The following is a 98,881-nucleotide window of genomic DNA, read 5'->3' on the forward strand; positions in this document are numbered from 1 at the left end:
CCGTCGCCGACCACTCGGATGGACGCGACCTCGCCGGGTGCGCCCGCCGAGCCGTGGTCCGGCCCGCCGCAGCCACCCGCCGAGGGGCCGGTGCCCGCGGCGGGCCCGGTCCCGGAGCCGGAACCGGGCGCGGAGGCCGGGTTCGTGCCCGGCTGAGCGGGAGCGCGGTCAGCTGAGCGAGGTGTCGCCCAGTGATTCCGACAGCCCGCGCAGGAGTACGACCAGCTGGTCGAGGTCGTCGCGTTCCATGCCGCCGAGAATGCGGTACTGGTTGTCGCCGTGCAGGGGCATGACCTTGTCGATGAGCTCGCGGCCCTTGTCGGACAACTGAATCCGCACCGTGCGGCGGTCCTTCGGATCGGCCGCGCGGCGCACCAGGCCCTTGGCCTCCATCCGATCGATGCGGTTGGTGATGGCGCCCGAGGTGACCATCGTGGTCTTGATCAGCGCCCCGGCGGTGAGCCCGTCCGGGCCGCCGGATCGGCGCAGCGTGCTCAGCACGTCGAACTCCCAGTACTCCAGGCCGAACTGCGCGAAGAACTCCTTCATCTCCCGGTCGATCAGGCGGCCCAGGCGCTTGAGCCGCCCGATCACCTGCGTCGGCCATACGTCGAGGTCCGGTTCCACCCGGCCCCAGGCCGCAATCACCTCGTCCACCGCATCGGTCACGCCCTGCTCTCCTCTCGGGGATAAATCTCAATATCAAGATACTTGACATCAAGATGACCTGTGGTGTCTTATTTCAACATTGAGATTATGAACCAGGAGAGACCGACATGACAACCACGGACACCGCCGCCACCTCGCGTGTCGGAACCCTCGCGCTCACCGGCCTGGCGCCCCTCGTCTGGGGTTCCACCTACGCGGTCACCACCGAATTCCTACCCCCGGACCGGCCGATGTTCACCGCGTTGATGCGGGCCCTGCCCGCCGGACTGGTCCTGCTGGCCGCCACCCGGGTGCTGCCGCGCGGTCGATGGATCTGGCGCACGGCCGTTCTCGGGCTGCTGAACTTCGGCGCCTTCTTCCCCCTGCTGTTCCTCGCCGCCTACCGGCTGCCCGGCGGCGTCGCCGCGGTGCTCGGTGCGGCCGCGCCGATGTTCGCGGTCGTCTTCACGGCCCTGCTGATGCGGCAGCGTCCGGACGGGCGCAAGCTGCTCGCGGGCGTGATCGGCATCGTGGGCGTCTCCCTGGTGGTCCTGCGCGCCACCGCGGCGCTCGACCTGGTCGGCGTGCTCGCCGGGCTGTTCGGCGCGGGATCGATGGCCGCGGCCACCGTTCTGGCCGGTCGCTGGGGGCGGCCCGAGGGCGTCGGCCCGCTCGCGATCACAGGGTGGCAGCTCACCGCGGGCGGTCTGGTGCTGCTCCCGCTGGCCCTGGTCACCGAGGGTGCCCCACCGGCCCTCGACGGCAGTGCCATCGGTGGCTACCTGTACCTCGGGGTGATCGGCACCGCGGCCGCCTACGCGATGTGGTTCCGCGGGCTGTCGCGCGTGCCCGCCACCTCGGTCGCCTTCCTCGGACTGCTCAGCCCGCTGTCGGCGGCGGTGATCGGCTGGGTGTGGCTCGGTCAGGCGCTGACCCCGCTGCAACTGCTCGGAATCGCGATCGCGCTCGGCGGCACGCTGCTCGGGCAGACCGGCGGACGGCGCATCGCGAGGCGGGAAGACGTTGTGCCGCAACCGCTTCCCGATGCCGTCCCCGAGCGGGCCGGAGCGCTGCTCCCGACCCCCGCCCGAGCCGCCTGAACCACTGGTCTTCCGCGCCAGCGATTTATCGAATCAGAGGAGTGAAAAGTTATGCGTATCACCGTTTTCGGAGCATCCGGCGCGGTCGGCAGCCGGGTGGTGGCAGAGGCATCGGCCCGCGGACACCAGGTCGTGGCGGTGTCGCGGGACGCCTCCCGGCTGGTCTCGCTGCCCTCGGAGGTCGAGGTGCGGGCGGGTGATGCCACGAATCCGGACGATGTCGCCGATCTGAGCGCGGACAGCGACCTGGTCGTCAGCGCCACGCGCCCGGCGCCGGGGCGGGAGTACGAACTCGCCGCCGTGGCCGACGGGCTGCTGCGGGGCCTGCGCGGGACGGGGCTGCGGCTGCTGGTCGTCGGTGGCGCTGGGAATCTGAAGGTGCCGGGCACCGCCGGAAGGACCGTGGTCGAGATGCCGGACTTCCCGGACGACTGGCGGCCGATCGCGCTGGCCTGCCATGCGCAGCTGGATACCTTCCGCGCGGCGGTCGCGCCCGCCGACGTCGACTGGGCATACCTGAGCCCGCCGTCGATCCTCGAGCCCGGCGAGCGGCTGGGGACCTACCGCACGGGCATCGACGAACTCGTCGTCGACGTCGAGGGCAAGTCCCTGATCTCGATGGAGGACCTCGCCGTCGCCCTGCTCGACGAGGCCGAGCTGCCGAAACACCATCGGATCCGGTTCACCGTCGGATACTGAGGATCGAGGCTTGACCTTTACGTAACGTCAACTTGCATGCTGGATACATCGACGCGAACGAGAGGATGAACGGTGGTCAGGGCGTTATCCGGACCCGCGGGCAGGACCGAGTGGTCCATCCAGGAGCTGGCGAAGGCGGCGGGCACCACCAGCCGCACGCTGCGCCACTACGGCGAGCTCGGGCTGCTGTCGCCCAGCCGGATCGGCAGCAACGGGTACCGGTACTACGACCAGGACTCCCTCGTGCGGTTGCAGCGCATCCTGCTGCTGCGGGAGCTCGGCCTCGGCCTGCCGGTCATCGCCGAAGTGCTTGCCGGAGAACAGGATGCGGCGGCCGCGTTGCGGACGCATCTGGATCTGCTGCGCCAAGAGCAGGACCGGATCGCCCGCCAGATCGCGTCGGTGCACACAACATTGCGCAAGACGGAAGCAGGTGAGCCACTCATGGCAGACGAAGTATTCGACGGTTTCGACCACACCCAGTACAGGGACGAGGTGATCGAGCGCTGGGGCAGGGACGCCTACGAGCGCAGCGATCGCTGGTGGGAGTCGCTGACCGAGGACGGCAAGAAGTCCTTCAAGCAGACCCATTTCGACCTCGTCGCCGCCTATCGCGAGGCGTTCGAGGCCGGGAAGGCGCCCGAGAGTGCCGAGGTGCAGGCCATCGTGCAGCGGCACTACGACTGGGTCGCTCTCTCGTGGGGCGGTCGGCGCCCCGACGCCCAGTCCTTCACCGGCCTCGGCGAAATGTACGTCGGTGACCCGCGTTTCGCGGTGAACTACGACTTCGGCGTGGGTGGTACCCGCGGCGCCGAGTTCGTCCGCGACGCGATGCGGGCCTACGCCGAAACCCGGCTGTAGTAACCAGGATTCGGTCGCTCGTCGAGCAGCGCCCACACGGCGAACGCCCGTGTGGGCGCCCTCGCATTATTCCGGCCATAAGGATTCGTTCAGCGCGGCCTGCGAGGGTTCACCGCGTGAAACAGGGGAGCGGCGGGACCGCTATTGTCGCAGGGATTCTCGCGATTCTGCTCGCGCTGCTCGGGGTGGTCGGGATCGTCCTCACGGTCCGTGCTTCCGGCGTGCTTAACGACGACGACCCGTATACCGTCCGCGAAAACAATGTTGTCGGCCTCGTCCTGGTGTGCGGTGTCCAGGGTCTGGTCGCCCTCCTGTGGCTGCTCGGTGGCATTACGCTGTTGAACCGCAAGAAGTCCGGTCCTTCCCTCCTGATCGTCCTGTCCTTCCTCAGCTTCCTCGGCGGCACTCTTTATGCCGTGGTGGGCCTGGTTACGCCCGATCCTGCCGTTGGCGTCGGCGGCGTCATCGCCGTTCTCCTGGCTGTGCTGATGCTCGCTCTCATCCTGTCCAAGTCGTGCAGCCGCTGGTGCGAGGAGGGTCGTGCACCGCAGCACCCGCTCGCCCGCGGGCAGCTGCGCAATCGGGACCGCTGAGTACACGTCAACGATCGCGGTCGATCGAAACGGCCGTCGCACGGTAGAGTTCGCGCCCGGACGAGGAGGGGGAGCCCCGAATGAACTACCCGTACGGCCCGCCAGGACACCCGGTTCACGGCCATCCGGAGCAAGGCTTTCAGCAGCCGGGGTACGGCCCGCCGGGCTATCCACCGCCCGGCCAGCCGCAGCCCGGCTTTCCACCGTCCGGTCAGCTGCAGCCCGGTCAGCCACAGCCGGGCTATCCACCGCCGGGATCCCCGCAAGTCGGCTACCCGCCGCCGGGGTTCCCGCAATCCGGTTACCCGCCGCAATCGGCGCCGGGCGGCGGGTCCGCCATCACCGCGGGTGTGCTGGGTCTGCTGGTGGGTGTGCTCGCGGGTATCGGAACGGTGGCATCGCTCGGGATGGCCTCGGACGCACCGTCTTCCGCGCGCGGCGGGATGCAGGCGGCTGCGGCCGTATCCGGCGTGGTGGCGCTGCTGTGGCTGCTCGGTGCGATTCTGCTGTTCGCTCGCAAGACCGCCGGGCAGGTCATTCTCGTGCTGCTGTCGGGCCTCGGGATCATCGGCAATGCCGTAGCCCAGCTCGCGACCGACGGCCGCATGCTGGTGCCCGGACTCATCGGCATCGTCTTCGCGGCCGTGATCCTGGTCTTCGCCGGTGCGAAATCGACCAGCCAGTGGATCGCAGCCAAACGCCAACCGCAGTACGGCTATCCGCCCGCGCCGATGTACGGCCAGCCGCCCTACCCGGCGCCGGGTCAGCCGCCGTACCCGCACTACTGAGCAACGCCGACGGGGGAGACTCGATGAACCAGCCTTACGGCCAACCCGTTCACCCGCATCCCGGGTATGCCCCGCCGCCCGGTTACCCGTCTTACGGTTACCCGCCGCAACCGTCTGCGAGCGGCGGGACCGCCATTACCGCAGGGGTTTTCGCGATCGTGCTGTCGCTTCTCGGTGTGTGCGGGATCGTCATGTCGGTGGCCGCGGTCGACCGCCTGCACGACCGTTCGTACGCGAATTATTCCGACCTTGCCGGACCCTATTTCATATCGTTGGCCATTCAGGGCATCGTTGTCTTCCTCTGGCTGCTCGGCGGCATTCTGCTGATGAACCGCAAGAACGCGGGCCGTATCCTACTGATCACCCTGTCGTCGCTCGGGCTGCTGCTCGGCATCGCCGCGGTCGCTTTCGCTGTGATGGAGTCTCCCTTTGCCTTGATTCCAGGGGGTGCGGGCGTGCTCGTCATGGTCTTGATGCTCGCTCTGACGCTCGCCGGTTCCACCAAACGCTGGGTCGATGCGGGCCGCCAGCAGTACGCCTACCCACCGGCTCCCTACGGCCAGCCGCCGTACTCGTACTACTGAGCGCGAATAGGGGAGACTCGATGAACCAGCCTTACGGCCAACCTGTTCACCCGCAACCCGGATATCCTCCGCCCGGTTACCCGGCCTACGGGTACCCGCAGTCTGCGCCCTACCCGCAGCCGAAAGCCGGTGGCGGAAAGGCGATTACGGCGGGAATTCTGGCCTTGCTGCAGGGCCTGATCTTCGCGCTGGCCGAGGCTGCCATGGTGAGCACCTATCGGGAGTTTCGGCAGGACGAGGACTACGACTCCAGCAAGCTCCCACTGGATGTCGTTCTGCTGGCCACGATCGGCTTGGTCGCCGGGTTCTTTCTGGTCGGCGCGATCCTGCTGTTCTGCCGCCGCGCCGCCGGAAGATTCCTGGTGATCGCCATGGCCACACTGGTCCTGCTGGGCGGCCTGGCGGGGGTGGTCGGCGTGCTCCTCTCCGGAGTCGACAAGGTGGATATCGTGCCGTTCAGCATCGCCATCGCCGTCTGCCTCGCCTTCGAACTGTCCATCCTGGGCCTGGCGGCCGCCAAGTCCACCGGCCGCTGGATCAGAGCACGCCACCAGCCCGCCGGAGTCCCGATGGCTCCCCAATACCCGTACTACTGAGCCGATTTCCGCCGCGCGGTGTGGATCAGGGGATGAGTTCTGGGCTGTAGATGCGGGCTACGCCCTGGCCGTTGTGGGTGATTTCGGTGAAGCCGGCGTAGTGGTGGCCTGGCATGACCCTTTCCTTGCCGATCGTCAGCGGCGGGGAGGGGTAGCTGCCGTTGTAGCACGGCATGGGGTTGCTGATTGCGATCCGTTCGTCGGGCAGGCCGCTCGAGTACGCGTCCTTGTCGATGACCGTCACCACCATCGTGCAGTTGTCGATGGTCGAGTTGCCGGTCTTGGACGTGAGGGATCCGTACGCTCGGAGCGCGCCCTCGTAGATGTAGAGGCAGGACTCGACGTCTGCCGCGCCGTCGCTGGTCGGGAAGGTCCCGGAGCAGGATTTGGGGACCTCCCATTCCGGCGGGTCGGCGACGGCGGCCGGTGCGATCGCGAAAAGCGCTGCGGCACCGGCGAAACCACAGGCAAGAACTCGTGACAACGTACTGAAGGACATCTCGGATCCTCTCGATTGCCGAACTCGTCGAACTGTCGATCCCGATCTTGGGCAACTGTAGCGAGATCGCAGGACGACCACATGGCCGCAGAAATCGGGTCACGGCGCCGGTGTGGTTCGTATCTCCATTCGGGGGCGGCCGTGCGACCAGGGAATACACTCGAACTGGCAACGATGCGGCGTCGGTTCGAGGGAGGGCCGGTATGGGACCACAGTGGGCGGGTGGGCATTTCCTCGCCGGTGATGCCGATCGGGAACTGGCCGTCGAGGGGCTGAAGCAGAACTTTCAGGCGGGGCGGATCACCGCGGAGGAGTTGTCCGAGCGGATCGGGCAGGCCCTGAACGCGCGCACCTTCGGGGATCTGGATCGCACGATGGTGGGATTGCCCTGGGCACGGCCGAATTCGCCGGTTTTTCCGGGGGCGCCGTATGCCGGGCCGGGGATGCGGCGGCGGCAGCGCGGTCTGGGGATCACCGCCTTCGTGCTCGGCGTCTGCGGGTTCATCTGCGGGATCACGGCCGTGCCCGCCGTCGTGCTCGGCGTGGTGGCCTTGGCCATCGACACCGAGCGCGACGACAAGGGCTTCGCCATCGCGGGGGTGGCGGTCGGAGCCCTGTGGATGGCGATCTTCGGGTGGTTCTTCTTCACGTGAAACGGGTGCGATCCCGACGGCACGCGGACCGGCGTACTCCTATGCGGCGCACATGGTTTGCATGACTCCGCGGAGGATCGGCGCGCCGTAGGTGGCGGGGGCGAAGGCCAGGGTCTGGGCCATACCCAGCGGAGTCAGGACGGCCGAGGCGACACCCGTCCACCCCGCGACTGTGTGGGCGCCGCTGAGCAGCAGGCTGGTGACGTCCAGCGCCAAGGTGGTGAGGTCGTAGGCGTGCTCGACCGTGACGTCGGAGAGGGCGACGGTGTCGAGGGCACGACCTTCGTAGATGTCGAAGCCGAGATTGGCCAGGAAGGTGATCGGGCCGTAGTCGAGGTAGTCGACCGCCGGGCCCAGCTCGTCGGTCTTGCGCATCAGGGCGGCCTTCGCGACCCGGTTGTTGTGCAGGAAGTCTTGTACGCCAACGGCTGTCGTGGCGAGGGCGGCTTTGTCGATAGGAAGATCGCTGTGCGACAGGAAGTCTCGGGTCCGCTCGACGAGGGTGCCTGTGGTCAGGTCGGCGATCGGGGTGCAGCTGCCGTCGGCGAGGGTCAGCTGTTTCGCCAGATCGGAGATGGGACCGGGGACCTCGACGTGTTCGGTGGGAAAGTCGTTGCCGCTCAACTCGAGCCGGGGGTAGACGCCGGGCGTGGCGCAACTCGACCGCATCTGGTCCTGCACCTTGCGGGCCAGCCATTTCGCCCCGCTGAACACGCCGCCCACAATGAACTTCAGGAAGAATCCGGCCGTCGGCACCAGGCTGGCGGCCAGCTGCGCCGGAATCTTCACGACGCGGGTGGCGAGGATGAACACCTCGATCACATCGTTGACGGTCAGTTGCGACACGGACATCGTCTGATCGAGACGTCCGGTGCGCACCGCGTCCAGCCCGTTGACCAGGTAGGTGACGATCGGATCGTCGACCTTCTCCAGCCGGTCGCCGCGCTCGGTCGGGTCGATGGGCAGTCCGTCGCGATGCACCCGGGCCGCGGCAATCGTGTGCCGGAAGTCCTGAACCTGTTCATCGAAGGCGGCGACCCGGTCCGCGGGGACGGCGGTGCGCAGGGTGGTCGCCGCCGCGTTCACCACGGTGTCGACCGTCGGCGCGCCCTGGCCACACCAGCCGGAGGCATCGGAAACCGTTGTGTCGGCCAATGTTTCGGTGTCTTCGGCGTGGGCCGTCGACGGGCTGAGCATACCGGCGGCCAGTGCGACGGACAGCAGTCCGGCCCCCAGCAGCGGGGCGAGCGGGCGGGAGATACGCATGCGTGAGCTTCTTCCGGTCGAGTCGTGGGACTGTGTCATCGCCGCGCTGCGATCGACCCCGAAATGGACGCCCGTCCAATTCGCGGGCGCACAACTTGTACCCACCCGAAGCCACAGCCCGATGCGTTCCGGCGAACAGCGAGCAAAATCCCGGCCAAAAGCACGCCGGGAAATGATGTGGAGGTGGCACTCCGGGAGAGCAACACCGAAGGCCCGCAGGGATTCCTGCGGGCCTTCGGTAATCGTTGACCTGTTGGCGCTGAGTCGGGCGCGGGGCCGGGGTGGCTGCCGGAGTCAGTGCGGGGTTGGGGTGGTGGCGATTGCGGCCATGCCGTCGCGGTAGGTCGGATACTCAGGTGCCCAGTCGAGTTCGCGTTTTGCCTTGCTGGTGTCGAGGCGGATGTGGCTGCCTACCAGGAGGGCGTGCAGGTAGGGCGTGGCGCGCAGGAGCCAGCCGGGGATGCGGCGCGGGGTGGGGGCGCCCGCGGTGGCCGCGAGGGTGTCGAGGTAGTCGCCCATGTCGACCGGGCGGTCGTCGGCGATGTTGTAGGCCTCGCCGGGTCGCCCGTGCTCCAGGGCGGCGACGGTCGCGGACGCGGCATCTTCTATGTGGATCGGATGCAGGGTGGCGGCGTGCCGGGGCACCGGCAGCTTCCGCCGCCGCAGGCTGTCCATCATCCCGAACGTGGACGGCTCCGGACCGTAGAACAGCCCGTAGCGCAGCGCGATACCGCCGAAGCCGAGCACCTGGTCCTCGTTGGACCGCAGCGACCGCAGGTGCGGGTCGAACGGGCCGCCCTCGAGCTGCGCGAAGGGCCGGTCCTCGGTGAGCGGAGCCGGGCCGTGGTCGCGCCAGCCGTAGCCGAGGAAGAACGACTGGGTCACGAACCGTTGCGCGCCGACGACCTTCGCCGCCCGCAGCAGATTGCGGGTGCCCTCGTCGCGCAGGGCGTCGGTGGCATAGAGGTCGCGGTGCCGGGTCGGGGTGCGGGTCAGCGCCGTGGCCTGGTGCACCACCGCGTCGGCGCGCAGCCCGTCGACGGCGGTGAGCAGGGCTTCACCGTTCATCATGTCCGCGATCACCGGCCGCACACGGGATTCGGTGAGCCGTCGCGCGCCCTGTGCGTTGCGGGTGAGGCCGTACACGGTGTGCCCGGCCGAGATCAGTTGCGGGATCAGGGCGGAGCTGATGGTGCCGGTCGCCCCGGCGAGCAGGATATCCATAGGTTTCAGACCTTCGAGACGACAGCGGTGGGAACGGTCCGTCGGCGCAGCACGCGGAGCCGGACGAGCAGCGCGGCGACGGCGAGCGCCGAGAACGCCAGCAGGGACCAGGGATCGGAGTCGTGGCCGCCGCCGTGGTCCACGGCGTGGTTGTACGCGTGCAGGGTGTTGGCGATGAGGAAGCCGCCCAGCACCACGGCGATCACGTCGCGCCACAGCAGTGCGGCGATCATCGTCAGGCCGATGCCGATCTGGAAGACGCCGGCGTCGTGCAGGAAATGTTCGTGGTCGGGCCAGTTGGCCCACTGCGCGAAACTTCCCGGGTCGATGCGGCACCAGGCTCCGATGCCGATCATCGACGCGGCGGTGATGAGGGTGACGACGGTGACGAAGCGATTCATTGTGGCCTCCTTGCCGGATATGAAGCGCGGTTCCGACAGACAGACGAGGCGTCCGCGCGCGACGTGACGGCCTGGTCCCTGTGACCTGCGCAACATCCGGCCGACGAGTCGCCGGGAGCCGTATCGGGCAGCCCGATCGCGGCGGGACGGAATCGGTGCACTCCGGGCATCCGGGCGGACCTGTGGACGGTTGTGGATATCCCCCGGTCAGCGTCGCTGTCGGGCGGACTGTGCGACTCCACCCGGCGGCGCCGGAGACTTCCGATACGCTGGGCTCCCGTGACCGTCGCATCCCCCTTCGATCTCATCATCGTCGGCTCCGGCTTCTACGGGCTGACCATCGCCGAACGCGCCGCCAACCAGCTCGGCAAACGGGTGCTGGTGGTCGAGCGCCGCTACCACCTGGGCGGCAACGCGTACTCGGAGGCCGATCCGGCGACCGGGATCGAGGTGCACAAATACGGAGCCCATCTGTTCCACACCTCGAACAAGCGGGTGTGGGACTACGTCAACCAGTTCACCGAGTTCACCGGGTATCAGCACCGCGTCTTCGGAATGCACAAGGGGCAGGCGTACCCGCTGCCCATGGGCCTGGGCATGATCTCGCAGTTCTTCGGCCGCTACTACAGCCCGGAGGAAGCCCGGCAGCTGATCGCCGAGCAGTCGTCCGAGGTCGAAACGCAGAAGGCCGCCAACTTGGAGGAGAAGGCGGTCTCGCTGATCGGCCGCCCGCTCTACGAGGCGTTCATCCGCGACTACACCGCCAAGCAGTGGCAGACCGACCCGAAGGAACTGCCCGCCAGCATCATCACCCGCCTGCCGGTGCGCTACACCTTCGACAACCGCTACTTCAACGACACCTACGAGGGACTGCCCAAGGACGGCTACACCGCGTGGCTGTCCCGCATGGCCGAATCGGACCTCATCGAGGTTCGGGTGGACACCGACTGGTTCGAGGTGCGCGAGGAGTTGCGCGCGCAGAACCCGGATGCCCCCGTCGTCTACACCGGCCCGCTGGACCGCTACTTCGACTACGCCGAGGGCGAGTTGGGCTGGCGCACCATCGATTTCGAGACCGAGGTGCTGGAAACCGGTGACTTCCAGGGCACTTCGGTGATGAACTACAACGACGCGGACGTCCCGTACACCCGCATCATCGAGCCGCGGCACTTCCACCCGGAGCGCGACTACTACCCGGGCGACAAGACCGTGATCCAGCGGGAGTTCTCCCGTTTCGCGCAGACCGGCGACGAGCCGTACTACCCGATCAACACCCCCGAGGATCGGGAGAAGCTACTGGCCTACCGGGATCGCGCCAAGGCCGAAACCGCCTCGGCGAAGGTGATTTTCGGCGGCCGCCTGGGCACCTACCAGTACCTGGACATGCACATGGCGATCGGCAGCGCGCTGAGCATGTTCGACAACGTCCTGCGCCCGCACCTGGAATCCGGCGCGCCGCTCGTGGACCAGGAAGGCTGAGGCGCGGCCGAATGACGACGACACTGGAAGAGATGACGACCACCACCGAGACCCGCGCGAAATCCCTGCTGCAGCGCATCATCCTGCCCCGGCCGGGTGAACCGCTGGACGTGCGCACCCTTTATCTGGAGGAGTCGGCGACCAACGCCCGTCGCGCGCATGCGACCTCGCGCACGTCGCTGTCGATCGGCGCGGAATCCGAGGTGTCGTTCTGCACCTACTTCAACGCGGTGCCCGCCAGCTACTGGCGGCGCTGGACGATCCTGCCGTCGGTGGTGCTGCGGCTGGAGCTGTCCGGCCACGGCCGCGTGGACGTGTACCGCTCCAAGGCGGACGGTTCGCGAATCCATGTGCAGGGCAACGAATTCGCCACGGCAACGGGCAACGATGTCACCACCGTCGAATTCGAGGTGGACCTGGGCCCGTTCGAGGACGGCGGCTGGATCTGGTTCGACATCACCTCCGATTCGCACGTCGACCTGCGCAGCGGCGGCTGGTACGCGCCGCTCGAGGCGCCCGGCGAGGGCAGCATCGCGGTCGGTATGCCGACGTTCAACCGGCCCACCGACTGCGTGAACACCCTTGCCGCCCTGGGCTCGGATCCGCTGGTGCTGGAGAAGATCACCGCGGTGATCATCCCCGACCAGGGCACCCGCAAGGTGGTCGACGAGCCCGGCTTCACCGAGGCCGCGGCCGTGCTGGGCGACCGGTTGGCCATCCACAACCAGCCCAACCTGGGCGGTTCCGGCGGCTACAGCCGGGTCATGTACGAGGCGCTGAAGACCACCGACGCCCAGTACATCGTCTACATGGACGACGACATCGAGATCGAGCCGGACTGCATCCTGCGCGCGCTGGCCTTCGCCCGCTTCACCCGGACGCCGACGCTGGTCGGCGGCCAGATGCTCAACCTGCAGGAGCGCTCGCACCTCCACACCATGGGCGAGGTGGTCGACCGCGGTATCTGGATGTGGACCGCGGCGCCGAATGTCGAATACGACCACGACTTCTCGAAGTACCCGCTGCGCGACCGCGACAACTCCAAGCTGCTGCACCGGCGCATCGACGTCGACTTCAACGGCTGGTGGACCTGCGTGATCCCGCGCGTCGTCGCCGAGCAGCTCGGCCAGCCGCTGCCGCTGTTCCTGAAGTGGGACGACGTCGAATACGGCCTGCGCGCCCGCGCCGCGGGCTATCCGACGGTCACGCTGCCGGGCGCCGCGGTGTGGCATATGGCGTGGAGCGACAAGGACGACGCCATCGACTGGCAGGCGTACTTCCACCTGCGCAACCGCCTCGTGGTCGCGACCCTGCACCTGCCCAACGACGGCCGCCCCATGGTCCTCAACACCATCAAGGCCACGCTGAAACACCTGCTGTGCCTGGAGTATTCGACGGTCGCCATCCAGAACCAGGCGATCCGCGACTTCATGGCCGGACCGGACCGGCTGTTCGAACTGCTGCCGACCGCGCTGGGCAGCGTCGCGCAGATGCGCAAGGATTTCCCGGATGCGGTGACCGTGCCGTCGTCCACCGAACTGCCGCTGGCCAGCGGCGCCGACGTGGGCGCGGTGGGCGAGCCGGGCAATCCGATCGCCAAGATCGCCCGGCTCGGCAAGGGCGTGCTGCACAACCTGCGCCCCGCCAAGTCCGAGCATCACGAGCGGCCGCAGCTCAACGTTCCGACCCTCGACGCGCGCTGGTTCCTGCTCTCGCAGGTGGACGGCGTCACCGTCACCACCGCCGACGGCCGCGGCGTGGTCTACCGCAAGCGCGATCCCCGGCAGGCCTGGGGCCTGTTCAAGGAGGCGATGCGACTGCGCAAGGAACTGGCCGCCCGCTTCCCCGCGCTGCGCGACCAGTATCGTGCCGCACATCCGCGCCTGACCAGCACCGCTGCCTGGGAGAACGCCTTCGGGATCGGCGGACGACGCATCGACGAGAAAGACAGCCAGCGATGACAGCACCCGCGCCCGAGCCGGTCGACGCCCCGCACCTGCGCGTCGTGCCCGAACCAGCGGCGGGATCACCGGCCGAGGTCAAGATCATCAATGCGGTTCAGGGCACCATCGGACGCAACCCTACGGTGATCAAGGCCGCCCGCGGCATGTCGCACTTCGGCGAGCATTCGCTCGGCTGGATGGGCATCGGCGCCGTCGGCGCGCTGCTGGACAAGCCGCGCCGCCGCCAGTGGGCCGGTGTCGCCGTGGGGGCCTTCGGCGCGCACGCCGCGTCGGTGATCATCAAGCGCATCGTTCGCCGCCCGCGCCCACACGACCCATCGGTGCAGGTCAACGTGTCGACGCCGAGCAAACTGAGCTTCCCGTCCTCGCATGCGACATCCACGACGGCGGCGGCTGTATTGCTCGGAAGACTGACCGGGCTACCCTTGCCTGCGGTGCTCGTGCCGCCGATGCTGTTGTCTCGGATCGTGCTCGGGGTGCATTATCCCTCGGACGTGCTTGCCGGGTCCGCGCTGGGCGCCGCCTCCGCAGCTGCCGTGCTAGCCGCCGAAAAGAGAACCGCTCGTGACCGCACAGGAAAGAACCCTCGTTGATATGAGTGAAGAGCCGACCAGCGTCGACCTGGACGAGGCCGTCATCAAGGGACCGCCGAAGTCCCTGGCCGGCGGCATCGTCAAGGCCGTCCGCCCGCGCCAATGGGTGAAGAACGTCCTGGTGCTGGCGGCTCCGCTGGCGGCGGGCAAGGACGCGGTGTCGAGCGCATCCGTGCTCGGGTACGTCGGCATCGCCTTCATCGTGTTCTGCATGGCGGCCTCGGGGATCTACCTGATCAACGATGCGCTGGACGTCGAGGCGGATCGGGCACACCCGACAAAGCGTTATCGCCCGATCGCCGCCGGGGTGCTCCCGGTGAACATCGCGTACGCGCTGTCGGTGGCGCTGCTGGTCGGGTCCATTGCGGTGTCGTTCGTGGCGTCCTGGCATCTGGCGGTGGTGATGGCGATCTACATCGGCATCCAGCTGGCCTACTGCCTCGGGCTCAAACACCAGGCGGTGCTGGACATCTGCATCGTGTCCTCGGGCTTCCTGCTGCGCGCCGTCGCCGGTGGCGCGGCGGCGAATATCGAGCCTTCGCAGTGGTTCCTGCTGGTCATGGCGTTCGGCTCGCTGTTCATGGCGGCCGGTAAGCGGTACGCCGAGTTGAAGATCGCGCTCGACACCGGCGCGAAGATCCGCAAGTCGCTGCAGTACTACACGCCGACCTATCTGCGGTTCATCTGGACCCTGTCCGCCACGGCTCTGGTGATCTTCTACAGCCTGTGGGCCTTCCAGCAGCAGGAAACCAAGGACACGCAGTGGTACGCGATTTCGATTGTTCCGCTTACGATTGCGGTCCTGCGGTACGCGGTCGATGTGGACGGGGGCGAGGCCGGTGAGCCCGAAGAAATTGCGCTCAAAGATCGTGTCCTGCAAGTGCTGGCCATCGCCTGGATCGGAGCGGTAGGTGTCGCTGTCTATCTCACCTGACGAGAGGTTGGTAGCGGGAGAAGAGCGCGAGGGCGGACCGCCGACCAGCACGCTGGCGGTCGGCGAATACGAGCGGGAGGCGAGCGCCTCCCGCTTCGCGCGGTTGTCCCGGGCAACCTTCGTCGGTGGGATCGTGCTCACCGGGGTCCTGTTCGCGGCCGGCGCCTGGCAGCGCCGCTGGATCGCCGACGACGGACTCATCGTGCTGCGCACCGTGCGCAACCTGCTGGCCGGGAACGGGCCGGTATTCAACGCGGGCGAGCGGGTGGAAACCAACACCAGCGCCGCCTGGACCTACGTCGTCTGGTTCTTCAGCTGGCTCACCCAGGCCCGGCTCGAGTACGTGGTGCTCGCCGTGGCGCTGGTGCTGTCGGTGCTGGCCGTCGTCTTCGCCATGCTGGGTTCGGCCCGGCTGTGGGGTGGCGCCTCCGCGGGGCAACTGCTCCTCCCGGCGGGCGCGCTGGTCTACATCGCGGTGCCCCCGGCCCGCGACTACGCGAGCTCGGGGCTGGAGAACTGCCTGGTCATCTTCTGGCTGGGGGTGCTCTGGTACCTGCTGATGCGCTGGAGCCAGGCCGGGAAGCCCGGCCTGCCAAGCTATTTCGGGCTGGTGTTCTGGGCCGGGCTGTCGTGGCTGGTCCGTCCGGAGATGACGATCCTCGGCGGGCTGGCGCTGCTGCTGGTCTTCTGCGCGCCGATGCCGGATTCGCTGCGGTACTCGTGGCTTCCCGCGCGCGTGCGGCCCCTCGTGATTCGCGCCCTGCTGGTGGCGATCGGCGGGGCCGTTCCCGTCGGCTATCAGATCTGGCGGATGGGCTACTACGGCCTGCCCTACCCGAACACCGCCGTCGCCAAGGAGGCCAGCGGCGCCAAGTGGGCACAGGGCTTCACCTACCTCTGGGATCTGGTCGGCCCGTACTTCCTCTGGCTGCCGATGCTGGTGCTGGCGATGATCGCGATCTACCTGGCGCGGCGTTCCGGCCGAAAGCACGCCGGGGTGACAAGGGATGAGCGGGGCGGGACGGGACGGCTGGGCCGCCTGCAGCGGCGCCTGCGTACGCCCGGTGCGGTCGTCACCCTGATGCTGTTCGCCGGACTGCTGCTGGTGCTGTTCAACATTCGCGTCGGCGGCGACTTCATGCACGGCCGGATGCTGCTGCCGCAGCTGTTCATCCTGCTGCTGCCGGTGGCGGTGCTGCCGATCCGGCTGCCCGGCGGTGCGCGGAGCGATTCCGGCGACGAGCGGACCGGCCGGGCACGGTGGGCCCGCTGGTCGTTCGCGGTGCCGCTGGTGGCCTGGGTGGCCACCGCGGGCTGGGCCCTGATCGTCTCCGGCACCGTCGCCAATACCTCCGGCAGCCAGCTCAGCGCCACGGGCATCGTCGACGAGCGGATCTACTACGTCCTCAACAGCGGCCACGACCATCCGATCCTCTCCGAGGACTACCTGGACTACCCCCGCATGCGCGCGATGGTGCAGGCGATCGAGAACACCCCGGACGGCGGGCTGCTGATCAATTCCCCCTCGTTCACGATGTGGTACGTCGCGCCGCCGCCGCTGCCGATTCCCGAGGGCGGCGCCGGGCACACCGTGTACTTCCTGAACCTCGGCATGACGAGCATGAATGTCCCGCTGAGCGTGCGCGTGATCGACCAGGAGGGCCTGGCCTATCCGCTGGCCGCGCACACCGACCGGCTGGTCGACGGCCGCATCGGGCACGACAAGAACCTCTACCCGGACTGGGTGCTCGTCGATATGGGCATGGTGGACCGGCATCCGTGGATGCCCTGGTTCATGGACGAGAAGTGGGTCATCCAGGCCCGCACGGCCCTCGGCTGCCCCGCGACCCAGGACCTGCTGGCGTCCTATCGCGCGCCGCTGACGGTGCAGCGATTCAAGAGCAACATCATCCAGTCGCTGGATTTCGCCAAGTACCGCATCGAGCGGGTGCCCAAGTACGAGATCCAGCGTTGCAAGCTGGTCGATCCGATCCCACCCCCGGTTCCGAATTAAGCAGGAGTGCGGCACCGTAAAACCTGCGGTCTTCGCCACTCTGTCTCGATTTGGTAACGCGGAGGCATCGTCGAAGCGATAGGCTCCCATGAGTACGTCCGTCGGGGGCGTGTGTTCGCATGCGTCGACGGTGATCCGCAAGAAGCGGCCGGGCCCGGCCGCACAAGGGAAAGGCCGAACAGAATATGCGAGGCGTGACTGTGCGTTGGGCGCAGGAAAGACGTCGGAGACGGGCGCTGCAGCATGGCTCGCGCCGGGCCGGCTGGGTCAAGCGATCGGCCCTGGGGGTGGCGTTGGCGACGCTGCTACCGTTCGGGGTGTCGGTGGCAGGAGCCGGCACCGCGTCTGCCGCGTTCAACCCCGCCGGATTCGATTTCTGGGTCGATTCGCCCGTCATGGGCCCGATCAAGACCCGAGTCTTCCGAGCCGCCGACGGTAATACGAACCGCGTGGTCTATGCCCTCGACGGCATGCGCGCCCGGCAGGACATCAGCGGCTGGGAGATCGAGACCAACGTTGCCGCCGAGCTCGCCAACGCGAACATCAACGTGGTGATGCCGATCGGCGGCGAGTCCAGCTTCTACGCCGACTGGAACGCGCCCAGCTCGTTCTTCGGCCTGCCGCCGATCTCGGGTTCGTCGTCCGGCTCCGCGTCCGGTTCCGGCGCCACCCAGGTGCTCGCGGCCGGTCCCGGTAAGAGCTACAAGTACGACTGGGAGAGCTTCCTGACGCGCGACCTGCGCAACGCGCTCTCCTCCCGCCTGGGCTTCAGCTCGACCCGCAACGGCGCGTTCGGCCTGTCCATGGGCGGCAGCGCGGCCCTGACGCTGGCCGCCTACCACCCGGACCAGTTCAGCTACGCCGGTTCGTATTCCGGCTATCTCAACGTCTCGGCGCCCGGTATGAGGGAGGCGCTGCGCGTGGCGATGGTCGACGCCGGTGGCTACAACATCGACTCCATGGCGCCGCCGTGGGGCCCGGCGTGGCTGCGGATGGACCCGTTCGTGTTCGCACCGCGGCTGAAGGCCAACGGCACCCGGCTGTGGATCTCGGCCGGTAGCGGCCTGCCCGGCCCGGTCGACGGCCCGAACTTCAACACGCTCAACGCGATGGGCCTGGAGGCGCTGGCACTGGCCAACACCCGCGCGTTCCAGGTGCGCATGATGTCGCTGGGCGCCAACAACGTCACCTACGACTTCCCGAGCGTGGGCGTGCACAACTGGCGCTACTGGGAGAGCGAGGTCTCCCGCATGATTCCGGACCTCTCGGCCAACATCGGCTGATTCTCCGGGATCGCTCGATCCTCCGAAGCCCCACGGCGGCGTGTCCGCCGTGGGGCTTTTTGCTGTCCGGACCATTCGGCCCAGCGAAGCTGGATATTTGCTGGTAGCTGCGATATTGCCATTCTGAACCGATTTCGCCCTGCCATGTGTCGCAGGTCACTGTTTGGGGCAATTCCGAGTTGAATCACTTTGTTGCAACACCGGATCGCCGATACTCGATTCGTATCGCAGAACGTGCAGTACAACGGCGTGCTCTGTGCGCCGACGGTTTTGTCTGTGTTGTCCGAAGGTGAGGACCGGGCGCGTGGCGAGGGATGAATCGCGGCCGGCTCTCGAGCGAAAGGTCGAAGTCGATGCGATTTGCGCGCAGGAAGCCGAAACCTCAGAGGCCGATCGGCCCGTGGTTGCGACGATCGGTACTGGGCATGGCGCTGGCGCTGCTGCTGCCACTGGGAGTATCTGTGGCGGGAACCGGCGCGACCGTATCGGCGGCCTTCGATCCGTCCGGTTTCGACTTCTGGGTGGACTCGCCGGCCATGGGCCCGGTCAAGTCGCGGATCTTCCGCGCCAAGGACGGCAACACCAATCGCGTCGTCTACGCCCTGGACGGTATGCGGGCGCCGCAGACGCTGAACGGCTGGGAGATCGAGACCAATGTCGCCCAGGTGCTGACCGACTGGAACATCAACGTCGTGATGCCGGTGGGCGGGCAGTCCAGCTTCTACGCGGACTGGAACGCGCCCAGCAACTTCTTCGGCATCGGGACCCCCGGTTTCGGCTCCTCGACCGGTTCGGGTGCGACCGAGACCTTCCTGGACGGGCCGGGCAAGAGCTACCGCTACGACTGGGAGACGTTCCTGACCGGGCAGCTGCGTGACGCGCTGCGCGATCGGCTCGGGTTCAACACGAACCGCATGGGCACGTTCGGCCTGTCCATGGGCGGCAGTGCCTCGCTGACCCTGGCCGCCTACCACCCGGACATGTTCAGCTTCGCTGGCTCGTTCTCCGGCTACCTCAACATCTCCGCGCCCGGCATGCGGGAGGCGATCCGCGCGGCGATGATCGACGCCGGCGGCTACAACGTCGACTCGATGGCGCCGCCGTGGGGCCCGCAGTGGCTGCGGATGGATCCGTTCGTCTTCGCGCCGCAGCTGATCGCCAACGGCACCAGGCTGTGGATCGCCGCGGGCAGCGCCGTGCCGTCGGAACAGGATCTGGCGCCGCCGGTGGGTGCGGCCGCCGACCGGGTCATCCGCGGCGCACCGCTGGAGGCGCTGGCGCTGGCCAACACCCGGGCCTTCCAGGTGCGGATGATGTCGCTGGGCGCGCAGAACGCGGTGTACTCGTTCCCGGCCGTGGGTGTGCACGACTGGTTCAACTGGCAGGACGAGGCCTACCGGATGATTCCGGATCTCTCGGCCAATATCGGGTAGCGGCACGACCGGTCGGTTTGCTGACCGTTGTCCGATGATCGGCGTTCGGCCCGGGCGAATCTGCCCGGGTCGAACGTCTTTTCGCGTACTTCGCCGAGTACAGCAAATTCATGGTTTATGTCACGATTCGGTCTCGGCAGGCGTTTTCGATCGGGCCCGCACCGAATACCTGCCTTATAGAAGTAACGCCGAAACGTTCAGCCACCACGGAAGTCTTCGGCGTCGGATGTCGCACGTCAGGTATCTCCGGTTGCGATCCTTGCTGATCGCATGGGCGAAAGGTCGGGTCGTTGCGTTCTGGTCGGGTGCGCGGAACAGTTGCCGGTAATGAGATATCGGCACGACAACGGCGGTGCGGCAGGCGGTCTCGCCGGTTCGGCCGCGCGATAGCCGGAATGGCGCTGGCGCTGGCATTTCCGGTCGCCACGGTGGTCGGCGGGACGGCCGGTCCGGCGGCCGCCTCGTACAACCCCGCCGGATTCGACTTCTGGGCCGATTCCGATATGGGTGCGATCAAGAGCCGGGTATTCCGCGCCGCCGACGGCAATACCGATCGGGTGGTGTACGCGCTGGACGGTCTGCGGGCCCGCAACGACCTGTCCGGCTGGGAGATCGACACCGAGATCTCCCGGGTGCTGCCGCAGTGGAACATCAACGTGGTGATGCCGATCGGCGGGCAGTCCAGCTTTTATACCGACTGGGCGTCGGTCAGCAATACCAACGGCCAGAAGGTTCCTTACACCTGGGAGACCTTCCTGACCCGCGATCTGCGTAATGCCCTGAAGGACCGGCTGGGATTCAAGCCCACCGGGAACGGGATCTTCGGACTGTCGATGGGTGGCAGCGCCGCGCTCACGCTGGCGGCATATCACCCCGATCAATTCCGCTATGCCGCTTCCTATTCGGGATATCTCAACACCTCCGCCCCGGGGATGCGCGAGGCGCTGCGCGCGGCGATGCTGGACGCCGGCGGCTTCAACATCGACGCCATGTGGGGCCCGCCCTGGGATCCGCGCTGGCAGCGCAACGATCCCACGTTCGCCGCACCGCTGCTGCGCCAGAACGGCACCCGGCTGTGGATCTCCTCCGGCAACGGCCTGCCCGGGCCGCGCGATGCGGTGCGCAGTCCGGTCGACGCCTACCACCTGACCAATGCCGAGGTGCTGGAGACGATCGCGCTGGCCAACACCCGCGCCTTCCAGGACAGCCTCGGCGCCGCCAATGCGGTGTTCGATTACACACCCGTCGGCGTGCACTTCTGGCACTACTGGACCGATCAGGTCTACAAGATGCTGCCGGACCTCAGCGCCAACCTCGGATAGCCCCCGGCGGTCCTCGATTACCGGTCCCGCGGCACAAGATCGAAACGCGGGACCGCCGTGGGCTTTTCGTATCGCGCGACAATCACCGGGCGGACGCGATAGGGTCTCCGCACCATTACGAAAGGTGCACGGGCGGATTTCGGTCACGCGGTTCGTTCCATCTTGCTAACGGTTGGACGGTCGAATATCGTCCAGCGAGCGCAAGTGTGACCAGTTCGTAGACGCGCCGTCGCTCACCTCGGAGGTCGGGATCCGAGATGGGTGTTGAAAGTGCTGCCGATAGCAACATGCTCTCGCGGCACGGCTACAACAGCAGGCTACAGCAGCAGAAAGAGAGCAAGATCCATGCGTTTCGGCAGGTCCGCCGCGCTGGCGGCGACCGTCCGGTCAGGACGGCGAAATGCTCAGCTCGGTTGGCGCAGACGACTTTTCGCTGTGGGCGCCGCGGCGCTGGCTCTCCCGATCGCGGCCGCTGTGGCGACACCGGCGATCGCGCTGGCGAACCCGGTCGTCGCCCCGGTGCACCGCACCCCGCCCGGCGGCTACGAAGAACTGATGGTCCCGTCCAGCATGGGCCCGGTCAAGGTCCAGGTGCAGTGGGCGCGCGGCGGCGGTAACGCCGCGATGCTGCTGCTCGACGGCCTGCGCGCCCGTGAGGACCGCAACGCGTGGTCGTTCGAGACCAACGCGCAGGAGCAGTTCGCCAACGACAACGTCACCCTGGTGATGCCGGTCGGCGGTCAGTCCAGCTGGTATGCGGACTGGGCCTCGCCGAGCAACACCAACGGCCAGAAGTTCACCTACAAGTGGGAGACGTTCCTGACCCAGGAACTGCCCGACTTCCTGGCGAACTACGGCGTCTCGAAGAACAACTGGGCGGTCAGCGGCCTGTCGATGAGCGGCCCGGCCGCGCTGCGGCTGGCGGCCTTCCACCGCGACCAGTTCAAGTACGCGGCCGCCTTCTCCGGCCCGCTGAACTGGAACGCGCCCGGTATGCGCGAGGCCATCCGCATCATGATGCTGGACGCCGGCAAGTTCAACGTGGACTCGATGGCGGCGCCGTGGAGCCCGCAGTGGCTGCGGTCGGACCCGATGGTGTTCGCGCCCCAGCTGCGCGGCCTGCCGATGTTCATCTCCTCGGGCAGCGGCCTGCCGGGCCCGGCGGACGGCAACACCTCGCCGGTCGGCCTGTTCAACACCGGTAACGCGATGGCCCTCGAGGCCATCTCGATGGTGAGCAGCCGCTCCTTCCAGGCCCGGCTGAACTCGCTGGGCATCCCGGCCACCTACGACTTCCCGGCCACCGGTACGCACAAGTGGCAGTACTGGCAGGACGAGCTGGCCAAGGCTCGCCCGGGCATCCTGGCCGCGCTGGGAGCCTGATACCCGGCAAACGACCACCTTGGGGCGCCGCGTGAGCAATCACGCGGCGCCCCAGTGCATTTCGGGGTGTTCCCGGCGAAAAGCATGCCGGGAAATGAAGACGGAGCGGGGCTGGGCACGAGGTGGCAAGCCGGGTCTGGATGTCCGGGCCCACCAGTCATTTCCGGCGTGCTGCGGGATGTCCCGGTCCCTCGTTTCCGGCATGCCGCGGGATGTCCCAGCCCCTCATTTCCGGCGTGCTGCGGGATGTCCCAGCCCCTCATTTCCGGCGTGCTTTTGGCCGGAATCTCTGCCGGGAGGGCGGGACGACCGGCGTTTCGCGTGCGACGCGCCGTTTGTGAAGATTCGTACGGTTTGACCGCTGTCGTGCCGGGTAAGTTGACTGGTTCCCGCGCGTCTTGCGCGGTTACCGGTGTTCATCGCGGTACAACACTCCTGTGGCAGGTGTGGCAAACGGTAGGTGGGGGCGAGCGCGGGGCGCTCGATTACGGCGCGCGCGGTCGGGCCGTGGGCGGATGGCGGTGCTCGCCGCCGTCGTCGTGTTGCCGCTCGCCGCAGGCTATTCCGCCGCGATCACGCCCGCGGCGGCCCAGCCGAACGCGAACGAGGCGGCCGCGGCGGCGGGGGCGACCGTGCAGCGCGCGGTGTGGCTGAGCGACCGGCGGGTGGCGCTGTGGGTCAATTCGCCGTCCATGGGCACTCCCGTCCAGGTGCAGCTGCTGCTGGCGCGCGACTGGAACATCCGGCCGGAGGCGCGCTTCCCGCTGCTGTTCATGCTCGACGGCCTGCGCGCCACCGACGACGAGAGCGGCTGGACCAAGGACGCCGGCGCCGTCGACTTCTACGCCGACAAGAACGTGACCGTGGTGCTGCCGGTCGGCGGCCAGTCCAGCTTCTACTCGGACTGGGCGCAACAGAACAACGGCAAGAACTACAAGTGGGAGACGTTCCTCACCAAGGAGCTGCCGCCGCTGCTGGAGAGCCAGTGGCGGGCCACGAATGTGCGTGGCGTGGAGGGGCTTTCGATGGGCGGGACGGCCGCGATGTTCCTGGCCGGGCGCAATCCCGACTGGGTGAAGTACGCGGCCTCGTACTCGGGCTTCCTCACCACGACCACGCTGGGCATGCCGCAGGCCATCATGTTCGCGATGCGCGACGCGGGCGGCTTCGACGCCAACGCCATGTGGGGCCCGCCGGGAACCGACGAGTGGAAGGCGCACGACCCCTACGCGCTGGCGGACAAGCTGAAGGGGACCAGCCTCTATGTCTCGGCCGGCAGCGGCACCACGGGCGCCTTCGACAGCCCGAGCCCGGACCTGCCCGCGATCAGCACCAATTACGCGGGCATGGGGCTCGAGATCCTGTCCCGGCTGACCACGCAGAATTTCGTCGGCAAGCTGAACCAGCTGCAGGTTCCGGTGCAGGTGAGCTACCGGGCCTCCGGCACCCACACGTGGCCGTACTGGGATTTCGAGATGCGGCAGTCCTGGCCGCAGGCGGCCGCCGCGCTCGGCGTCGACACCGCCGCGTCCGGGTGCGAGACCGGCGGGGCGATCGCCGGTGTGGCGCAGGCGAACCCGTGGCTCGGCGGCTGCGTGACGCCCGAGTACCAGGTGGCCGGGGGCACGGCACAGGATTTCAGGGCCGGGCGGGTGTTCTGGTCGTCGGCCGCGGGCGCCTATCCGACGGCGGGCACGATCGGCGGTCTCTATCAGGCCGCCGCGGGTCCGGCCGGTCCGCTCGGGCTGCCGGTCGGCCCCGAGACCCTGCTGCCGGACGGCCGCGGCCGCTTCCAGACCTTCCAGCGCGGCTCGGTGTACTGGACCCCGCAGACCGGCGCGCAGATCGTGCGCGGCGCGATCCTGCAGGAGTGGGGCGCCCAGGGCTTCGAGCACGGCCCGGCCGGTTATCCCATCGCGCCGGAACTGAAGACGCCGAACCGGGACGGCGTGGTGCAGGGCTTCGAGAACGGCACCATGTACTTCAGCGAGAAGACCGGTGCGCACCGGTTGCAGGGGTTGATTCTCGGCAAGTACGCGCAGCTGGGCTTCGAGAACAGCGCGCTGGGCTTCCCGACCGGCGAGGAGGTGCCGCTCAAGGACGCGGGGCGCGGCACCACGTTCGAGGGCGGCAATATCTACTGGAGTCCGCTGTCGGGTACCTGGGCGGTGCGCAACGGGCCGATCATGGACACGTGGGCCCAGCAGGGCTTCGAGAACGGTCGGCTCGGCTATCCGATCAGCGACGAGTTCCCGGTGCCGGGAGGCGTGCAGCAGAACTTCCAGACCGGATTCGTCGTCGTCCGCGACGGCAAGCCCGAGGTGCACGGCATCTGACCGACCGCGGCTCTTGGCGGAGCCATGAGAGTTGCCTGAAGGTTCGTCCCGGGATCGCTACTATCGCACGGCCTGCCATTAGCCTGGTGGGCGACCCGTTGCTCCTGTTGAACAGATCGAGGATACGAATTCATGCTTCGGACCCGTGGAGCCGCGACGGCGGCACTCGCCATCGCCGCCGCCGGCCTGCTCGCCGCCTGCGGTGACAACGATTCGACCGCATCGAGCACGCCCACGCTGAAGCCCTCCACCACATCGGCCTCGGGCCCCACCCCCACGCTCCCGTCCGTGGTGCAGATCCCGCCGGAGGAAGGCGGCTCCGCGCCGAGCACCAGCGCCGACGAGCGCCCGCAGCCGGTGGAGCCCACGACCGCCGCCGGTTCCGCCCCGCTGACGGCCAAGGACGAGGCGCTGGTCGAGGAGCTGAAGAAGCGCGGCGTCAACGCGACCCCGGACGTCGCGGTGACCACGGCGAGCTTCGTCTGCCAGGGCAAGGCAGCGGGCATGCCCAATGACCAGCTCACCACCTACGTGAATGCCATGGCGGGGTCCGATCCGGCCTACGATCCGGCGAAGATGCCGGTCGAGCAGGCGGGCAAGATCTACGTCGACGTCGCGACCCAGAGCTACTGCGACAAGTGAACGCGCGACGTTCGGGCTTCTCCGGCCGCAAGCGCGGCCGGGGCCGGGGATGTCTGCTGTTCCTGGCCGGCATCGTCGTCTTGATCGTCGTGGTGCTGCTGCTGTGGTACCTGCTGGCCGGGGTGCTGCGCATCCCCAAGCCCACGCCGCCCAAGCCGCGCCCGCCCGCCACACAGCCGGCGCATTGCCCGGACGTGCAGTTGCTGTCGATTCCCGGCACCTGGGAGTCCAACAGCGGAGACGATCCGGAGAACCCGAGCGCCAATCCGGCCTCGCTGATGCTGAACATCAGCAATCCGGTGCGCGAGCAGTTCCCGCAGGAACGGCTCGACGTCTACACCGTCCCGTACGTCGCGCAGTTCTCCAATCCGATCGCGATCCCGCCGGACGGCCAGCAGTCCTACAACAACAGCCGCTCGGAGGGCACCCGGCGCGCCACCGACGAGCTCACCTCGATGGCCAAGGAATGCCCGCTGACCAGCTACGTGATCGCGGGCTTCTCGCAGGGCGCCGTGATCGGCGGCGACCTCGCCGCGCAGATCGGCGCGGGTAAGGGGCCGGTATCGCCCGATCGGGTGCTCGGCGTGATGCTGATCGCCGACGGACGGCGCGACTTCGGGTCCGGCCAGGCCACCGAGATCGGGCCGAACCCGCCGGGCGTGGGCGCGGAGGTCGCGCTCAAGGGGCTCACCGTCCCCGGAATCAGCATGACCGGCCCGCGGCAGGGCTTCGGCAAGCTCGCCGACAGGACCTACACCATCTGCGCCCCCGGCGACCTGATCTGCGACGCCCCCAAGCAGGCACTGAACCCGCTCAATATGATTCCCGCCCTGGGGACGCTGGTGCGGGCCGTCGGAAATCCGGTGCACAACGGCTACAACGCGTTCGTCGTGGATCCCGACACCGGTGCCACCGCCACCCAGTGGACGGTGAATTGGGCGACGGACCTGATCAATGGCGCCCCGCACCCGCCCCATTCGTGACTGTTAACAGGGGTCAACCCCGAGGACCCCAAGGTTTCCGGGGCAGGCTGTAAAGTGCAGCGATGATCGCGACGCCGGAGCCGCATCCTCTCGGATCGGCCCGGCGTCGCAGCCATTCCGGACAGCCAGGAGCATGAGTTCATGACAGAAGTCGCCGCTACCGCAGAGGTGACTGCCTTGGGCACGCCGCCGCGCAGGTTCCGGTTCGCGGCCGCGGGCGAGGGGAATCAGCAGGAGGGCGGGGCGCGCAAGTTCGTCAAGCTGGCGCAGCAGGCCGAGGAGTACGGCTACGACTCCTTCGCCGTGCCCGATCATCTCGGTCCGCAGATCGGCCCGATCGCCGCGCTGGGCGCGCTGGCGGTGGCCACCGAGCGGATCCGCATCGGAACCTCAGTGCTGGCCAACGGCTTCCGCCATCCGGTGGTGCTGGCCAAGGACGCCGCCACCATCGACGTGCTGTCCAAGGGCCGCTTGGAACTGGGCGTGGGCGCGGGCTGGATCAAGGGCGAGTTCGAGGCCGCGGGCATTCCCTACGAGTCGCCGGGCGTGCGGCTGGAGAAGCTGGACGAATCGCTGACCATCCTGGACGTGCTGTTACGCGGGCAGGAGTGCCACTTCGAGGGCAAGCACTACCAGGTGCGCGGCATCAAGGGCACCCCGCGGCCGCGGCAGGGACCGCGCCCGCCGCTGGTCACCGGTGGCGGCGGCCCGAAGATGTTGCGGCTGGCCGCCAAGCACGCGGACATCATCTCGGTCGTGCCCCGGACCACCAAGAATGGGAAGGGCCTGCTGTCGGGCATCACCCTCGACAAGACCATCGAGAAGGTGAACCTGATCAAGGAGGCGGCCGGTGACCGGTTCGCCGACATCGAGCTGAACTGGACCATCACCGCCGTGGTGATCACGGACGACCGGGAGCGCACCGCCGAGATGGCGCTGTCGGCGATCGATAAGGGCCTGCACCCGGATCTCGAGGTGGACGTGCAGTTGTCGGTGGACGACATCCTGACGTCCCCCTATGTGGCAATCGGCACATTCGACGAGATTGCCGAGCAGATCCGTAACGTGCGGAAACTCACCTCGATGTCCTATGTCGGAGTGTTTCCTACTCAGATGGACGCCTTCGCGCCGGTGATCCCGTTGCTGCGGGAGGCGTAAGAGGGTCATGTTCGCTTGCACCGGGTACTGGTTCGGGCCCTGCTCTGTAACATGTCCCTGGTTTGAGTACATCTAGCCGATAGGTGGTCACCGCGCAGACCGCCGGAAAAAGCTGCAGGCATGCTCTCGCACCACAGAGCGTCCGCGGGCGTAAGAGAGTCGGGGCCTCACAGGTAACAGCGGCCAGGGCGCCGTACTGCGTGTGCCTCGGAGGAGAAGGAATGACGGACGAGACTTTCGACGACTACCTGGACGAGTCCGGGAACATCAGAATTCCCCCGGGACGGACCCTGGTCGACTACGTCGAGAAGCACACTCGCAACGACGCGAACACGCTTGCTTACCGCTATATCGACTACTCCCGAGAGCGCGACGGTGAGTATCACGAGCTGACCTGGCAGGAATTCGGGATCCGGCTGCGCGCGGTGGCCGCCCGGCTGCAGCAGGTGACCGAGCCGGGCGACCGGGTCGCGATCCTGGCGCCCCAGGGTCTGGACTACGTGGTGGCCTTCTTCGCCGCCATCTACGCCGGCACCATCGCCGTGCCGCTGTTCGATCCCGAGGAACCGGGCCACACCGACCGCCTGCACGCCGTGCTCGGCGACTGCAAGCCCGCGGCCATCCTGACGGCGAGCTCCTCCGCCGCCGGGGTGCGCCAGTTCTTCCGCCCGCTGCCGGCCGCGCAGCGTCCGCGTGTCATCGCCGTGGATGCCGTGCCGGATTCGCTCGGTGAGTCGTGGACCTATCCCGACATCACCGTGGACCACATCGCCTACCTGCAGTACACGTCGGGATCGACGCGTACCCCGGCCGGTGTCGAGATCACGCACCGCGCGGTGGGCACCAACCTGCTGCAGATGATCAACGCGATCAACCTGGACTGGAATTCGCGCGGCGTGACCTGGCTGCCGCTGTTCCACGACATGGGTCTGCTGTGCGTGATCCTGCCCGCCATCGGCGGCAAGTTCATCACGATCATGTCGCCCAGCGCGTTCGTCCGGCGCCCGGGTCGCTGGATCCACGAGCTGGCGGCGCACTCCGACGGCGCCGGAACCTTCGCCGCCGCACCGAACTTCGCGTTCGAGCACGCGGCCGCGCGCGGCCTGCCGAAGAACGGCGAATCGCTGGATCTGTCGAACGTCATCGGCCTGATCAACGGCAGCGAGCCGGTGACCACCTCCTCGATGAAGAAGTTCAACGAGGCGTTCGCCCCCTACGGCCTGCCCAAGACCGCCATCAAGCCGTGCTACGGCATGGCCGAGGCCACCCTGTTCGTGTCGGCGACGCGGGCCGAGGACGAGGCCAAGGTCATCTATGTCGACCGCGACGAGCTCAACGCGGGCCGCATCGTGAAGGTGGAACAGAGCGCCCCCAACGCCATCGCGCAGGTCAGCTGCGGGTACGTCGCGCTGTCGCAGTGGGCCACCATCGTCGACGCCGAGACGATCGACGATCCCGAGGGCGCGCGTGAGCTGCCCGAGGGCCAGGTCGGCGAGATCTGGCTGCACGGCGACAACATCGGCATCGGCTACTGGGGTCGCGACGAGGAGACCCGCAAGACCTTCAAGAACATCCTGTCCCGTCGCCTGCCCGAGGGCAGCAAGGCCGAGGGTTCGGCCGCGGACGCGATCTGGATGCGGACCGGCGACTACGGCGTGTACATCGACGGCGAGCTGTACATCACCGGCCGCGTCAAGGACCTGGTGATCGTCGACGGCCGCAACCACTACCCGCAGGATCTGGAGTTCTCCGCGCAGGAGTCCAGCAAGCTGCTGCGGCCCGGTTTCGTCGCCGCGTTCTCGGTGCCCGCCAACCAGCTGCCGCCCGAGGTGTTCGAGTCCGACAGCCATTCCGGCATCCGCTACGACGCCGACGATGCCTCCGAGCAGCTGGTGGTCGTCGCCGAGCGCGGGCCGGGCGCGCACAAGGCCGACCCGCAGCCGGTCGCCGACGCGGTGCGCGCGGCGATCTCCCAGCGCCACGGCGTCACCGTGCGTGACGTACTGCTGGTACCGGCCGGATCGATTCCGCGGACCTCGAGCGGCAAGATCGCCCGCCGCGCCTGCCGGGCCGCGTATCTGGAGGGCACGCTGCGCGGTGGTTACACGCAGCAGGCCTTCCCCGATGCTCCCGAGGAAGAGTGATCGACAACCACTCTCGTCGCTGGGTCCCCGGCGGTCGTCGGCACGACCGGGCATTGCGATACTGGCTGTCGATCCCTGCCCACCCGATACCCGCATCCAGGTAGCTTGAGGAATTGATGGCTGACAACGAGGGCACCCAGACGACCGACGCCGTTTCGCCCGCGAGCGAATCGGTCACCGATGACCCGCAGGTATCGGCCGAGGTGGCCGCGAACCCGGGCACTCCCGACACCGAGATGTCGGTGGCCGAGCTGCGAGAGTGGTTGCGGCGCTGGGTCGCCGACGCGACCGGGCAGCCGGTGGAGAACATCACGGCCGAACGGCCGATGGAGGAGTTCGGGCTGGCCTCGCGCGATCTGCTGGCGCTCGGTGGTGACATCGAGGATCTGACCGGCGTGATGCTCAACGCCACGGTCGTCTACCAGCGGCCGACCATCGCCGGGCTGGCCGAGGTCATCGCGGCGGGCGGGGTGCTCGAGGAGCCGGAGGCGTCGGAGGACGACTTCTTCTATACCGCGGGGTTCCAGGCGGGCGAGGCGCACGATATCGCGATCGTCGGGTTGTCGACGCGACTGCCGGGGGCGGGGGATACGCCGGAGTCGACGTGGGAGTTCCTGATCAATCGGGGGGACGGGATCCGGGAACTGCCCGAGGGGCGATGGTCGGAGTTCACCGTCGAGCCACGGATGGCCGAGGCCGTCGAGAAGTCGATCACCCGGGGTGGCTACCTCGATCAGGATGTGGTCAAGGGCTTCGACGCCGAGTTCTTCGCGATGTCGCCCATCGAGGTCGAGCGGGTCGATCCGCAGCAGCGGCTGATGATGGAGCTGACCTGGGAAGCGTTGGAGCACGCCCGAATTCCCGCGAGCGACCTCAAGGGTAAGCCGGTCGGGGTGTTCATCGGCTCGTCGGGCAACGACTTCATGTTCCTCGTCGCGATGGCGGCGGGCGCCCCGGTCGATGCCAATACGCCGGCGACGGCGGCCGCCTACGGGATCACGGGCAGCGTCTCGTCCATCATCCCCAACCGGGTGTCCTATTTCTTCGACTTCCGCGGGCCGTCGGTCTCGGTCGACTCCGCGTGCTCGTCCACCCTGGTCTCGGTGCACGAGGCGGTCAAGTCGCTCCGGAGCGGCGACGCGGATGTCGCGCTCGCCGGTGGTGTCAACATGCTGCTGGCCCCGTTCGCGACCCTCGGATTCGACGGGGCGGGCGCCCTCGCGAAAGACGGTCACATCAAGGCCTTCTCCTCCGACGCGGACGGCATGATCCGCTCGGAGGGCGGCGGCATGTTCGTGCTGAAGCGGCTGGCCGACGCGGAGCGGGACGGCGATCGGATTCTGGCCGTCATCAAGGGTTCCGCGGTGAACAACGACGGCCGCTCCAACGGCCTGCTGGCCCCGAACCCCGATGCCCAGGCGGACGCGCTGCGGCGCGCCTACCGCGACGCCGGAATCCTGCCGTCCTCCGTCGATTACATCGAGGCGCACGGCACCGGCACGCTGCTCGGCGACCCGATCGAGGCCGATGCGCTCGGCCGCGTGATCGGTCGCGGGCGCGACGACGACAAGCCCGCGCTGCTCGGTTCGGCCAAGACCAACTTCGGCCATCTGGAGTCGGGCGCGGGGGCGGCTTCGCTGGCGAAGATCATTATGGCGTTGCAGCACAACGTTATTCCGCCGAACGTCGGGTTCGCCGGGCCCAATCCGTACATTCCGTTCGAGCAGGCGCATCTGAAGGTCGTCGACGAGCCGACCGAGTTCCCGCGCTACAGCGGTAAGGCCACCATCGGTGTCTCCGGTTTCGGATTCGGTGGCACCAACGCGCACGTGGTCATCCAGGAATATGTGCCGGAATCGGCAGCCACCACAACGGATTCGGCCTCCGCCACTCCAGATTCTGATTCCGTCATCCCGGCGAACGCCGGGACCCAGGGCGGCCTGGACGAACTCCTCGATGACGAGACCACCGATGTGGTGGCCGATGCCGAGGCCATCATCGCGGGTTCCGGTGCTTCCGAGGTGGATTCCGGCGAAGAGCCTGCCGGAACGACTGTGGATGAGGCGGTTGCCGCGGAGGTTCCCGAGTGGACCGAGGAGCGCACCGAGCCCCTGCCGGTGATCCTGCCGGTGTCGGCGTACCTGCCGTCGCGTCGTCGTCGTGCCGCCGCCGATCTGGCCGATTGGCTGGAATCGGAAGCGGGACAGGCGGCCTCGCTGGAGGATGTGGCGCGGGCGCTGGCCAAGCGCAATCACGGCCGGTCGCGCGGCGTGGTGCTGGCCACGACGCGCGAGGAGGCCGTCGCCGGGCTGCGCGCGATCGCCGAGGGCAAGCCGGGGCCGGGCGTTTTCACCGCGGACGCACCCGCCGCCAAGGGCGCGATGTGGGTGCTGTCGGGCTTCGGCTCGCATCACCGCAAGATGGCCAAGCAGCTCTACCTGGAGAATTCGATCTTCGCCCGCACCGTCGACGAGGTCGACGACCTGGTGCAGGACGAGGCGGGCTACTCGGTCAAGGAGATGATCCTCGACGACGCGCAGGACTGGGATGTGGGCACGTCGCAGGTCGGCGTGTTCGCCATTCAGGTCGGCCTCGCGGCGCTGTTGCGCGCGCACGGCGCGGAACCCGAAGGCGTGGTGGGGCATTCGCAGGGTGAGGCCGCCGGGTCCTACATCTCGGGCGGCATGAACCTCGAGGACGCGGTGCGCGTCATCTGCGCGCGGTCGCGGCTGATGGGCGAGGGCGAGCAGATGCTCTCCGAGGCCGACGTCCGCAATATGGCGCTGGTCGAATACAGCGCCGAAGATATCGAGAAGGTGCTGGCCGACTACCCGGACCTCGAGGTCGCCGTCTACGCCGCGCCCACCAACACCGTGATCGGCGGCCCGCCGGAGCAGGTGCAGGCCGTCGTCGCCCGCGCCGAGGCCGAGGGCAAATTCGCTCGCGTGCTGCAGGTGCGCGGCGCGGGGCACACCTCGCAGATGGATCCGCTGCTCGGCGAGCTGGCTGCCGAGCTGGCCGGAATCGAGCCGACCAAGCCGACCGTCGACCTGTACTCGACCGTGCACAAGGCCACCGTGTACCGCGCGGGCTCGGATCCGGTGCACGACGTGGACTACTGGGTCACCAATATGCGCTACCCGGTGTACTTCACCAACGCGGTGCGGCAGGCGGTCGACGGCGGTATCACCACGTTCCTGGAGCTGGCGCCGAATTCCGTTGCGCTGATGCAGGTTCTGGGCACGACGTTCGCGGCCGGGGTGCACAATGCGGCGCTCATCGCCACGCTCAAGCGCAAGGAGGACGAGTCCGCCGGTGTGATCGCGGCGCTGGCGCAGCTCTACGTGCACGGGCACAAGGTCGATCTGTCGTCGCTCTTGTCGGCCGGTGCGTACGCCGATATCCCGCGGACCGCGTTCCTGCGCAAGGAGTACTGGCCCAAGGTCGCCATCGCATCGGGTTCGGGTACCGACCGCGTGCCGGGCGCGCACGTCGCGCTGCCCGACGGGCGGCATGCCTGGGAGGTGACCGCGGGTGCCGTCGCCGATCTCTCGGCGCTGGTGGGCGCCGCTGCGGCGCAGGTGCTTTCGGATGTCTCGGTGGGCGCCACGGTCGCGCATTCGCCGCTGCCCGCCTCCGGAACCGTGACCACCACGCTCACCCCGCATCTGGGTGGTGCGTCGGTGCAGGTGCACGGCAAGCAGGACGGTGCGTTCCGGCTGCTGTTCGAGGCCGTCGTGAACTCCGGTGCGCCGCTGCCGGAAGCTGCTGTCGCCCAGCCCGTTCCGGAAGCAGCGACCGAAACCGGCGACGCTGCCGCCGATCTGACGGTCGTGGAGACCTTCGGGGACCGGTGGGACCCGAACGGTTCCCAGACCGTGGAGCAGCGGCTGGCGATCATCGTCGCCGAATCCATGGGCTACTCCGTCGAGGATCTGCCGATGGAGATCCCGCTGATGGAGCTCGGCCTGGACTCGCTGATGGCCATGCGCATCAAGAACCGGGTCGAGTACGAGTTCGACATCCCGCAGCTGCAGGTCTCGGCCGTGCGCGACGCCAGCCTCAACGAGGTCTCCAAGGTGCTGCGCTATGCCATCGAACACCGCGACGAGGTGGCCGCGATGGCCGAACAGCAGGCCGCCGAGGGCGGCTCGCTGACCGTCGACGACAACTTCGTCAACGCGGCCCGCGCGGCCATGGAGTCCGGCGCGGACCCGGCGGCGGTCGTCAAGGAGAAGCTGGCCGAGGGTGGCGGCGAAAAGTCCGCTCCCGCAGCGGAATCCACGGCATCGCCGACCGGCGCCGAGAAGGCTACTGCCGCAACCGAATCCGCGGCTGTCTTCGGCGGTGGTCAGCAGGCGGCCGGGGCGCCCACCGAAGACAATGTGCCCCCTCGCGATGCCGCCGAGCGGCTGACCTACGGCACCTGGGCGCAGATCACCGGCAAGTCGGCGGGCGGCGTCTTCAACACCCTGCCGATCCTGGACGAGGACACCGCCCAGAAGTTGGCGGCGCGGCTGTCCGAGCGCGTCGGCGCCGAGATCGATGTCGAGGAAGTGCTCGACTGCGAGACCATCGAGCAGCTGTCGGACATCGTGCGTCAGCATCAGGACAGCGGTGGCGATATCGACGGCTTCGTCCGCACGCTGCGTGCCCGTGCGGAGGGCTCGAATGCCGTACCGGTCTTCGTGTTCCACCCGTCGGGCGGCAATACGCTCGTCTACGAGCCGCTGTTGAAGCGGTTGCCCGCGGACACCCCGATGTACGGATTCGAACGTGTCGAGGGCTCGATGGAAGAGCGTGCCCGCCAATACGTTCCGAAGATCCGCGAGCTGCAGCCCGGTGGCCCCTACATCTTCTACGGATGGTCGCTGGGAGCCGTGTTCTCGCTGCAGGTCGCGCAGATCATGCGGGCCGAAGGTGATGACGTCCGGCTCGTCGGCCTGATCGATCTCGCGATTCCGACGCAGCCCGAGGACACCAGCCCCGAGGGTCGCCGTGCTCGGATCGAGCGCTTCCAGGCATTCGCACAGAAGACCTACGGCATCGAGGGCGAACTCGACGACGATATGCTGCAAGAGTTGGCGGAGGCCTCCGACGAGGAGCAGTACAAGATCATCACGGACCTGCTCAAGTTCGCCGATGTGAAGATCCCCGGCGGCGTGATCGAACACCAGCGCACCTCGTGGCTCGACAGCCGAGAGCTGGAGAAGGCGCAGCCGTCGCACTATGACGGCAATGTGGTGCTGTACCTCGCCGATCGCTATCACGACGGCATGATCGAGCTGGAGCCTCGATTCGCCGAACGGCAGCCCAACGGCGGGTGGGACGATTACATCCCGAACCTGGAGATCATCCACATCCCGGGCGAGCATCTTCAGATCATCGACGAGCCCCGTATCGCCACCATCGGGGCCGACCTGACGCAGAAGCTTGCCGCGATCGCGGAGGCCGAACAGTGACAACCCCGTCATTCCGGCGCGTCGTGACAACTCAATGAGAGAGCTAGTAAGAGAACCATCAGGCCCGCGTTCCGCACAGACCGCGACACCGGGCCCCAGCGAGGTGAACCTGTGAGTACGACCGCCGAAAAGCTTGCCGACCTGCGGAAGAAGCTCGAATTAGCGCAGGAGCCGGCGGGTGAGGCGGGGGTGGCCAAGCGGCAGCGCAAGGGCATTCCGAGCGCGCGCGACCGGATCAACATGCTGCTCGATCCGGGCACCTTCGTGGAAATCGGTGCGCTGGTTCGCAATCCGGGCGATAAGAACGCCCTGTACGGCGACGGTGTGGTCATCGGTCACGGCCTCGTCGAGGGGCGTCCGGTGGCGGTGTTCTCGCACGATCAGACCGTGTACGGCGGATCGGTCGGCGAGATGTTCGGCCGCAAGGTGTGCGCGCTGATGGAGTTCGCCGCCAAGGTGGGCTGCCCGGTGGTCGGCATCCAGGACTCCGGCGGCGCCCGCGTGCAGGAGGCGGTGACCTCGCTGGCCTGGTATGCCAATATCGCGCTGCGGGTCGAGCCGCTGTCGGGCATGGTGCCGCAGATCTCGCTGATCCTCGGCAGTTGCGCGGGTGGCGCGGTGTATCAGCCGATCAATACCGACGTCGTGGTCGCCACCGAAGAGGCGTACATGTTCGTCACCGGCCCGAAGGTGATTCGGGAGGTGACCGGCGAGGACGTCAGCCTGGAGGAGCTGGGCGGCGCCCGCAGTCAGGCCGAGTACGGCAATATCCACCACGTCGCCAAGGACGAGAAGGCGGCCTTCGACTGGGTGCGGCAGTACCTGGGCTACATGCCGACCAGCTGTCAGGAGTCGCCGCCGATCGTGAATCCGGGGCTGGAGCCGGAGACCACGGACAGTGACCTGGAACTGAATTCGATCGTGCCGGACTCCGACAACGCCGGCTACGACATGCACGAGATCCTGCTGCGCATCTTCGACGACGGGGATTTCCACGAGGTCGGTGGATCGGCGGCGCTCAATGTCATCACCGGGTTCGCCCGGGTGGACGGGCGCACCGTCGGCGTGGTCGCCAATCAGCCGATGGTCTCCGCGGGCGCACTGGACGCGCACGCCGGTGACAAGGCCTCGCACTTCGTGCGCCTGTGCGACGCGTTCGAGATCCCGCTGGTGCTGGTGGTCGATACGCCCGGCTTCATGCCCGGTGTGGAGCAGGAGAAGATCGGCGTCATCAAGCGCGGCGGGCGCTTCCTGTTCGCGTTCGTGGAGGCCTCGGTGCCGAAGGTGACCGTGGTGATCCGCAAGGCCTACGGCGGCGGGTACGCGGTGATGGGCTCCAAGCAGCTCGGCGCCGACGTCAACCTGGCCTGGCCGACCGCGCGCATCGCCGTGATGGGTGCGGAGAGCGCGGTCAGCCTGATCGGGCGCAAGCAGATCGAGGCCGCGCCGGAGGACCAGCGCGAGGCGATCCGGCAGCAGATGATCGACTTCTACAACGCGACCATGGCGAACCCGTGGGTGGCGGCGGAGCGCGGTTTCATCGATGCGGTCATCGAGCCGTCCACGACCCGCCTGGAGATCCGCCGCGCCCTGCACCTGCTGCGCGACAAGAAGCTGCAGCGCAACCCGCGCAAGCACCACCTGCTGCCGCTGTAGGACCGGCCGCCTGCTGAATGTGAGTGGCGTTCAGCAGGTCCGGTTGCCGGGATCCCGGCTGGCCCCGGTGCGAAGAGACCCGGGGCCACGTATCCGAGCGTGCGTACCGGTTGGTACGCACCCCAACCCTAAGCAAATCGCCAGCGCCGGGCTGCGCGCATGTTCCCACCAGCAGTAAGCCGGACAAACCGGGCAATACCCGCGGCATCAGCAACACCGGAACCGGTGCTCCATTCCGAAGCTTTGCCCCCGTTTCCTGGCAGTAACCCCGTCTCTTGGCGCCCGGTCCCCCCGGTGGAGCCCGTCTGGTGGCAGGGCGCCTGTCTCTTCCCGGTGGAGCGCATGTCTCTCCGGCAGAGCCCCGTCTGGTGGCAGAGCCCCCGTTTCCTGGCGCCGCCCCGTCTCTTCTGAGAAGGCCCCCTATTCCCGGCATGGCTCCCCCCCTTATTTCCCGGCACGCTTTTCGCCGGGATCTACGGTGACCAACTTGGCTAAGTAGATTCCGGCCAAAAGGCGGGCCGGAATGACGAGGTAAGCGTGTCGGAATGACGAGGAATGTCGTTGCGGTTTGGTCGTGCTTGCCGGGCGCGCAGTCGCAACGCTTACCCGAGACCGGCGCGGGAGAGGTTCCAGGTGTTCCAGGTGTCGGAGTCGAGGTCGTTGCGGAGTTTTGTGAGTAGGTGATCGCGGAGGGGCCCTGGGAGGCGGTCGACGGCGGGGGCGATATCGGGGGAGAGGGTGGACAGGTAGGTGGTGTCGAAATCCTCGCCGCGGTGCCAGCGGTCGATGTTGCGGTCGGCGATCAGGCCCTCGGGGTTCAGGGCGGCGAGGGCGAGCAGGGTGGCTACGGCGGTGCCGATGGTGGTGCGGGGCAGCCACTTTCGGTCCGTGCGGAAAATGGCGACGAGTACCAGGACGTACACGACCCCGAGCCACAGCTCGCAGATACCGACCAGCAGCCGCAGCACGGTGAAGCCGTATGCCTGCTGGTAGGTCCACATCCGGCCGAACGCGGAGGCGATGATCACCAGGGTGAGTGCGGTGATCGCACACAGCAGCACCCGCAACCACAGCCGATCGGTCGCCGAATCCTGTGCGGCCCAGCGCAAGACGGACAGGATGACGATGAGCGTCAGCACCGTGACCGCCGACAGCTGCCAGAACCCGCTGCGGGCGTACTCGGCGTAGGTCAGCCCCGCGGTGCGCTGCACGTAGTCGTCGCCGCCGAACAAGGCCATCAGCTGCGCGCCGATGAATGCCGCGAACAGGACCGTCAACGCCCCCACCGGCAGTCCCCATTCCAGCCGCGCGAGCCTACGACCCGGAATCTCTTGCCGCCCTGCCGAAGCGGGTGGCGGCGGCCCGGCCAGCAGATACATCGCGGCGAGGCAGCCGGCGGCCGCCAGCGCGAAGACCGATATCCAGCGCACCACCGAATCGGCGTCCAGCCGCGGGACCAGCCCGTCGAGGAGCGATGCGAAGGTCGCGTCCGCGCTACCCAGCAGCGGCACGAAGATCGCCAGCAGCGCCACGGTCACCGCCACCGAAACGCCGACGCGGCGACGTTGCGCCCCGGCCGCGCCACGAACCCTGCCGGGCGCCGCATATACCCACGCGATTCCGCCGAACGCCGACAACGGCACCGCGATCACGTCGTAGAGCACACCGTTGGCCGACCGCCGCCCGACTACCGCCAGCGACGCCGTTACGCAGGCCGCGAGGGCGCACAGCGCGAACAACCACCCCGCCGCCCGGAACGTCCCCGCCGCCAGCAGGGCCAAGGTCGCGGTGGTCCACCAGACGCGCTCCCAGTTCCGGCTCGCCGCGGCTCGCGTCTCCCCGCGACGCGCCCGGTGATCGACGGTCACCACCGCCACCATTGCCACGAAACCCGCGATCAGCCAGCCGATCCCAGGTCGAGTGACGGGAACCGCCACGGCCGCGACGACTCCCGCGAGCGCAGCCGCGGGTAGCACCCCGGACGGACACATCACCCGTCGCCAGCGCGGCGGCGCCACCGGAGCGGGCGAGCGCATCGGATACCCGGGAAGCCCCGACCGGCTGGACAACGGCCCCTGCCCCGAGGCGCCCGACGCATCGGAGGCCGACGAGTCACCGTCGGGCTCGGACGGATCTCCATCCGGTGGTGTTATCCGTTCGGCGCCACCGTTGTCCGCACCGCTGTCGGCCTGCGCCTGCCGTCCGACCTCGGCCCACGCCGAGGCCGGGTCGGCTCTCGGTCCGGGCGCCGCAGCCGGGTCGGGCGAGCCTGCGTCGCCGCCCGAGGCCGATGCCGAATCAGCCTGTGGCGCAGGCACATCGGACGGCGAAGTATCCCGTCTAGGATCGGCTTTCGGAACGAGCGGCGCGCCGGACTCGGAACCGGGCGGGATCGAATCGGCGGGTGGCTGTGCCGAATCATCCGGCAGTGCAGGCCTGTCCGGCGCGGACTTCCCGGAGGTGCCGACAGCGGGGTGATCCCGGTGCGGCGATTGTTGCGGGCCATCGTCGATGGTCGCGAGGCCTGTGGCGGCCGTCTGGTCGAGCTTCACACCGGCGACACGTGTCCATCGCCGGGGCGATCCCGCGGGGTCATCCGGTTCAGCCGCCGATTCCGTATGCGTAGCAGCGGGTTCGGTAGTGGCGGGTTGCTCCGTCAGATCCGGCGCGGCCTGCGCCGGATTATCAGTAGCGCTGGACTGCTCTCGCGGATGCGACACGGCCCGTCCCGGTTCGGGATCGGCAGCGCCGGACCGCTTCCCGGCAGTCGGCACTGCCTGCTCCGGTTCAGGATCAGTGGTACCGGTTTGCCCCCGAGGGACCGCCGGTGCCGGTTCGGTATCGGCAATGTCGGTACGCGCTCGCGGATTCTCCTGCGCTGGTTGGGGATCGGCCGGTTCGTGTGGTTTCGGCTCGGTGCCGCGGGCTGAATCGGCTTCCGGTAGAGCGGGTTTCGAAGCCGGTTCGGCCGGGTCGCGCAGTTCTTTCGGGGGCGGTGCCTGCGAGGTATTGCGATCGTCGGGTGTTGGTTGTTCCGGCAAGGTGGGTCTCCTGAGGGTGTGCTTCGTCGGCCCGGGACCTCGAAGGCGGTTCGGGTGGTGGGGAATCGGGGTGGGGGAGTTAGGGATTCGGAGGCGGCGCGGCCGGCAGGGTGACGCGGATTCGGGAACCGGGGTCGGTGACGGCGATGGTGCCGCCGTGCAGGTCGACCACCCAGCGGGAGATCGCCAGGCCCAGGCCGGTGCCACCGCCGTCGGTGCGGCCGCCGCGAGTGAAGCGGTCGAAGACTCGGGCACGGTCGGCGGGCGGAATGCCGGGGCCCTCGTCCTGGACGTCGATCACGAGTTCGGTGCCCGATGAGCGTGCGTCGATGCGGACCTCGCCTCCGGCCGGGCCGTGGCGGGCGGCGTTGTCCAGCAGGTTCAGCAGGACCTGGTGCAGCCGGGCGCGGTCGGCGTAGACGGTGGCGGTAGCGGGCGCCGCCTCGCTGCGAAAGCGAACGCCGCGGCCCGCTGCCGCCGCCATCACCTCCGCCTCGGCGATCACCTCGTCGAAAAGTGGTGCCACGCGGAGCTCTTCGCGGTCCAGCGGCAGCGCACCCGCCTCGATGCTGGACAGATCCAGCAGCTCGGAAACCAGCACACTGAGCCGTTCGGTCTGCGCGAGAGCGGTTTTCAGCGTTTTCGGATCGGGCTCGGAGACCCCGTCCACCAGATTCTCCAGCACGGCGTTCAACGCGCTGACCGGCGTGCGCAGCTCGTGCGAGACATTGGCGATCAGATCGCGGCGCTGCTGATCCGCGGCGGCGAGGTCGGCGGCCATCTGATTGAACGCCTCCGCCAACTGCCCGACCTCGTCGCGCGAGGACGCCCGCACCCGGCGCGTGTAGTCGCCGTGCGCCATTCGCTGTGCCGCGGTGGTCATCTCGCGCAGCGGCCGGGTAATGCCGTGCGCCAGAAACTGCGACGTCACCAGCGCGATGACCATGGCCGACAGCGTGGTCAGCGGCGGCAGCCAGCCGATCCGCAGCCGGAAGAACCCGAAGGCCAGCCCGCCCGCGAAGATCATCAGAATGGCCAGCTTGAGCTTGATGGACCGGATCCGGTCCAGCGGCCGCGGCAGTGCCTCCGCCACCCGATCCGTCAGCCTCCGCCATCGCGCCCGCAACGCGAACGCTCCACTGCCCGACTGCGCTTCGCTCCGTTCAGCCCATGCGCTCGGCGCCGTCAAAGCGCCCGCGGATGCGCGTTTTCTGTCCCCGCTCGTCATGCCTGCGTGGTCATCGTTCTCGCTCGCCGCGCCTGCGTGGTCATCGTTCTCGCTCGCCGCGCCTGCGCGGTTGTCGTTCCCGCTTGCCATGCCTGCGTGGTCGCCGTTCCTGCTCGCCACGCCTGCACGGTCACCGTTCCCGCTCGTCATGCCAGCGCGGTCACCGTTCCTGCTCGCCACGCCTGTGTGTTCTCCGCCCCTGCTCGCCGCGCCCGTGCGCTTTCCGTCCCCGCTCACCGTGCCTCCAGGGCGTAGCCGACACCGTGCACGGTGCGGATCAGGTCGGCGCCGAGCTTGCGGCGCAGTGCCTTGATGTGGCTGTCGACCGCGCGGGTTCCGGCGGCGTCGGCCCAGTCCCACACCTCCTCGAGGAGCCGCTCGCGGGCCAGCACCACGCGCGGACGGCGGGCCAGGCGGGCGAGCAGGTCGAACTCGAGCGGCGTCAGCTGAGCCTCGGCGGTACCCCGCCAGACGCGCCGCTGATCGGCGTCGATGCGCAGGTCGCCGACCACGATGATGGCGCCGCCGTGATCACCGGCGCGGTCGACCCGGCGCAGCAGGGCGTGCACGCGGGCGGTGAGTACCCGCAGCGAGAACGGTTTGGTCAGATAGTCGTCGGCGCCGACGCCGAGCCCGACCAGCTGATCGGTCTCGTCCGCGCGGGCCGTCAGCATCAGCACCGGGACCGGGCGTTCGGCCTGGATTCTCCGGCACACCTCCAGCCCGTCGAAACCCGGCAGCATCACATCGAGCACCACCAGATCCGGCTCGAGCGCGCTCACCGCGGCGACGGCGGCGGGTCCGTCGTGGGCCATGTCGACCGTGAATCCCTCGGCCCGCAACCGCACCGCGACAGATTCCGCAATGGTGATCTCATCGTCCACCACCAGAATCCGCCGCGCCCTGGTTCCCGCGGCCGCGTTCTGTTCCATGCTCGAGAACCCTAGCCACCCGCTGTGCAGAGGATCAGCATCAATTGTGGAGATCCTGTGTGCCCGTGTCGGAGGTCACCGCAGGGTCTTTCGAACGTGTCGATGCCGGTCGCCGAAAAGACTATGACCGGGGTGTCTTTCGCGGAATCGGTCGGTCGACAGGCCCTGGTGTGAGAGCCTTCAGCTATGGGTACCTCACCGAAGGCCGTACTAGAGGGCGGGCCGGCCGACCTGCCGCAGCGGATCGTTCCGATCACCCCACCCGGCATCGAACTGCGGGTGCAGTTCAACGGCGGCTACGAGCGCTTCAAGGTGACCCCGCGCTGGCAGGACACCGCCGAGGGCAGCCTGCCGGTGTACGAGTGGATGGAGCGTCTGGAACCGTGAATATCGGCATCCGGTACGGCCTGATCGGAGGGGCATAGCGGGCGCACCGTCGCGAGCCGGACATCGGCTACCGCCAGAGGTCCGGTCTTTCGACGTGCCCGGACTCAGTCGGCGAGCTGTGCTTCGTCCCCGATCGGCAACGGGCGCCTGATCGGCAGCCGGGTCTGCACCGGTTCCACGGTCAGGAAGTCGATGATCTGCTCGAAGACCAGCTGCGGCTTCTCGAACGCCAGCAGATGTGAGGTGCCGGGCACGATCGACAGCTCCGACTCCGCGATGCCCCGATACAGCGAGACGGTGTGCTCCAGCGTGATCAGGTCGTCGTCCCCGGCCATGACCAGCGTGCGCGCACCGATATCCCCGAGCTGCTGTTCGGTGAGTGTCGGCTGGGTGCGGATCATCGCGTTGTACCGCTCCAGGAAGGCCGGAAAGTTCTCGGCCGGATCGGGCGACACCTCCGCGTGGTTCTTCGCCGCCCACGAGTCCCCGTCCTCGGCGAACCCGTCGAGCGATCCGGGTATCACGCCGTCGTGGTGGTAGTTGCCGCTGATCGAGACCAGTCGACGCACCAGGTCGGGGCGCTGCCGCGCGACCAGCAGCGCCACATTGGCCCCGTCGCTGTAGCCGACCAGATCTGCCGGGCCACCGGCCACCTGCTCGAGGAAAGCGATAGTGTCCTCGGCCATCACGTCATAGGACAGCGGCCCGGGCACATCCGCGGTGCGCCCGTGCCCGCGCCGGTCGACGGCGAAGGTGCGAAAGTGCTTGGCGAACAACGGCACCACCGGCCCGAAGGTGCGCGAGTCGGTCAGCCCCCCGTGCAGCAGAACCAGCGACTCACCATCACCCTGCTCCTCGTACCACGTGTTCACCGGACCGAGCTGCACATACGTCATGCCCGCCATCCTGCCGGAGGGGTACGACAACCGCACCCGCCCGCCGGAGGACCCGTGCGGGTTCAATCGTCGTAGTGGCCGCGGCAGGCGATGACGATCACCTGGTCGTCATCGGGTCCGCATCGCCGTCGGCGTCGATGAGGTCGTGAGCTTGTACTTGCCCGCATTCGGCCTGAGCAATGCCACGTGCGAGCCAGGCCGCGCTGGCCGAGTTGGAAAGCAGGTGTTCCGTCTCCTTCATCGCTTCCTCCTGAATGCAACTTGTCACTGCTCGGATAAGTTTTCCGGTTCGTTGAAATATTCGCCGTACGGAATGGCGGTCTGCCAAAGTCGATATTTGACGAAGCTGCAGTATTCGACTAAGCCAGGGTCGGTGGTGATGGCCAAACCTGCTGGTTTTCCGTGACTATCTACCAGATTATAGACCACACGATTTTCATCCATAAGCCACCAGTCGTCCTGCGGGGTTTCTCCGGCCTGGTGACGCGGAATATATCGAATGTCCTCGCCTGCCTCGACATTATGATGAGTTACCGAAAGGAGCCAGCGCTGATAGTCACTGTGCGGAACGGTGACGACACGAACTCGGCTCATTGATACGCCGCGTCCAGTGGTTTCCCGGACGAGGGCTTGCCAGGGTGTACCGGGGTCGCGGGGTGGGGGTTCGCCGTTCAGGAATCGCCTCAGTCGCTCGGATTCGTGCGGCACCGCGTACGAGTCCCTGACCTCCAAGTGGAACGCTTCCTGCCTGCACTCGCCGAACAGGCTCACCCACGCTGCATGATCAACCGTGCGGAACTGCACCGTAGAACGTCCTCTCCGTCATCGGTACCTCGATAGGTGTGCCTCGTGGTCCGCCGGCATCAGCTGGTCGTTCACCGGGACCGCTCCTCGAGGGCCTTGCGAATCAGTTCCCTGGCCGCCTCTCCGGTTACGGATTGTTTTGCCAGAACGTCGAAGGCTCGGCCATAGAGCGCTATTTCTCGAGGTTGGGTTATGGTTATTTCGGCGGTATGTCCCTCTACCTTGACCATGTGGTTGTCGAACATCACGTAGTTCTCGACGATGACCCTGCCCTCCGCAGCGGCCGGGACTATTCCTAGTGTCACTCTGGGCATTCCTATTAATGAGTGAATTCGATCGAGCTGTCCCGTCATTACATCATCGGTGCCGATAGTCGTATACAGGGCCTGTTCGCCGATCAGAAAATGGAATCTGTGCCCCCGTCGGTAGAGAATGAGCTGGCGTTCCATTCTCTTGGACACGCCTTCGTCTATATCGTCCGGAACCTGGTAGAACTCGATCGAGGAGCGTAGGATTGCTTCAGCATAATCGGCGGTCTGGAGCAGTCCTGGGATGATCTGCGGTTGCCAGTTTCGAATGTGCTTGGCCTCGGCTTCCAGCTTGATGGATTGCTGCTGACGCCGTTTAATTCCACCGGCTCCGAGTATTCGCCTCCACTCGACATACGCGGCATCTATATTGTGGCGGGTAGCAAGAAGGTCCGGCAACTGCTCGCGAGCATTCGAATGGGTGCAGTAGGCCTTGATGTCGGAATCGGAAGGATTTATGCGTCCATATTCGATCTTACTGCACTTGCTTTCGTGCCAACCTTCGCGGCGGGCAAGCTCACGGCCCGTGAGTCCGGCCGAGCGTCGCATCTCCCGGAGTCGCCGACCGAGAGCTTCCCGTGCTTCCTGTACCGCATGTGTCACTGCAAACGACTCTCCGTTGAGACGTATTCAATGAATGGAGTAGCCAATGACCACAGATGTTCCCTGGCTCGCTGGCAGTACTCTACTATTCTGGGGTCGATCGTTATTGCTGCGCCGGCCGGTGCTCCCTCTCGATCGATCAGGTTGTAGCAAACGGTTTCATCGTCGAACAGCCAAAAATCATCGGCCGGGACATCCTCGGCACTGACGAGATGACGCGGAAGATAACGAATGTCTTCACCGGCTTCGATGTTGTCCGAAGTCTCGGTGAGCAACCACCGTTGATAATCACTGTGCGGAACTGTGATAACTCGTACGCGACTCACGACTACGCCGCGCCCTGTTACCTCCACGATCAGATTGTTCCATGCATCCCACGACTCTTCGACCTTTGACTCTCCATTCAAGAACCTTTGTAGGCTATCGGACTCGCTCGGGACGGCATAGGTATCCCGGACTTCCATGTGGAATGCTGAGCGTTTCGCCTCCAGAAAGAGGTCAGGCCAAGGACTGTGCTGCCGCAGTTCCACCGTAGTAGGTCCTCCCGTTCCTCGGTACCTCGATTGCAGTCTCGTCTGGTTGCATGGCGAGCTGGTCGAGCGTGTCCTTATCCGTGATCGGCCTGCCATCGAGGGTGAATGTACCCCGACCGGTATCTGTCATCGGCGCACCTATGAACGTGTCAGGTTCGGTGAAACCGAGTAGCAGATGCGGTATCTCGACTGTTTGCGGTGCCCCGGTTCGCCACCCGATCACCAGGTATGCACCGTCGTCCGTCGCATAGAGGCTCGGGCAGTCGCCAGATTTCGATCCGGTTCGGCCGAGGAAACGTAGACGCATGATCTTCCCTCCTGTACCTGTGTGCAGCGGCTTGCAGCACAGGTTCGATGATCGCTCATGCTGATGTGCTATGTACAGGGTCGGCGTAGCCTTGTGCAAGCTGGTGCACATTCGTGGATCTGAGTTCTCTGCGTCAGTAACTTCAGCGATGGCGCTCGGGTCCGGAGCTCTCGATCCAGTTCAGATCATGCGTGACCACGGCATACCCGGACTCGAGCTGCCTCACCATCAGCCGAGTAGGGAGTCGGTAATGAACTGGCGTACAAGGCTTTTCGAGTTTCCCGGTGGACTGCTGGAGGTTCAGGCCTACCTGGGTTCCGACCCGGAGGGCGGGCCGGGGGTGTTCATGGAGTTGGTGTACGGCGATGACGGTCGAGATGGCGTGTCGGACTGTGAGCAGTTGTGAGCTGGGAGGTGGGGTTGCTCGTGGCGATCGCTCTGCCGCTGGGGGTTTGCTGCGCCGCTGTGTGCTGGCCTGAGCGTGTTCCGAAGGACAAGACGGTCAAGGCAATCCGCGAACCTGTCGAGCAGGAGGACGGCTGAGGGCGGCCGAGATTGTCGTCGACAGCCCGATCGACCCATAGGTCCGATAGCCGCCGCGCGCCCCTCGTCGCGCGGCGGCATTCACGTCCGGTGCGCATCTCAGCGCGACGACGACCCCGGCCGTGCGTCTCAGTGCAGCTGGGACAGCCCTACGCTTCGGGCGGTGGTGCGTAGTTGGGTGGTGGGGCGTCGTCGGTCGGCCGCCAAAGCCAATATGTCAGTGCGCCGTTGGTCGTTTTCACCTCGCGGCATATCCATGTGCGCCCGTCCGTGCCCTTCGCCTTCTGCCCGGCGCGTTGCTCGGTGCAGGCCAGTCTGGGCGAGCCGTCGTCGGCGGCAGCCGTCGGTGCGGCGGCCAGCTGCGCCACCGCGGGTGCCGCCGCGACCAACAGTGCGGCAAGGGATACCAAGGCTGAACGTCCGTGCATGATTACCTACCTTCACGCCGATCCGCGTGGGTCGTTCCACGAGCGCCACCGTGTGACGCCACCGCCGAGTGTGAGTCGACCACCGCCGGACCGGTCCGGGGCGACAGCATGCGCGTACGCCCCCAAAAGAAAGCGGGCGGCGCAATCACCATGCGCCGCCCGCTGTTTCGCGTCCTATCTCAGAACACCCGCAGCTGCCCCGGTGACCAGAATCCGGAGCGGCTGGCCGTGCCCGTGCTCACCTCGGCCGGTGCCGCCTTGTAGTACTGGTCGTAGCGCTCCAGCGAACCCCAGTCCCGCGCCCAGTCGTTCTTCATATAGGTCGGGATGGTGGTCGACTTGGCCAGCATCTGCGAGAAGCCCAGGGGCCCACCGAATTCCTCGGCCTGCCAGGTATCGGTGGAGCTCACCGCCAGCGGACGATCGGGCAGGATGCGGTAGTTCGGCACCTCGGCGACGCCGTCGAGGTGGTTGAACGGCCGCTGGCACGGGAACTGCAGGCCCACGGCCCAGTCCAGCAGCACCGGCTGTTCGGTGCCGACGACCGTGTTCAGCGACTGCAGCTTCGGCACGCGCGGCGGCGTGAACGCCAGCCACTGGTCACCGATCAGGATCGGGTCGTTGGCGACGATGCGCACCGTATCGGCCTCGGGCGAGATCTGATCCAGCGGCACCCGCAGGTTGCGCCAGGTCGGGAACGGTCCGATATCGCGCGGCAGGTAGCTGCCGAGCTTGGTGACCGAGCCGTCGGGCTGCTTCTTGCCGTAGTCGACGGTCAGCGACTGGCCGTAGTCGACGTTTCCGGTGTCATCGACCGACAGGATGCGGCCCGCCGCCGAAATCACCACCAGCGGCGAATCTTCCGACCGCGGCGGCAGCTGGTACCAGCTGGAGGTCAGGTTCGCGGGCTGCTGCACGTTCTCCTGGTAGCTGCCCATCACCGGCGTGGTCGCCGGATCGAGCCCGAACGGCAGCGCCACGGTGCTGCCGTTGACGCCGGTCTGCTGGGTGCGGCCACCGCCGGTGCCCGCGTTCTGGCCCTCGGCGAACGCCGCGCCCACCGACTGCGTGGACGTGTTACCGGTGCCCGGCTTGACCTCGACGGAGTCGGCCTTCAGATCGGTGGGAACTCCGTTGGGGGAGAAGCCGACCGGATTGCCGCCCGCGAGCGGGTCGTCGTTCTTCGGCGGATGCGCCGGATCGATGATCGGCGTCAGGTTGCCGCTGTTGACGTTCTGCTCGACGAGCACGTCGTTGGCGAGACCGCACGAATTACCGCTCACCGCATCGAAATTCGAGCGCGCCAGTGAGTACGCGGGGTACTGCCACACCGCGCCCTTCACCAGCGAGAACACCTCGAACAGCACCATCGCCGCCGCGACCACGGTGAGCGGGATCGCCGCGAACCGGCGAATTCGTCTGCCGCGCGCGGTCTTCGCGCTCGCCGGCGGCTTCGCATAGCCCTCGCGCAGCGACTGCCACGCCACCAGCGCCAGCGCCAAGCCGAACAGCACCAGCATGATGGTGTTCGACTCGATGCCCCTCAGCGACACCGTCTTGTCGAACCACGGCACCCCGAAGCTCGATACGTACCAGTAGCCGTTGATGCCCGAGAACGACAGCGCCAGCGCGAACAGCAAGGCGGCCAGGAAGATCGACCGGTTCTTGCGCGAGCGCAGCGCGGTCGCCGACACCGCGACGGCGGTCACCGCCGCCAGCGAACCGGCGATGCCCGCGTAGGCGCCGAAGTGGTGGGTCCACTTCGTCGGGTTGAACATCATGAAGAAGATGGTTCCGAACACCACGCCCATCAGCCGCCACGTCGGGCCGCTGGCGATGCCCGGCACCTTCACGCGGCGCAGCAGCACCATCATCGTGGTGAACAGGCACAGCAGCATCACCAGGAATGCGAACCGGCGGGCGAGCGAGCCGTCCACGGTCTCGACGAACAGGTAGTAGTAGCGCAGATAGTCCTCGTACCAGGCCAGGTTCGGACCCGCGAGGCGGCGCACCCGGTTGGCCTCCTGGATCGCGGCGAAGGTCTGGTCGCTGTAGACGACGGTGAGCACGAGGAAGCCCGCGGCCGCGATCGGCGCCAGCAGCGGCAGCGTCGAACCCCACCAGGTCGCCTTCCAGCCGGATTCGCCGGCGGCCAGTTCGCGGCGCTTGCGCACCGCGACCCGCACCAGCGGGCGGATGCCCGCGAGCAACGCGGCCACACACATCAGGCCGGTCGGGGCGGCGGCCAGCGTGAACGCCGCGACCAGGACCGCGACCGCCGCGGGCAGCAGCCGGGAGGTGGCGATGGCCCGCTCGATCGACACCCAGGTCAGCAGCGCGCCCAGCGCGACGATCGGCTCCGAGCGCAGGCCGTTGTCGTAGGGCATCCAGAACGCGAGGAAGACCAGGCCGCCGGTCCACAGCGCCACCTTCGAGGTGCGCACGCCGCGGCCCAGCCGGGGCACCACCTCGCGGCTGATCACCATCCAGCACAGCAGTCCGCACAGCAGCGCCGGGATCCGCACCCACGCGCTGGCCGTGGAGACCTGCGCGAACGCCTGGATCACGTAGTAGTACCAGCCGAACGGCGCCTCCGGCACGCCGTACCAGCGGAAGTAGTTGGCCAGATAGCCCGCGTGCGGGGCGACCCGCACCATGCTGAGGATGTATCCGTCGTCGGAGGTGTTGGCGCCGACGAAATGCCACACCAGCAGCGTGCCCGCGACGGCGCCGTCGGCCCAGGTCGGCTTCAGCCAGTGCGCCGGGAAGATCCGGCGGTGGCCGCGGCGGTCACCGGTGTCGAGCCGGCCGAGCGCGGCCAGCGCGATCAGCGTGCACAGCACCGCCGCGATCATCGCGACCAGCTTGATCACGGTGGGGGTGGTGGAGAACCGCGAGTCGACCGTCATGTGGAACGACAGGCCCTCCGGCGCGCCGCCCTTCAGATCGGTGAACACGCCGACCACCTGCGGACGCAGGTCGCCCTCCAGCGTGCCCTCGATCGGCGCGGTGACGGTTTCGGTGGCGCCCGGTGCACCGCCCTCGACAGGCTGCTCCACCTCCCGGGTCGCCCCCTGGAACGCCGCGTGGGTGCGGTTGTGGTCGGAGGAGATGACGATCGACGAACATCCGGCGAGCTGGGAGCGCTCCGCCGACGCCACCACCGCATTGCGGTCCACGACGTCCACCGAGGTGTCCGACACCCGGATGAACATCGCCTCCAGGGACGCTCGATCGCCCTGCGGCGGCGCGGTTGCCAGCAGCATGCCGCCCTGCGGGGGTAGCCCGTCGACCAGCGAGCAGGGAATCGTCGCGTTCAGATCGACGGGGACTTGCGACATGAGCGGCGCCTGTACGCTGCCGACGGTCCCGTTCTGCGGCCAGTTCACCTCGGAGGTGGTCTGGGTGACCGGCAGGAACGGGGTGGCTATCGCGAACAGCGCGCCGAGCAATCCCACGACCAGCGCGATCAGTCGGGCATTGCGGAAGTCACGGGGCGTCGCGTCGGGCGCGGAGGCCTCCGGTTTCGTCAAGACAGCAGTTGCGGCGTCGGGCACGGTTGGTGATGTTATCTGCCCGCGCTGTGAGTGACTGTGTTCACTCGGATCCTGCTGTTCACATCCACAGTGCGGCGGCTCGCCTCGAGGTTGATTCGTCACGATCCGGGTCCGGACGGGCCGATCCCCGCCAGGCGGCGGCCATAGCCGGAACGTTGCACGACACGCCGGGATGACCGCCATCGAAACCTGGCGTGGCGGTCATCCCGGGCAGTTTCCGGGGTCAGCTCGTCTTGATCGGCACGTCTTTCGCCCAGCCCCAGCGATTTTCGACGGTGACGCCGACCGTCGCCGGTGTCGCGGAGGGAACGTAGGGCGTGTACCGCTCCAGCGAACCCCAGTCCCGGCTCCAGTCGTGATCCAGGTAGCCCGGGACGGTCTGGGCCTCGAGCAGCAGCCCGGTCCAGCCGAGCGGGCCGCCGCCGATATTGTCCTGCCAGGCGTTGGAGGCGTCGGCGCCGACCCGGTCGGGCAGGATGCGCCACTTCGGCACCTCGGCGACCCCGTCCTTGTGATCGAAGGGCCGCTGGCACGGGAAGGCGAGGCCGACGTGCCAGTCCTCCAGCACCGGATCCTGGTGGCCCACCACCGAATCCAGGGTGTCGAGCTTCGGCAGCCGCGGCGGCGTGACCGCCAGCCACTGCTTCGGGGTGAGGTCGTTGGCGACCGCGACGATGCGGACCGCGTTGGTGCCGTCCGGAATTCGATCCAGCGGCACCCGCATATTGCGCCACGACGGTGCGCCGCCGACGTCGAGCGGCTGGAACTCGCCGAGCGGCTGTTCCGAACCGTCCTCGGCCCGGTGCGCGAATTCGACGCGCAGGTCCTGGCCGTAGGTGACCACGCCGTCGGCGTTGACCGACTTGATCCGCCCGGCCGCGCTGATCGCGAGCAGCTGGTAGGCGGGGTCCTTGCGGGCGTCGGCCAAGTCGAGCCGGTACCACTGCGAGGTCAGATGGGCCTGCTGCTTGTCGCCGGTGGTGTAGCTGCCCATGACCGGGGTGCGGGCGGGGTCCAGGCCGAACGGCAGCTTCACGGTGCTGCCGTTGATGCCCGCCTGCTCCGTGCTGCCGCCGCCGGTGCCCGACCGGGTGGTGTTGGTGGTCTTGTTCTCGGACTTGGTGTCGACCGAATTCGCGCCGCCGGTGACGGTTTCCTCGGCGTCGGCGGTCAGGTCGCCGGCCACGCCGTCCGGAGTGAATCCGACGTTCTCGGCGGCCAATCCGTCCGCGGGTGAGCCGGTGTAGGGCTGCAGCAGCGAGTCGGCGGTGTTGGTCTCGACGAGTACGTCGTTGGCCATTGCACACGAATCACCGCCCAGCGCACGCAGATTCGACTTCGCCACCGAATAGGCCGGATACTGCGCGATGGCGGCCTTGCCCAGCGAGGCCACCTCGAGCAGCACGACGGCCGCGGCGGCGATGGTCAGCGGCTGGATCGCGAACTTGTCGAAACGATTGCGGCCATTGCCGTTTCGATACGGCTCCCGGTAGTACTGCCACGCGGCCAGCAGCAGGCTCAGTACCGCCAGGCCGAGGAACGCCGTCGAGAAGCCCTTGCCCGCGATCAGCGGCGCCTTGTCCCACCACGGCACGCCGTAGCTGGAGACGTACCACCAGCCGTTGGATCCGGTGAAAGTCACTGCGAGCAGGAAGAATACGGCCGCGGCGAACAGCGAGCGGTTGTACCGTGCGCGAATTCCGTTGATTCCCACCGCAACCGCGGTGAGCGCGGCCAGCGACCCGGCCAGCCCGGCGTATACGCCGAAGTGGTGAGTCCATTTCGTCGGGGTGAACATCATCAGCAGCAGCGACATGAACACGATCCCGAGGACGCGCGCCGAGGGTCCGCGCGAGGTGCCCGGGATCCGGCCGTTCTTGCGCAGCATCACCAGCACGCACACGCCCAGGCACAGCAGCATGCCGAGGATGCCGAAGCGCCGGGCCAGCGAGCCGTCGGGCGAGAGCATCAGCAGCGAATCCCAGCGGGTGCGCTCGTCGAACCAGGCGACGTTCGGCCCGATGATGGTGCGGACCCGGGTTGCCTCCATGACCGTGGCCAGCGTCTGGTCGGCGAAGACCACCACCATCACCAGCACTCCGGCCGCGGCGCCGGGCGCCAGCAGCGCGCCGTACCGCAGGATCATCGACCAGGCCCCGCGCTTGGTCGCCGGGCCGTTCACCGTTGTTCCGGCGGGCTTCTGGTCTTCTCCTGTTCCGCCCTGCTTCTGGTTTTCTCCTGTTCCGGCATGCTTTTCGCCGGAATCCAATTCTCCCCGTGCGCGTTTGATGATGATCTGCAGCACCGGGCGGGATCCCGCGATCAGCGCGGCGATGCAGATGAGCCCCGTCGGCCCCGCCGCCAGCGAGAATGCCGCGATGAGCACGGCGATCGCGGCGGGGAGCAGGCGCCCGGTGGCGATGGCCCGCTCGATCGAGCACCAGGTGAGCAGGGCGCCCAGCGCGATCAGCGGCTCCGGCCGCAGGCCGTTGTCGTAGGGCAGCCAGGCGGCCAGGAACACCAGGCCCGCCGTCCAGATCGCCACCTTGTCGCGGCGCACCCGGGCGCCCAGGCGCGGCAACACCTCCCGGCTGATCACCAGCCAGCACACGATCCCGGCCGCCAGCGCGGGCAGCCGCATCCACCAGCCCGCGTCGCTGACCCGCGTCATCCAGGCGAGCACCTCGTACGGCCAGCCGAACGGCGCCTCGGCCACGCCGAACCAGCGGTAGTAGTTGGCCATGTAGCCCGACTCTCGCGACGCCCGGGCCATATTCAGGATGTAGCCGTCGTCGGAGGTGTTGGCGCCGATGACATGCCACAGCAGCAGCGTGCCGAGCACCACCGCGTCGGCGATGCTGAACCGCCACCAGTGCGCGGGCAGGAACCGGCGCGGCCGCCGGCCGTCGGCGGTGTCGATGAGGTGCAGGCAGACCAGCGCGACGAGGGTGAGCACGACCGCGGCGATGATGGCCGCCAGCTTCAGCGGGCTGGGGCTCGAGGAGAAGCGCGAGTCGATATTCGCGTGCAGGTGGGCGTCACCCAGCTGGGCGCGCTCCAGATCGGTGAAGACGCCGACGACCTGCGGGCGGATATCGCCCGATACCGCATTGCGAAAGGGGCTGCCGTCGGCGCGCGTGACCCCGGTGAGTTCGGCGCTCGTCGCGGCGGCGCTCGACTCGACGGTCAGGGCGGTGCAGCCGCCGACCTCGGCCATCGGCGCCGAGAGCAGCGGGATGTCGTGCAGCAGGATCGACAGCGTGCGATCGCCGCCGGGCTCGCCGACGATCTTGGCCATCAAGCCCTTCGCGCTGGCGTCCGGCGCCTCGGCGGGCACCGTGGACACCACGGTGCCGCTCGGCAGGTCGCGGAACGCCGTACATGGGATCGTCAGCTGCAGATCCAGCGGCGAGTACGACACCAGCGGCGCATCCACATTCACCGACTGCGGCTGCGGCCAGTCCAGCGACGCGCGGTCCTCCCGCACCGGCAACAGAGGTGATATCGCCGCCAACAGCACGGCGAGCACACCCGATACGAGGGCGATCAGGCGGACCGGAGAAACCGCTGGAGAGTCTGCGCGCACGATCCACGATGCTAACCACCCGGCTGGGAATTCGACTCAGCACCCGTGTTGTGGCCGCCGACACCGGACTTCGCTCACCGAGTGGCTCAGCGTAGGGGGCGGACGTCCCAGATCCAGACGCCGTCGATGTATTTGCCGGGGAAGCCGAGTAGTTGGTCGAGGGTGGCGTGGATGGCGCCGCCGTTGACGGACGGCGGCAGGACGACGACGTCGGCCTTCCAGTAGTTCAGGTCGGCGAGGGCGCGGTCGCGGGCGGCGTCGTCGATCCCCGGGACGCGGTCGTACTGCTGGGCCTGCATGAGCAGGGTGGCGGTGGGCCGGTCGTCGGCGCCGTACTGGCCCTTCTTCTCGCCGTTCGGGCCGACGAAATAGCCGCCTGCGAGCGGGAATGCGAGGTCCGCGTCGATCTGCCAGCGCAGCGGGCGCGCGTCCAGGCGATACGGCGGGGGTGCGATCACGACCGACCCGCCGCTGACGTACTGCCGCACCGTGCCGTCGGTGAAGAAGGCCGGGGTGGGGGTGCGGTGGGTGACCGGCAGGATCGTCGGCACCAGCGGGGCCAGCGTCAGGGCCAGCACGCCGAACCAGATCAGCGGCCGCGGGTCGCCGAGCGACTGCCGCCCGTAGGCGATCGCGCGTTCGGTGCCCAGGGCCAGCACGATCGCGATGGCCGGGATGGCGGCCATCGAGAATCGGGTCTCCAGCACCGTATTCAGCAGCGGCACCTGCTCGAGCCACTTCCAGGGCAGGCTCACATTGGTCATACGCCTGCCGAACGACGCCGACACTCCCAGCGACATCACGATGAAGACGACGATCACCGCGGCGGCCGCCCGCACCACGCGGTAGTGGTTGCGCGCGGCGTCGCCGGAATCCGGCCCGTCGAGGCGCGCCCAGCCACGGCGCCGCCACAGCAGCACCACGGTCACCGCCACCAGTGCCAGCAGCGGCCAGCCGAAGTAGGAGTTGTCCTCGGTCGGGTTGATGCCGACGTTCTGCCCGGGTGCGAAGACGCCGCCCAGCGACTCGGCCGGGAACTGCACCAGCGCCTTGAGGTCGTTACCGGTCGGGCCGTGGTCGATGGACTTGTAGCTCTGCGGGCCGAAGAACTGCCACCACAGCGGAACCGCCGTGAGCGCGAGGGTGAGCAGGGCCGCCGGCCCGACCGTCGGTGCCACGGTCCGGGTTACCCGCCAGCCCAGCCGCGGAGCGTGCAGGTAGTAGACGACAGCGAACAGCCCGAAGGCGAGCGCGAAGATCAGCAGCGGTTCCTCGCCGAGCGCGATCTGCAGCGCCACCAGCACGCCCAGCACCGCGGCCTCGCGGGCCCGCCGGGCCCGGGTCGGGGCGGGTCCGGTGGCGGCACGGCGGGCCATGCGGATCATCAGGAGTGCGATCACCGGCAGCAGCGCGAGCATCACGAAGTTCGGGTGGGCGTTCGCGTGCGAGATCATCGCCGGGGCGAAACCGCAGAACACGCCGCCCACGAACGCCGCGAACCGCGACGTCACCATTTCCCGCGAAAACAGCCAGTACCAGGCGAAACTGGTGGCGGCCAGCCCGGCCGTGAGCACCAGCACGTAGGTGGTGGTGGGTCCGAACAGCAGGGTGACCGGGGTCAGCGGCACCCCGACGCCGAACATGGCCGTATTGGCCATCATGTTCACACCGGCCGGGAAGTTCTGCAGGGTGGTCCCGAGCGGGCTCTCCAGATTCGCGACCGAATGCGCGGTGACGGCGAAGAACCACTCCCACATGGACTGGTCCTGGCCGCTCTTGATCAGGTAGCCGTTCTCGGTATCGCGCCACTGCCCGGACAGCACGATGACGGCGCAGGCGGTGTAGACCGCTCCGACCAGCACGTCGACGCGGGAGGACCACAGTCTCGCGGCCAGTCTGGCGCGGCGGGAATCCCGGGGGGATGCGGCGACCGGTGCCCCACCGGCTCGCGTCGGCGGGTCCAGGACTGCTGTTGCGGTTCCCCCCGATCGCGTCGACGCGATGCGGTCAGATTCCCCGCCCGATACCACAGGCAAAACTCCTCTTACTGGACGAACTCAGCGGCCCACGCTACCTGTGAACACTGAGATCGTGCTGGGCGACCGGTGGGTTATCCACAGAAAATGACGTATTCCACAGTTTTATCCACAGGTTGAGCGGTTTGTGCACAGCGACGAACCCGTCAATGCCGCACGACAACCGTGAACGGCCCGATCTCGGTCAGCCGGAAGTGCGGATCCTCGAACAGCGTCTTGGGGAACGACACCGTGTACCGGCGCACGTTGGGGTCGTTCGGATAGACGTCCTCGGCCAGCCGCAGCGTGTAGCTGTCGCCGCTGCGGCGGAAGACGAAGGCGTCCGGCGCCCGCCAGGGGCTGTGCGCGAGCGCGTCGAGCAGTTCGGCCGGGGACTGCAGCCCGCTCCAGCGCTTGATCTCGGCCGAGCGCCCGGCGAAATCGGCCAGCGGGTTCGCATAGTGCGAGGTGAGCGCCTGGAAGCCGTAGTACGGGTAGTAGGCCAGGAAGCTGGTGTCGGCGGTCAGCACCACGGACGCGTCGCGGGGCCGCCCGGTCTGGGCGGTGAGGGCCGCATCGATCTCGCGGTAGTGGGATACGGCCGACGGGCTGCGCTGGTCGGCGCGTTCGCCGTTGCCGTCGGTATCGGTGTAGGCGGTGGTGATCTCCGTGTTCAGAATGCTGGGGATGGTCTGGGCGAATGCCAGCGCCGCGAGCGCCGCGACCGCCGCCGTCACCACACGGAAACGCTGCGGCTCGTTCAGCGCCTGGTAGACGGCGCGCGCGCCCTCCACGAACCCGAATACCCCGGCCGCGGCGAGGAGCACCTGCAGAATCGGCTCCAGCCGGAACGACAGTGCGGTCATGCCGACCGCGGTGACCGCCATCGACGCCAGCGACCACAGGTAGATCGCCACGACCCCGATCCCCAGCGCCTGCGCCCGCCGCGAACTCGCCGCCCGCAGCACCAACCAGACGGTGCCGATCAGGCACAGCAGGCCGAGCAGCGGCTCGGCGAAGTCGAACATCGGGAACGACAGCCGCGCCCCGGGCTCGGGCAGATAGTGGAGTGCCGAGCCGCCGGATTTGGGCAGCGACGAGGTGAGCGCCTTCCACAGCCACGGGCCCCAGGTGATCAGTGCCAGCACGCCGGTGATCACACCCATGACGACCAGCCGGGCCAGGATCGGCCACAGCAGCTGCAACGCGCTCGGCCCGCTCGCGGCCTGCCGCGGCTGATGCACCGCGTCCGCCCGCCGCTGCCAGAGCAGCGACCCCCACGCGACGACGGCCATCAACACCACCGTGAATACCGCCACGGCCGCGAACAACTGATAGAACATCGCCGCGAGCCCGAGGAACAGCCCGGCGCCGATCACCGCACCCCAACCGCCCGCGGTGGGGACAGCGCCGTCCGCTACGCCTTGTGCCGCGGACCTGTCCGCGCTCATTCCGGCACCGGATTCGGCGTCTGTGCTCCCGGCGTCCCGAGCGCTCGCCGACCTGTCCGCACCGGTCCACTCCGCCGGGCGGTACAGCGCGCCCCAGGCCAGGATCATCGCCGGGGCGAACAGGACCACCAGGACGGCGCTGTAGGCCTCGGGTGACGCGAACGCCACCGTCACGGCCGTGGTCGCCGCCGCCACCGCGACGGCCCAGTCGGCGCGAATCAGCTTGGACCACAACACGAGTGCGAGTGCCGCCGCCACGGCCAGCGAGCCGATGGCGTAGGGCTTGAACGCCTCCCATCCGGGCATCCCGAGCAGGTTCGCCACCCGCCCGCCGATCCAGAACCACCCGGCGGGGTAGTACGGCGGCAGGTCGATATACGTCATATCGTGCAGCGCCGCGCTGTCGGTCAGTCGCGTCAGGTATTCGGTGCGGAACTCCTGATCGACGGAGACGCCGAACAGATACAGCTTCGTCGCCCCGAGCGGCATGCCCAGGGTCACCGTCACGAAGCTCGAAATCCCGGCCCAGGACAGCACTTTCGCCAACCACGGCCAGCGCCGCAGCCGGATGAGCACGACCGCCGCGATCAGCACCACCACCGAGGCGACCTGACCGACGGTGGTCAACGCCCGAGTCACATTGGAGGAATTGAACGCCGGCCACTGCACGGTCCCGAACGCCACGAGCCCCACGGCGGCCACAACGGCCGCGACCGCCGCCGCGAGCACCGCCTCACCAAGACCGCCGCCAACCTGCCGGACAAGTACTCGCACGCTGCCTCCGGATTCCTCTGTCGCCTGCACTGGACGCGAGCCGTGCGTCAGCCTAGTCAGCCGTGCGCGACCCGGCCGTGTCGGCGACGCAGATCAGTCGGCAACGGGTCATGTACGTCGATGGCGACGTCGGGCTGAGTTGCGGCGGTCGGCCTTGTGTCGATGGCGACGTCGGGTCGAGTGGCGGCGGTCGGCCTGTGTCGATGGCGACGCCGGGCCGAGTGGCGGCGGGTCGCATGGGTCGACGGCAACGGGCATCGAGCAGTGATTACGTCGGTGATGGATACGGCAACGGCCGACAGCGGACCGTTGTGTCGGCGGTCGCTGTCGGCCGTGTGCCCCGATCAGATGGGGAGCCGGCGGAAGATCGCGCGGGGGACGTGGCGGAGGATCATCATGACCCAGCGGAAGGTGCCGGGCGCCCAGACGATCTCCTTGCCCCTCTCCGAGGCCGAGACCGCAAGCGCCGCAACGTCTTCCTTGTTGACGGTGAGCGGGGCCTCGTCCACGTGCGCGGAGAACTTGGTGCGCACCTGGCCGGGGCGGACGACCGTCACGCGCGGCCCGTAGGGGCGCAGCGCCTCGCCCAGACCCAGGTAGAAGCCGTCCAGTCCGGCCTTGGTGGAGCCGTAGACGAAGTTGGCGCGCTTCACCCGCTCACCGGCGACCGAGGACATGACGACGATCCGGCCGTAGCCCTGGGCCTTCATCTTCTCGCCGACCAGCACGCCGACCGAAACCGATGCGGTGTAGTTGACCTCGGCGACGCGCACCGCCTTCTGCTGGTTCTGCCACAGCTCCTCGGCGTCGCCGTCCAGCGCGAAGGCGACGATCGCGACGTCGATATCGCCGTCGGCCCACGCCTGCTCGACAACCTTCGGATGGCTGCCGGTATCGAGCGCGTCGAAGTCGACGACCTCGACCTTCGAGGCGCCGGCGGCCTCCAGCTGCGCCACCGAATCGGCGCGCAGCGGATCGTTCGGCAGCGCGGCGAGGACGATCCGGGCCGGGCCCTTCTTCAGATATTCCGCGCAGATCGCCAGGCCGATCTCGGAGGTGCCCCCCAGCAGCAGAATGTTCTGCGGGTTACCTACGGCATTGATCACTGCAGCTCCAGCCTTCTCGCCATATCGGATATGAAAACGCCTGTGGGATCGACATTTCGGCGGATCTTGATCCACTCGTCGATCCGGGGGTACATCTTGTGGAAGGCCTCGGCCGTGGTGCGGGAGTCCTTCGCGGTGTAGAGCCGGCCGCCGAATTCGAGCACGCGCCGGTCCAGATCGGTGACGAGCTCGTTCAGGCCCGGCCGGATCGGGAAGTCGCAGCAGATGTTCCAGCCCGGCATCGGGAAACTCAACGGAGCCGGATTACCCGGGCCGAACAGCTTGAAAACGTTCAGCGCCGAGATGTGCCCGGAGGCCTGAATATCGACGATGATCTTCTTGAATTCCTCGACCGCCTCGGTGGGCACCACGAACTGGTACTGCAGGAATCCCGCGGGTCCGTACGCGCGGTTCCATTCCGCGATCATGTCCAGCGGATGATAGAACTGCGTCAGGTTCTGGATCTTGCCGGTGTAGTTGCCACCCATGGCGTAGTACGCCTCGCCGACCGCGCCCAGCGTCAGCCGGTTGGCGGTGAAGCTCGGGAAGATATTCGGCACCGTCATCAGTTGCGGCGCATCGAATTTCAGCGGATCGCGCCGCTTCCGCTTCGGTAGTTCGTCCACCTTGGCCAGCCGACCGCGAGTGATGCACGCGCGCCCCAGCTTCGGCGGCGCGTTCATGACGTCGAACCACGCGCTGGAGTAGGTGTAGTTCGCCTCGCTGCCATCGCTGTGCGCGGCGATCGTCTCGTCCAGGGTGAGCGTCTTCACGCCGTCGTTGATGAAGTACGCCGTCTCGGTCGGCGTCATCTCGATCTGCGCGCGCAGGATGATGCCGGTCAGCCCGTTGCCGCCCACGGTCGCCCAGAACAGCTTCGCGTTCCGCTTGGGCGAGATGTGCTGGACCTGGCCGTCCGCGGTGAGCAGGTCCAGCGAGCGCACATGGTTGCCGAAGCTGCCCTCGCTGTGGTGGTTCTTGCCATGGATATCGGAGGCGATGGCGCCGCCGATGGTCACCTGGCGGGTGCCGGGTAGCACCGGGACCCACAGCCCGAACGGCAACGCGGCCTTCATCAACTGATCCAGGCTGACGCCGCCGTCGACATCGACGACGCGGGTGTCGCGGTCGATGCGATGGATCTTGTTCAGCGCGGTCATGTCGATGACCAGGCCGCCCGCGTTCTGGGCGTGGTCGCCGTAGGAGCGGCCCAGCCCGCGCGCGATCACTCCGCGCCGCAGATGCTTGGGCTTGGACTCGTTGTCCTCCGCGACCATCGCCACGGCCTGCGCGATCAGCTCGGGATCGCCGGTCGAGAGCACTTCGGCCGAGGTGGGTGCGGTGCGGCCCCATCCGGTCAGTCGGCGGGTGCGGGTGGGCAAGTCGTAGCGTTCGGCCGACCCATTGCTGTCATTCTGTGACGCAGCGCCGTCGCCCGCATTTTTTGCAGGACCCGCGGCGGTGGAGGTCTGAGCTTTCGTGGACATCGGCATAGAGGCTACAGGTATGACCGGACATCGGTCCCGGTGTCGGAATCGCGAACCCGCTACGCTCGTGCCGTGTCCGCGGAACCCCACCTTCCTCTGCCGCCCGAGCTGCCCCTGGTCGATGAGCCGGGTGGTACGGACGTCGGCCTGAAGACGCAGATCATCCGCTTCGCGCTGTCCGGCGGTTTCTCCGCGATCATCGACTTCGGCCTCTACACCCTGCTGCTGCAGGTGGTGGGCCTGCCGGTGGCGGTATCGAAGTCGCTCAGCTTCATCGCGGGCACCACGACGGCCTATCTGATCAACCGCCGCTGGACCTTCCAGGCGCCCCCGAGCCGGGCCCGCTTCCTGGCGGTGGTGGTGCTGTACGCGCTCACCTTCGCCGTACAGGTCGGCATCAATCAGGTCCTCTATCACGTGCTGCCCGACGAGTGGTGGCGGATCTTCCTGGCGTTCATCGTCGCGCAGGGCACCGCCACGGTGATCAACTTCATCGTCCAGCGGGCCGTGATCTTCAAGATCGGCTGAGCGACTCGCCGACCCCGGATCGCGCCGCTGCGGGCCGGGGATCGGGTGAGGGAACCCGCCGACCCCGGAGGGCGCCGTTGCAGACCGGGATCGGCGGATTCAGTGTTCGGCGACCAGTGCTCGCTGCTGGGCCCTCGCGCCGAAGTAGTCGCCACCCTTGGCGATCGGATTGTCGGTGCCCCACTGCCGCTCCTCGCGGGCGGCGGGCACCAGGTGCGGAATGTGCTTGCGGCAGTGGATATAGGCCTCTTCGACATCGACCACGACCCAGCGCTCGGCGGTCCGGCCGCGCTCGGCGGCGGGCAGCCCGGGTACCCGGCGGCGCAGCGCCGGATCCTCGACGACGCGGGCGGATCCGTTGATGTGCAGGCCGATGAGGTCGTGCACGAAATCGATGAGCAGGATCCCGATGTGCGGGTTCTCCCACAGGTTGCCGAGGGCCGCCATGACCCCGTTGCCTCGATACTCTGGATACGCAAGAGTGCGTTCATCGATCACGTGCAGGAAGCCGGGTTTGCCCGCCCGGAGACTGGCATCGCACTCGCCGTGCCGGTCGGCGGTGGCGATGAAGGCCATGTCCATCCGCCGGACGAAGTCGATCATCCTGGTATTCAGCCTGTCCAGGACCTGTTCGCGGTAGAAGCGCTGGGCGCGGTCCCGGGTACCGCACCGCTCCTGGAGTTCCTGCTCGCCGTCGCTTCCGCATCGCACATCGGGCATGTCACGCCGCCTCGGGTTGCTGGAGTCCGCACGAGCCAGGTTCGGCGCTGAACCGTGGCTATGTCGAAATCGTATAGACCTGAACAGCATTAGGTTCGGCAAATACGAAAACTGGCTGGTGAAGGGGGTTTACGTCCCATTCGGCCAGTCCTCGGCATCGTGTTCTCGACTGAGGATCCTCCCGGAATCCGGGTGTCGCAAGGAGATGTTCTCCGTTAGCTGCGTCGATGCTGACCTTCGGGGAGGGTCGTGGGGGCCGACTTCTCTTGTTGCCGAGCGTGATTCGCAATATTGCGTTGTCTTTTTTGCTCGATTTGCCCGATCTTGTCGGGCCGCCCACGATGTTATCCCCCTTGCACGGGACGGGTGGTTCGGTGGGCTCAGGCGGGGGTCAGTGTCACCGGTACGCCGTTGAATACCGCATTCCCCGACGGGGCGTCCACCAGCGAATCATCGGTCAGGGTATTGGCGTTCACGCCCGCGTGCTCTCGTGCGACCGACTGGGCGCTGTCGGTATGTCCCCAGCCGTGCGGCAGGCTCACCACGCCCGGCATGATCTCGTCGGTCGGCTCCACCGGCACCGTGAGCATGCCCGCGGCGGACTTCACCACGGCCCGGCCGTCGATCCCCAGGCGGGCGACATCGTCCGGGTGGATGTGCAGCGTGCAGGTGTTGGACCCGCCGACCAGCGTCGCCACGTTGTGCATCCAGCTGTTGTTGGAGCGCAGCTGCCGCCGCCCGATCAGCACCATGCCCGGCGCCGGATCGGCGAGCCGGTCGCGCAGCCGGGCGACATCGGCGAGCAGCTCCGGCGGTGCCAGCTCGACCTGCTTGGATGCCGTGCGGAGCACGCCGGGCAGCCGGGGCCGCAGTGGTCCCAGGTCGATGCCGTGCGGATTGTCCAGCAGCACTTGCAGATTCAACCCACCGGGGGCGATGTCATCGGGAATCTCCGCCGCGGCCGGATTCCATTCGCCGTAGGGCCCGAGCCGCAGCATCATATCGATGCGCTGCTCGGTGCTGTCGGCGCCGCGCAGATCATCGCGGCGATCCAGCAGGCCCGCGCGATGCAGGGTGCCCGCGATGATCAACTCGTCGACCGACTCCAGCGGGTCGCGCCCGGGCTCGAGCTGCTGCCCGGCCGCCGCGAGGGCCAGACGCGCCACGATCTCCGCCTCGGAGGGCCGGTCGCCCATCGGCTGTAGCGGCCGCGAGTAGCGCGCGTAGTTGTGGACCGCGAAGTTCAGCAGGGCGAAATCGTAATGCGGCGACTGCAGCGTGCGCGGCGGCGGCAGGATGACATCGGCATGGCGCGTGGTCTCGTTGAGGTAGCGGTCCACGCTCACCATGAACTCCAGCTCGGCCAGGGCCGCGCCGAGGCGGGCGCCGCTCGGCGCCGACAGGACCGGGTTACCGGCCACCGTCACCAGCGCCCGGACCTGCCCCTCACCGGGGGTGCGGATCTCGTCGGCGAGCGTCGCGATCGGGAATTCGCCCATGGCCTCGGGCAATTCGCGCACCCGGCTGGTCCAGCGGCCGAGGCGGAACGGGCGGGTGCGGACGATGCCGAGCGCGGCGGCGGTGGCGAACATGGCGCCGCCGGGACGATCCAGATTGCCGGTGAGCACGTTGATCACGTCCACCAGCCACTGCGTCAGCGTGCCGAACTCCGCCGTGCAGGTGCCGATGCGGGCGTACACCGCGGCCGTCGGCGCGGCCGCCAGCTCCCGCGCGATCCGCGCGATGGTCTCGGCGGGGACCCCGGTGCGCTCGGCGACCACCTCGGGCGGGAACGCCGTTGCGGCCGTGCGTACCTCGTCGAACCCGTTCGCCTCGACCCCGGGTGCGGTCAGGCCCTCGGCGAACAGCGTGTGCACGATGCCGAACAACAGGTAGGCATCGCTGCCGGGGCGGACGAACAGGTGCTCGTCGGCGAGTTTCGCGGTGCGGGTGCGCCGGGGATCGACCACCACGAACCGGCCGCCGCGCTTGCGCAGCGCCTTCAGCCGTCCCGGGTAATCCGGTGCGGTGCACAGCGATCCGTTCGATTCCAGCGGGTTGGCGCCCAGCATCAGCAGATAGTCGGTGCGGTCGAGATCCGGCACCGGGACCGTCAGCGGATCACCGAACATCAGGCCGCTGGCCACCTGCTTGGGCATCTGGTCCGCCGTGCTGGCGGAGTAGAGGTTGCGGGTGCTCAGCGCGCGGATCAGCGGCGGCAGGTACAGGGCGCCGGCGATGGTGTGCGCGTTGGGGTTTCCCAGATACAGCGCCGTGGCCTGGCGGCCGTGCGCGCCGACCAGCGCGGGCAGCCGCTCGGCGATCAGGTCGAACGCCTCCTCCCAGGAGGCCGTGCGCCAGGTGTCGGTGGCGCGGTCGCGGATCATCGGCTCTGTCAACAGATCCGGGTCCTCGTCGAGATGGCCGAGGCTCGCCCCCTTCGGGCAGATGAACCCGCGGCTGAACGGATCCTCGCGGTCGCCGCGGACCCCGATCACGTGATCGTCGGCATCGAGGGTGATCTCGAGTCCGCACACCGCCTCGCACAGCGGGCAGGTGCGGAGCAGGGTCCGGGTGTCGTCCGTGACGCGCGTCATAGCACCATCATCACCCGTAGCACCGACATGCGCGATTACTCACGACATAAAACCGCGCCCCGGTGGTGTCGGTTCACCGGGACGCGGTTCGTAGTCACTGTGCTGTTGTACCGGCCGCCGGGCTCGCAGGTATCCGGCAGGCGGTCTGCCTCAGCTGGCGAGGCGGGCGAGCTGCGCCTTGCGGCCCGATCGGGCCGAGCGCACCGCGGCCGCGATCGCGACCACCGGCGGGATCCAGCGGGCCTCGCCGGGTGCCACGCCCCAGCAGGCCGATCCGGTCGAGAGCTGGGTCGGCGGCAGCGGGATACCGGCGCCGTCGGTGTACACGGTGGCACCGGCCGCGCGCAGCGCCTCCAGCGCCATGGCGGCCTTGCGGACGCCGGTGACCAGATGGATCTCGCGACGCTCGGCGCCCGGGATCTCGATCACCGGACCGGACAGGTTGTTCGCCCGGAGGAACCGGCGCACCTTGCCGGCGAGCTCGCCGGTGACCTCGATGCCCGAAACTTCCTCGTCGGTGATGAGGCAGATGCCGTTGGCCGTTTCGGCGACCGTCCAGCCGCGCTGGATGTAGTCCTGCGCGGTAGCGGCCAGTGCTGCCGCCGAGACGGAAGTCGGAAACGTCGTGCGCACTGTCTTCTCCATTCCCCGGGTAGATCTAGGTCCTGCGTTGGTGTTCATGGGACGTATCGGGCCACGTGGGACAGCTCGTTACACGTTTGCGAAACTTTCTTGCCCGCCGTCGAATTCATCACAAGATCACCTTTTGATTCCGTGTTGCTATGACTTTCGCCGAACCGGACGTGACATCCGTTCGAGCTCGAGCGTCGTATCGCCACCTGTGTATCGAATACGTTGGGGCTGAAAATTTCCCAACAGAACTCTTGTGATCCACCGTTGCCCGCGGCCGCCCCGCGGGAGAGGATCGGCCCATGACTGACGAGCCGGTCGGGCCGGTGGGTCCCGGGGCGGACGATTACGAGGCCGAACCTCGCTTCATCGCCTGGAAGGAGTCCACGAGCAGGCGATTGTCGCGACACGTCGGCGAGACGCCGGACGAAGAGGAGCGCGCCGAGCCGTTCCGCAGCCCCGGCGCCTTCGGCGCGTGGAGCCTGGCCGCGCTGCGCGGACTGGCCGACGTGCAGTTCCGACGCCCCGCGACGCGCACCCTGCTCCCGCTCGCGTACATGCTCGGCCTGGTCTTCGCCGCACTGGTCCCGATCGTGCTGACCGTTGCGGTGTGGCACATTTCGATGCTGCTGGGGCTGGTGTTCGCAGTGGTGCTGGCGGTGCCGCTGGGACTGACGATCGCGGCATCGGTGCGGTTGGCGCTGGAGTTCCTGGTGAACGCATCGCGGCTGGCCAACCGGGTCGAGCACATCAACGATCTGGCCGACGACCTGTTCCGGGCGCTGTCGGATGTGGCCGAACCGGTCAACCAACTCTCCGAAGACGTTCGGGCCGTGCAGTTCTGGCGGTTTCGCAAGCGCGCGTCACGCCGGTAGCACCGCGGACAACCCCTGAGGGCGTTGGCCGGTACCCCGTTGTGAGTTTGTCGGTATCCGGGGATCGTTCGGTTGTGGAACAATCCGATTCCGTGTCCGATTTCGATCCGGGCACGGCGTGAGGTTTATGCCGTTCGGTGGGCTGTGATGAGCGAGTACGATCGGCGCACGGGACGGAGGGGGAGCAGTATGGCTTTACCGCACGGGATCACCGGTTCGACGATGCCGCGGCGGCAGTTGGGGCGGCAGCTTCGCGATCTGCGCAATCGCGCCCGCATGACCACGCGGGTGGCGGCGCAGCGGCTGGAGTGGTCGGAGGCCAAGATCTGGCGCATCGAGACGGGGCAGACCTCGCTGCGCAGCCTCGATGTCGAGGCGATGTGCAAGATCTACGGCGCGCCGACCGAGGTCGTCGAGCCGCTGACGGCCCTGGCGCGCGAGACCAAGGCGCGCGGCTGGTGGGCCGAATACAGTGACGTGATCGCCGAGGGGTTCGACGTGTACATCGGTCTCGAGGAGGCCGCCGACCGGCTGTCGACCTATGAGAACGAGCTGGTCCCCGGCCTACTGCAGACCGAGGACTACACCCGCGCGGTACTGGCCGCGTCGCGGCCCGGCATGGCCGCGGCGGAGCTGGATCGGCGGGTGGCGCTGCGGGCGGCCCGGCAGAGCGTGCTCACCCGCACCGATTCGCCGGTGCGACTGGAGGCCGTGGTGACCGAAACGCTGCTGCGACACCGGATCGGCGGGCCCGAGGTGCACGCCGCGCAGCTCGACCACCTGCGCCGCGCGAGCGAGCTGCCCAATGTCGAAATCCGCGTGGTTCCCACCGAATGCGGTTACCACGACGGCATGGAATCCGGCCGGTTCGTACTACTCGAATTCCGCAATGCCACAGACGGACTCACCGAGCCGCCGGTGGCATATGTCGAAACCTTCACCGGCTCGGCCTATTTCGACAAGAAGCACGAAATCGACCGCTACCGATCGGCTTTCGCGAGCGTCAAGGCGGTATCGGTGGAGGCCCGGGGCGCGATAGACGAGGCTCTGGCCGCGCTGCAGTAGCCATCCTCATTTCCCGGCATGCCGAACGCCTCTTATTTCCGGCGTGCTTTCGGCCGGGATCAGTGCAGCGTGCGGGAGAGTACGTCGCGGTGGGTGGGTGCCGCGTCGGCGTGCACGGCACGGCCCTTGTCGGTGAGGCAGACGAAGATCGCGCGGCGGTCGTCGGTGCACATGCTGCGGCTCACCAGGCCGTCGCGCTCGAGCCGGGCCACGGCCCGCGACAGCGCGCTCTGGCTCAGGTAGATATCGCCCGCGAGATCGCTCATGCGGTAGGTCTCGCACTTGGCGTCGACGAGCCGGTCCAGGGTTTCGAACTCGCTCAGCCCGATCTGATGCTGGGCCTGTAGCTCCTTCTCCAGCGCACAGGACACGTTGGCGTGCTGATTCAGCAGATCGCGCCACTGGCTCACCAGTCCGGCCGGGGCCACCTGATCGAGGACGGCGGGCCGGTCGACGGACGCTGTCGACTTGGACATGAGCACATCCTAGTGCCCGGAGCCCGACCATGCAAGCGCATCTAATGTTTGGACAACTAATGCGTGTGCATGTACTGTCTCGTTCCATGACTTCCACGGCAACACTCTCGGCCGCCCCCGCGGCCGCTACCACCACCCGGTGGACCCCACGGATGTGGGGCATGTTGATCACGCTGTGCATCGTGCTCTTCCTCGACGGCCTCGACGTTTCGATGATCGGCGTCGCGCTGCCGTCCATCGGCACCGAACTGGGCCTCGACACCTCGACCCTGCAGTGGCTGGTCAGCGGTTACGTGCTCGGCTACGGCGGTCTGCTGCTGCTGGGCGGGCGCACCGCCGATCTGCTCGGGCGGCGCAAGGTCTTCCTGATCGCGCTGGCCGTCTTCGCGCTGGCCTCGCTGGCCGGCGGTCTGGCCAGCACCGCCGCCGTGCTGATCCTGACCCGTTTCATCAAGGGCCTGGCCGCGGCGTTCACCGCGCCCACCGGCCTGTCGATCATCACCACCAACTTCGCCGAGGGCCCGGCCCGCAACAAGGCGCTGTCCATCTACACCGTGTTCGGCGCGGGCGGCTATTCGATGGGCCTGCTGTTCGGCGGCCTGATGACCGGACTCGGCTGGCGCTGGACGTTCTTCCTGCCCGTGCCGATCGCCGTGGCCGCGCTGATCGCCGCCATCGTGCTGCTGCCGCGCGACAAGCCGGCACAGGAGGGCGGGCACGACCTGCTGGGCGCGCTGTTCTCGACCGCCGCCATGCTGCTGCTGGTCTACACCGTCGTCACCGCGCCCGAGGTGGGCTGGGCGTCGGCCCGCACGCTGGGCTCGTTCGCCGCCGTCGCGGCGCTGTTCGCGGCCTTCGTCGCGGTCGAGAAGCGGGTCGCGCACCCGCTGATCCGGCTCGGCATCCTGCGCAAGGTGACGCTGGTGCGGGCCAGCCTGGTCATCGTCGCCCTGGCCGGCTCCTACTTCAGCTGGCAGTTCATCGTGACCCTGTTCCTGCAGGACACCCTGGGCTGGTCGCCGCTGAAGCTGGCGATGGCGCTGCTGCCGGTGGGTCTGCTGGTCGCGCTGTCGTCGGTGTTCTCGGACAAGATCGTCGACCGGTTCGGCACCGGCCCGATCATCGCGTTCACCATGATCGTGATGAGCATCGGCTACCTGCTGTTCCTGCGGGTGGACACCTCGCCGTCCTACGTCGCGGTGATCCTGCCGGCGGTGCTGCTGATCGGCATCGGCTGGATCGGCTTCCCGGCCATCAACATCCAGGCCACCAACGGCATCCACGACGACGAGCAGGGCCTGGCGGCCGGTGTGCTGCAGACCTCGATGCAGGTCGGCGCGGCCATCGTGCTGGCGATCAACACCGCGATCATCTCCTCGCACGCCCCCGCGAACACCTCACCGGGCGCGATGCTCGACCTCTACCGGCCCGGCCTGATCTTCGCCGGCGTGGTCTGCATCGTCGGTGCGCTGGTGGCGCTGACCCACTTCCTGCCCAAGCGGTCGGCCGCACCGGTCACCGACGACGAGCGGGAACTGGAACTGGCCGCCTGATCACACCCGGCGGGGAGTCTGAAACCGCGGTGGGCGAACACGATTCGCCCACCGCGGTTTGACGTTTCAGATGGTGAGGTCTCGTAGTTTCGGTGCGGCAGCGTCTTTCGCGGAGCGGATGAAGGTCAGCGGCTGGCCGTCGCGTCCCTCCGTGGGCCATTCGATTCCCAGGTCCGGGTCGAAAGCGTCCAGGTCCCGGTCGAATTCGGGCGCGTACTCGAGCGAGCAGAGGTACGTCACCGTGGATTCGTCCTCCAGGGACAGCAGTGCGTGCCCGAGGCCCTCGGCCAGGAACACCGAGCGCCGGTGTACGTCGTCGATCACCACGGCGTCCCAGCTGCCGAATGTCGGTGAGCCCCGGCGCAAGTCCACCACGACATCCAGAAACGCGCCGCGCACACAGGTCACGTACTTGGCCTGCCCGGGCGGGTCCTCGGTGTAGTGGATGCCGCGCAGCACCCCCGCCGCCGAGGTGGAGGTGTTGACCTGCAGCAGATCGAACGGCCGGCCTACCGCCTTCTCGAATTCCGATGCCTTGAACGACTCGACGAACACGCCGCGCTCGTCGCCGCGCAGCGTGGGCGTGAACTCCCACGCACCCGGAACGGCAAGTTCCCGGATCTGCATGCCCGTCATTGCGGCAGCTCCGTCCCGTCGTAATCGCGCCCGTGCTGGAGCAGGTCGAGCAGGTATTTTCCGTATCCGGAGCGCACCAGCGGTTCGGCCAACCGGCACAGCTGCTCGTCGTCGATGAACCCCATCCGCCAGGCCACCTCCTCGGGCACCCCGATCTTCAGCCCCTGCCGCTCCTCGATGGTCCGCACGTAATTGGCGGCGTCGAGCAGCGAATCGAAGGTGCCGGTGTCCAGCCAGGCGGTGCCGCGCGCCAGCACGTCCACCGACAGCCGCCCCTGTTCCAGATAGGTGCGGTTGATATCGGTGATCTCGTATTCGCCGCGCGCCGAGGGCCGTAGCCCGCGGGCGATCTCGACCACGTCGTTGTCGTAGAAGTACAGCCCCGGAATCGCGTAGTTGGAGCGCGGCAGCTTCGGCTTCTCCTCGATGGAAACGGCCTTGCCGTCGACGAATTCGACGACGCCGTACGCGCTCGGATCCGACACCCGGTAGGCGAATACCGCGCCGCCGTCGAGGCCCTCGAAGCGCCGCAGCCGGGTGCCCAGCCCGGGACCGTGAAAGATGTTGTCGCCCAGCACCAGTGCCGCCGACTCGCCGCCGATGTGGTCGGCGCCCAGCACGAACGCGCGCGCCAGCCCGTCCGGCTCCGGTTGCACCACATAGTCGATCGACAACCCGAACCGGGAGCCGTCGCCCAGCAGCCGGGTGAACGCGTCCGCATCCTCCGGCGTGGTGATGACGAGGATGTCCCGTATGCCGGCGAGCATGAGCGTCGACAGCGGGTAGTACACCATCGGCTTGTCGTACACCGGAACCAACTGTTTGCTCACACCGCGCGTGATCGGGTGCAGCCGTGACCCGGTGCCACCGGCCAGGATGATTCCGCGCATGTCACAGCAGTCTGCCATTGCCGCCGGATCCGGGCTCGGCGAGGTTCCGAGTAGAGCGCGAAACGATCACGCCGGTTTACATGGACCACGGAACGGAGACAAATTGTTGCGTAGGTCACGTTCGCGTGGTGTTCTGAAATGACACCGTGTGAGATGTCAGCGCCGACAGCTCGCCGCCGGACTCCGGTCGTCGACGGCTCGGCGCGCCCGGAGCGAGGTAGGTGCGCCATGACGGAGATCCGAGTCCGCGAATCCCTGAGTGAGCCAGGCGTTGTCGTGAATCCGGACGGGGGCGGCCTGGCGTCGCGCGCCCTGCTGCTGGCCTGCCGCGGTGTGGTGCGGCCGCTGATCCGGCACTATCCGATCCATCCGGTGACCATGCCGCTCGCCAGCACGGTCGTCGACGGCCTGGCCCGGCTGCGTCCGCATCCCGCCGGAGTGGAGCGGGAAGGGGTGCAGCTCAACGGTTTTCGCATGGAGATCGTTCGGCCGGCCGGTGCCCGGCGGGCACTGCGCGACGGTGCGGTGATGTACATGCACGGCGGCGGCTTCTTCATCTGCGGCCTGGATTCGCACCGCCCGGTGGCGGCCGCGCTGGCTCGGCGCACCGGACTGCCGGTGCTGAACGTCGAATACCGCCAGCTGCCCAGCACGCCGATCGCCGGTTCGATCGACGACTGCCTCACCGCCTACCGCTGGCTGCTGCGGCACGGCGCCGATCCGGCGCGGGTCGTCTTCGCGGGGGACTCCGCGGGCGGGTTCCTCACCTTCGCTACCGCGTTGCGCGCCATCGCCTCCGGATTACCCGCACCCGCCGGACTGGTGGGACTGTCCCCGGCGCTGGATCTGGACTGCGAGGCCAAGCGCGACTACGTCAACATCGGCCGCGACGCCTACATCCCGCTGTCGGCGATGGAACAGATGGTGCGCTACGGGGCGAGCCCGGCGGCGCAGGACGGTTCGCATGGCACCGTGCACCGCATCGGGCAGCACGGGAACGGCCGGGGCGCGGAGATGCCGCAGCACCTGCGCACGCGTGGCGTCGGGCAGTGCGGGAACGGTCGAGACAAGGGCGGTGCGGCACCGCACACGGATGCTGGATACGGTGGCCTCGATCCGGCGCTGTCACCGGTGAACGGAGACCTGGCGGGCCTGCCCCCGGCGCTGCTGATCGTCGGCGAGGACGAATTGCTGCGCTACGACTGCGAACTCATGGCCCGGCGGCTCACCGCGGTCGGGGTGCCGAACTCGCTGGAGCTGTGGCGCGGGCAGGTGCACGCGTTCATGAGCATCGTGCCGGGGCTGCCGGAGAGCCGGGCCGCGCTCGGGCGGGTGGCCCGTTTCGTGCGGGCCCGGATCGAGTCCGAACGCGCGGCGCGCACGGCCTGAATGAAAAGCACCCCCGCACAGCGTCTGCTGGGCGGGGGTGCTTGCCGTCGTACGGCCTACCGGATCACCGGGGGCTGTCCGGATACCGAAACCTGTCGGGCTGCTGTAACGAAATTACTTGGCCGGAGGGGTGAACGGCTGGTTGATGGTGGCGAAGTACTGGATCGCGGCGCCGATCGCGACCGGAGCCGTGATGAAGATCTGGCCCGCGAGGGTACCGAGGAAGCCGACGGCGGCAGCACCGGCAATGCAGCCACCGAGCGGGCCGAGGCCGAACAGGGTCGCCAGCGCACCGGTCGCCACGAGGCCGAGGGCGGCGCCCGCGACGCAGCCCGCGGCCGCGCCGCCGATACCGCCGACCAGGGTGCCGATGGCGGCACCGGTGGAGATGGTGTCCTTCATGCGGGTGAAGGCGGCCACCTCACGGTCGTACGGGGTCTTCCAGGGGGCCTGCTCCTCGAACGGCAGGGCGACCGGCTTGTAGGTCGCGTGCGCCATGTCGAACTGCGGGGTCAGGGTGGCGGTGTTGCCCGAGATGTCGGCGGCGATCGGGAACTCGAAGTCGTCGACACGGAAGTTCAGCGGGGTACCGGCGACGGTCGCACCGTTGGCGGCCTTGATCTTGAAGACGCCGTCCTCGTTGACCAGGGAGCCGGCATCGGTCGAGATGACGGCGTTGGTCCCGGTATTGGTCGCCTTGTAGTTGACGACGCCTTCATCGGCGGCCGGAGCCGCGTTCACGGTACCGGCGGTCACGCCGAGCGCGGCGATCAGCAGGGCCGACGTCGCGGCGAATTTCCTCATCAGCATTTCTTGGAACCTCGGTAGAGAGTGTGGTTCGGGGGGACATGATGAATCGAAATGGAAGCCAGCTAACGAGCGGTGAACCTGCCGTGACCGTTCATTCAAATTCTGTTCACCATGGGGTCGTTGCGGGTCGTAGGTTTCCGGAAACATGCAGCGCCCTGGCCATTTTCGGGGCTGGTAGCAGACTTGACGGCGCCACGCTCGGCGGGCAAGTGTGTCGAAGGTCACACCCTGCTTAGTGGGTGGCTTAATAGAATCGTGATTTGCGTCGCTTTAGGGGTGGCACGGGCTCGGGAAATTACCGACTGCCCGGTTGGACCGTTTGGTACTAATTGTCATTTTGTTGCACAAATCTGCCGCCGCCGCGGTGTCCGTGAACCCGGATCCGGAGGCAGCCGATAGTGTTGACGATCGTGCGAATGCTCGTAACCGGGGGCGCCGGGTTCATCGGCGCCAACTTCGTCCACCAGACCCTCGCCGAGCGGCCCGACAGCCGGGTGGTGGTGCTGGACAAGCTCACCTACGCCGGCAACCGCTCCTCGCTGGAGCCGGTCGCCGACCGAATCGACTTCGTGCACGGCGATATTGCCGATCTGGAGTTGGTGGATCGACTCGTCGGCGGTGTCGACGCGGTGGTGCATTTCGCCGCCGAATCGCACAACGACAACTCGCTGGCGCAGCCGTGGCCGTTCGTGCAGACGAATATCGTCGGCACCTATTCGCTGTTGCAGGCGGTGCGCCGGCACGACGTGCGATATCACCACATCTCGACCGATGAGGTCTACGGGGATCTCGCCGTCGACGACCCCGCTTTCAGCGAATCCACCCCCTATAACCCGTCCAGCCCGTATTCGGCCTCCAAGGCGTCCAGCGACATGCTGGTCCGTGCCTGGGTGCGCTCGTTCGGGGTGCGCGCGACGATCTCCAACTGCAGCAACAATTACGGCCCGTATCAGCATGTGGAGAAGTTCATCCCGCGCCAAATCACCAATCTGATCGATGGCGTGCGCCCGCGGCTCTACGGCGCCGGGCATCAGGTGCGCGATTGGATCCACGTGGACGACCACAATCGCGCGGTGCAGGCGATTCTCGACCGTGGCCGGATCGGGCAGACCTATCTGATCGGCGCGGACGGCGAGCTCGACAACAAGGCCGTGGTGCGGTTGATCCTTGCCGAATTCGGCCGGGATTCCGACGATTTCGACCACGTCACCGACCGGCCGGGCCACGATCAGCGCTACGCCATCGACGCCACCCTGCTCCGCACCGAACTGGGCTGGGCGCCGCGGTATTCCGATTTCCGCTCCGGGCTGGCGGCGACGATTCGCTGGTACCGCGACAACGAGAACTGGTGGCGCCCGCAGAAGGAAGTCACCGAGCAGGCGTATGCGGCCGCAGGGGAAAAGGTCCTCTGACGGGCTAGCCCCAGACCAGGAAGTGGTACTTCGCGACCGCGGCGGCGAGTGAGACCACCGTGGCGACCACGATCGTGATCGCGGGACCACGCGACGGCGTGACTCCGCGACTGTTCGTCAGCCGAAGCGGCATCCACCGCAGCAGGACCGCGAATGCCGCGATCGCCAGGGGCACGAAATAGCGGCCCTGCACGCCGTCGATCAGGTAGTAGTCGACCGGCGAGAACGACATGTACAGCGTCACGTAGATCATCGCGACGCTGGCCAGCACCGTGAGCGCGACGACCCAGGTGCGCAGCCGGTCCGCGGTCAACCGTTCGGCGATGCCCAGGCCGACCGCGAATGCGAGCAGGCAGGCCAGAATCGACACTGCGGGGACATCGATATACGCGAAACCGAGTTCCCCGAAGAACTGTGTGAACCAGCGCTGATCGCGGAACCAGATGCTCTCGACGAAAGTGGTCAGGAAATCCGTGGGATGCCCCAGAATTTCGCTCAGCTGATCACCGGGACGCACCGAATGCCATTGCGCGGGAGGGCGCATCAGACCCATGCCGTCGGTGGTGGGGCCGGCGATCTTCATCCACACCGCAAACGCTCCGGCGCCGATGGCCGCGCAGCACCACGGAATCCAGCGTCGCCAGCCGGAGAATCCGTACTGCCGGGCCGGAATCAGCACCGTCAGCGTGGCCAGCAGCACGTAGGTCGGCTTGCACAGCGGCAGCGCGACCGTCGCGGCGAGCGTCACCGCAATCTCGGTGCGAGACAGCCGTTCACCGAGGAACAGGCCCTTCACCAGCAGGCAGGACACGAGCACCGCCAGCGCGTTGGTGAGGGTGTCGGCGGTGACCGTCCCGGCCTGGAACAGCGCGATCGGCAGCACCGCGACGGCGAAGGCCAGCCACTGCAGCCGGAACTTGCGCAGCACCCACAGCGCGAACCCGACGACGGCCAGGTAGGCGACCAGCCCCGCCAGGCGGGTCACCAGCATCATGCCGCCCACGTCGAGCTCGAGGGCCTCCGCGAGCCGGATGCCCACGGCCGCGGGCACATACGGGACCGGGGAGTAGGCGGCGGTGTTGGTGAACCAGACCGGTTTGGTGGCGTCGGTGGTGACCGGCGCCGACTCCAGCAGCCGGTAGGAGATGCCGTCGGCCGCCATCGGATCGGGCTCGCCGGGGTTGTTGTTGTAGTCGGTGAACGCGTAACCCATCAGGCCGTCGATGCTCAGCGGGATGTCCCCGCCGTAGGCCACGCCGCGATCGTCGTGGATCTGCTGCGGCAGGAATCCGCCGTGTGCGACCTGGTAGGCCCGTCCGAACTGGGTGATCTCGTCGTGTCCCCAGAACGGCGGCGTGACCACGGCCCAGACGGCCCCGAAGACCCCGGCGATCACGAGAAAGGCCGCCGTGGCCGCGCCCAGCCTGCGCTGCACCCAGCTCATGGCCCGGCGCAGCGGATCGACTCTGGGGGGCGTCTCCGTCGACGCGTCGGTCTCCGGCTCGTGCCCGTTCTCGGAGTGCCCCGTGCTGGTGGTCTCCGGTCGGGCCTGGGTTGTCATCGGCGGGCCTCGCCGACCCGGTCCTCGTTCTCCGCGCCCACCGCGGAATACCGCAGGTACATCAGGCGCGCGGCCTCGTGCCGGGAGCGGCGGATGCCGTCCAGGATCAGGCCCGCGGTCCAGGCCAGGCTGCCCAGTAGCAGCAGCGTGAATCCGAGGAACAGCGTCGGGAAGCGCGGCACCTCGTGGGTCTCGTAGAACTCGATGACGATCGGGGTGATCAGGATGATCGACACCAGCCAGGCCAGGGTGCCGAACAGGCCGTAGAACGCCACCGGGCGCTCGTGCCGGGCCAGTCCGGCGATCAGGTTCAGGATCTTGAAGCCGTCGTGATAGGTGCGCAGCTTGCTCTCGCTGCCCGCGGGGCGATCGCGGAAGCCGACGCGCACCTGGGTCTGCGGCACCCGCAGGTGCAGCGAATGCACGGTCAGTTCCGTCTCGATCTCGAATTCGCGCGAGACCGCGGGGAAGCTCTTCACGAACCGGCGGGAGAACACCCGGTAACCGGAGAGCATGTCCTCGACGTTCTCGCCGAACACCTTGCCGACCACGCCGTTGAGCACCTTGTTGCCGGTCTCGTGACCGGTCCGGTAGGCATTCTCGCCCTCGTTCTGCTTGCGCACGCCGAGCACGTGATCGTAGGGGCCCTCGAGCAGCGTCTTGATCATCACCGGCGCCGCGAAGGCGTCGTAGGTGTCGTCGCCGTCGATCATCACGTAGACGTCGGCCTCGATATCGGCGAAGGCGCGGCGCACCACATTGCCCTTGCCCTTGGTGTGCTCGGTGCGCACGATCGCGCCCGCCGCCCGCGCGCAATCGGCGGTGTCATCCGTGCTCAGGTTGTCGTAGACGTAGACGACAATGCCCGGCACGGCGGCCTTCAGGTCGCCGACGACCTTGGCGACCGCGGCCTCCTCGTTGTGGCAGGGCACCACTGCGGCGATGCGAAGCTCGGTGGAATCCACCCCGTCAGTCCTCAGTTTGCTCGGACGGTGAAATACGGAACACCGGGAGGGTACAGGGGTCTCACCCGCACTCGCCCGCTAACCCTCACTGTGTCACATACCCGGGCGGGGGCGGGGTACCCGCGCCCTGCGGTACCGTCGCCTGGTGTCCACCAGTGAAACCGTGACCGAGCAGGCGGATCGGAACGGCGTACCGCTGCTGGCGAGGGTGGTGGCCGCGCTGCGGCAGGGCGGGGCGTTCCTGGTGGTCGGCGCGATCGGCTTCCTCGTCGACGCCGGCACCTACAACCTGCTCGTCTTCTGGGGCGGCGAGGGCGTCATGTACCACGCGCCGCTGCCCGCCAAGATCATCGCGATCGTGGTCGCGACCGTGGTCACCTACTTCGGCAACAAATGGTGGACGTTCGCGCACAAGCAGGGTGGCAGCCCGGCCCGCGAATACGTGCTCTACGCGCTGTTCAACGTGATCGCGATCGGCCTGCAATTGGGCTGCCTCGGATTCTCCCGGTATGTCCTGGACATGTCCTCGCCGCTGGCGGACAACATCTCCGGCACGCTGATCGGTCAGATCGTGGCCGTCGTGTTCCGGTACTGGGCATACGACAAGTTCGTGTTCACCGGGGAGAAGGCGGCCCGATCCGCCGCCGACTCGTGAGATGGAGATAATGGGGCCGTTCGCCGGAATGCGAGCGCGCGGACATACCTCGGCGATTTCGCGGCGCCGTCGAAGCACACAGACACAAAAACACAAAGGGACCGCCTTATGGATCAGTCGGCTGGGCAGGCCGTGACCGCAACCGAGAACGACCGGCTTATCGCCGATTCCGCTCCCGCCGCCTTGCGGGTCGACCACCAGGCTCCGGATCGGCTGCTCCTACAGCGAGGCGTCTTCGCCGGTCCCGCACCGAAGATCAGCGCCGAGATGTACGCGGTGGTCAAGGGCAAGGCGAGCCGCGAGCGGATGGCGCTGCGGCTGGAGAAGGGCGCGACCGCGCACACCAACACCTATTTCGGCCGGTTCGCGGCCAGCTACTGGCAGCGCTGGACCACGGTGACGGAGGTCGAGGTCGCGATGACCCTCGAGGTCGCCGATCGGGCGCGAATTCGCCTGGCCGCCTCGGATATCGCCGGGCATCGCCGGATCATCGATACCGCCGATGTGCGCGCGGACGCCGGGGTGAACGGCCAGGGGAACCGGGTGGTGCTGCGCGCACCGCTGGATCAGTATGTCGACGGCGGGGCGCTGTGGCTCGAATTCGACGCCGTCGGAGGCGAAGTCGCGATCAGCGAGCTGGAGTGGAGCACCGCGGCGCCGGAGCGGGTCCGGCCCGTCGCGATCGCGATCTGCACGTTCAACCGCGCCGAGGACTGCGCGCAGACGGTGTCGGCGCTCGCCTCGGATCCGACCGTGCTGGCCGCCATCGACGCGGTGTACGTGGTGGATCAGGGCACCGATCTGGTCGAGGACCGGCCGCTGTATCAGCAGACGCTGCCGAAGTTCGGGGACAAGCTGCGCTACCTGCGGCAGCCGAATCTCGGTGGGGCGGGCGGCTTTACGCGCGGGCTGTACGAGGTCTCGGCGGCCAACGAGCACGCCGACGTGATCCTGATGGACGACGACATCCTCTGCGAACCGGAAACGGTGTTGCGGCTCAACGCCTTCGCGAATATGACGGTGGAGCCCACACTGGTGGGCGCGCAGATGTTGTTCCTGCTCAACCCCGACTTTCTCAATGTCGGCGCGGAAGAGACGAAGCTCGGGATTCTGCGGCACGGCCAGAAGGTGTCGAAGGCGCTGCGCAACACCAGCATGCTCAAGCGCAATCAGGAGCGGCGCGTCGATGCCGGGTACAACGCCTGGTGGACCTGCCTGATCCCCGCCGAGGTGGTCGCGCGCATCGGGCTGCCGATCCCGATCTTCTTCCAGTGGGACGACGTCGAATACGGGCTGCGCGCCCGCGAGAACGGCTTCGTCACCGTCACGCTGCCGAATGCGGCGGTCTGGCACGCCGACTTCTACTGGAAGGATTTCGACGACTGGGCGCGCTACTTCTCCTCGCGCAACTCGCTCATCGTCTCCTCGCTGCACACCGATCTCGACCCGAAGGCCGTGACCCGCAGGCTGTTCCGGGAGATCAGCGAGTACCTGGTGGGCATGCAGTACGGGCTGGCGCACACCACACTGCAGGGCATCGAGGACTTCCTGAAGGGCCCGCGGGCATTGGCCGACGGCGGCCAGGCCGCCCTGGCGACGGCACGCACCAGCCGCGGCGAGTACGGCGAGACGGTGAAGCATCCGGCCGCCACCGCGCCGATCCGCAACGCCGATATCGAGGTGCGCCGCGCGGGCGGCGAGCCGAGCCGCCCGGTGCTGGTGCTGATCAAGCGGGCCATCCAGCAGTGGACCGGCCGCATTCAGCCCGGCCTGAAGTCGGTCACCCGCGAGGACGCGCACTGGTGGCACATCGGGCTGTTCGACCACGTGATGGTGACCGACGCCTCCCAGTCCGGCGTGCGAATCCGCAAGCGGGACAAGGCCAAGGCCCGCGCCCTGCTGCTGCGCGCCCTGCGCGTACTGCGCCGCCTCCGCCGCGAACTCCCGACCCTGTCGCGACAGTACCGCACCGCCATGCCAGAACTCACCAGCCGCGAGAACTGGGAACGCCTCTACGGCATCTCGGGTAGGGACTGAAGCCCGGGATGGCTCAGTCCGTGAGGCCGGCGTCGCGGGCGAGCAGTGCCGCCTGCACCCGGTTGGTGACGTCGAGCGCGGTCAGGATGCGGCTGACGTGGGCCTTCACCGTGCTCTCCCGCATGCCGAGCCGCTGCGCGACATCGGCATTGGTGGCTCCCTCGCCGACCAGGGCCAGCACATCGCGTTCGCGCGGGGTGAGGTGCCGCACGCGAGCGCGGGCGGTCTCGGTCTGCCGCGTGCCGGCGCGGTGATACCGGTCGATGAGGCGGCGGGCGGCGCTGGGATGCAGCATCGCCGACCCGGCGGCTACGAGGTGCACGGCCCGCAGGATCTCGGCGGGGTCGGTGTCCTTGAGCAGGAAGCCGTCGGCACCGGCGGCGAGCGCCTCGTAGACGTATTCATCGAGGTCGAAGGTGGTCAGGGTGATGATCCGCGGCGGTTGCGGCAGGCCGCGCAGCCGGGTGATCGCGGTGATCCCGTCCATGCGCGGCATCCGGATGTCGACCAGGGCGACATCGATACGACGGGAACCGGCCTGCGTGACGGCATCCGAACCGTCGGCGGCCTGCGCGACCACCTCGATCTCCGGGTCGCTGCCGAGCAGGTCGGTCAGGCCGAGGCGGACCAGGGCGTCGTCGTCGACGATCATGGTGCGGATCATGGCCGGATACCGTTCGTGCCGGAGGGATCGGGGTGCGGGATGCGGGCGGTGAGCAGCCAGGTGCCGGTGTCACCCGGCCCGGCCGTCAGTTCTCCGCCGAGTGCGGTGACGCGTTCCCGCAGACCCACCAGCCCGAATCCGCAACCGTTTGCGGGCGCGGCCCGGCTGCCGGTCGCGTTGACGACCTCGACGACCGTGGCGGCGCGCCCGTAGTCGATGCGGACCCGTGCCGAGGCGCCGGGCGCGTGTTTGCGGGCATTGGTGAGTGCCTCCTGGACGAGCCGGAAGACGGCCAGCCGGTGTCCGGCGGGCGCTTGCTCGGCATCGCCCTCGGCGGTGAGCTCGATCCGCTGGCCGACGGCGCGCGCCTGATCCAGCAGGTCCTCGATCCCCGGCAGTGGCGGTGCGGGAACCGTTGCGGACGAGCCGGATTCGGGATCGCGCAGCGCGCCCAGCACATCGCGCAGGTCGCCGAGTGCGGCCGTGGCAGAGGTCCGCAGCAGGCCCAGGCGCTCGGCGACGGGGCCGGGCAGGTCGCGCGTGGTGGTCAGCACCCCGGCGTGCAGTGCGATCAGGCTCAGGCGGTGGGCGAGCACGTCGTGCATCTCTGCGGCGATGGCCGATCGCTCGGCCGTCCGGGCCGCCTGCTCCCGCAGTTCGCGTTCGACACGCAACTGCTCGACCTGGGCGGCCAGTGCGGCGAGCAGGCGGCGGCGGTTGCCGACCCACAGGCCGCACACCATGGCCAGCAGCACGAACGGCAGCGCGCCGTACTGCTGCGGCGCCCACAGCGAGGTCGGTGGATGCGTCAGGAGGTTGCCGCCCATCGCGACGACCGTGGCGGCGCCCGCCACCGCGAGATATCCGGCAGCGGCGGTATCGAACAGGGCCACCAGGAGTAGCGACAGCATCGGCCATCCCCACAGCGCCGTCGTCACCGTGGTGGCACCGAGCGTGATCGGCCAGGGGCACCGGGGCACCAGCAGCGCCACACCGCACAGCAGGGCCGCCGCGCAGCGCGGGGCGACATAGTCGCCGCCCGCCGAGGTGGCCGAGTTCTGCACCGCCACCAGGGTGAGCGCGCCGATCAGCACGTACCGGCCGTAGCCGGTCGATGCGGAGCGCACCCAGTTACCCACCAGCAGAATTGTATGGACGCGGATCGTGGCGGCGCCTCCGACTTTCTCCCACGGCACTACCGACTTTCGTCGGGGGTTACCGTCGCACAAGGCCGGATTCGGCGGTGGCCGCGGATTTCTACCGTTCGAGAGCGTGAGCAATTCGATCCGCATTCCCGGCCCGTCGCCGACCTCCGATATGCGACTGTTCCTTCGCGAAGCCGCCCGCGACCTGCGTGTCATCGGTGCGGTGGCACCGAGCGGGCGCAGCCTCGCCCGCAGGCTCGCGGGACCGGTGCTGGCGTGCGGCGACCGGCCCCTGAATGTCCTCGAGGTCGGCGCGGGCACCGGCGCGGTCACCCGTGATCTGATTCCGCAGCTGCCCGCCGGCAGCCGGCTGGATGTCGTCGAGATCAACCCGTACTTCGCGGATCGCTTGCGGCGGTTGGTGGATGCGCACCCATCGATGGCGGAGACGGTGCGGATTCATCGGGAAGATGTGCGGCAGCTGCGCACGGGATGTCGCTACGACATCATCGTGTCGGGTCTTCCCTTCACGAATTTCGATCCGGGACAGGTCGATTCGATCATGGCGCAATACCTGGACCTGCTGTATCCGGGCGGCGTGCTGACCTACTTCGCCTACCTCGGTACCCGGCCCGCGCGCAGGGTGCTGAGCCCCGGTGCGGCCGCCCGCCGTCACCGGGCCGTGGACGAGGTGATGGCACGCTATCAGCGTCGCTATGCCGTCGACCGGATCACGGTGTGGGACAACGCTCCTCCGGCGCGCGTCTGGTGGTTGCGCCGACCCGACGCGCACGGTTCTGGGCGGCCCCTGCCCGCCGCGTTCGGAGCCGAGCGATGACCTCGCTGCCGGAGCTGCTCGGACAGGTGCCGCCCGCGGTGGCCCACGGCGTGGTGGCGACGCTGAGCTGGGCGGGTGCGGAGGTCGGTGCGGGCTGGGCGGCGGCTACCACCCTGCAGCGGGTCCTGACGTCGGGCGGCCCGGTACTCGTCGCTGTCGCCGTGGTGCTGGTGGCGGCGGGGTTGGTGTGGGCGAAGCTGCACGGCCGTCCGGACTCAGCCGGATCGGGTGGTGGTGAGGAGGGTTCGGGCGGCGGCGGCGACGTCGGATTCGAGCCAGGCGGGTAGGTCGCCGAGGCGGGCGTGGCGGCGCAGGGTGGCGTTGGGGAGGTCGACGATGGCGCGGGCGACCTGGTCGATCGCGCGCTCGTCGTCGCTGCCCATCAGCTCGCTGGTGACGCGGCGGAGCTGCTCGATCAGCGGCACGTTCATACGGTCGAGTTGTTGGCGCAGTTCGGTTTCCGGTGCGCCGTCGAGCAGATCGCGGGGGCGGAGATTCAACAGCAACTTGGCGTCGTCGGGTAAGGCGCGGGCGAAGTCTATGGCGGCGACCGCCATGCCGACCGCCGCCTCCAGCGGATCCGGATCCTCGGCGGCCGTCAGCGCCCGGTTCTGAAACCGTTCCACCGCGCGGATCCAGGTCGCGGAGAGCACGCCGTTGCGGTTGCCGAACCGGTGGTAGAGCGTGCCCACGGGTGCGCCGCTGGCCGCGGCGATGGCCGCCACGCTGGCAGCGCGCGGACCGTCGCGCAGCACCAGGGTGCGGGCTGCGTCGAGGATCACGTCGGTGTCGTGCTTGCGGGGTGGTGCCATGTACTAGTACGTTCCTTCTATATGGAGCGTCTGCCCTATATCGATCAATACTCCAGAATAGTCACCGCCGATCGGGAGCGGACATGGGCCGCGCTGCTGCGGTCCATGTGTCGCGATCCGGACGATCTGCGCACCGCACCGGCCGGTTTCGCCGTCGGTGAGATCAATCCGCCGCGCCGGTTGACATTCGAAGGGCACCATCGGTTTTCGCGCTATGCGCTGGTGTTCTCGCTGTCCGAGGCCGAATCCGGGCGCACCGCGCTGACCGCCGAATCCCGGGCCGAGTTCCCGGGGGTGGCCGGGCGTGTCTATCGGGCGCTGGTCATCGGCAGCGGCGGGCATCGGGTGATGGTCCGGCGGCTGCTGCGTCGCATCGCGACGGCGGCCGAGCGGAGCCCGGCATGATCCCCGGGCAGCGGTGGGGTGCCACGCACGCCGAGGTGGCGGCCGAATTGCCGTGTGACGACGAGCTTTCCGGCACCGTGACGGTGTGCGATCGGGTCGTCGGCGTCGACGCTCCGCACGGCTTGGTCTTCGCGTGGCTGTGCCAGCTGCGCGTGGCGCCCTACAGCTACGACCTGCTCGACAATTTCGGGCGGCGCAGTCCGCGACAGCGCGACCGGCGGTTGACCGAACTCCAGATCGGCCAGCGCTTCATGGCCGGGTTCGAACTGATCAATTTCACGCCCGGCCGGCAGCTCACGCTCCGAACGACCGGCGTCGCGGTCACCTACGCCGCCCACCCGGACGGCGACGGCTGCAGATTGCATGCGCGCGTGCGGTTTCCGGGGCCCACCTGGCTGCTCGCGCCGGTGGTCATGGGCGACTTCGTCATGATGCGCAAGCAATTGCTGACGCTGCGTGACCTGGCCGAGCGAGAGGCGGTGGCGCCTCCCGCCCGGCCCGCGAGCAGTTGATCGGTATCCGTCAGAAACCGGCCGAGCCGGACGGTGCCGGCGGCGGTGAGTTGTCGACCACCGCGCTCCGATACTCGATGCTCACCACGTGGTGCGGGATGGTTCGGCCCGGTTTGAATTCCGGCGACTGCCGCTCCCAGGTGCCCGGCTTGTAGACCGGCGGCTTCGTCTCCAACTTGCCGTCCGGTCCGACGGTGGGTGGCTGCTGCTCCCAGGTGCCGGGACTCATGCGCGGCGGTGGCGTCTCCCAGGTCCCCGGCTCGGTCGTCGACGGGCAGCCGACATTCACCCGTGCCGCCTGCAGACGCGGACCGATGTATCTCCTGACCGGCACCGACGTGCCGTCCGAGCAGTGCACGGTGGCTTCGACCCGGTAGGTGTCGTCCGTGTCATTGCGACAGGTGAATCCTTCGCACGAGACGCCGGGAGCCAACTCCTGCGCCGCCGCCTGTGGCGCGAGCACGCCGACCGTACCGGCGAACAGGGCGGCGAAGCCGAGCCCGATCGTCAACCGCTGACCCATGCGCGTATCAACTCCTATCGACAGCCCGACCTGCGATCCAATGTACCGGCAAATCGAATGACCGGTATGTGACAAGGATCGTGCTGACTAAGCCGAAATCCCTTGCTATGTAAGGGATTCGAGCATCGCGCCACATTCGTGGTAGCCGCACCCGCCAGGTGGTGCCAGCCCCACCGCCCGCACACCCCACCGCGCGGAGCCCGCAACTCCCGCACCCCTTACGTGTTCCCGCACCGTTTGCAGGCCCCTGCAGCCGGTGCGGGAACGGATAAGTGGTGCGGGAACGTGCTTCAGAGGAACAGGTCGGTGGTGAGGGGCTCGTTGCCGGGGACGACGCGGTACTTGTCGAGGTCGGTGATGCCGTGGGAGGCGAGGACCTCGTCGTCGAGGAAGAAATTGCCGGTGGTGTTCTTGGCGGGCGAGGTGAGGACCAGGTAGGCGGCGTCGGCGTAGATGTCGGGAGTGCGGGAGGTCCGGACCATCTCCTCGCCGCCGAGCAGGTTGCGGACCGCGGCGGTGGCGATGGTGGTACGCGGCCACAGCGAATTGACGCCGACGCCGAACGGGCGCAGCTCCTCGGCCAATCCCAAAGTGGTGAGCGACATTCCGTACTTGGCGATGGTGTACCCGAGCGAGGAACCGGCCCACTTCGGATCCAGGTTCAGCGGCGGCGACAGCGTCAGGATGTGCGGGTCGCGCCCCAGCTCGGCCGAGCGCTTCAGGGCCGGGATGCTCAGCTTGGACAGCAGGAAGCTGCCGCGGCAGTTGATGTCCTGCATCAGGTCGTACTTCTTCATCGGCAGCGACTCGGTGGGCGACAGGTCGATCGCCGAGGCATTGTTGACGACCAGGTCGATACCGCCGAACCGCTCCACGGTCTGCTGGACCGCCCGCGCGACCGCCTCGTCGTCGCGCACGTCGCCGACGAACTTCAGGACCGTGCCGCCGGCCTCCTCGAGCTCGGCCGCCGCGGTGTGGATGGTGCCGGGCAGCTTCGGGTGCGGCTGATCGGTCTTCGCGATCAGCGTGATGTTCGCCCCGTCCGCCGCGGCTCGCTTGGCGATCTCCAGCCCGATGCCGCGGCTACCGCCGGACATGATCATGGTCCGGCCCGCGAGCTTCCCTGCTTCTGTCATACGCCTGCTCCAATCTGTGCGACGTCCCCGACTCGATCATCCCGGGCGGATGGCCGCCGGGCGGGGTTCTGCCCGATTCGCACAGTAAGTGAGAGGTCCGCGGTTATGCAATCAGTTGCATAGTGAGGTTCGACGCTTCCCGGCCAAAAGCGTGCCGGGAATGGTGGAGCGTGCTGGGAATGGTGGGCTGGCGCGGCCGCTGGGCCTGGCCGCGCGGATGACCGCCGACCAGCACGCCGAGGTCAATATCGAGGCCAACGAGATAGGCGCCGCCATCGCGCCGGTCCTCGACCGCATCACCTGCCCGGTGCGGTATGTCCTGGCCACGGGCGCCAATCTGGGTGGCAGCCAGGAGGAGATGGCGGCGGTGCGCGCCTCCCTCGGTCCGGTTCTGGCGCGCAACAAGAACATTCAGGTCAGTGCGCAGGTCGCGAGCAACCACTCGCACATCCTCCGCAAGGACTACCACGCCGTCGCCGACGCCGTCCGGGAGACGGCGGCAGACCTGGACGAGGAGGTCTCCGCCGACTGACGACAGGGCACATGAGTGACCGCGCTGCAGCGATATCCGGGAGACCGAACGCGGCCCTGGCCGACCGACAGGAGGGAGATCCGTTCGGCCACACCATGTCACGGGATCCGTCGGGATCCCGTGACATGCTCGCGTTGCGCGAGGGTGCGTGAATCCTCGTGCGGCCGTTATCGACCGCGCGATTGACGCTCGCGATAGACCCAGCGTTGCGATTTCTCGATGTTCTTCCATTCCCGCTGGCGTTCCGCTCGCAGCCTGGCGTCGGTGCGGGAGGCCAGCCATTCGTTCTCGCGCTGGAGTTTTCGATAGCTGTCCCAGCGCCGCTGGGGGAGTGCGCCCGATTCGAGCGCGGCCCGCACGGCGCAGCCGGGTTCGGTGCGGTGCGCGCAATCGGCGAACCGGCATTCGGCGGCGAAGGATTCGATATCGCTGAACGTGCGGCCGATCCCCTCGGTGGCATCCCACAGGCCGACGGATCGCAGGCCCGGGGTGTCGATGAGGGTGCCGCCGCCGGGCAGCGGACGCAACTCGCGGTGCACCGTGGTGTGCCGCCCGCGCTTGTCGGCGGCGCGAACCTCGTTGGTGGCGAATATCTCCTCGCCGAGCAGCGCGTTCGCCAGTGTCGACTTACCCGCACCGGAGGGACCGATCAGCGCGACCGTGCCGTCCAGGACCGCGGCGAGCACATCCATGCCCAGCCCGGTGGTGGCGCTGACGGCCAGCGTCGTCGCCCCCGGTGCCACGGCTCGCACCTCGTCGAGCGGAATGTCCACGGCCAGATCGGCTTTCGTCAGCACAATCACCGGCTGTGCGCCGGATTCCCAGGCCAGAGCCAACATTCGCTCGATGCGGCCCAGGTCGACATCACCGTCGGCCGCGGTGCACACCAGGACCGTATCGACGTTCGCGGCCAAGATCTGTGCCTCCGACCTGCCGGACACCGAGGCGCGCACGACGGCGGTATTGCGCGGGACCAGTTGCCGCACAACGAGTTCTGTATCAATGGCGACCCAATCGCCGGTACACAGGCCGTTGACGTTGGTATCCGCCCGTGGGCAGCGCGCACGCGCGAGCCCTTCGGGTGTCGCGACGTCGCACTCGCTCCGATCCATCCGGATCACGCGGGCCGGGACCCAGCCGGTGTCGAGCAGCCGTGTGTACGCAGCAGAAACGGCCGGATTCCAGCCGTAGGGAATGAGACGGTCGTAATCGACCATTTGGAAGGTGTCCATTCGTCGGGCACTGCGCCCGGTGTGGGCTCAGTGCTTCAGGGAGAGGGTGGAAGCGCATGCGGCGGCGCGGCTTTCGATATCCGGCCGCTGCCCGGCCGCGACAACCCGATAGTTGGCGTGCATGTCTTCCACCTCCTCGACCTTTCGACGATGTCGTCCGCTCTGGACGGATACAACGATGACAGCAACCCCTCGCGGGGCGCAAGGTATTTTCGCGCGCCTTACGGCATGGCCGCGATCAGCGCGATGTTGAGCAGGATCATGAGCGCCGCGAAACCCCAGATCAGGTACACGAACAGCATGCCGGGCGTCGACTGCGGAACCGGTCCGACGGCGCCGCGGATGAAGGCGATCGCCGGGGCCCGGTAGAAGACGCGGGTGCTCTGCCCCTCGGCCACCGGCACCACGGTTTCGGCCGGTCCGATATCCCACATCCAGCGGGTGCTCACCCGCACGTGGTGCTGGCCCGCCCCGACCGGAATGTGCGTGGCGCCCCACCGCGCGGCCGGTACCGGCTGCCCGTTGACCAGGATCTTCGGCCCGGTCAGCGCGAGCATGAACGCCATCGGCGTATAGGAGGTGTCCAGGACGATGCCCGGCGGCCCGGGCTCGGGCTGGAACTGCTGCGCCTGAGTGGCCCCATAGGCCGCGTACTGCCCCTGCGGGGCGTAATTCCCCGCCTGATACGGATTCGGCTGCCCACCATAGGGATTGGCGGGAGCCCCCGCGAATTGCTGTCCCGGAGCGGGCATTCCGTATCCCTGCGGAGCGCCATACCCGGACTGTGGGCCAGCCGAGCCCTGCGGCGCACCGTACCCGGGATACGGTGGGTGCGAGGCCGGTTGCCCGTTCTGTGGCGGCACGCCATACCCGGGCGCCGGGACACTGTTCGGCTGCGGCGCACCGGGGAAGGGCGCACCACCGGGCTGTGCAGCGCCGAAGGCGGGCTGCTGCAAGTGCGGCGCCGAAGCGCTGTGCGGCTGGGACGAGCCGTTCGATTGCGGCGCACCCATGCCCGGTTGTGCTGCGCCGAAACCCGGCTGCTGCAGGTGTGGTGCTGAAGCGCTGTGCGGCTGCGGCGCACCGTACGCGGGCTGCTGGGATGGCGCTGCCGGATAGGAATGCGGCTGCGCTGCGCCTGGATTCGACGGCGATGGTGCCGCCGATGCCGCACCGGCCGGCTGCGGGCTGCCAGGCGTCGGTTGCGGGAGGTTCGGCGCTGAGGTGCCGTGTGGCTGCGACGCCCCTGCACTCGGCTGTCCTGCGAAATTCTGTTGCTGCAGGTTCGGCGCTGACGCGCTGTGCGGCTGCGGCGCACCGTATCCGGGTTGCGGCGGCGCAGAGAAAGGGCTCGGCTGCGGGATGCGCGGGTCCGAGGTGCCGTTCACCTGCGCGGCCGCGGGATTCACCTGCGGGACATTCGGCGACGATGCGCTATTGGGCTGCGGTCCACCGTATTCGGGCCGCGCGAGCGAAGGCCCGTCCGCCTGCGGTACGTCGGGCGTGAACGCCAGTGTGTCCGAGGCCGATGGGCTGCCAGGCCGCGAGGTAGCGGGGTCTGCCTGCGGGAGGTGCGGCGACGACGCGCTGTTCGGCTGTGGTCCACCGTGTTCGCCCGGTGCCGCGGGGGAGCTGTTCGGCCGCGATGCCCCGGCGGTGAAGGGTAGCGTGTCCGGTGCGGACGGGCTGTCGGGTTGTGCGGCGGGGTCGGCCTGGGGGATATGCGGTGACGATGTGCTGTTCGGTTGCGGCGCACTGTATTCGGGGTGCGAGGGCGTGGGGCCGAATGGCTGTGGTGCGCCGGGTGTGAAGGCGATCGTTTCCGGGGTGGGGGAGTCGCTCGTCGACGGGAGGCGCGGCGGGGGCGCGCTGTCGGGTCGTGGCGCGCCATATCCGGAGTGCGACGGGGTGCCGTTCGGCTGCGCTGCCCCGGTACTCGACGGCGGTAGGTCGGCCGGTGCGTTGGTCGCCTGGGGGATGCGCGGGCTCGATGTACTGCGCGGCTGCGGCTCAGCGGGGCTCGGCTGCGGCTGGTTCGGTGTGGGCGGCTGCGGCGCCGATGCGCTGGGTGGTTGCGGGGCGTTGTGGGCGCCGGGGCCGGTGGGTGGCTGGGGAACTCCGGGGTGCGGCGGTTGCCCGTTGTGCTGCCAGGGTTGTCCGTTGGGTGGTGGCCCGCCGTGGGGGTTACTCACACCCATACCTCCATATTCGAAAAAGCGCTGTTCTAACCGGGTTTGCGGAACTGCTCGCGCCGCCCCAGGCGCCGCAGTCGCAGCCATTCTCGCAGACCGGCCGGATCTCGTTGCTGCACAAGGAAGAACCAGGAGAACCGGGCCCACTCCTGCGGCAGCAGCTTGCGCATCCCGGGCTGTGCCATCAGGTAGCCACGGTTGCGGTAGGTGAAGTAGCGCTTGACCGGATCGTCCGGATACTGGGTGTGCATGCGCCCGCCCAGGATCGGCTTGAATTCGGCGGATCCGTTGGGGTGCAGGTACGCGGCCTGCAGGCAGGTGCCGAACGGCAGCCCGGAGCGCACCAGCCGCCGGTGGATCTCGACCTCGTCGCCGCGCACGAACAGCCGCAGATCCGGCACGCCGATCACGTCGACGGCCGCGGCGGACACCAGGGCGCCGTTGAACAGCGAGGCGATCCCGGGCAGGAAGTCCTCGTCGCCGAGCTCGGAGCGCAACCGCCGCCACACCACGCCGCGGCGCAGCGGGAACGCCAGCCGGTCGGGATCGTCGATATCGGCCACCACCGGCGAGACCTCCGAAAGGCTGTGCCGCCGAGCGCAATCCACCAGCGTCTCGAGCACCTCGGGACCCTCGGGGCGGCCGTCGTCGTCGGCCAGCCACACCCAGTCCGCCCCCAGCGACAGCGCGTGCAGGATGCCGAGGGCGAAGCCGCCCGCGCCGCCCAGGTTGTGCTCCGAACCCAGATACGTGTGCTCCACCGGCTGCTGGCGCACCAGCTCACCGACCTCGGGCTCGTTCGCGTTGTCGACCACGATCAGGTGATCGATCGGACGCGTCTGCGCGCAGAGCACCTTCAGCGATTCGGCCAGCAGTTCCCGGCGTTTATGGGTGACGACGACCGCGACGATGCGGCTGCCGTCCCCAATCGGTTCGGACGACGCCGGCTGATCACTCATGTGGGATTCCGCTCCAGTTCCCGTTCTCGTTCCAGCTCGCGCAGAATTTGGGCGACATGGTCACCGGCCTCGGGCCCCTCGTAGGCCCGGACCACTTCCTCGATGTCGCCGCGCATCCGCATCCGGCCGTGGTCGATCCAGATCGCGGTATCGCACAGTTGCGCCAGGAATTCGTTGGAATGGCTGCAAAATACCAGGATTCCCGAGCGGGCGACGAGATCCCGCAGGCGATTTCGGGCCTTCTTCATGAAATCGGCATCCACGGCGCCGATTCCCTCGTCCAGCAGCAGGATCTCGGGGTCGATCGATGTCACCACACCCATCGCCAGCCGCACTCGCATACCGGTCGAATAGGTGCGCAGCGGCATGTTCAGATATTCACCGAGCTCGGTGAATTCGGCGATCTCGTCGACCTTGGCCATCATCTGCTTGCGGGTCTGCCCGAGGAACAGGCCGCGGATGATGATGTTCTCGTAGCCGGAGATCTCCGGATCCATGCCGACGCCGAGATCGAATACCGGCGCCACCCGGCCGCGCACGCGCGCGCTGCCCCGAGTGGGTTCGTAGATCCCCGCCAGCAGGCGCAGCAGCGTCGATTTTCCGGCGCCGTTGTGGCCGACCAGGCCGACGCGGTCACCCTCCTTGAACGACATCGTGATCTCGCGCAGCGCCTCGACGACCACCACGTCGGACTGATTGCGCCCGATCGCGCCGCCCGCCTTACCCAGGACCGCCTTCTTCAGCGACCGTGACTTGGCGTCGAAAATGGGGAATTCCACCCAGGCGTCATGGGTTTCGATGCTTACGTGCTCGGTCATAACTGCCCCTTACACCCAGTACGGCACGCGGGAACGGAACCTCTTCCACGCCAGCAGCGCCACGCACCAGCCGAGCACGGTGATCGCGAGCACCACGTACCAGCTCCGCACGTGGATCGGATCGCCCAGCAGCGGTGCCCGCACGATTTCCAGATAGTGGTAGGTCGGCACCAGCTCGACCAGCCGCGCCCGCTCGCTGACGGCCCCGCCCTGATCGTGCAGCGACTTGGTCGTCCACATGACCGGCGTGAGCACGAACAGCATGAGCGTCATGCTGCTCAGGATCGGCGCGATATCGCGGTAGCGGGTGCTGAAGATGCCGAACGCGATCGATACCCACATCGCGTTCATGAACAGCAGCAGCATGCCCGGAATCGCGAGCAGGGCGGTCCACTGCAGGTGTTTCCACACCCCCATGCCCACCAGCAGGACGACGTAGATGATCGCGTTGTGCGCGAAGAACAGGAACTGCCGCCACACCAGGCGATAGACGTGCACGCTCAACGCCGATGGCAGCTGTTTGATCAGCCCCTCGTTGGCGATGAACACATCCGAGCCCTCGAGGATGCTGGCGTTGATGACGCCCCAGATGATCAGCCCGACCGTCACATACGGCAGGTACGTCCACAGATCCTGGCCGAGAATCGCCGCGTAGAGAATGCCCATCGCCGTCGCCTGCACGGCGGTGGCGATGGTGATCCAGAACGGGCCGAGCACCGACCGGCGGTAGCGCTGTTTGATGTCCTGCCAGCCCAGCGACAGCCACAGTTCACGCTGCGAGAAACCGTCTCGCAGATCCTTGAACGCACGTCCGAACGACTGTGAATCGGGCATCAGCGGTACCGGGGCGTCGGCCGGGCTCTGTTCGGCGGTCGCCGACTCGGCTGGGGCTGCTGCAGGCACAGTGACCGACTGTAGCGTTGCCCGATCGACCGCGCCGCGTGCGGGCCGTAAACCGCGGGCGCTGCCTGTTCAGAGACGTTGACCTCGCAGATGTCGGTGAGACCTCACAGATACTGGCCGCTGCCGGTGGCCGAGCCGCCCTGCCCGCGCTCGCCCGGTCCGGCCATCCCGGGCGGCAGCGCGTGCCGCATCTGCTCCAGCTGCTGGCGGGCGGCCATCTGCTGGGCGAACAGCGCGGTCTGGATGCCGTGGAACAGGCCCTCCAGCCAGCCCACCAGCTGGGCCTGGGCGACGCGCAGCTCGGCATCCGACGGGATGGAATCCTCGCCGAACGGCAGCGCCAGACGCTCCAGCTCGTCGCGCAGCTCCGGCGAAAGTCCCTGCTCGAGCTCCCGCACGGAGGTCTGGTGGATCTCCTTGAGGCGGTTGCGGCTGGCATCGTCGAGGGGAGCCGCCCGCACCTCCTCCAGCAGCTGTTTGATCATGGTGCCGATGCGCATCACCTTCGCCGGCTGTTCGACCATGTCGGCCAGCGATTCCTTGCTGTCGGGGTCCTGCTCGGCGTCGGTCTCGCCGTCGCCGACGACCTGACCCGCGAGCGGCGCATCGCCCTGGCTGCCTGCCGGGATGACCATCGGCCGGCCCTCGGGGCCGATCACCACGATGGATTCCGGTGCTCCGTCCGAGTGCGTCATGATCTCCATCATGTCTTGTCCGCGCGCGATGTGCTAAGCGGGTGGGGGGTACGCACTGCGGGTATGCCGGTCCGTGACGGTCAGTATTCTGTTGCGGTCGTGTTCGCCTCGTGTGTTGGGACGGTTTGCTGAAAGTCGGTTGCCATGTCGCGTGATCTGCCAGCTGGTTACCCGAAGGGTGTCGGCGCGCCCGATCGGTGCTCGGTGGTAGCCGTCGACACGGTTACATCTACTCGCCTGCTGCCCTTAGAGTGGCCTGCATGACTTACGACGTCGCGAGGGTTCGGGGGTTGATACCGTCCCTGGGCGACGGCTGGATCCATCTCGACCCGCAGGCCGGCATGCTGGTCCCGGATTCGGTATCGCGCGCCGTGTCAACAGGTTTCCGCACTTCCGCATTCACCCACGGCAATCGATACAGCGCCACCAGGCGCAGCGGAGCCATTCTGGACGCCGCCCGCGAGGCGGTCGCGGATCTGGTCGGCGCCGACCCGGCGGGTGTGGTGCTCGGCCCGGATCGTGCCGTACTGCTGGCCTGGCTGGCCGAATCGCTGAGTTCCCGGCTCGGGCTGGGCACCGGGATCGTGCTGTCGCGCCTGGACGACGAGGCCAATGTCGCGCCGTGGCTGCGTATCGCCAACCGCTATGGGGCCCATGTGCGTTGGGCCGAGGTGGAGATCGAGACCTGTGAGATGCCCGCGTGGCAGTTCGAGGAGCTGATCGGGCCCACCGCACGTTTAGTTGCCTTGACGGCCGCGTCCCCGATCGTCGGCTCCGCACCGGCCGTACGGGTTGCCGCGGATCGGGTGCATCAGGTGGGCGGGCTCCTCGTGGCCGACTGCTTCGGCGCGGCGCCGTACGCGCTGATCGATATCGACGAACTCAACGCCGATGTGGTGGCGCTGTCGGCCCCGGCCTGGGGTGGGCCGCAGATCGGCGCGCTGGTGTTCCGGGATCCGGCGTTCCTGGACCGGATTCCGTCGATGTCGCTGAATCCCTACGCCAAGGGCGCCGAGCGGCTGGAGGTCGGCCATCACCAGTACGCGCTGCTAGCCGGGCTCACCACCTCGATCGACTATCTGGCGGGGCTGGACGAGCAGGCGACGGGCACCCGCCGGGAGCGGCTGGAGATGTCGATAACCTCGCTGCAGGACTATCACGACCAGCTGTTCGAGCACCTGATGGAGGTGCTGGACCGCATCCCGAACCTGACCGTCATCGGCCGCGCGTCCACCCGCATCCCCACGGTGAGTTTCACCATCGACGGCATGCAGGCCGAGAAGGTCTCCGCGAAACTGGCCGACCATCACGTCGGCACGCTCAGCGGCGTGCACGGCGGCAGCCGCCTGCTCGACGCCCTGGGCGTCAACGACGAGGGCGGCGCGGTCACCATCGGATTGGCCCCCTACACAACGAAGTTCGAGATCGACCAGCTCGGCCGCGCCCTCGCCGCCCTGGACTGAGTTCGTCCGCTGGAACCGGCCTGTCCGGTCACTATTCGTACTCGGGCGGCACATATCGCGTCGTGGACGCGAATCGTGGGTGCTCAGGCCGGATCAGGACTCGCGGATCCGCAGGATCACCTTGCCGACGGTCTCCGGGGAATCGAGCAGCCGGTGCGCCTCGGCGGCCTCGGTCACCGGCAACTCGGCGTGCACGATCGGCGCCACGGTGCCTTCGGCGACCAGCGGCCACAGGTGACGGCGCACCTCGGCGATGATCTCCGCCTTGCTGGAGCGGCCGGTGGCGGGGCGGCGGCGCAGATTGGTGGCGTGAATGGTGCCGCGCTTGCCCAGCAGCCCCGCGACATTCAGCTCGCCGTTCACCCCGCCCTGCATGCCGATGATGCACAGCTGGCCGTCCTCGGCGAGCGCGTCGACATTGCGTTGCAGGTATGCCGCGCCCATATTGTCGAGAATGATGTCGGCCCCGCCGAATTCGCCGAGCACGGCGACGAAATCCTCATCGCGGTAATTGATCGGAATGCTCGCGCCCAGTTCCTTGCAGCGGTCGAGCTTCAGCTGCGAACCCGCGGTGACCGCGACCCGCGCGCCCCGGCTCACCGCCACCTGGATGGCGTGCGTCCCGATGCCGCTGCCGCCGCCGTGGATCAGCAGCGTCTGCCCGGCGTGCAGCCCGGCCCGCATGACCAGATTCGACCAGACGGTCGCCGCCACCTCCGGCAGCGCGGCCGCGGCGGCGAGATCCAGGCCCTCCGGAACCGGCAGCACCTGGGTTGCGGGCACTACGACCCGCTCGGCATAGCCGCCGCCGGACAGCAGTGCGCACACCCGATCGCCGGGCCGATGGTCCCGCACACCCTCGCCGACCGCAGCGATCACGCCCGAGCACTCGAGCCCGAGAGTCTCGCTGGCACCCGGCGGCGGTGGATAGAAACCCTTCCGCTGCAACAGATCCGCGCGGTTGACCCCCGCGGCCACGACATCGATCGAAACCTCGCCGGGCCCGGGCTCCGGCAGATCCGGCACCTCCGACCAGCGCATCACGTCGGGCTCACCGAATTCCTCGAGCGTCACCGCGTACATACCCGCGACTCTACGTCCCGCCGACGCGGTGCGGCCGCCCCGCAGCACCGAGCAGGTGGATCGGACTATCGCAGACCCCTGGCTTCCTGCTCGGCGGTGTCGGCGTCGATTCCCTTCGCCATCTTGCCGAGGGCCTCGTGGAGTTCGTCCGCCGTCATCTCGGCCGTGCCGTGAATTCCGGCCGCATCGCCCCGGCGGCGCAGCTCGCGCAGTGCGTCGTCTTCGGTCATGTCACACCCCCTTTCCTCATCACCCGCCGATTACCCGATCCGCGCCCGGCAATTCCTCTAGCGTTCCGGGAATGAGCAGTTTCGCCGACTTCCAGAACGAGATCTATCTGGCCGGGCTCGCCGGTGCGTTACCCGAATTACCGATGACGGCAGCGGGTTTGGCACAGCGTGCCCGGGAGGTGCTGGAACCGGAGGCGTTCGCCTACGTGGCGGGCAGCGCGTCGGGCGAGCGCACCGCCGCGGCGAACGAGGCGGCGTTCGACCGGTACCGGCTGGTCCCGCGGATGTGGCGCGGGGCCAGTGGTCCGGGCGTGCGCGACCTGTCGGTGGAGGTGCTGGGCACGCGGCTCGCCGCGCCCGTGCTGACCGCGCCGGTGGGCGTGCTGGAACTGCTGCACGAGCGCGGCGAGGTGGTGGTCGCGGAGGTGACGCGCGAGCTGGGCATCGGCACGGTGCTGTCGACGGCGGCGTCGACCCCGATCGAGGACGTGGGCGCGGCGGCCGGGGCCTGGTGGTACCAGCTGTATTGGCCCGGCGACGACGAGCTGGCCCGTTCGCTCGTCGACCGGGCCGCGAAATCGGGCGCGCAGGCGATCGTGGTCACCGTCGACACCCCGAGCCTGGGCTGGCGCCCGCGCGATCTGGAACTGGCGCACCTGCCGTTCCTGCGGGCCAAGGGCATCGCGAACTACCTGTCCGACCCCGTCTTTCGCGCCAAGCTGCCCGCTCCGCCGGAGGAGAGCGAGGAGGCGATGCAGCTGGCGGTGCTGACCTGGAGCGGCCTGTTCGGCAATCACACCCTGCGCCCGGCCGATATCGCCCGGCTGCGGGAATGGACCGATCTGCCGATCGCGGTGAAGGGCGTGCTGCATCCCGACGACGCCCGCCAGCTGGTCGACGCCGGGGCCGACGCGGTGGTGGTCAGCAATCACGGCGGCCGCCAGGTGGACGGTTCCATCGCCGCGCTGGATGCCCTGACGGCGGTCGTCGCCACGGTCGGCGACCGCGCCGACGTCCTGTTCGACTCCGGGATCCGCACCGGCTCGGACGTCATGATCGCGCTGGCGTTGGGCGCCAAGGCCGTGCTGTACGGGCGGCCCTGGGCCTACGGCCTGGGGATCGCGGGCGCGGCCGGGGTGCGGCACGCGCTGCGGGTGCTGCTCGCGGATCTCGATGCGTCGATGGGCCTTTCGGGGTGTGCCGAGATCGCCGACCTGAACCGGGCGATGCTGTCGACGGTGCGCTGACCAGCCGACACTCGTTCCGATGACGGCTAATAGAATGACCGCATGGCTTACGAACCGAGCGGTCGCACGGCACCGGAGCCGAGGTGGCTCAGCTCGGCTCAGCAGCGGGCCTGGCGCGCCTATATGGACGGCGGCCAGCGTCTGCTCGCGGAGCTGAACCGGCAACTGCAGCGCGACAGCGACCTCAGCCTGGCCGAGTACCGGATCCTGGTGCTGCTCTCGGAGGCCCAGGGCCGCTCCCTGCGCATGAGCGATCTGGCCGACGGCGTGCTGTCGTCGAGAAGCCGTCTCACACACCAGATCCGGCGCATGGAGGAGCAGGGCATGGTGCGCCGCACCAGCGCCGAGGAGGACGGCCGGGGCGTGCGCGCCCACCTGACCGAGGAAGGCATGCGTCGCCTGCGCGCCGCCGCCCCCGGCCACGTGAACGCCGTCCGCCGCGATTTCGTGGACCTGCTCACCCCCGAACAGCTCGCGGTGATCGGCGACGTATTCGAATCCGTCGACAAGGAGATCACCGCCCGCGGGAACCGGTGAGCGTCAGAGAATGAACGCCCTGAGCGCCTGAATGATCCGGTCGAACGGAATCACATCGGCAATAGCGCTTCCGAAAAGAGGCATCGCAGCTACTCCTGTCCGTCGGTTCGTACCCGAGTGAGCAGCAGCGATCCTGTCAGATTGTGTCCCGAATCACCCGCAACCGCGCGGCACGCCGCGTGAGCGGTGTTCCATCATCAGAATTGGTCGGTATGCAGGTGGGAGGTATCGGCGAGGCTCAGTAGCGTTCGGTTACGCCAGTAGTCATCGAGCTGGAGGTGGGTGATCGCCCCTGGCTTCGTCGCGAAGGACGCGAATCCGACCGCGTCGACCGGGATCTGCATCCATGCGGTGATGACGAACGTCAACGCGTATCCGTGAGTGACGACGATATGGTCATGATCGACGTCGGCCATCAGCTCGCGTACCGACGCTCCGACCCGAGTTGCCAGCTCACGTCGGGTCTCGGCACCCGGGATCGGGCCGCGGTGCTCGAGCCGATCGTGGTCGGGCGCGGGAACCCGGCGCTGTGCCAGCCAGTCGTTCGGCCGCCCTTCCGCATCGCCGAAGCTGATCTCCCGAAGACGCGGGTCCCGGGCGACGGGAGCATCCAGCCTCGAGGCAATAATCTCGGCGGTTTCCGCACACCGGGCAAGGTCGGACGTCGTAATCCGAATCGCCCGCGCATTACCGCGACGGCGCCGCTCGAACTCCTCGGCAACAAGTCGCGCGTCGCGACGACCACGCGATGTCAGGCGCGAATCATGCCACCCACCAACGAGATCGCGCGCGGTGTGCTCCGCATGCGGGTGACTCACCACGTAGATGTCCTGCACCATTTGCTCCCGGCCGTTCGGTGGCTTCCCGAATTCATCGTATTTTCCGAACGCGACGCGCCGGGGAACGGACCGCCGTCAGTTTGCGGTCCGCATTGGTCACTGTGCGGTGGGTGTGGGATTTGAACCCACGGTGGCGTGAACCACGACGGTTTTCAAGCTTGTCGTTCTTGACGTGTGGCTGGATCGGGCTTCGTTGGTGGCGGTGGCAGTATGCGGCTGACCTGCGCGTTCGTTAGCTGGTTTCGTTGGTGATCGTTGGGGGTGTTGTGCGCTGCTGCGGACCGACTGCGGACCAGGCGGTCAGCGCAGAAGATCAGCTTGGGAGTCAGGGGATGAGCGAGTGATCAGGCGTCAACCGCGAAGTCCGCTTGTCAGCGAGCACTGCTTAGGAGAGCGATTCGAGCCCGGTTGCTCGGGATTGGACATCGTTGGTGACTTTGCCCTGGAGCTGCGCGAAGCTCTTTTGTTGCGTTTGGTGAGTGACGAGTTGGTGCTGCGTACCCGCTACGTACGGAGCAGGGGCCCGCCACACCTGCGGGCAGGTACGGCCGAAGATTTCAGGTGGGCAGGTGCTGGGGGAGTGGTGGTCACAGTTGCCGTTCAGAGGAGACGCCTCTTCGGACAGCCAAGTCC

General features: G+C 68.0%; 85 protein-coding genes. 42 read left to right on the top strand and 43 right to left on the bottom strand.

The features are described 5' to 3' along the window. Positions 1-168: 168 nt before the first annotated feature. Positions 169-669 (bottom strand): MarR family winged helix-turn-helix transcriptional regulator, encoded by a 501-nt coding sequence (locus tag NM1_RS21525; protein WP_068022604.1) that lies wholly within the window; start codon positions 667-669, stop codon positions 169-171. Positions 670-776: 107 nt separating this feature from the next. Between NM1_RS21525 and NM1_RS21530 the strand changes: the two genes are divergently transcribed. The 7 genes from NM1_RS21530 (at position 777) to NM1_RS21560 (ending at position 5,869) form a co-directional block, all read left to right on the top strand. Continuing rightward, positions 777-1,748 (top strand): EamA family transporter, encoded by a 972-nt coding sequence (locus NM1_RS21530; protein WP_068022607.1) that lies wholly within the window; start codon positions 777-779, stop codon positions 1,746-1,748. A gap of 51 nt (positions 1,749-1,799) precedes the next feature. Next, positions 1,800-2,447, top strand: coding sequence for an NAD(P)-dependent oxidoreductase (locus NM1_RS21535; RefSeq protein WP_068022611.1), 648 nt, complete (start codon positions 1,800-1,802; stop codon positions 2,445-2,447). Between the two features lie 72 nt (positions 2,448-2,519). Next, the gene (locus NM1_RS21540) at positions 2,520-3,308 is read left to right on the top strand and encodes a MerR family transcriptional regulator (RefSeq protein WP_068022614.1); all 789 of its coding nucleotides are present in this window, start codon (positions 2,520-2,522) and stop codon (positions 3,306-3,308) included. A 116-nt stretch (positions 3,309-3,424) separates the two neighbouring features. Next, positions 3,425-3,901 carry a hypothetical protein gene (locus tag NM1_RS21545; RefSeq protein WP_068022617.1) on the top strand — a complete coding sequence of 159 codons (477 nt, stop codon included), beginning with the start codon at positions 3,425-3,427 and terminating at the stop codon, positions 3,899-3,901. Between the two features lie 80 nt (positions 3,902-3,981). Then, on the top strand, positions 3,982-4,689 hold the full coding sequence (locus tag NM1_RS43355) for a hypothetical protein (protein WP_174556901.1): 708 nt from the start codon (positions 3,982-3,984) through the stop codon (positions 4,687-4,689). 23 nt (positions 4,690-4,712) lie between these two features. Next, on the top strand, positions 4,713-5,273 hold the full coding sequence (locus NM1_RS21555) for a hypothetical protein (protein ID WP_147289043.1): 561 nt from the start codon (positions 4,713-4,715) through the stop codon (positions 5,271-5,273). 20 nt (positions 5,274-5,293) lie between these two features. Next, positions 5,294-5,869 (top strand): hypothetical protein, encoded by a 576-nt coding sequence (locus tag NM1_RS21560; protein WP_147289044.1) that lies wholly within the window; start codon positions 5,294-5,296, stop codon positions 5,867-5,869. Positions 5,870-5,894: 25 nt separating this feature from the next. Here NM1_RS21560 and NM1_RS21565 read toward each other — a convergent pair whose 3' ends face one another. Then, positions 5,895-6,368 (bottom strand): hypothetical protein, encoded by a 474-nt coding sequence (locus tag NM1_RS21565; RefSeq protein ID WP_068022629.1) that lies wholly within the window; start codon positions 6,366-6,368, stop codon positions 5,895-5,897. 203 nt (positions 6,369-6,571) lie between these two features. Between NM1_RS21565 and NM1_RS21570 the strand changes: the two genes are divergently transcribed. Next, complete coding sequence (locus tag NM1_RS21570; protein ID WP_068022632.1) at positions 6,572-7,021, top strand: DUF1707 and DUF4190 domain-containing protein; 450 nt, start codon at positions 6,572-6,574, stop codon at positions 7,019-7,021. A gap of 39 nt (positions 7,022-7,060) precedes the next feature. Here the strand turns inward: NM1_RS21570 and NM1_RS21575 are convergent, their stop codons facing one another. From NM1_RS21575 to NM1_RS21585, 3 genes are all read right to left on the bottom strand, one after another. Beyond that, entirely contained in the window at positions 7,061-8,287 is a 1,227-nt protein-coding gene (locus NM1_RS21575) for a hypothetical protein (protein WP_068022635.1), read from the bottom strand. Positions 8,288-8,581: 294 nt separating this feature from the next. Beyond that, positions 8,582-9,511 (bottom strand): NAD-dependent epimerase/dehydratase family protein, encoded by a 930-nt coding sequence (locus NM1_RS21580; protein WP_068022637.1) that lies wholly within the window; start codon positions 9,509-9,511, stop codon positions 8,582-8,584. A 5-nt stretch (positions 9,512-9,516) separates the two neighbouring features. Continuing rightward, on the bottom strand, positions 9,517-9,912 hold the full coding sequence (locus NM1_RS21585) for a hypothetical protein (RefSeq protein ID WP_068022639.1): 396 nt from the start codon (positions 9,910-9,912) through the stop codon (positions 9,517-9,519). A gap of 279 nt (positions 9,913-10,191) precedes the next feature. Between NM1_RS21585 and glf the strand changes: the two genes are divergently transcribed. From glf to NM1_RS21665, 16 genes are all read left to right on the top strand, one after another. Continuing rightward, a complete protein-coding gene (gene glf / locus NM1_RS21590; RefSeq protein WP_084519874.1) occupies positions 10,192-11,391 on the top strand; it encodes a UDP-galactopyranose mutase in 1,200 nt (399 codons plus the stop codon). 11 nt (positions 11,392-11,402) lie between these two features. Then, the gene (locus NM1_RS21595; protein WP_068022641.1) at positions 11,403-13,352 is read left to right on the top strand and encodes a glycosyltransferase; all 1,950 of its coding nucleotides are present in this window, start codon (positions 11,403-11,405) and stop codon (positions 13,350-13,352) included. Beyond that, positions 13,349-13,948: a phosphatase PAP2 family protein gene (locus tag NM1_RS21600; RefSeq protein WP_084519875.1), complete on the top strand. Its 600-nt coding sequence runs from the start codon at positions 13,349-13,351 to the stop codon at positions 13,946-13,948. The genes NM1_RS21595 and NM1_RS21600 overlap by 4 nt, the downstream gene beginning before the upstream one ends. 1 nt (position 13,949) lies before the next feature. Then, on the top strand, positions 13,950-14,882 hold the full coding sequence (locus tag NM1_RS21605; protein ID WP_068022643.1) for a decaprenyl-phosphate phosphoribosyltransferase: 933 nt from the start codon (positions 13,950-13,952) through the stop codon (positions 14,880-14,882). Next, positions 14,860-16,896, top strand: a complete 2,037-nt coding sequence (locus tag NM1_RS21610; RefSeq protein ID WP_373864062.1) for an arabinofuranosyltransferase AftB family protein — start codon at positions 14,860-14,862, stop codon at positions 16,894-16,896. Before NM1_RS21605 ends, NM1_RS21610 begins: the two co-directional genes overlap by 23 nt. Before the next feature lie 194 nt (positions 16,897-17,090). Further along, on the top strand, positions 17,091-18,179 hold the full coding sequence (locus tag NM1_RS21615) for an alpha/beta hydrolase (RefSeq protein WP_373864063.1): 1,089 nt from the start codon (positions 17,091-17,093) through the stop codon (positions 18,177-18,179). A 353-nt stretch (positions 18,180-18,532) separates the two neighbouring features. Continuing rightward, the gene (locus tag NM1_RS21620) at positions 18,533-19,612 is read left to right on the top strand and encodes an alpha/beta hydrolase (protein ID WP_068022764.1); all 1,080 of its coding nucleotides are present in this window, start codon (positions 18,533-18,535) and stop codon (positions 19,610-19,612) included. 395 nt (positions 19,613-20,007) lie between these two features. Beyond that, positions 20,008-20,934: an alpha/beta hydrolase gene (locus NM1_RS21625; protein ID WP_174556902.1), complete on the top strand. Its 927-nt coding sequence runs from the start codon at positions 20,008-20,010 to the stop codon at positions 20,932-20,934. Between the two features lie 345 nt (positions 20,935-21,279). Beyond that, positions 21,280-22,317: an alpha/beta hydrolase gene (locus NM1_RS21630; protein ID WP_084519877.1), complete on the top strand. Its 1,038-nt coding sequence runs from the start codon at positions 21,280-21,282 to the stop codon at positions 22,315-22,317. Positions 22,318-22,832: 515 nt separating this feature from the next. Next, positions 22,833-24,653, top strand: a complete 1,821-nt coding sequence (locus tag NM1_RS21635; protein WP_068022647.1) for an alpha/beta hydrolase-fold protein — start codon at positions 22,833-22,835, stop codon at positions 24,651-24,653. A gap of 132 nt (positions 24,654-24,785) precedes the next feature. Then, on the top strand, positions 24,786-25,295 hold the full coding sequence (locus tag NM1_RS21640) for a DUF732 domain-containing protein (protein WP_068022649.1): 510 nt from the start codon (positions 24,786-24,788) through the stop codon (positions 25,293-25,295). Further along, the gene (locus NM1_RS21645; protein ID WP_084519878.1) at positions 25,292-26,278 is read left to right on the top strand and encodes a cutinase family protein; all 987 of its coding nucleotides are present in this window, start codon (positions 25,292-25,294) and stop codon (positions 26,276-26,278) included. The genes NM1_RS21640 and NM1_RS21645 overlap by 4 nt, the downstream gene beginning before the upstream one ends. A gap of 141 nt (positions 26,279-26,419) precedes the next feature. Continuing rightward, positions 26,420-27,436: an LLM class F420-dependent oxidoreductase gene (locus tag NM1_RS21650; RefSeq protein ID WP_068022651.1), complete on the top strand. Its 1,017-nt coding sequence runs from the start codon at positions 26,420-26,422 to the stop codon at positions 27,434-27,436. A 221-nt stretch (positions 27,437-27,657) separates the two neighbouring features. Then, positions 27,658-29,580: a long-chain-fatty-acid--AMP ligase FadD32 gene (gene fadD32, locus NM1_RS21655; protein WP_068022653.1), complete on the top strand. Its 1,923-nt coding sequence runs from the start codon at positions 27,658-27,660 to the stop codon at positions 29,578-29,580. A gap of 116 nt (positions 29,581-29,696) precedes the next feature. Further along, positions 29,697-35,042 (top strand): polyketide synthase Pks13, encoded by a 5,346-nt coding sequence (pks13, locus tag NM1_RS21660; protein ID WP_068022654.1) that lies wholly within the window; start codon positions 29,697-29,699, stop codon positions 35,040-35,042. Between the two features lie 111 nt (positions 35,043-35,153). After that, entirely contained in the window at positions 35,154-36,698 is a 1,545-nt protein-coding gene (locus tag NM1_RS21665; RefSeq protein WP_068022657.1) for an acyl-CoA carboxylase subunit beta, read from the top strand. A gap of 602 nt (positions 36,699-37,300) precedes the next feature. Here the strand turns inward: NM1_RS21665 and NM1_RS21670 are convergent. The 3 genes from NM1_RS21670 to NM1_RS21685 all read right to left on the bottom strand — a co-directional run bounded on the left by NM1_RS21670 (position 37,301) and on the right by NM1_RS21685 (position 41,899). Further along, positions 37,301-39,016 (bottom strand): DUF4153 domain-containing protein, encoded by a 1,716-nt coding sequence (locus NM1_RS21670; RefSeq protein WP_246011478.1) that lies wholly within the window; start codon positions 39,014-39,016, stop codon positions 37,301-37,303. An 802-nt stretch (positions 39,017-39,818) separates the two neighbouring features. Next, positions 39,819-40,832: a HAMP domain-containing sensor histidine kinase gene (locus NM1_RS21680; RefSeq protein ID WP_246011479.1), complete on the bottom strand. Its 1,014-nt coding sequence runs from the start codon at positions 40,830-40,832 to the stop codon at positions 39,819-39,821. A gap of 368 nt (positions 40,833-41,200) precedes the next feature. Next, complete coding sequence (locus NM1_RS21685; protein WP_084519881.1) at positions 41,201-41,899, bottom strand: response regulator; 699 nt, start codon at positions 41,897-41,899, stop codon at positions 41,201-41,203. A gap of 186 nt (positions 41,900-42,085) precedes the next feature. On the opposite strand from NM1_RS21685, the gene NM1_RS21690 reads away from it, so the two are divergent. Continuing rightward, positions 42,086-42,286 carry a DUF5988 family protein gene (locus NM1_RS21690; RefSeq protein WP_068022665.1) on the top strand — a complete coding sequence of 67 codons (201 nt, stop codon included), beginning with the start codon at positions 42,086-42,088 and terminating at the stop codon, positions 42,284-42,286. A gap of 104 nt (positions 42,287-42,390) precedes the next feature. Here NM1_RS21690 and NM1_RS21695 read toward each other — a convergent pair whose 3' ends face one another. The 5 genes from NM1_RS21695 to NM1_RS41365 all read right to left on the bottom strand — a co-directional run bounded on the left by NM1_RS21695 (position 42,391) and on the right by NM1_RS41365 (position 45,427). Beyond that, entirely contained in the window at positions 42,391-43,182 is a 792-nt protein-coding gene (locus NM1_RS21695) for an alpha/beta fold hydrolase (RefSeq protein ID WP_084519890.1), read from the bottom strand. Positions 43,183-43,279: 97 nt separating this feature from the next. Beyond that, a complete protein-coding gene (locus NM1_RS42405; protein ID WP_157123972.1) occupies positions 43,280-43,423 on the bottom strand; it encodes a type II toxin-antitoxin system Phd/YefM family antitoxin in 144 nt (47 codons plus the stop codon). Between the two features lie 23 nt (positions 43,424-43,446). Beyond that, positions 43,447-43,986 carry a DUF6879 family protein gene (locus tag NM1_RS41360; RefSeq protein ID WP_084519882.1) on the bottom strand — a complete coding sequence of 180 codons (540 nt, stop codon included), beginning with the start codon at positions 43,984-43,986 and terminating at the stop codon, positions 43,447-43,449. Positions 43,987-44,057: 71 nt separating this feature from the next. Further along, complete coding sequence (locus NM1_RS21705; RefSeq protein WP_084519883.1) at positions 44,058-44,897, bottom strand: helix-turn-helix domain-containing protein; 840 nt, start codon at positions 44,895-44,897, stop codon at positions 44,058-44,060. Next, positions 44,894-45,427 (bottom strand): DUF6879 family protein, encoded by a 534-nt coding sequence (locus tag NM1_RS41365; protein ID WP_084519884.1) that lies wholly within the window; start codon positions 45,425-45,427, stop codon positions 44,894-44,896. Before NM1_RS41365 ends, NM1_RS21705 begins: the two co-directional genes overlap by 4 nt. Positions 45,428-45,987: 560 nt before the next feature. Here NM1_RS41365 and NM1_RS42410 point away from each other — a divergent pair. Further along, a complete protein-coding gene (locus NM1_RS42410) occupies positions 45,988-46,143 on the top strand; it encodes a hypothetical protein (protein ID WP_157123975.1) in 156 nt (51 codons plus the stop codon). A gap of 286 nt (positions 46,144-46,429) precedes the next feature. Here the strand turns inward: NM1_RS42410 and NM1_RS42415 are convergent, their stop codons facing one another. The 7 genes from NM1_RS42415 to dprE1 form a co-directional block, all read right to left on the bottom strand. Then, entirely contained in the window at positions 46,430-46,708 is a 279-nt protein-coding gene (locus tag NM1_RS42415; protein WP_147289045.1) for a hypothetical protein, read from the bottom strand. A gap of 179 nt (positions 46,709-46,887) precedes the next feature. Then, a complete protein-coding gene (locus NM1_RS21715) occupies positions 46,888-50,265 on the bottom strand; it encodes an arabinosyltransferase domain-containing protein (protein WP_068022679.1) in 3,378 nt (1,125 codons plus the stop codon). Positions 50,266-50,488: 223 nt separating this feature from the next. Beyond that, on the bottom strand, positions 50,489-53,851 hold the full coding sequence (locus NM1_RS21720; protein WP_068022682.1) for an arabinosyltransferase domain-containing protein: 3,363 nt from the start codon (positions 53,849-53,851) through the stop codon (positions 50,489-50,491). Between the two features lie 86 nt (positions 53,852-53,937). Further along, entirely contained in the window at positions 53,938-55,815 is a 1,878-nt protein-coding gene (locus NM1_RS21725; protein ID WP_084519891.1) for a glycosyl transferase, read from the bottom strand. Between the two features lie 218 nt (positions 55,816-56,033). Continuing rightward, complete coding sequence (locus NM1_RS21730; RefSeq protein ID WP_084519886.1) at positions 56,034-58,091, bottom strand: galactan 5-O-arabinofuranosyltransferase; 2,058 nt, start codon at positions 58,089-58,091, stop codon at positions 56,034-56,036. A 344-nt stretch (positions 58,092-58,435) separates the two neighbouring features. Next, a complete protein-coding gene (dprE2, locus tag NM1_RS21735) occupies positions 58,436-59,197 on the bottom strand; it encodes a decaprenylphospho-beta-D-erythro-pentofuranosid-2-ulose 2-reductase (RefSeq protein ID WP_068022692.1) in 762 nt (253 codons plus the stop codon). Then, on the bottom strand, positions 59,194-60,684 hold the full coding sequence (gene dprE1 / locus NM1_RS21740; protein WP_114699691.1) for a decaprenylphosphoryl-beta-D-ribose oxidase: 1,491 nt from the start codon (positions 60,682-60,684) through the stop codon (positions 59,194-59,196). The genes dprE2 and dprE1 overlap by 4 nt, the downstream gene beginning before the upstream one ends. 72 nt (positions 60,685-60,756) lie before the next feature. On the opposite strand from dprE1, the gene NM1_RS21745 reads away from it, so the two are divergent. Further along, positions 60,757-61,212, top strand: coding sequence for a GtrA family protein (locus NM1_RS21745; protein WP_084519892.1), 456 nt, complete (start codon positions 60,757-60,759; stop codon positions 61,210-61,212). A gap of 99 nt (positions 61,213-61,311) precedes the next feature. On the opposite strand, the gene NM1_RS21750 is transcribed toward NM1_RS21745, so the two are convergent. The 3 genes from NM1_RS21750 to NM1_RS21760 all read right to left on the bottom strand — a co-directional run bounded on the left by NM1_RS21750 (position 61,312) and on the right by NM1_RS21760 (position 65,162). Beyond that, positions 61,312-61,932, bottom strand: coding sequence for a pyridoxamine 5'-phosphate oxidase family protein (locus NM1_RS21750; RefSeq protein ID WP_068022694.1), 621 nt, complete (start codon positions 61,930-61,932; stop codon positions 61,312-61,314). Positions 61,933-62,312: 380 nt separating this feature from the next. Further along, on the bottom strand, positions 62,313-64,529 hold the full coding sequence (locus NM1_RS21755; protein ID WP_068022697.1) for a molybdopterin-dependent oxidoreductase: 2,217 nt from the start codon (positions 64,527-64,529) through the stop codon (positions 62,313-62,315). 150 nt (positions 64,530-64,679) lie between these two features. Continuing rightward, positions 64,680-65,162 carry a hypothetical protein gene (locus tag NM1_RS21760; RefSeq protein ID WP_068022774.1) on the bottom strand — a complete coding sequence of 161 codons (483 nt, stop codon included), beginning with the start codon at positions 65,160-65,162 and terminating at the stop codon, positions 64,680-64,682. Between the two features lie 299 nt (positions 65,163-65,461). On the opposite strand from NM1_RS21760, the gene NM1_RS21765 reads away from it, so the two are divergent. Continuing rightward, entirely contained in the window at positions 65,462-66,034 is a 573-nt protein-coding gene (locus tag NM1_RS21765; RefSeq protein WP_068022699.1) for a DUF4282 domain-containing protein, read from the top strand. A 189-nt stretch (positions 66,035-66,223) separates the two neighbouring features. Next, on the top strand, positions 66,224-67,099 hold the full coding sequence (locus NM1_RS21770; protein WP_068022701.1) for a helix-turn-helix domain-containing protein: 876 nt from the start codon (positions 66,224-66,226) through the stop codon (positions 67,097-67,099). Between the two features lie 59 nt (positions 67,100-67,158). Here NM1_RS21770 and NM1_RS21775 read toward each other — a convergent pair whose 3' ends face one another. Then, the gene (locus tag NM1_RS21775) at positions 67,159-67,575 is read right to left on the bottom strand and encodes a MarR family winged helix-turn-helix transcriptional regulator (RefSeq protein ID WP_068022704.1); all 417 of its coding nucleotides are present in this window, start codon (positions 67,573-67,575) and stop codon (positions 67,159-67,161) included. Between the two features lie 86 nt (positions 67,576-67,661). Between NM1_RS21775 and NM1_RS21780 the strand changes: the two genes are divergently transcribed. Next, a complete protein-coding gene (locus tag NM1_RS21780) occupies positions 67,662-69,128 on the top strand; it encodes an MFS transporter (RefSeq protein WP_068022706.1) in 1,467 nt (488 codons plus the stop codon). 66 nt (positions 69,129-69,194) lie between these two features. Here NM1_RS21780 and NM1_RS21785 read toward each other — a convergent pair whose 3' ends face one another. Then, positions 69,195-69,755, bottom strand: a complete 561-nt coding sequence (locus NM1_RS21785) for a dTDP-4-dehydrorhamnose 3,5-epimerase family protein (RefSeq protein ID WP_068022776.1) — start codon at positions 69,753-69,755, stop codon at positions 69,195-69,197. A gap of 5 nt (positions 69,756-69,760) precedes the next feature. Continuing rightward, complete coding sequence (rfbA, locus tag NM1_RS21790; RefSeq protein ID WP_068022708.1) at positions 69,761-70,654, bottom strand: glucose-1-phosphate thymidylyltransferase RfbA; 894 nt, start codon at positions 70,652-70,654, stop codon at positions 69,761-69,763. 228 nt (positions 70,655-70,882) lie between these two features. Between rfbA and NM1_RS44080 the strand changes: the two genes are divergently transcribed. Continuing rightward, positions 70,883-72,043: an alpha/beta hydrolase gene (locus tag NM1_RS44080; RefSeq protein WP_246011481.1), complete on the top strand. Its 1,161-nt coding sequence runs from the start codon at positions 70,883-70,885 to the stop codon at positions 72,041-72,043. A gap of 114 nt (positions 72,044-72,157) precedes the next feature. Here the strand turns inward: NM1_RS44080 and NM1_RS21800 are convergent, their stop codons facing one another. Then, a complete protein-coding gene (locus NM1_RS21800; RefSeq protein ID WP_068022714.1) occupies positions 72,158-72,853 on the bottom strand; it encodes a DUF8020 domain-containing protein in 696 nt (231 codons plus the stop codon). Between the two features lie 410 nt (positions 72,854-73,263). On the opposite strand from NM1_RS21800, the gene rfbB reads away from it, so the two are divergent. Then, the gene (rfbB, locus tag NM1_RS21805) at positions 73,264-74,265 is read left to right on the top strand and encodes a dTDP-glucose 4,6-dehydratase (protein WP_068022778.1); all 1,002 of its coding nucleotides are present in this window, start codon (positions 73,264-73,266) and stop codon (positions 74,263-74,265) included. 4 nt (positions 74,266-74,269) lie between these two features. On the opposite strand, the gene NM1_RS21810 is transcribed toward rfbB, so the two are convergent. Both NM1_RS21810 and NM1_RS21815 read right to left on the bottom strand, forming a co-directional pair. Continuing rightward, entirely contained in the window at positions 74,270-75,826 is a 1,557-nt protein-coding gene (locus tag NM1_RS21810; RefSeq protein ID WP_068022718.1) for a DUF2142 domain-containing protein, read from the bottom strand. After that, positions 75,823-76,791, bottom strand: coding sequence for a glycosyltransferase (locus tag NM1_RS21815; protein WP_068022721.1), 969 nt, complete (start codon positions 76,789-76,791; stop codon positions 75,823-75,825). Before NM1_RS21815 ends, NM1_RS21810 begins: the two co-directional genes overlap by 4 nt. A gap of 145 nt (positions 76,792-76,936) precedes the next feature. Between NM1_RS21815 and NM1_RS21820 the strand changes: the two genes are divergently transcribed. Both NM1_RS21820 and NM1_RS21825 read left to right on the top strand, forming a co-directional pair. Next, positions 76,937-77,446: a GtrA family protein gene (locus tag NM1_RS21820; RefSeq protein ID WP_246011482.1), complete on the top strand. Its 510-nt coding sequence runs from the start codon at positions 76,937-76,939 to the stop codon at positions 77,444-77,446. A 108-nt stretch (positions 77,447-77,554) separates the two neighbouring features. Next, a complete protein-coding gene (locus NM1_RS21825; RefSeq protein WP_068022723.1) occupies positions 77,555-79,483 on the top strand; it encodes a glycosyltransferase in 1,929 nt (642 codons plus the stop codon). A gap of 13 nt (positions 79,484-79,496) precedes the next feature. Here NM1_RS21825 and NM1_RS21830 read toward each other — a convergent pair whose 3' ends face one another. Both NM1_RS21830 and NM1_RS21835 read right to left on the bottom strand, forming a co-directional pair. Further along, entirely contained in the window at positions 79,497-80,135 is a 639-nt protein-coding gene (locus tag NM1_RS21830; protein WP_211339440.1) for a response regulator, read from the bottom strand. Between the two features lie 8 nt (positions 80,136-80,143). Further along, a complete protein-coding gene (locus tag NM1_RS21835; protein ID WP_068022782.1) occupies positions 80,144-81,286 on the bottom strand; it encodes a sensor histidine kinase in 1,143 nt (380 codons plus the stop codon). A gap of 133 nt (positions 81,287-81,419) precedes the next feature. Between NM1_RS21835 and NM1_RS21840 the strand changes: the two genes are divergently transcribed. Together NM1_RS21840 and NM1_RS21845 are read left to right on the top strand one after the other, a co-directional pair. Continuing rightward, a complete protein-coding gene (locus NM1_RS21840; protein ID WP_211339441.1) occupies positions 81,420-82,130 on the top strand; it encodes a class I SAM-dependent methyltransferase in 711 nt (236 codons plus the stop codon). Next, a complete protein-coding gene (locus NM1_RS21845; RefSeq protein WP_068022730.1) occupies positions 82,127-82,417 on the top strand; it encodes a hypothetical protein in 291 nt (96 codons plus the stop codon). The genes NM1_RS21840 and NM1_RS21845 overlap by 4 nt, the downstream gene beginning before the upstream one ends. Here NM1_RS21845 and NM1_RS21850 read toward each other — a convergent pair. After that, entirely contained in the window at positions 82,346-82,942 is a 597-nt protein-coding gene (locus tag NM1_RS21850) for a TetR/AcrR family transcriptional regulator (RefSeq protein ID WP_068022732.1), read from the bottom strand. The two genes, NM1_RS21845 and NM1_RS21850, sit on opposite strands and share 72 nt — an antisense overlap. Before the next feature lie 21 nt (positions 82,943-82,963). Here NM1_RS21850 and NM1_RS21855 point away from each other — a divergent pair, with 21 nt between their 5' ends. Beyond that, on the top strand, positions 82,964-83,347 hold the full coding sequence (locus tag NM1_RS21855) for a hypothetical protein (protein WP_068022734.1): 384 nt from the start codon (positions 82,964-82,966) through the stop codon (positions 83,345-83,347). Next, complete coding sequence (locus NM1_RS21860; RefSeq protein ID WP_084519889.1) at positions 83,344-83,859, top strand: SRPBCC family protein; 516 nt, start codon at positions 83,344-83,346, stop codon at positions 83,857-83,859. The genes NM1_RS21855 and NM1_RS21860 overlap by 4 nt, the downstream gene beginning before the upstream one ends. Positions 83,860-83,869: 10 nt before the next feature. Here NM1_RS21860 and NM1_RS21865 read toward each other — a convergent pair whose 3' ends face one another. Continuing rightward, positions 83,870-84,382, bottom strand: a complete 513-nt coding sequence (locus tag NM1_RS21865; protein ID WP_068022737.1) for a hypothetical protein — start codon at positions 84,380-84,382, stop codon at positions 83,870-83,872. Between the two features lie 290 nt (positions 84,383-84,672). Further along, positions 84,673-85,518: an SDR family oxidoreductase gene (locus NM1_RS21870; RefSeq protein WP_068022740.1), complete on the bottom strand. Its 846-nt coding sequence runs from the start codon at positions 85,516-85,518 to the stop codon at positions 84,673-84,675. 160 nt (positions 85,519-85,678) lie between these two features. Here NM1_RS21870 and NM1_RS21875 point away from each other — a divergent pair, with 160 nt between their 5' ends. Continuing rightward, positions 85,679-86,050, top strand: coding sequence for a hypothetical protein (locus NM1_RS21875; protein ID WP_068022742.1), 372 nt, complete (start codon positions 85,679-85,681; stop codon positions 86,048-86,050). 167 nt (positions 86,051-86,217) lie between these two features. Here the strand turns inward: NM1_RS21875 and rsgA are convergent, their stop codons facing one another. The 6 genes from rsgA to NM1_RS21905 all read right to left on the bottom strand — a co-directional run bounded on the left by rsgA (position 86,218) and on the right by NM1_RS21905 (position 92,849). Beyond that, entirely contained in the window at positions 86,218-87,267 is a 1,050-nt protein-coding gene (gene rsgA, locus NM1_RS21880) for a ribosome small subunit-dependent GTPase A (RefSeq protein ID WP_068022788.1), read from the bottom strand. Between the two features lie 236 nt (positions 87,268-87,503). Next, complete coding sequence (locus tag NM1_RS42425; protein WP_114699678.1) at positions 87,504-88,034, bottom strand: hypothetical protein; 531 nt, start codon at positions 88,032-88,034, stop codon at positions 87,504-87,506. A gap of 1,472 nt (positions 88,035-89,506) precedes the next feature. Then, a complete protein-coding gene (glfT1, locus tag NM1_RS21890; RefSeq protein WP_068022744.1) occupies positions 89,507-90,433 on the bottom strand; it encodes a galactofuranosyltransferase GlfT1 in 927 nt (308 codons plus the stop codon). Further along, positions 90,430-91,251, bottom strand: a complete 822-nt coding sequence (wzt, locus tag NM1_RS21895; RefSeq protein ID WP_068022747.1) for a galactan export ABC transporter ATP-binding subunit Wzt/RfbE — start codon at positions 91,249-91,251, stop codon at positions 90,430-90,432. The genes glfT1 and wzt overlap by 4 nt, the downstream gene beginning before the upstream one ends. A 9-nt stretch (positions 91,252-91,260) precedes the next feature. Next, on the bottom strand, positions 91,261-92,085 hold the full coding sequence (gene wzm / locus NM1_RS21900) for a galactan export ABC transporter permease subunit Wzm/RfbD (RefSeq protein ID WP_068022748.1): 825 nt from the start codon (positions 92,083-92,085) through the stop codon (positions 91,261-91,263). A 173-nt stretch (positions 92,086-92,258) separates the two neighbouring features. Next, positions 92,259-92,849, bottom strand: a complete 591-nt coding sequence (locus tag NM1_RS21905; protein ID WP_068022792.1) for a bacterial proteasome activator family protein — start codon at positions 92,847-92,849, stop codon at positions 92,259-92,261. A gap of 260 nt (positions 92,850-93,109) precedes the next feature. Here NM1_RS21905 and NM1_RS21910 point away from each other — a divergent pair, with 260 nt between their 5' ends. Continuing rightward, a complete protein-coding gene (locus NM1_RS21910; protein ID WP_068022800.1) occupies positions 93,110-94,312 on the top strand; it encodes a cysteine desulfurase-like protein in 1,203 nt (400 codons plus the stop codon). A gap of 93 nt (positions 94,313-94,405) precedes the next feature. Here NM1_RS21910 and NM1_RS21915 read toward each other — a convergent pair whose 3' ends face one another. Then, entirely contained in the window at positions 94,406-95,395 is a 990-nt protein-coding gene (locus tag NM1_RS21915; RefSeq protein ID WP_068022750.1) for an NAD(P)H-quinone oxidoreductase, read from the bottom strand. 65 nt (positions 95,396-95,460) lie between these two features. Then, positions 95,461-95,625 (bottom strand): hypothetical protein, encoded by a 165-nt coding sequence (locus NM1_RS42430; protein ID WP_157123977.1) that lies wholly within the window; start codon positions 95,623-95,625, stop codon positions 95,461-95,463. Positions 95,626-95,696: 71 nt separating this feature from the next. Between NM1_RS42430 and NM1_RS21920 the strand changes: the two genes are divergently transcribed. Together NM1_RS21920 and NM1_RS21925 are read left to right on the top strand one after the other, a co-directional pair. Next, a complete protein-coding gene (locus NM1_RS21920) occupies positions 95,697-96,872 on the top strand; it encodes an alpha-hydroxy-acid oxidizing protein (protein ID WP_068022752.1) in 1,176 nt (391 codons plus the stop codon). A gap of 42 nt (positions 96,873-96,914) precedes the next feature. Continuing rightward, positions 96,915-97,409, top strand: a complete 495-nt coding sequence (locus NM1_RS21925) for a MarR family winged helix-turn-helix transcriptional regulator (RefSeq protein ID WP_068022753.1) — start codon at positions 96,915-96,917, stop codon at positions 97,407-97,409. Between the two features lie 197 nt (positions 97,410-97,606). Here NM1_RS21925 and NM1_RS21930 read toward each other — a convergent pair whose 3' ends face one another. Further along, positions 97,607-98,248 carry a histidine phosphatase family protein gene (locus tag NM1_RS21930; protein WP_246011483.1) on the bottom strand — a complete coding sequence of 214 codons (642 nt, stop codon included), beginning with the start codon at positions 98,246-98,248 and terminating at the stop codon, positions 97,607-97,609. Positions 98,249-98,881: the final 633 nt, after the last annotated feature.

Source organism: Nocardia mexicana NBRC 108244, from assembly GCF_001613165.1.
GTDB lineage: Bacteria > Actinomycetota > Actinomycetes > Mycobacteriales > Mycobacteriaceae > Nocardia > Nocardia mexicana.

What these genes read in the sequence shown, in the direction of transcription:
- NM1_RS21530 (WP_068022607.1), top strand. Translation starts at nt 777, where the DNA reads ATGACAACCACGGACACCGCCGCCACCTCGCGTGTCGGAACCCTCGCG.
- NM1_RS21535 (WP_068022611.1), top strand. Translation starts at nt 1,800, where the DNA reads ATGCGTATCACCGTTTTCGGAGCATCCGGCGCGGTCGGCAGCCGGGTG.
- NM1_RS43355 (WP_174556901.1), top strand. Translation starts at nt 3,982, where the DNA reads ATGAACTACCCGTACGGCCCGCCAGGACACCCGGTTCACGGCCATCCG.
- NM1_RS21555 (WP_147289043.1), top strand. Translation starts at nt 4,713, where the DNA reads ATGAACCAGCCTTACGGCCAACCCGTTCACCCGCATCCCGGGTATGCC.
- NM1_RS21560 (WP_147289044.1), top strand. Translation starts at nt 5,294, where the DNA reads ATGAACCAGCCTTACGGCCAACCTGTTCACCCGCAACCCGGATATCCT.
- NM1_RS21565 (WP_068022629.1), bottom strand. Translation starts at nt 6,368, where the DNA reads ATGTCCTTCAGTACGTTGTCACGAGTTCTTGCCTGTGGTTTCGCCGGT.
- NM1_RS21570 (WP_068022632.1), top strand. Translation starts at nt 6,572, where the DNA reads ATGGGACCACAGTGGGCGGGTGGGCATTTCCTCGCCGGTGATGCCGAT.
- NM1_RS21575 (WP_068022635.1), bottom strand. Translation starts at nt 8,287, where the DNA reads ATGCGTATCTCCCGCCCGCTCGCCCCGCTGCTGGGGGCCGGACTGCTG.
- NM1_RS21580 (WP_068022637.1), bottom strand. Translation starts at nt 9,511, where the DNA reads ATGGATATCCTGCTCGCCGGGGCGACCGGCACCATCAGCTCCGCCCTG.
- NM1_RS21585 (WP_068022639.1), bottom strand. Translation starts at nt 9,912, where the DNA reads ATGAATCGCTTCGTCACCGTCGTCACCCTCATCACCGCCGCGTCGATG.
- NM1_RS21595 (WP_068022641.1), top strand. Translation starts at nt 11,403, where the DNA reads ATGACGACGACACTGGAAGAGATGACGACCACCACCGAGACCCGCGCG.
- NM1_RS21600 (WP_084519875.1), top strand. Translation starts at nt 13,349, where the DNA reads ATGACAGCACCCGCGCCCGAGCCGGTCGACGCCCCGCACCTGCGCGTC.
- NM1_RS21605 (WP_068022643.1), top strand. Translation starts at nt 13,950, where the DNA reads ATGAGTGAAGAGCCGACCAGCGTCGACCTGGACGAGGCCGTCATCAAG.
- NM1_RS21620 (WP_068022764.1), top strand. Translation starts at nt 18,533, where the DNA reads ATGCGATTTGCGCGCAGGAAGCCGAAACCTCAGAGGCCGATCGGCCCG.
- NM1_RS21625 (WP_174556902.1), top strand. Translation starts at nt 20,008, where the DNA reads ATGGCGCTGGCGCTGGCATTTCCGGTCGCCACGGTGGTCGGCGGGACG.
- NM1_RS21630 (WP_084519877.1), top strand. Translation starts at nt 21,280, where the DNA reads ATGCGTTTCGGCAGGTCCGCCGCGCTGGCGGCGACCGTCCGGTCAGGA.
- NM1_RS21635 (WP_068022647.1), top strand. Translation starts at nt 22,833, where the DNA reads ATGGCGGTGCTCGCCGCCGTCGTCGTGTTGCCGCTCGCCGCAGGCTAT.
- NM1_RS21640 (WP_068022649.1), top strand. Translation starts at nt 24,786, where the DNA reads ATGCTTCGGACCCGTGGAGCCGCGACGGCGGCACTCGCCATCGCCGCC.
- NM1_RS21650 (WP_068022651.1), top strand. Translation starts at nt 26,420, where the DNA reads ATGACAGAAGTCGCCGCTACCGCAGAGGTGACTGCCTTGGGCACGCCG.
- fadD32 (WP_068022653.1), top strand. Translation starts at nt 27,658, where the DNA reads ATGACGGACGAGACTTTCGACGACTACCTGGACGAGTCCGGGAACATC.
- pks13 (WP_068022654.1), top strand. Translation starts at nt 29,697, where the DNA reads ATGGCTGACAACGAGGGCACCCAGACGACCGACGCCGTTTCGCCCGCG.
- NM1_RS21685 (WP_084519881.1), bottom strand. Translation starts at nt 41,899, where the DNA reads ATGGAACAGAACGCGGCCGCGGGAACCAGGGCGCGGCGGATTCTGGTG.
- NM1_RS21690 (WP_068022665.1), top strand. Translation starts at nt 42,086, where the DNA reads ATGGGTACCTCACCGAAGGCCGTACTAGAGGGCGGGCCGGCCGACCTG.
- NM1_RS21695 (WP_084519890.1), bottom strand. Translation starts at nt 43,182, where the DNA reads ATGACGTATGTGCAGCTCGGTCCGGTGAACACGTGGTACGAGGAGCAG.
- NM1_RS42405 (WP_157123972.1), bottom strand. Translation starts at nt 43,423, where the DNA reads ATGAAGGAGACGGAACACCTGCTTTCCAACTCGGCCAGCGCGGCCTGG.
- NM1_RS42410 (WP_157123975.1), top strand. Translation starts at nt 45,988, where the DNA reads ATGAACTGGCGTACAAGGCTTTTCGAGTTTCCCGGTGGACTGCTGGAG.
- NM1_RS42415 (WP_147289045.1), bottom strand. Translation starts at nt 46,708, where the DNA reads ATGCACGGACGTTCAGCCTTGGTATCCCTTGCCGCACTGTTGGTCGCG.
- dprE1 (WP_114699691.1), bottom strand. Translation starts at nt 60,684, where the DNA reads ATGTCCACGAAAGCTCAGACCTCCACCGCCGCGGGTCCTGCAAAAAAT.
- NM1_RS21750 (WP_068022694.1), bottom strand. Translation starts at nt 61,932, where the DNA reads ATGCCCGATGTGCGATGCGGAAGCGACGGCGAGCAGGAACTCCAGGAG.
- NM1_RS21755 (WP_068022697.1), bottom strand. Translation starts at nt 64,529, where the DNA reads ATGACGCGCGTCACGGACGACACCCGGACCCTGCTCCGCACCTGCCCG.
- NM1_RS21765 (WP_068022699.1), top strand. Translation starts at nt 65,462, where the DNA reads ATGACTGACGAGCCGGTCGGGCCGGTGGGTCCCGGGGCGGACGATTAC.
- NM1_RS21770 (WP_068022701.1), top strand. Translation starts at nt 66,224, where the DNA reads ATGGCTTTACCGCACGGGATCACCGGTTCGACGATGCCGCGGCGGCAG.
- NM1_RS21775 (WP_068022704.1), bottom strand. Translation starts at nt 67,575, where the DNA reads ATGTCCAAGTCGACAGCGTCCGTCGACCGGCCCGCCGTCCTCGATCAG.
- NM1_RS21780 (WP_068022706.1), top strand. Translation starts at nt 67,662, where the DNA reads ATGACTTCCACGGCAACACTCTCGGCCGCCCCCGCGGCCGCTACCACC.
- NM1_RS21785 (WP_068022776.1), bottom strand. Translation starts at nt 69,755, where the DNA reads ATGCAGATCCGGGAACTTGCCGTTCCGGGTGCGTGGGAGTTCACGCCC.
- rfbA (WP_068022708.1), bottom strand. Translation starts at nt 70,654, where the DNA reads ATGCGCGGAATCATCCTGGCCGGTGGCACCGGGTCACGGCTGCACCCG.
- NM1_RS44080 (WP_246011481.1), top strand. Translation starts at nt 70,883, where the DNA reads ATGACGGAGATCCGAGTCCGCGAATCCCTGAGTGAGCCAGGCGTTGTC.
- NM1_RS21800 (WP_068022714.1), bottom strand. Translation starts at nt 72,853, where the DNA reads ATGCTGATGAGGAAATTCGCCGCGACGTCGGCCCTGCTGATCGCCGCG.
- NM1_RS21810 (WP_068022718.1), bottom strand. Translation starts at nt 75,826, where the DNA reads ATGACAACCCAGGCCCGACCGGAGACCACCAGCACGGGGCACTCCGAG.
- NM1_RS21825 (WP_068022723.1), top strand. Translation starts at nt 77,555, where the DNA reads ATGGATCAGTCGGCTGGGCAGGCCGTGACCGCAACCGAGAACGACCGG.
- NM1_RS21830 (WP_211339440.1), bottom strand. Translation starts at nt 80,135, where the DNA reads ATGATCGTCGACGACGACGCCCTGGTCCGCCTCGGCCTGACCGACCTG.
- NM1_RS21845 (WP_068022730.1), top strand. Translation starts at nt 82,127, where the DNA reads ATGACCTCGCTGCCGGAGCTGCTCGGACAGGTGCCGCCCGCGGTGGCC.
- NM1_RS21850 (WP_068022732.1), bottom strand. Translation starts at nt 82,942, where the DNA reads ATGGCACCACCCCGCAAGCACGACACCGACGTGATCCTCGACGCAGCC.
- NM1_RS21855 (WP_068022734.1), top strand. Translation starts at nt 82,964, where the DNA reads ATGGAGCGTCTGCCCTATATCGATCAATACTCCAGAATAGTCACCGCC.
- NM1_RS21860 (WP_084519889.1), top strand. Translation starts at nt 83,344, where the DNA reads ATGATCCCCGGGCAGCGGTGGGGTGCCACGCACGCCGAGGTGGCGGCC.
- NM1_RS21865 (WP_068022737.1), bottom strand. Translation starts at nt 84,382, where the DNA reads ATGGGTCAGCGGTTGACGATCGGGCTCGGCTTCGCCGCCCTGTTCGCC.
- NM1_RS21870 (WP_068022740.1), bottom strand. Translation starts at nt 85,518, where the DNA reads ATGACAGAAGCAGGGAAGCTCGCGGGCCGGACCATGATCATGTCCGGC.
- NM1_RS21875 (WP_068022742.1), top strand. Translation starts at nt 85,679, where the DNA reads ATGGTGGAGCGTGCTGGGAATGGTGGGCTGGCGCGGCCGCTGGGCCTG.
- rsgA (WP_068022788.1), bottom strand. Translation starts at nt 87,267, where the DNA reads ATGGTCGATTACGACCGTCTCATTCCCTACGGCTGGAATCCGGCCGTT.
- NM1_RS42425 (WP_114699678.1), bottom strand. Translation starts at nt 88,034, where the DNA reads ATGCCCGCTCCGGGACAGCAATTCGCGGGGGCTCCCGCCAATCCCTAT.
- glfT1 (WP_068022744.1), bottom strand. Translation starts at nt 90,433, where the DNA reads ATGAGTGATCAGCCGGCGTCGTCCGAACCGATTGGGGACGGCAGCCGC.
- wzt (WP_068022747.1), bottom strand. Translation starts at nt 91,251, where the DNA reads ATGACCGAGCACGTAAGCATCGAAACCCATGACGCCTGGGTGGAATTC.
- wzm (WP_068022748.1), bottom strand. Translation starts at nt 92,085, where the DNA reads ATGCCCGATTCACAGTCGTTCGGACGTGCGTTCAAGGATCTGCGAGAC.
- NM1_RS21905 (WP_068022792.1), bottom strand. Translation starts at nt 92,849, where the DNA reads ATGACGCACTCGGACGGAGCACCGGAATCCATCGTGGTGATCGGCCCC.
- NM1_RS21910 (WP_068022800.1), top strand. Translation starts at nt 93,110, where the DNA reads ATGACTTACGACGTCGCGAGGGTTCGGGGGTTGATACCGTCCCTGGGC.
- NM1_RS21915 (WP_068022750.1), bottom strand. Translation starts at nt 95,395, where the DNA reads ATGTACGCGGTGACGCTCGAGGAATTCGGTGAGCCCGACGTGATGCGC.
- NM1_RS42430 (WP_157123977.1), bottom strand. Translation starts at nt 95,625, where the DNA reads ATGACCGAAGACGACGCACTGCGCGAGCTGCGCCGCCGGGGCGATGCG.
- NM1_RS21920 (WP_068022752.1), top strand. Translation starts at nt 95,697, where the DNA reads ATGAGCAGTTTCGCCGACTTCCAGAACGAGATCTATCTGGCCGGGCTC.
- NM1_RS21925 (WP_068022753.1), top strand. Translation starts at nt 96,915, where the DNA reads ATGGCTTACGAACCGAGCGGTCGCACGGCACCGGAGCCGAGGTGGCTC.
- NM1_RS21930 (WP_246011483.1), bottom strand. Translation starts at nt 98,248, where the DNA reads ATGGTGCAGGACATCTACGTGGTGAGTCACCCGCATGCGGAGCACACC.